At 63.5% G+C, this 98,812-nt stretch carries 82 protein-coding genes; 41 read left to right on the top strand and 41 right to left on the bottom strand.

Annotated features, from left to right (window positions below; genetic code table 11):
* Nucleotides 1-8: 8 nt before the first annotated feature.
* The 5 genes from ACN50D_RS27485 to ACN50D_RS27465 form a co-directional block, all read right to left on the bottom strand.
* On the bottom strand, nucleotides 9-1,145 hold the full coding sequence (locus tag ACN50D_RS27485; protein WP_003945178.1) for an Mrp/NBP35 family ATP-binding protein: 1,137 nt from the start codon (nucleotides 1,143-1,145) through the stop codon (nucleotides 9-11).
* 24 nt (nucleotides 1,146-1,169) lie between these two features.
* The gene (locus ACN50D_RS27480) at nucleotides 1,170-2,033 is read right to left on the bottom strand and encodes a lytic transglycosylase domain-containing protein (protein ID WP_003945171.1); all 864 of its coding nucleotides are present in this window, start codon (nucleotides 2,031-2,033) and stop codon (nucleotides 1,170-1,172) included.
* Nucleotides 2,034-2,178: 145 nt separating this feature from the next.
* Nucleotides 2,179-3,642, bottom strand: coding sequence for a lytic transglycosylase domain-containing protein (locus ACN50D_RS27475; protein ID WP_232319017.1), 1,464 nt, complete (start codon nucleotides 3,640-3,642; stop codon nucleotides 2,179-2,181).
* A gap of 75 nt (nucleotides 3,643-3,717) precedes the next feature.
* Nucleotides 3,718-4,260, bottom strand: a complete 543-nt coding sequence (locus ACN50D_RS27470) for a DUF1003 domain-containing protein (RefSeq protein WP_003945067.1) — start codon at nucleotides 4,258-4,260, stop codon at nucleotides 3,718-3,720.
* Nucleotides 4,257-5,543 carry a magnesium transporter MgtE N-terminal domain-containing protein gene (locus ACN50D_RS27465; RefSeq protein ID WP_003945077.1) on the bottom strand — a complete coding sequence of 429 codons (1,287 nt, stop codon included), beginning with the start codon at nucleotides 5,541-5,543 and terminating at the stop codon, nucleotides 4,257-4,259. The genes ACN50D_RS27470 and ACN50D_RS27465 overlap by 4 nt, the downstream gene beginning before the upstream one ends.
* A gap of 72 nt (nucleotides 5,544-5,615) precedes the next feature.
* Between ACN50D_RS27465 and ACN50D_RS27460 the strand changes: the two genes are divergently transcribed.
* The 6 genes from ACN50D_RS27460 (at nucleotide 5,616) to ACN50D_RS27435 (ending at nucleotide 11,737) form a co-directional block, all read left to right on the top strand.
* Nucleotides 5,616-6,578, top strand: a complete 963-nt coding sequence (locus ACN50D_RS27460) for an HpcH/HpaI aldolase/citrate lyase family protein (protein ID WP_054187358.1) — start codon at nucleotides 5,616-5,618, stop codon at nucleotides 6,576-6,578.
* Nucleotides 6,579-6,685: 107 nt separating this feature from the next.
* Entirely contained in the window at nucleotides 6,686-7,180 is a 495-nt protein-coding gene (locus ACN50D_RS27455; protein WP_003945065.1) for a general stress protein, read from the top strand.
* 251 nt (nucleotides 7,181-7,431) lie between these two features.
* Nucleotides 7,432-8,769, top strand: a complete 1,338-nt coding sequence (locus ACN50D_RS27450; RefSeq protein ID WP_037131899.1) for an ABC transporter substrate-binding protein — start codon at nucleotides 7,432-7,434, stop codon at nucleotides 8,767-8,769.
* A gap of 80 nt (nucleotides 8,770-8,849) precedes the next feature.
* Nucleotides 8,850-9,731 carry a carbohydrate ABC transporter permease gene (locus tag ACN50D_RS27445; protein WP_044480569.1) on the top strand — a complete coding sequence of 294 codons (882 nt, stop codon included), beginning with the start codon at nucleotides 8,850-8,852 and terminating at the stop codon, nucleotides 9,729-9,731.
* A gap of 1 nt (nucleotide 9,732) precedes the next feature.
* Entirely contained in the window at nucleotides 9,733-10,563 is an 831-nt protein-coding gene (locus ACN50D_RS27440) for a carbohydrate ABC transporter permease (protein ID WP_003945075.1), read from the top strand.
* 4 nt (nucleotides 10,564-10,567) lie between these two features.
* Nucleotides 10,568-11,737, top strand: a complete 1,170-nt coding sequence (locus ACN50D_RS27435; protein WP_003945069.1) for an ABC transporter ATP-binding protein — start codon at nucleotides 10,568-10,570, stop codon at nucleotides 11,735-11,737.
* Between the two features lie 3 nt (nucleotides 11,738-11,740).
* Here the strand turns inward: ACN50D_RS27435 and ACN50D_RS27430 are convergent, their stop codons facing one another.
* Entirely contained in the window at nucleotides 11,741-11,977 is a 237-nt protein-coding gene (locus ACN50D_RS27430; RefSeq protein WP_207624637.1) for a hypothetical protein, read from the bottom strand.
* Nucleotides 11,978-12,103: 126 nt separating this feature from the next.
* Here ACN50D_RS27430 and ACN50D_RS27425 point away from each other — a divergent pair, with 126 nt between their 5' ends.
* Together ACN50D_RS27425 and ACN50D_RS27420 are read left to right on the top strand one after the other, a co-directional pair.
* Nucleotides 12,104-13,369, top strand: a complete 1,266-nt coding sequence (locus tag ACN50D_RS27425; RefSeq protein ID WP_054187364.1) for a sensor histidine kinase — start codon at nucleotides 12,104-12,106, stop codon at nucleotides 13,367-13,369.
* A gap of 10 nt (nucleotides 13,370-13,379) precedes the next feature.
* Nucleotides 13,380-14,486 (top strand): winged helix DNA-binding domain-containing protein, encoded by a 1,107-nt coding sequence (locus ACN50D_RS27420; RefSeq protein WP_054187355.1) that lies wholly within the window; start codon nucleotides 13,380-13,382, stop codon nucleotides 14,484-14,486.
* On the opposite strand, the gene ACN50D_RS27415 is transcribed toward ACN50D_RS27420, so the two are convergent.
* On the bottom strand, nucleotides 14,479-15,342 hold the full coding sequence (locus ACN50D_RS27415) for a hypothetical protein (protein ID WP_003945080.1): 864 nt from the start codon (nucleotides 15,340-15,342) through the stop codon (nucleotides 14,479-14,481). The two genes, ACN50D_RS27420 and ACN50D_RS27415, sit on opposite strands and share 8 nt — an antisense overlap.
* Nucleotides 15,332-16,030, bottom strand: coding sequence for a metallophosphoesterase family protein (locus ACN50D_RS27410; RefSeq protein ID WP_212634114.1), 699 nt, complete (start codon nucleotides 16,028-16,030; stop codon nucleotides 15,332-15,334). Before ACN50D_RS27410 ends, ACN50D_RS27415 begins: the two co-directional genes overlap by 11 nt.
* Nucleotides 16,031-16,101: 71 nt before the next feature.
* Here ACN50D_RS27410 and ACN50D_RS27405 point away from each other — a divergent pair, with 71 nt between their 5' ends.
* Nucleotides 16,102-16,686: a suppressor of fused domain protein gene (locus ACN50D_RS27405; protein ID WP_007736116.1), complete on the top strand. Its 585-nt coding sequence runs from the start codon at nucleotides 16,102-16,104 to the stop codon at nucleotides 16,684-16,686.
* A gap of 25 nt (nucleotides 16,687-16,711) precedes the next feature.
* Here ACN50D_RS27405 and ACN50D_RS27400 read toward each other — a convergent pair whose 3' ends face one another.
* Complete coding sequence (locus ACN50D_RS27400) at nucleotides 16,712-17,158, bottom strand: SRPBCC family protein (RefSeq protein WP_007736117.1); 447 nt, start codon at nucleotides 17,156-17,158, stop codon at nucleotides 16,712-16,714.
* A gap of 134 nt (nucleotides 17,159-17,292) precedes the next feature.
* Nucleotides 17,293-18,363 carry a magnesium and cobalt transport protein CorA gene (locus ACN50D_RS27395; RefSeq protein ID WP_212634115.1) on the bottom strand — a complete coding sequence of 357 codons (1,071 nt, stop codon included), beginning with the start codon at nucleotides 18,361-18,363 and terminating at the stop codon, nucleotides 17,293-17,295.
* A gap of 169 nt (nucleotides 18,364-18,532) precedes the next feature.
* On the opposite strand from ACN50D_RS27395, the gene ACN50D_RS27390 reads away from it, so the two are divergent.
* The 4 genes from ACN50D_RS27390 to ACN50D_RS27375 all read left to right on the top strand — a co-directional run bounded on the left by ACN50D_RS27390 (nucleotide 18,533) and on the right by ACN50D_RS27375 (nucleotide 21,993).
* Nucleotides 18,533-19,387: a PHP domain-containing protein gene (locus ACN50D_RS27390; RefSeq protein ID WP_042923377.1), complete on the top strand. Its 855-nt coding sequence runs from the start codon at nucleotides 18,533-18,535 to the stop codon at nucleotides 19,385-19,387.
* Nucleotides 19,384-19,998 (top strand): MarC family protein, encoded by a 615-nt coding sequence (locus tag ACN50D_RS27385; protein WP_164490628.1) that lies wholly within the window; start codon nucleotides 19,384-19,386, stop codon nucleotides 19,996-19,998. Before ACN50D_RS27390 ends, ACN50D_RS27385 begins: the two co-directional genes overlap by 4 nt.
* A 3-nt stretch (nucleotides 19,999-20,001) precedes the next feature.
* A complete protein-coding gene (locus ACN50D_RS27380) occupies nucleotides 20,002-20,394 on the top strand; it encodes a hypothetical protein (RefSeq protein ID WP_212634108.1) in 393 nt (130 codons plus the stop codon).
* 405 nt (nucleotides 20,395-20,799) lie between these two features.
* Entirely contained in the window at nucleotides 20,800-21,993 is a 1,194-nt protein-coding gene (locus ACN50D_RS27375) for an NAD(P)-dependent malic enzyme (RefSeq protein WP_003945072.1), read from the top strand.
* 73 nt (nucleotides 21,994-22,066) lie between these two features.
* Here the strand turns inward: ACN50D_RS27375 and ACN50D_RS27370 are convergent, their stop codons facing one another.
* Genes ACN50D_RS27370 through ACN50D_RS27355 form a run of 4 tightly spaced genes read right to left on the bottom strand, consistent with a single transcriptional unit; the run spans nucleotide 22,067 to nucleotide 25,529 of the window.
* Complete coding sequence (locus ACN50D_RS27370) at nucleotides 22,067-22,756, bottom strand: ABC transporter permease (RefSeq protein ID WP_003945081.1); 690 nt, start codon at nucleotides 22,754-22,756, stop codon at nucleotides 22,067-22,069.
* A complete protein-coding gene (locus ACN50D_RS27365; protein WP_007736121.1) occupies nucleotides 22,753-23,436 on the bottom strand; it encodes an ABC transporter permease in 684 nt (227 codons plus the stop codon). Before ACN50D_RS27365 ends, ACN50D_RS27370 begins: the two co-directional genes overlap by 4 nt.
* 4 nt (nucleotides 23,437-23,440) lie before the next feature.
* Nucleotides 23,441-24,586, bottom strand: coding sequence for an ABC transporter ATP-binding protein (locus ACN50D_RS27360; protein ID WP_083059885.1), 1,146 nt, complete (start codon nucleotides 24,584-24,586; stop codon nucleotides 23,441-23,443).
* Between the two features lie 4 nt (nucleotides 24,587-24,590).
* Nucleotides 24,591-25,529 carry an ABC transporter substrate-binding protein gene (locus tag ACN50D_RS27355; protein WP_003945094.1) on the bottom strand — a complete coding sequence of 313 codons (939 nt, stop codon included), beginning with the start codon at nucleotides 25,527-25,529 and terminating at the stop codon, nucleotides 24,591-24,593.
* A 203-nt stretch (nucleotides 25,530-25,732) separates the two neighbouring features.
* Here ACN50D_RS27355 and ACN50D_RS27350 point away from each other — a divergent pair, with 203 nt between their 5' ends.
* Complete coding sequence (locus tag ACN50D_RS27350; RefSeq protein ID WP_212634109.1) at nucleotides 25,733-26,617, top strand: ABC transporter substrate-binding protein; 885 nt, start codon at nucleotides 25,733-25,735, stop codon at nucleotides 26,615-26,617.
* Here the strand turns inward: ACN50D_RS27350 and ACN50D_RS27345 are convergent.
* From ACN50D_RS27345 to ACN50D_RS27335, 3 genes are all read right to left on the bottom strand, one after another.
* On the bottom strand, nucleotides 26,611-27,552 hold the full coding sequence (locus tag ACN50D_RS27345; protein WP_050656196.1) for an alpha/beta hydrolase fold domain-containing protein: 942 nt from the start codon (nucleotides 27,550-27,552) through the stop codon (nucleotides 26,611-26,613). The two genes, ACN50D_RS27350 and ACN50D_RS27345, sit on opposite strands and share 7 nt — an antisense overlap.
* Before the next feature lie 63 nt (nucleotides 27,553-27,615).
* Nucleotides 27,616-28,446, bottom strand: coding sequence for an SDR family NAD(P)-dependent oxidoreductase (locus ACN50D_RS27340; RefSeq protein WP_007736128.1), 831 nt, complete (start codon nucleotides 28,444-28,446; stop codon nucleotides 27,616-27,618).
* Nucleotides 28,443-30,017 (bottom strand): flavin-containing monooxygenase, encoded by a 1,575-nt coding sequence (locus ACN50D_RS27335; protein WP_003945071.1) that lies wholly within the window; start codon nucleotides 30,015-30,017, stop codon nucleotides 28,443-28,445. The genes ACN50D_RS27340 and ACN50D_RS27335 overlap by 4 nt, the downstream gene beginning before the upstream one ends.
* Before the next feature lie 71 nt (nucleotides 30,018-30,088).
* On the opposite strand from ACN50D_RS27335, the gene ACN50D_RS27330 reads away from it, so the two are divergent.
* Complete coding sequence (locus ACN50D_RS27330) at nucleotides 30,089-30,718, top strand: TetR/AcrR family transcriptional regulator (RefSeq protein WP_007736130.1); 630 nt, start codon at nucleotides 30,089-30,091, stop codon at nucleotides 30,716-30,718.
* A 72-nt stretch (nucleotides 30,719-30,790) separates the two neighbouring features.
* Here the strand turns inward: ACN50D_RS27330 and ACN50D_RS27325 are convergent, their stop codons facing one another.
* The 5 genes from ACN50D_RS27325 to ACN50D_RS27305 form a co-directional block, all read right to left on the bottom strand.
* Nucleotides 30,791-34,552, bottom strand: coding sequence for a multifunctional oxoglutarate decarboxylase/oxoglutarate dehydrogenase thiamine pyrophosphate-binding subunit/dihydrolipoyllysine-residue succinyltransferase subunit (locus ACN50D_RS27325; protein WP_047268983.1), 3,762 nt, complete (start codon nucleotides 34,550-34,552; stop codon nucleotides 30,791-30,793).
* 175 nt (nucleotides 34,553-34,727) lie between these two features.
* A complete protein-coding gene (locus ACN50D_RS27320; protein WP_065351185.1) occupies nucleotides 34,728-38,537 on the bottom strand; it encodes an ABC transporter ATP-binding protein in 3,810 nt (1,269 codons plus the stop codon).
* Between the two features lie 36 nt (nucleotides 38,538-38,573).
* Complete coding sequence (locus tag ACN50D_RS27315; RefSeq protein WP_075833874.1) at nucleotides 38,574-39,347, bottom strand: ABC transporter permease; 774 nt, start codon at nucleotides 39,345-39,347, stop codon at nucleotides 38,574-38,576.
* Nucleotides 39,344-40,345, bottom strand: a complete 1,002-nt coding sequence (locus tag ACN50D_RS27310; RefSeq protein ID WP_030536929.1) for an ABC transporter ATP-binding protein — start codon at nucleotides 40,343-40,345, stop codon at nucleotides 39,344-39,346. Before ACN50D_RS27310 ends, ACN50D_RS27315 begins: the two co-directional genes overlap by 4 nt.
* A 68-nt stretch (nucleotides 40,346-40,413) precedes the next feature.
* Nucleotides 40,414-41,163: a hypothetical protein gene (locus ACN50D_RS27305; protein ID WP_003945111.1), complete on the bottom strand. Its 750-nt coding sequence runs from the start codon at nucleotides 41,161-41,163 to the stop codon at nucleotides 40,414-40,416.
* Nucleotides 41,164-41,317: 154 nt separating this feature from the next.
* On the opposite strand from ACN50D_RS27305, the gene ACN50D_RS27300 reads away from it, so the two are divergent.
* Complete coding sequence (locus ACN50D_RS27300; protein WP_003945129.1) at nucleotides 41,318-41,728, top strand: VOC family protein; 411 nt, start codon at nucleotides 41,318-41,320, stop codon at nucleotides 41,726-41,728.
* 11 nt (nucleotides 41,729-41,739) lie between these two features.
* On the opposite strand, the gene ACN50D_RS27295 is transcribed toward ACN50D_RS27300, so the two are convergent.
* Nucleotides 41,740-42,774: a glutathione S-transferase family protein gene (locus ACN50D_RS27295; protein ID WP_042450363.1), complete on the bottom strand. Its 1,035-nt coding sequence runs from the start codon at nucleotides 42,772-42,774 to the stop codon at nucleotides 41,740-41,742.
* A 23-nt stretch (nucleotides 42,775-42,797) separates the two neighbouring features.
* A complete protein-coding gene (locus ACN50D_RS27290) occupies nucleotides 42,798-43,487 on the bottom strand; it encodes a hypothetical protein (protein WP_003945114.1) in 690 nt (229 codons plus the stop codon).
* Between the two features lie 126 nt (nucleotides 43,488-43,613).
* On the opposite strand from ACN50D_RS27290, the gene ACN50D_RS27285 reads away from it, so the two are divergent.
* Both ACN50D_RS27285 and ACN50D_RS27280 read left to right on the top strand, forming a co-directional pair.
* Entirely contained in the window at nucleotides 43,614-44,237 is a 624-nt protein-coding gene (locus ACN50D_RS27285) for a PadR family transcriptional regulator (RefSeq protein ID WP_007736146.1), read from the top strand.
* 2 nt (nucleotides 44,238-44,239) lie between these two features.
* Nucleotides 44,240-45,724, top strand: coding sequence for a DHA2 family efflux MFS transporter permease subunit (locus ACN50D_RS27280; protein ID WP_003945132.1), 1,485 nt, complete (start codon nucleotides 44,240-44,242; stop codon nucleotides 45,722-45,724).
* On the opposite strand, the gene ACN50D_RS27275 is transcribed toward ACN50D_RS27280, so the two are convergent.
* Nucleotides 45,684-47,084 (bottom strand): FAD-binding oxidoreductase, encoded by a 1,401-nt coding sequence (locus ACN50D_RS27275; RefSeq protein ID WP_212634110.1) that lies wholly within the window; start codon nucleotides 47,082-47,084, stop codon nucleotides 45,684-45,686. The two genes, ACN50D_RS27280 and ACN50D_RS27275, sit on opposite strands and share 41 nt — an antisense overlap.
* Between ACN50D_RS27275 and ACN50D_RS27270 the strand changes: the two genes are divergently transcribed.
* From ACN50D_RS27270 to ACN50D_RS27255, 4 genes are all read left to right on the top strand, one after another.
* A complete protein-coding gene (locus ACN50D_RS27270; protein ID WP_007736151.1) occupies nucleotides 47,083-47,883 on the top strand; it encodes an enoyl-CoA hydratase/isomerase family protein in 801 nt (266 codons plus the stop codon). The two genes, ACN50D_RS27275 and ACN50D_RS27270, sit on opposite strands and share 2 nt — an antisense overlap.
* Nucleotides 47,884-47,976: 93 nt before the next feature.
* On the top strand, nucleotides 47,977-49,170 hold the full coding sequence (locus tag ACN50D_RS27265) for a class I adenylate-forming enzyme family protein (protein WP_007736152.1): 1,194 nt from the start codon (nucleotides 47,977-47,979) through the stop codon (nucleotides 49,168-49,170).
* 35 nt (nucleotides 49,171-49,205) lie between these two features.
* Nucleotides 49,206-49,967: a crotonase/enoyl-CoA hydratase family protein gene (locus ACN50D_RS27260; protein ID WP_042450356.1), complete on the top strand. Its 762-nt coding sequence runs from the start codon at nucleotides 49,206-49,208 to the stop codon at nucleotides 49,965-49,967.
* A 7-nt stretch (nucleotides 49,968-49,974) separates the two neighbouring features.
* Complete coding sequence (locus tag ACN50D_RS27255; RefSeq protein WP_019749316.1) at nucleotides 49,975-50,940, top strand: adenosine deaminase; 966 nt, start codon at nucleotides 49,975-49,977, stop codon at nucleotides 50,938-50,940.
* 3 nt (nucleotides 50,941-50,943) lie between these two features.
* Here the strand turns inward: ACN50D_RS27255 and ACN50D_RS27250 are convergent, their stop codons facing one another.
* A complete protein-coding gene (locus ACN50D_RS27250; protein WP_042450351.1) occupies nucleotides 50,944-52,257 on the bottom strand; it encodes a D-arabinono-1,4-lactone oxidase in 1,314 nt (437 codons plus the stop codon).
* Between the two features lie 78 nt (nucleotides 52,258-52,335).
* Between ACN50D_RS27250 and ACN50D_RS27245 the strand changes: the two genes are divergently transcribed.
* Entirely contained in the window at nucleotides 52,336-52,983 is a 648-nt protein-coding gene (locus ACN50D_RS27245) for a TetR/AcrR family transcriptional regulator (RefSeq protein ID WP_020908434.1), read from the top strand.
* 70 nt (nucleotides 52,984-53,053) lie between these two features.
* Complete coding sequence (locus tag ACN50D_RS27240) at nucleotides 53,054-54,229, top strand: amino acid deaminase/aldolase (protein WP_007736155.1); 1,176 nt, start codon at nucleotides 53,054-53,056, stop codon at nucleotides 54,227-54,229.
* Between the two features lie 29 nt (nucleotides 54,230-54,258).
* Here the strand turns inward: ACN50D_RS27240 and ACN50D_RS27235 are convergent, their stop codons facing one another.
* On the bottom strand, nucleotides 54,259-57,702 hold the full coding sequence (locus tag ACN50D_RS27235; protein ID WP_064689331.1) for a TM0106 family RecB-like putative nuclease: 3,444 nt from the start codon (nucleotides 57,700-57,702) through the stop codon (nucleotides 54,259-54,261).
* Nucleotides 57,703-57,785: 83 nt separating this feature from the next.
* On the opposite strand from ACN50D_RS27235, the gene ACN50D_RS27230 reads away from it, so the two are divergent.
* Nucleotides 57,786-58,427 carry an alpha/beta hydrolase gene (locus tag ACN50D_RS27230; RefSeq protein ID WP_082654941.1) on the top strand — a complete coding sequence of 214 codons (642 nt, stop codon included), beginning with the start codon at nucleotides 57,786-57,788 and terminating at the stop codon, nucleotides 58,425-58,427.
* Between the two features lie 5 nt (nucleotides 58,428-58,432).
* Here ACN50D_RS27230 and ACN50D_RS27225 read toward each other — a convergent pair whose 3' ends face one another.
* Nucleotides 58,433-59,050 (bottom strand): cysteine hydrolase family protein, encoded by a 618-nt coding sequence (locus tag ACN50D_RS27225; protein WP_030536921.1) that lies wholly within the window; start codon nucleotides 59,048-59,050, stop codon nucleotides 58,433-58,435.
* Between the two features lie 92 nt (nucleotides 59,051-59,142).
* Between ACN50D_RS27225 and ACN50D_RS27220 the strand changes: the two genes are divergently transcribed.
* The 3 genes from ACN50D_RS27220 (at nucleotide 59,143) to ACN50D_RS27210 (ending at nucleotide 62,285) form a co-directional block, all read left to right on the top strand.
* Nucleotides 59,143-59,844: a FadR/GntR family transcriptional regulator gene (locus ACN50D_RS27220; RefSeq protein ID WP_007736157.1), complete on the top strand. Its 702-nt coding sequence runs from the start codon at nucleotides 59,143-59,145 to the stop codon at nucleotides 59,842-59,844.
* Nucleotides 59,841-61,211: an FAD-binding oxidoreductase gene (locus ACN50D_RS27215; RefSeq protein WP_064689332.1), complete on the top strand. Its 1,371-nt coding sequence runs from the start codon at nucleotides 59,841-59,843 to the stop codon at nucleotides 61,209-61,211. Before ACN50D_RS27220 ends, ACN50D_RS27215 begins: the two co-directional genes overlap by 4 nt.
* 78 nt (nucleotides 61,212-61,289) lie before the next feature.
* Nucleotides 61,290-62,285: an NAD-dependent epimerase/dehydratase family protein gene (locus ACN50D_RS27210; protein WP_082931406.1), complete on the top strand. Its 996-nt coding sequence runs from the start codon at nucleotides 61,290-61,292 to the stop codon at nucleotides 62,283-62,285.
* Nucleotides 62,286-62,341: 56 nt separating this feature from the next.
* Here ACN50D_RS27210 and ACN50D_RS27205 read toward each other — a convergent pair whose 3' ends face one another.
* The 4 genes from ACN50D_RS27205 to ACN50D_RS27190 form a co-directional block, all read right to left on the bottom strand.
* Nucleotides 62,342-64,129: an AMP-dependent synthetase/ligase gene (locus ACN50D_RS27205; RefSeq protein WP_064689333.1), complete on the bottom strand. Its 1,788-nt coding sequence runs from the start codon at nucleotides 64,127-64,129 to the stop codon at nucleotides 62,342-62,344.
* Between the two features lie 139 nt (nucleotides 64,130-64,268).
* Nucleotides 64,269-64,967: a hypothetical protein gene (locus ACN50D_RS27200; protein WP_003945151.1), complete on the bottom strand. Its 699-nt coding sequence runs from the start codon at nucleotides 64,965-64,967 to the stop codon at nucleotides 64,269-64,271.
* A 126-nt stretch (nucleotides 64,968-65,093) separates the two neighbouring features.
* Nucleotides 65,094-65,720 (bottom strand): phosphoribosyltransferase, encoded by a 627-nt coding sequence (locus ACN50D_RS27195; RefSeq protein WP_064075775.1) that lies wholly within the window; start codon nucleotides 65,718-65,720, stop codon nucleotides 65,094-65,096.
* Between the two features lie 55 nt (nucleotides 65,721-65,775).
* A complete protein-coding gene (locus tag ACN50D_RS27190) occupies nucleotides 65,776-66,603 on the bottom strand; it encodes a carbon-nitrogen hydrolase family protein (RefSeq protein WP_050656184.1) in 828 nt (275 codons plus the stop codon).
* A 102-nt stretch (nucleotides 66,604-66,705) separates the two neighbouring features.
* On the opposite strand from ACN50D_RS27190, the gene ACN50D_RS27185 reads away from it, so the two are divergent.
* On the top strand, nucleotides 66,706-68,481 hold the full coding sequence (locus ACN50D_RS27185) for a DEAD/DEAH box helicase (protein WP_003945121.1): 1,776 nt from the start codon (nucleotides 66,706-66,708) through the stop codon (nucleotides 68,479-68,481).
* A gap of 101 nt (nucleotides 68,482-68,582) precedes the next feature.
* Here ACN50D_RS27185 and ACN50D_RS27180 read toward each other — a convergent pair whose 3' ends face one another.
* The 4 genes from ACN50D_RS27180 to ACN50D_RS27165 all read right to left on the bottom strand — a co-directional run bounded on the left by ACN50D_RS27180 (nucleotide 68,583) and on the right by ACN50D_RS27165 (nucleotide 73,216).
* Nucleotides 68,583-70,481, bottom strand: coding sequence for an ABC transporter ATP-binding protein (locus tag ACN50D_RS27180; protein ID WP_212634111.1), 1,899 nt, complete (start codon nucleotides 70,479-70,481; stop codon nucleotides 68,583-68,585).
* Nucleotides 70,482-70,573: 92 nt separating this feature from the next.
* Complete coding sequence (locus tag ACN50D_RS27175; RefSeq protein WP_019749302.1) at nucleotides 70,574-71,164, bottom strand: AMIN-like domain-containing (lipo)protein; 591 nt, start codon at nucleotides 71,162-71,164, stop codon at nucleotides 70,574-70,576.
* A 56-nt stretch (nucleotides 71,165-71,220) separates the two neighbouring features.
* The gene (locus ACN50D_RS27170) at nucleotides 71,221-71,631 is read right to left on the bottom strand and encodes a YchJ family protein (RefSeq protein WP_007736170.1); all 411 of its coding nucleotides are present in this window, start codon (nucleotides 71,629-71,631) and stop codon (nucleotides 71,221-71,223) included.
* A gap of 22 nt (nucleotides 71,632-71,653) precedes the next feature.
* Nucleotides 71,654-73,216, bottom strand: a complete 1,563-nt coding sequence (locus ACN50D_RS27165; protein WP_003945105.1) for a long-chain-fatty-acid--CoA ligase — start codon at nucleotides 73,214-73,216, stop codon at nucleotides 71,654-71,656.
* Between the two features lie 262 nt (nucleotides 73,217-73,478).
* Between ACN50D_RS27165 and ACN50D_RS27160 the strand changes: the two genes are divergently transcribed.
* The 5 genes from ACN50D_RS27160 to ACN50D_RS27140 all read left to right on the top strand — a co-directional run bounded on the left by ACN50D_RS27160 (nucleotide 73,479) and on the right by ACN50D_RS27140 (nucleotide 79,727).
* Nucleotides 73,479-74,252 (top strand): ABC transporter ATP-binding protein, encoded by a 774-nt coding sequence (locus ACN50D_RS27160; protein ID WP_003945134.1) that lies wholly within the window; start codon nucleotides 73,479-73,481, stop codon nucleotides 74,250-74,252.
* Between the two features lie 4 nt (nucleotides 74,253-74,256).
* Nucleotides 74,257-76,791, top strand: coding sequence for an ABC transporter permease (locus ACN50D_RS27155; protein ID WP_212634112.1), 2,535 nt, complete (start codon nucleotides 74,257-74,259; stop codon nucleotides 76,789-76,791).
* 67 nt (nucleotides 76,792-76,858) lie between these two features.
* A complete protein-coding gene (locus ACN50D_RS27150) occupies nucleotides 76,859-77,305 on the top strand; it encodes a hypothetical protein (RefSeq protein ID WP_007736175.1) in 447 nt (148 codons plus the stop codon).
* A 107-nt stretch (nucleotides 77,306-77,412) separates the two neighbouring features.
* Complete coding sequence (locus ACN50D_RS27145) at nucleotides 77,413-78,588, top strand: acyl-CoA dehydrogenase family protein (protein ID WP_007736177.1); 1,176 nt, start codon at nucleotides 77,413-77,415, stop codon at nucleotides 78,586-78,588.
* An 8-nt stretch (nucleotides 78,589-78,596) separates the two neighbouring features.
* A complete protein-coding gene (locus tag ACN50D_RS27140; RefSeq protein ID WP_030536908.1) occupies nucleotides 78,597-79,727 on the top strand; it encodes an acyl-CoA dehydrogenase family protein in 1,131 nt (376 codons plus the stop codon).
* 58 nt (nucleotides 79,728-79,785) lie between these two features.
* On the opposite strand, the gene ACN50D_RS27135 is transcribed toward ACN50D_RS27140, so the two are convergent.
* Nucleotides 79,786-81,132, bottom strand: coding sequence for a DUF5691 domain-containing protein (locus ACN50D_RS27135; RefSeq protein ID WP_064075506.1), 1,347 nt, complete (start codon nucleotides 81,130-81,132; stop codon nucleotides 79,786-79,788).
* 104 nt (nucleotides 81,133-81,236) lie between these two features.
* On the opposite strand from ACN50D_RS27135, the gene ACN50D_RS27130 reads away from it, so the two are divergent.
* Nucleotides 81,237-82,448, top strand: a complete 1,212-nt coding sequence (locus ACN50D_RS27130; protein WP_003945149.1) for a hypothetical protein — start codon at nucleotides 81,237-81,239, stop codon at nucleotides 82,446-82,448.
* A gap of 136 nt (nucleotides 82,449-82,584) precedes the next feature.
* A complete protein-coding gene (locus ACN50D_RS27125) occupies nucleotides 82,585-83,355 on the top strand; it encodes a hypothetical protein (protein WP_003945109.1) in 771 nt (256 codons plus the stop codon).
* 2 nt (nucleotides 83,356-83,357) lie between these two features.
* Here ACN50D_RS27125 and ACN50D_RS27120 read toward each other — a convergent pair whose 3' ends face one another.
* Nucleotides 83,358-84,305, bottom strand: coding sequence for an aldo/keto reductase (locus ACN50D_RS27120; protein WP_042450319.1), 948 nt, complete (start codon nucleotides 84,303-84,305; stop codon nucleotides 83,358-83,360).
* Nucleotides 84,306-84,488: 183 nt separating this feature from the next.
* Here ACN50D_RS27120 and ACN50D_RS27115 point away from each other — a divergent pair, with 183 nt between their 5' ends.
* The 3 genes from ACN50D_RS27115 to ACN50D_RS27105 are packed head-to-tail and all read left to right on the top strand — an operon-like array spanning nucleotide 84,489 to nucleotide 89,310.
* Nucleotides 84,489-84,914: a hypothetical protein gene (locus ACN50D_RS27115; RefSeq protein ID WP_042450317.1), complete on the top strand. Its 426-nt coding sequence runs from the start codon at nucleotides 84,489-84,491 to the stop codon at nucleotides 84,912-84,914.
* Nucleotides 84,914-89,017: a cation-translocating P-type ATPase gene (locus tag ACN50D_RS27110; protein WP_212634113.1), complete on the top strand. Its 4,104-nt coding sequence runs from the start codon at nucleotides 84,914-84,916 to the stop codon at nucleotides 89,015-89,017. The genes ACN50D_RS27115 and ACN50D_RS27110 overlap by 1 nt, the downstream gene beginning before the upstream one ends.
* 11 nt (nucleotides 89,018-89,028) lie before the next feature.
* Nucleotides 89,029-89,310 carry a hypothetical protein gene (locus ACN50D_RS27105; protein ID WP_030536904.1) on the top strand — a complete coding sequence of 94 codons (282 nt, stop codon included), beginning with the start codon at nucleotides 89,029-89,031 and terminating at the stop codon, nucleotides 89,308-89,310.
* 87 nt (nucleotides 89,311-89,397) lie between these two features.
* Here the strand turns inward: ACN50D_RS27105 and ACN50D_RS27100 are convergent, their stop codons facing one another.
* Together ACN50D_RS27100 and ACN50D_RS27095 are read right to left on the bottom strand one after the other, a co-directional pair.
* Nucleotides 89,398-94,881: a carboxyl transferase domain-containing protein gene (locus ACN50D_RS27100; protein ID WP_047268995.1), complete on the bottom strand. Its 5,484-nt coding sequence runs from the start codon at nucleotides 94,879-94,881 to the stop codon at nucleotides 89,398-89,400.
* Between the two features lie 542 nt (nucleotides 94,882-95,423).
* Nucleotides 95,424-96,197: a hypothetical protein gene (locus ACN50D_RS27095; RefSeq protein WP_225320093.1), complete on the bottom strand. Its 774-nt coding sequence runs from the start codon at nucleotides 96,195-96,197 to the stop codon at nucleotides 95,424-95,426.
* 215 nt (nucleotides 96,198-96,412) lie between these two features.
* Between ACN50D_RS27095 and ACN50D_RS27090 the strand changes: the two genes are divergently transcribed.
* Together ACN50D_RS27090 and ACN50D_RS27085 are read left to right on the top strand one after the other, a co-directional pair.
* The gene (locus tag ACN50D_RS27090; protein WP_007732221.1) at nucleotides 96,413-97,144 is read left to right on the top strand and encodes a GNAT family N-acetyltransferase; all 732 of its coding nucleotides are present in this window, start codon (nucleotides 96,413-96,415) and stop codon (nucleotides 97,142-97,144) included.
* 53 nt (nucleotides 97,145-97,197) lie between these two features.
* Nucleotides 97,198-98,172 (top strand): sigma-70 family RNA polymerase sigma factor, encoded by a 975-nt coding sequence (locus tag ACN50D_RS27085; protein WP_003945115.1) that lies wholly within the window; start codon nucleotides 97,198-97,200, stop codon nucleotides 98,170-98,172.
* Nucleotides 98,173-98,263: 91 nt separating this feature from the next.
* Here the strand turns inward: ACN50D_RS27085 and ACN50D_RS27080 are convergent, their stop codons facing one another.
* A complete protein-coding gene (locus tag ACN50D_RS27080; RefSeq protein WP_003945103.1) occupies nucleotides 98,264-98,674 on the bottom strand; it encodes a VOC family protein in 411 nt (136 codons plus the stop codon).
* Nucleotides 98,675-98,812 lie beyond the last annotated feature (138 nt).

Here is a 98,812-nt window from a genome sequence, read left to right as displayed (position 1 = left end):
AGGGGGTTCTACAGGTTGCGAACCGTGTTGATACCGAGCGACATTCCGGCCAGCCCGCGCTGACGGACGGCCAACTTGTCGGCGATGTCCTTGAGTGCGATGGCTGCGGGTGAATCGGGAGCGCTGAGGACGATCGGCGTCCCGGCGTCGCCTGCCTCGCGGACGGACGGATCCAGCGGGATCTGTCCGAGAAGCGGAACCTTGGCGCCGACGGCCTTCGTGAGGCGATCGGAGACGGTCTGCCCGCCGCCTTCGCCGAAGACGTCCATGCGGGTGCCGTCGGGAAGTTCGAGCCACGACATGTTCTCGACGACGCCGGCGACGCGCTGGCGGGTCTGCAGGGCGATGGCGCCCGCTCGCTCGGCGACCTCGGCAGCGGCCTGCTGCGGTGTGGTGACGACCAGGATCTCGGCGCTCGGGATGAGCTGAGCCACCGAGATGGCGATGTCACCGGTGCCGGGCGGCAGATCGAGCAGCAGCACGTCCAGATCGCCCCAGAACACGTCGGCGAGGAACTGCTGGAGTGCGCGGTGAAGCATCGGTCCGCGCCAGACGACAGGAGTGTTGCCCTGGGTGAACTGCGCGATGGAGATCATCTTCACGTCGTGTGCAACCGGCGGCATGATCATGCGCTCGACCTGAGTGGGCTTGGCGTCGGTGCCGAGCATGCGGGGGATCGAGTGACCGTAGATATCCGCGTCGAGTACGCCGACAGACAGTCCGCGCGCGGCCATTGCTGCCGCGAGATTGACTGTCACACTGGACTTTCCGACGCCACCCTTGCCGGAGGCTACGGCGTAGACGCGGGTGAGTGAACCCGGCTGGGCGAACGGGATGACGGGTTCGGCGGAATCGCCGCGAAGCGACTTGCGGAGCTCGGTCCGCTGGGCGTCGTCCATGACGTCGAGTTCGACGCGGATCGCACCGACCCCGGCGACGTCGGCGACGGCCTTGGTGACGCGTTCGGTGATCTCGGTGCGCATCGGGCAGCCGGCGGTCGTGAGATAGATGCCGATGTCGACGCTGTTGTCACTGGAGAGGGAGATCCCCTTGACCATCCCCAGTTCGGTGATGGGTTTGCGGATTTCTGGGTCCAGAACTCGCGCGAGCGCGGAGCGAACGTCGGACTCGGTCAGTACAGACATGACTCCATGGTAAGTCCAGGTAGGTCAGTGGATGCGCGGCAGGTCCGATGCGGCGGGCACGATGCCGGTGGAGTACCCGAGCGACCAGGCCAGAACGTTGGCGACGTAGGCCGCCGAGTTGTTGTAGCGGTGGATCGCGGAGGCAACCTGGGTGACGTCCTGCATGTTGAGCCCGCCGTCGCACAGGTACTTGCCGGTGGTCAGTGCGGAGTCGAAAAGGTTCTGGGGGTCGGCGATTCCGTCACCGTTGCCGTCGCCGGCGTACTGGTTCCAGGTGGACGGGATGAACTGCATCGGGCCGACTGCGCGGTCGTAGACGGTGTCGCCGTCGAGGGCGCCGCCGTCGGTGTCCATGATGACGGCCTGGCCAGGCAGGCTGCCGTTGAGTGGCAGGCCGATCACGGGCTTGTAGAGGTTGCCGTTCGCGTCGGCGTCCTTGCCGTCGTTGGCGTGGCCGGATTCGACGCGGCCGATACCGGCGAGGAGCGTCCAGTGCATGTTGCAGTTGGGCTTCTCGACGGCGAGGATCCGCTCGGCGTTCTGGTAGGCGGCGACGCTCACGCTCGGGATTCCGAGTGCTCCCTCGGCCATGGACGCGGGGAGCGGGGGAGTGGCCTGCACGGGAGCCAGCGGCGCGGGTTCCGGCGCGGGGGCGGGAGCCGGCTCGGCGATTGCTTCGACGGCGGGCAGAATCTGCGCCTGCGGTTCCTGCGTGGCTTGTGCGGCGGTGTCCACCGTTTCGGCGGAGCTGGTGTTGAAGAACGGGACCTTGGGAGCGGCGCCGGCCGTGTTGGCTGCGGTGACGAGTCCGATAGGGATGAGTCCGGTGAGCGCGATGACCGAATTTCGACGGATGTGCGAATCTGTCTTCTTGCTGTGCCGACCCACTGTGTATGCCTCCTGAACCTCCGCGAGGAGGTTTTCCGTTCAACTGACGGAGTCGAGGCTACCTGATTTGTTGCGTTTCCGTTATTCAACCGTGATCTAGAAGGGCAGTTTGGGGCATATGCACTGTTCTTTCGTGATTTTTCGGTTACAGAGCGGGCATGCCGGGCAGGCCCGGGAAGAACGGCACGAATGCCGGAGCCGGGGCCGGAGCGGGCTCCGGTGCGGGTGCGGGTGCCGGTGCGGGCTCCGGCGAGGGGGCGGCGGGCGGAGAGGATTCCGCGGGAGCCGCGTCGGTGGAGGCGGGTGCCGTGGCGGCCACTGCCATGCCCGGGATCGTGCACGGCAGAAGGATGCCGTCCTGCAAGCCGTCGAGGGCTGCGGGGTCCGGAAGGATCACACACATGTCGTCGGGCCAGCGCCATCCCTCGGCCGTCAGAATCGGCCACACGAGACCCCGTGAGGTGAGGACGGGGAGCGGGATTATCGGACCGGGAGCTGCGTTCCGGGCGGCGTTGGGTCCCGGAGCGGGGCTGGTCGGCATGACGCCCGGCGGGATCAGTGCCTGGATCTCGGGTGAGAGTGCAGGCATGTCCGGCAGACCCGGGAAGAGGGGAGTGGTGGTCGGGGTCGGCGTCGTCGACGCTGATTCCTTGTCGCCGGCCGCCGGATCGGTAGCTGCAGCCGCGGCGAGTACGGCCGAAGCGGCGGAGTCTGCCGAGGCGGCGGCGTTGATCGCGGAGCTGCCGGTGTTGATGCCCGAGGTGTACGGCAGCTGACCGGAAGGAATGACACCGTTCTTGTATGCCGTCGACCACATGATCACGTTTGCTGCGTAAGCGGCCGAGTTGTTGTATCGCAGAACAGCTTTGGTCTCCTGGGCGACATCGCGCAGGTTGAGTCCGCCGCTGCAGAGGTACTTCGCTGCCGAGAGTGCCGCATCGAAGACGTTGTTGGGGTCCTTGATTCCGTCCCCGTTGCCGTCGCTGGCATATCCGGCCCAGGTGGCCGGAATGAACTGCATCGGCCCGACGGCGCGGTCGTGAGTGGGGTCGCCGTCGATTGCGCCCTTGTCGGTGTCCCGAATGACCTCGTTGCCTGCCAGCCGTCCGTCGAGGACGGGGCCGAGGATCGGGGTGACCGTCGTACCCACCGAGGTCGTCTTGCCGCCGTTGGCGTGACCGGATTCGATGCGTCCGATGCCGGCCAGAAGATGCCAGGGGATTCCGCATCCCGGTGCCTCGGTCATCATCACCAGCTCCGCGGAGCGGTACGCGTTCAGGACGATCTCGGGGATGCCCAGAGAGGTGAGGACGACGGCCGCAGCGTTGGGCGCTGCCGGGGCGCCGGCGACCGTATCGCTGGGCGGGGCCGATCTTTGCGTTCGGACCGTGCGGGGCGTCGGGAGGAAGTCGACAGAGTCCGGCTGCGCAATCGAGGCGGAGCCCGCCAGTGCGATCGGAACCTGTGACCCTCCGGTCGGTGCGCTTCCGGCAGTGAGGGCCGCTGGACCTGTGACGACGAGCAGTCCCCCCACCAGTGTGGATGCTGCAATCATTCCGCGTACTCGCACGATTCCCCTTTGCTGGCGCTCCCGCTCCGGAGTACCCACCGTGATATCCATATTGCTGTGACTTACGTTACATATCGGTCACGGTGCGTGCAGCAAAACTCAGCGAACGCTCAGCTAGTTGTGACTTTGTTTCGCAGTATTCGAGTCACGGTGCTTCTTCTTCGGGGTCGGTTCGCCGTCGGCAGCAAGGATCGACTTGATCTCCTCGAGCTCCCGTCGCAGGTAGTCGCGGGTGGCAACCTCGCCGACGGCGATACGCAGAGCTGCGAGTTCTCGGGCGAGGAATTCGGTATCCGCCTTGGTTTGCTCGGCGCGTGAGCGGTCCTCCTCGAGCGAGACCCGGTCGCGGTTCTCCTGACGGTTCTGGGCCAGCAGGATCAGCGGCGCCGCGTAGGCGGCCTGGGTGGAGAAGGCCAGGTTGAGCAGGATGAACGGGTACGGGTCCCACTGCAGGGCCACCGCGAACACGTTGATCAGGATCCAGACGATCACGATGATCGTCTGGATTGCGAGATAACGCCCGGTGCCGAGGAAGCGGGCGATGCGTTCACTGACGCGCCCGACAGCTTCGACGTCGAAATCGAGATTGAACCGGCGGCTTCCGCGGGGCGTTTCCAGTCGTTGCCGTGCGGTCGTGCTCGACGCCCGTTCGCTCATCGGAGTAGTTCCTCGTCGTCGGAGTAATCCTCACGCCAGTCTTCCGGCAGGAGGTGATCGAGCACGTCGTCGACCGTCACGGCCCCGATCAGGTGGTTCTCGTCGTCCACGACCGGCCCGCATACCAAGTTGTACGTCGCGAAATACCGGGTGACCGACGCCAACGAGTCGTCCGGGGCCAACCGGGGCATGTCGGTGTCGAGTAGTCCGCCTACCAGGCTGGCGGGAGGCTCGCGGAGAAGCTTCTGCAAGTGGACGCAGCCGAGATACCGCCCGGTCGGAGTCGCCGTCGGCGGACGTACGACGAAGACCATGCTCGACAGCGCCGGGGTCACGTCGTAGTTGCGGGCGCGGGCAAGGGCCTCCGCGACCGTCGTCGAGGCCGTCAGTACCACCGGTTCGGGCGTCATCAGACCACCGGCAGTGTCCGGGGAATGCTCGAGCAGGCGTCGAACAGGTTCGGAATCCTGCGGGTCCATCAACTGAAGCAGTGACTCGGCCTCGGTTTCGGGCAGCTCGCCCAACAGGTCGGCGGCGTCGTCGGGATCCATCGCTTCGAGTAGATCGGCGGCGCGTTCGACTTCCAGGTGCATCAGCAGATCGGTCTGGTCGTCCGCCGGCAGTTCCTGCACGACGTCGGCGAGGCGTTCGTCGTCGAGCGCCACGGCCAGTTCGTGGCGGCGCTTCTCCGGCAGTTCGCGCATGGCGTTGGCCACATCGGCGGGTCGCATGCCTTCGTACTGGAGAAGCAGGTGAGCTACGCCCTGGCCGGGGAGTGAGAGGTCGCTCTGGGTGAGGCCGGCGACGTGCTGCCAGTCGACGATGTGAATCGCCGCGCGTCGACCGAGGCGTCCGCGATGGCCGCGAACCGCGACCTTGGAGACCACCCAGTCTCGCGTCCGCGTCGATTCGATTCCGAGATCGACGACTATCGTGTCGACGCCGTGAAGCTCCTCGAGTTCCGGGTCGTCCACGCGCACATGCGAATCGAGTACCTGCGCCAGAGCGAGCACTTCGCCCGGGCGCTGGTTGAAGCGCCGCAGACTGACGTTGCCGGTGGTGAGGGTGACTGCACTCGGTTCGATTGCTGTCACACGCAACATCGGAACGAAAATGCGTTTGCGCGTGAACATTTCGATCACCAGACCGAGAACGCGGGGTTGCTGGCGTCCGATGCGGACCGTGATGACGACGTCGCGCACACGACCGATCGATTCGCCGTCCGGGCCGAGTACAACCAGGCCGGCAAGCCTGGCTGCAAATACCTTGCCTGCTGCTGCCATGATTGCAAGGCTAATTCGTCCAGCGTCAAAATCTGCAACGGCGCCACCGAAAATCGAGAAGGGCAGTCCGCAATGACTTCACGCAACCGTTCCCGTCGATCGGTATTGGCAGTTCCCGGCAGCAGTCGGAAGATGATCGACAAGGCGAAGGGATTGCCCGCCGACGAGATCTTTCTCGACCTCGAAGATGCGGTGGCGCCGCTGGCGAAGCAGGCGGCCAGGGAGTCGATCGGCGACGCGTTGGCCGAGGACGGGTGGGGCAAACAGGTCAAGGTCGTCCGGGTCAACGACTGGACCACCGAATGGACGTATGCCGACGTCGTGGAGGTGGTGGGCCGCGCCGGAGCGCATCTGGACGCCATTCTGCTGCCCAAGGTTCCCGATGCGAGTCACGTCCAGGCGCTCGATTTGTTGTTGACGCAGGTCGAAAAGGCCAACGGTCTCGAGGTCGGCAGGATCGGGATCGAACCGCAGATCGAGAACGCGATCGGCTTGACCAACATCGACGCGATCGCCACCGCGAGTCCCCGCGTCGAGGCGCTCGTGTTCGGCCCGGCCGACTTCATGGCGAGCTTGAACATGCGAACTCTGGTCGTCGGTGAGCAACCGGACGGCTACGACCGCGGTGACGCGTATCACCACATCCTGATGACCATCTTGATGGCCGCGCGGGCGCACGGCGTCCAGGCCATCGACGGGCCGTACCTGCAGATCCGCGACGTCGAGGCTTTCACTCGGTCGGCTGCGCGAACGGCAGCGCTCGGTTTCGACGGCAAGTGGGTTCTGCACCCCACGCAGATCGAGGCGGCCAACGAGGTGTTCAGTCCGCGCCAATCCGATTACGACCGTGCGGAACTCATCTTGGACGCGTACGCGTTCCACACCTCGGCTGCCGGGGGAGGGCGGGGCGCCGTCATGCTCGGCGACGAGATGATCGACGAGGCGAGTCGCAAGATGGCACTGGTGATTTCGGCCAAGGGTCGCGCCGCGGGGATGGCGCGCACGTCGGAATTCACGCCGCCCGAACACGCCTGACGCTCGCATAGCCGAACGAATCAGGTCTGTAAAGGGCACAATAGGGGGTAGATGTACTTGCGTCATCCGCGTGGATGACGTGCCCGAAAAGAGGAGCGCAGCCAGCCATGTCCAATCCGCTCGGTCAATCGTCGAATGGGTCGCGCCGTGGAGCGTTGCCGACACCGCCTTCGGGATGGCCCATCGGGTCGTACCCCACCTACGCCGAGGCGCAGCGCGCAGTCGATTACCTCTCCGATCAGGAATTCCCGGTTCAGGACGTCACGATCGTCGGCGTGAACCTGATGCAGGTCGAGCGAGTTCTCGGTCGGTTGACGTGGGCCAAGGTGATCGGTGGCGGCATCGTCTCCGGTGCTTGGCTCGGTGTCTTCTTCGGCCTGGTGCTCGGAATCGTCACCGGTGGTTTCCTCGCTCCGCTGATCGCGGGCATCGTGGGCGGCATCATCTTCGGTGTCATCTCCACGACGATTCCGTACGCCGCGACGCGTGGGCAGCGGGACTTCGCCTCGACGATGCAGTTGGTCGCCGGACGTTACGACGTACTGTGTGAGCCCAAGACGGCGGAGTCGGCGCGCGACCTGCTCGCCAAGCTCGCCATCTGACATTCTCGCTCGGGCTGCCAACTTGTGTGATCTCGGTTACTTTATGTACACGCGGGCGAGGTAGTACTCGCTTCCCGTGACCGTTTGCCGGACAAGGAAATAGGTCCCTTCTCCGGCAAAAGTGCCGATGTGTGGTGCGTCGGCCAGCCGTAACGACTGCGCCGTCTCGCCGCCCGAGGAGGACGGCTGTGCAGAACAAGAGATCGCGGGCGGGGCAGAACGAGAGATCGCGGGCGGGACAGAAGAAGAAATTGCGGGCGGGGCTGCTCGGCGCGGCAACATTGTTGTTGGCGCCCTTGCTCAGTGCGTGCGGATCGGACAATGACGACGGCGTGGTGCTGTCCTTCTACACCGCTGCCGACGGCGCCGAGCAGTATGCGGAGGCCGCCGCCAATTGTTCGGCGGCGTCGAACGGCGCGTACCGGGTCGAGCAGAAAACTCTGCCCAAGGGTGCCGACGACCAGCGACTTCAGTTGGCCCGGCGTCTGACCGGCAATGACAAGTCACTCGATCTGATGACGCTCGACGTGGTGTGGACTGCCGAATTCGCCGAAGCGGGATGGGCATTGCCGCTTCCTGACGACGTGGCGGCCGAGGTCAGCAACGGGACGCTCGAGGGTCCGCTGGAGTCGGCGAAGTGGCAGGACCAGCTCTATGCGGCGCCATTGAACACCAACACCCAATTGCTCTGGTATCGAAAGGATTTGATGCCGGACGGGCAACCACCCCAGACCTGGGATCAGATGATCGACATCTCCGAAGGCCTGGCCGCGGAGGGGCGCCCCAGCTGGATCGGTGTGCAGGGCAAGCAGTACGAAGGATTGATGGTCTGGTTCAACACTCTTCTCGCCAGTGCCGGCGGATCGGTGGTGGGGCCGGACGGAACAACCGTGACGGTGGCCGACGGTGATGCTGCCCAGCAGGCGCTGACCGTCATGAAGCGCGTCGCTACCGCCAAGGGTGCGGATCCCTCGATCTCGCAGGGGGATGAAGCGTCGTCGCGACTGGGCATGGAGAGCGGCAAATCTGCCTTCCAGGTCAACTGGCCGTTCGTGCTGCCCGGCATCATGGAGAACGCCGAGAAGGGCGATCTGCCGTACATCGACGACAAGGGCAACGTCACCAGTGAGAACACCGGAAACACGGTGCTCACGGTGAACGGCGAACGGAATTTCCTTGCCGCTCCGTATCCCTCGGTGATCGAGGGTAAGCCGGCCGAGGTCACGATCGGCGGCTTCAACGTGGCGGTGGCCAAGACCAGCCAGCATCCGGACCTCGCGTTCGAGGCGCTCACCTGTCTGCGTAACGAGGAGAATCAGCGCAACAACGCGGTAGCCGGTGGCGTTCCGCCGACTCTCGAGAGCCTGTACGACGACCCGGCGTTCCAGGAGGCGTACCCGGCGTGGCGTGAGGTTCGCGACAGCCTGGACACCGCTTCGGTTCGTCCGGTTTCTCCTGCCTATCAGAGTATTTCGACGCTCATCACTGCCACGCTGAACCCTGTGGGAAACATCGATCCGGAATCGACCGTGAACGATCTTGCCGAGCAGGTACGCAAGGCAGTCAATTCCGAGGGGCTGATTCCGTGACGATCGACAGCGAAAATTCGGGAGCTGCACCAACAGTCGCGACGCCATCGCCGGAGCCGAAGCACTCCGCGAAAACGAAGATGTCCGACGGAAAGGCGGCCGAGCGTCGCCTCGGTCTCTGGCTGGTGGCCCCGGCCGCGATTCTCATGATCGCGGTGACCGCATATCCGGTGGTCTACGCCGTGTGGCTGAGTTTGCAGCGCTACGACCTGCGCTTCCCGGATCAACGAAAGTTCGTGTGGTTCGACAACTACGTGTCGGTGCTGACCGACGGTTACTGGTGGCAAGCGTTCGCGGTGACGACGTCGATCACGGTTGTCTCGGTCGTCATCGAGTTCGTTCTCGGACTGACCATCGCACTGGTGATGCACCGAACGATCGTGGGCAAGGGGCTCGTCCGCACCGTTGTGCTCATCCCGTACGGCATCGTCACCGTTGCGGCGGCATACAGCTGGTACTACGCGTGGACGCCGGGGACCGGCTACCTCGCCAATCTCCTGCCCGACGGCAGTGCGCCGCTCACCGACCAGATCCCGTCGCTCGCGATCATCGTCCTTGCCGAGGTGTGGAAGACGACGCCGTTCATGGCGCTGCTCCTGCTCGCCGGCCTGGCGCTCGTGCCCGACGACCTCCTCAAGGCGGCTCAGGTGGACGGCGCCGGTGCGTGGACCCGGTTGGTACGCATCATCCTTCCGCTGATGAAGCCCGCCATCCTCGTCGCTCTGCTGTTCCGCACACTCGACGCGTTCCGCATCTTCGACAACATCTACGTGCTGACGAAGGGAGCGAACGACACCGGGTCGGTGTCGATTCTGGGTTACGACAATCTGTTCAAGGCATTCAACTTGGGTATCGGATCCGCGATCAGCGTGCTGATCTTCGTGTGTGTGGCAGTGATCGCGTTCATCTTCATCAAACTTTTCGGTGCTTCGGCTCCCGGATCCGATACGGAAGGACGCTGACATGACCGTGACTCCCAGACTCAAGATCAGCTGGTCCGTCGTCAACCTTCTGGTCTTGCTGTACGCGTTGGTTCCCGTCCTGTGGATTGCGAGCCTGTCCTTCAAGCCCGCCGGAACCATCAAGGACGGCAAGTTCATTCCGGAGAAGTGGACCCTGGACAACTACCGAGGAATCTTCGACACCAGCGCCTTCACCAGTGCTCTGATCAACTCCATCGGCATCGGACTCATCTCGACGGTCATCGCCGTGGTGATCGGAACCATGGCTGCTTACGCGATTGCGCGCCTGGATTTTCCGGGCAAGAAGCTGCTGGTGGCTGTTGCCCTGCTGATCGCGATGTTCCCGCAGATTTCATTGGTGAGCCCGCTGTTCGACATCGAACGACGGCTCGGACTCTTCGACACCTGGGCCGGACTCATCCTGCCGTACATCACCTTTGCGTTGCCGTTGGCGATCTACACGCTCTCGGCATTCTTCAAAGAGATTCCTTGGGAACTCGAGAAGGCGGCGCAGATGGACGGCGCGACGCCGGGGCAGGCGTTCCGGAAGGTGGTAGCTCCGCTCGCCGCGCCCGGCATCGTCACGGCGGGCATTCTGGTGTTCATCTTCTGCTGGAACGATCTGTTGTTCGCGATCTCGCTGACGTCGACCGAACGCTCCATCACCGCCCCTGCGGCCATCGCAAACTTCACCGGCGCTTCACAATTCGAGGAGCCCACCGGGTCGATCGCCGCGGCCGCCATGGTCATCACCATTCCGATCATCATCTTTGTTCTGTTCTTCCAACGTCGTATCGTGGCCGGGCTTACTTCCGGCGCAGTGAAGGGATAAGCCTGTGGCCGAGATCGTGCTGGACAAGGTGACCAAGCTGTACCCGGACGGAGCCAAGGCGGTCAGTGATGTCGACATCACCATCGCCGACGGAGAATTCATCATTCTCGTGGGCCCGTCCGGTTGTGGAAAATCCACGACTCTCAACATGATTGCCGGGCTGGAAGACATTTCGACCGGTGAGTTGCGGATCGCGGGTGAACGCGTCAACGAACGCGCCCCCAAGGACCGCGACATCGCGATGGTGTTCCAGTCGTATGCGCTGTATCCGCACATGACGGTGCGTCAGAACATCGCTTTCCCACTGACATTGGCGAAGATGTCCAAGGACGAGATCAACGCCAAGGTCGACGACGCTGCGCGGGTCCTGGACCTCACCCAGCATCTCGATCGCAAACCGGCGAACCTGTCGGGCGGTCAGCGTCAGCGTGTCGCGATGGGACGCGCAATCGTGCGCAGCCCGAAGGCGTTTCTCATGGACGAGCCGCTTTCCAACCTGGACGCCAAACTGCGCGTGCAGATGAGGACGGAGATCGCCCGTCTGCAGCAGCGACTCGGTACGACAACGATTTACGTGACCCACGACCAGACCGAGGCGATGACGCTCGGCGATCGGGTAGTCGTGCTGCGCGGCGGAATCGTGCAACAGATCGGTGCGCCGCAGGAACTCTACGATCGTCCGAACAATCTGTTCGTGGCGGGATTCATCGGGTCCCCGTCCATGAACTTCTTCCCCGGACAGTTGACGGCGGACGGTGTGAGCACGCCGATCGGCGATGTTCGCCTGCCCGCGGCGGCGCAGTCGAAGATCTCGGGCAGCGGTTCGGGCAAGGACGTGGTGGTCGGTATCAGACCGGAGCATTTCGAGGACGTGGCGCTGGTCGATGCAGCGCAGAAGCCGCACGGCGGGACGTTCACCGTCGACGTCGACGTGCTGGAATCGATGGGTTCGGACAAGTACGCGTATTTCCTCGCTGGTGGCCCCGCCGTCAACTCTCGTGAACTCGAGGAACTCGCTGCCGATTCGGGAACGGCCGTCGCTGGTGGAGGTCAACTGGTTGCCAGGCTCTCGTCCGAGTCCACGGTGGCCCAGGGCAGGTCTGTCGATCTCTGGTTCGATCCCGCCAAGATCGCGGTGTTCGACGGCGGTACGGGAGCCAATCTGCTGCTGTGACCTTTACCCGGGCAAGGTGACCGAATACGTCGCGCCCCAGGGGAGCGGTACCTGTTCGGGGCCGGGCGCTGCATCGGCTGGTTCGGGTAGGGGGACCAGGCGGCCGAATTGTTCGTGATGGGTGGAGGCCGGGGTGGCTTGCGCTGTCCCGGCCACCACGGCGATCGGCGCCGCTGCCAGGGCGCCGGCGACGGCAAATCGAGTGGCGATGCGGCGCTTGCTTGCTCGGGTCGAGATCATGAGCACTCCTGCGTGGTTTCGAGGTTCGGTGAATGCTGTGCCATTCACGGTATTGCGGGTTGATTGTGAAATCTCGTGTGCGAAGCTCATTCACAGGGAACTGGGATGGGCGGCACAGGAGGACAGATGAACGAATCCTCGGTACGAACCGAGCACCTGCCCGGCGGCCCGGACCTCGAGCGGATCTTGCGCGAACACGCCTACCGCGGTGCGTACCTCCAACTGACGGTGCGCGGCGCTCTGGTGCTGTTCATCGCCCTGACACTGATCTTCGTCCCGCCGATGAACGACGCGGGATGGTGTTTCGCGATTCTGGGCGCCTATGCCCTCTGGTCGGCAGCCGTGGCGCTGTGGATCCGCAAAGGTGGCACCGGCCCGGTGACGATGATCTGGCTCGGCTTGTTCGTCGACCTCGCCGTGCTCGCAACTCTGACATTGCTGACCGGTCTCGCAGCCGAGCAGAGTTGGACCGCCGACATCTTGAGCAACGGGCTCTTCGTCATTCCGGTTCTTGCGTGTACGCAACTGCGGACGGACGTGTGTGTCGGCGTCGTTGCCTGCACGATCGGGGTGTTCTTCGTTTCCAGTTGGGCAACGATGACTTCGAACTCCGAGCCGTGGCCGTCGATCCTGCTGAGCACCATGGCCTTGGCCGGAGTGGGCGCAGGCGCAATCGGACTGACTCGGATTCAAAGATCACGCGTGTTGACCATCGGGCACCTCGTCGGGCATCGCACCAGCCTTCTGGCCGAACTCATGGGGCTGGAGCAGCGTGAGCGCACAGAACTGTCCGAGCAATTGCACGACGGGGCGCTCCAGTACGTTCTCGCCGCGCGGATGGATCTCGACGAATTGGCAGACAGTGCGGAGCCTGTCGCGTTGGCGCGAGCCGGAAAAGCGCTCGGTGAAGCGACCACGCTGTTGAGATCGTCCGTCTCGGAACTGCATCCCACAGTTCTCGTCCACGTGGGCCTTGCCCGCGCAATCGGGGACCTCGCGCGCTCGGCGCAGGGACGCGGCGGAGTGGTGGTCGACGTCGACACTTCGGGCTGGAACGACGATCTACGCACGTCCGCGGACGAAGTCTTGTTCGGCGCCACCCGAGAGCTTCTGGGCAACGTCGTCAAACATGCCGGCGCGCAGAACGTCCGGATCGAGCTTGCACGACTGGACCACCGTGCGGTGCTCGTGGTCTCGGACGACGGTCGGGGGATCAGCGCCGATCGGATTGCCGAACGACGGGCTGCCGGGCACATCGGACTGCTCTCGCACGAACTGCGGGTTGTTGCCGCGGGTGGCTCGTTCTCGGTCGGACCGGGTGAAGAGTCCGGAACCCTCGCGCGAGTCGAGATACCGTTCGAGATCGTCACCGCCACTGACCACGATCGTTGAGGAGTTGTCGATGGCTGCACTGATCACCGATCGCGAGCTCAACCTGGCGACTCTGGCGCGGCAGTTCCTGCTGCGGAGGGCCGAGGTCAGTGCGTTGGATGCGATCGAGCACCTGGCAGGTCTGCAGGCCCAGGCGCCGAACCCGCCCTACCTGGCGCTGTGGGCGCGGCTGAAGAACTTTGCGGCAGAAGACCTCTCCACCCTTGTCGAGAAGCGCCAGGTGGTGCGGCTTGTTGCCATGCGGGGCACGGTCTTTGCTCTTTCGGCCGCGGATGCGGGTCCCTTCCGGGCCACGGTTCAGACGATCATGGAACGCGATCTCCACACCAACAGCACTCAGCGTGCTGCGCTCACCGGGTTGGATCTCGACGCGCTGGCGCGGGCGGGACGCGAATTGGTAGCGGACGGGCCGCTCACTCAGATGCAGATGAGACCGTTACTGGCAGAGCGCTTTCCCGGCCACGCGGCCGAGGGGCTGGCGCACGGCGTTCGAGGACTTCTGCCGATGGTGCAGGTCCCACCGCGAGGCCTGTGGGGACGATCCGGAGTACCGGCACTGACGACCTTGGAGAATTGGCTTGGCACGGAAGTGAGTTCATCGCCGGATCCGGATGCGATGGTGCTTCGTTATCTGGCGGCCTTCGGGCCCGCGAGTGTGAAAGATGCCCAAGCGTGGTCAGGGCTCACGAGACTCGCCGAAGTCTTCGAGAGGCTACGTCCCGGCTTGATCACCTTTGTCAACGCGAAAGGGGCCGAGGTGTTCGACCTGCCGGACGCGCCACGACCGACCTCCGGAACACCGCCGGTCAGAATCCTTGCTCCGTTCGACAACATCCTGCTCTCGCACGCCGACCGCTCGCGAATCATGGACGAGCAGTACCGAACTCGCGTCTTCACCGTCAACGGCATCATCAAGCCCGCCATCCTGGTGCGCGGAAAGGTGGTGGGATTCGCGACGGTGACGCCGGACAAGGAGACGGTCGAATTGGGCGCGACTCTGTTTGCGCAGCAACCGAAGACCGCGCTCGCATCCATCGAGAAGGAAGCGCGTGCGTTGCTGAAATTCATGCACCCGAAGATCCCGAACCGAGAGGTGCGGTTCGCTGTCGCTACGTAGCGGGCTTGTGCTTTCGCGGTGCTCGATCGCGTAGTTCGGCCACGATCTCGTCGTTCCACATGTGACGCCGCACCAGTCGGTACCGCTCCCGGGCGATCCACAAGTAGGCCTCGGCGTCGGTGTGCTCGGGCAACATGTCGGCACCCCGCAGCATTCGCACGACGGGCAGAAACTCCTCGCCGAACCAGCGGCGGGCGACGGTGTCTCGGCCGAGGAACTCACCCTTCTCCTGCATGAGCCGAAAACCCCACGCCTCCACACACTCACTGAGTTCGGCGTACTCCCACGGGTCGGTGACCTGGACGGCTTCGCGTTGTGAACCCTGCAGCGGAACGCGGGTGAGGAAGAGTCGACGATGATCCTTGATGAGCAGATCAGCGCGCTGAGTGATGCCTTCCGGCGAGATACGCGTGATGATCTCGGTGACGTACGCGTCGATTGTCTTCTGGTGCATCGCACACGCAATGGACACTCGGTGGTGCCCGTCGATCACGAAATGCATGGAGCCGACGCGATACAACTGAACAGGTGGTACCGATTCGCCGCGTCTTTGCGCCACCGCAAGTCGCTCCCAACGAGCGCGCGAGTGAGTGGACGTCGGACGGAAGTACCTGTCGAAATCACCTGTGCGGTCGACACTTCCGACTATTGATTCGATGGTGACGACCTGCAGTCCCAGAGACTTCTCGCCGACCTTGCCCAGAGCTGCGACAACCTCGTCGAACGGCAGGATCGCGTTGACGTCGTCGGGTTCGCGTCGTAGCCAACTGACCAGACGGGCAACGTCGGCACGTCGACGCTGACGAGCGAAGTCGTTTTCCGCGTCGGCTGTGGGAAATCCGGTGTCACGAGCCATGTCGGCGCCTCACGATCGTTGGCGGAGTACCTGGGGAAATCTCCATCAGCGTGAAGCCGACGGTATTGAGCACGATAGTCCGGCCTACCTCCAGATCGAGAGGGGTTCGCCCGTGCGGGTGGATGTGTCCGTGGACCATCACCGTCGGATCGAGGTTGTGAATCAAAGGCGTGAAGCATTCGAACCCTCGATGTGGCCGATCCTCGGCGTCGCCGACACCGCGGGCGGGACTGTGGGTGAGCAGCACATCCACGCCCGCCCGGCCGCCGGGAAGCCGCGATTGCCAGGCGTTTCGCCAGGCGAGCGAGCGAGCGCGTCGGCTCTGCTGGCGCTCGGACCACTGATTGGGACCCGTGTTGTATCGGATGGAACCACCGAGGCCCGCGATCCGCAGACCGGCGACGGTCACGATGCGTCCGTCGGCGTTGACTGCGCCGGTAGGCCCTGGCCACTGCGCCGGCATCCCTGCCCGCATCCAACCCGATCTCTTGTTCGAATATCCGGACAGATCGGCGTCGTGGTTTCCGGGAACGAACACGCAAGGCGCATTCAGCTGATCGGACAGGTACTCCAGATACGCAAACGGCAGATCGCCCGCGCCCAGGATCACGTCGACTCCGAGTGAACGAACTTGACTGCTCCACAGGAATTCGACGGTCTCGTCGCTGACAGCGAGAACGGAGACCATTTCGACGACGCTACCGCCACCGCGAGGTATCTGCGCTGCGAACCTCGCGGGCACGGTGTTTAGATGGACGAGTGTCAGACAGCGTCGTATCTTCCGTCCGGGCCCATCTCGTCAGCAGCATCGAGGGGCCGGACCCCACCGCGGCCTCGGTGACGTTCCTCGGTGTCGAACCGCTGGACGTGCTGCGTTTCGAATCACCCGACGGCCTGGTCCGCTACGTCACACTGGGGTGCTCGCGTCATCCGATGGGCGACCCCAACGAACTGGTCGCAGACCCCACGCGCGGACCCCGCGCCGAGTTGGTACTCACGCTGCGCGGTGGCACCGGTGTGGCGTCAGGTGTGGCCAGGACGCTCGCGGTGCTGGCCGCGGCGCCGTCCGTCGAAGGCGTCGTGCTGCTCGAGGACGCACTGTTGGACCTGGGCGAGCCGCTGTGGAAGGACACTGCGTTCACGGCGGTGCTTCTCGGTGACAGCGGGATCGAAGACCTGACGCTGCCGGAGCCGTTCGACCCGGTGCGCTTCCTTGGTGTGGTCCCCCTGACCGGTACCGAAGCCGCCTGGGTGCGTCTGCGCGGCGCGGAGGCACTGAGGGAAGCGTGGACCGAGGCGGGGATCGACATCCGCGATCCGCACCGTTCCGCTGCCTCGCTCTAGCTGCGATGGCGCTTTGTCCGTCAGATCATTCGGCGTGCACGAGGATGTCCGCCAAGTTCTCGAGACTTACCCGAACCGTCCGTGAAAATGCTTTCGTGACGATCGGGTCGGCCATCTTGCCGAATACTCCTCCCAGGCCGCTTTCGCTGTCGAGTCGGTAGGTGACCCGAGTGCCGTCACCGACTTCTTCGCAGGTCGTGGTCTGCGAGAAGCTGACCGGACTTTCGACGGACGTCGATTTCGACGATCTCGGTGGGTCGTACTCGGTGAATTCGGATGTCCACTCGAGACGCTTGCCCAGGATTCGCGAGACACCGTGCCAGCGGCTTCCCACGCCCATCGGGCCGTCGGTGATCTGTTTGCACTCGACCATCGAATTCTCCCAGTTGGGCCAGTTCTCGGCGACGGCGATGTACTCCCAGACGTCCTTGGGTGGCAACGCGATCTCCACGGATTGCTCGACTGTAGGCATGGTTGCTCCTCCACTTCTCCTTGGATCTGAATTTGCTTGTCGCAAAATGGATTTCGGGAACGGAATGAAAATGCGTACCCATATCCATTGTCCGCCTGCGACGGTGGCAAGTACAGGGAGTCAGCGTGCGAGGTTCACAGCCAGTTGTTGCGACGGAAGAGAAAGAACAAGCCGACACACACCGACGCGATGAGGAACAGGATGGACTGATAGCCGTACTTGTAACCGAGTTCCGGCATGTTCTCGAAGTTCATCCCGTAGATACCGGCAACGCCGGTCGGCACGGCGGCGATAGCGACCCACGCGGAGATCTTGCGCATGTCGGTGTTTTGCTGCACCGCGATCTTCGCGAGTGCGGCGTCGACCAGCGAACTCAACACCTCGTCGTATTCCGAGATACGTTCGGCCACGATCGTGTGGTGATCTCGTACGTCACGGAAGTATCGCCGGATCTCCTTCGGGACGAGGCCGCCCGCGGGCTGGGTCAGCTGGAGCAGTGGCAATCCGAGTGGAGTGACCGAGCGTCGTAGTTCGACGATTTCACGTTTGAGCAGGTAGATGTGCTCGACGGCAACGGTGTTCCGCGGGTTGAACACCAACTCTTCCATGCTGTCGACGTCCTGTTCGACGAGTTGGATGACGGAGAGATAGCTGTCGACGACGTGGTCGGTGATCGCGTGCAACACCGCGAACGGGCCCATGGTGAGGCGCTCGGGGTTCTGCTCGAGTGACTTGCGCACGCTTGCCAGTTCGGAGTGATCCCCGTGCCGGACGGTCACCACGAAGTCGGGGCCGACGAACACCATGATCTCGCCGGTTTCGACGATCTCGCTCGCCGTCGCGACGGACTCGTGCGGTACGTAGACGACCGTGCGCAGCACCAGGAACATGACGTCGTCGTAGCGTTCGAGTTTCGGGCGCTCGTGTGCATGGACGGCATCCTCGACCATCAGCTCGTGGAGTCCGAAAGTTGCTGCTACATCTTGCATCTGACCTTCGTCGGGAGCGTGCATGCCCACCCAGACGAACGCGTTGTCGCGACTACGAACCTCGGCCAACGCAGCGCGGTGCGTGTACTTGCCCGGCAACCGCACGCCGTCCACGTAGACCGCGCAGTCGACGATCGCGCGGGCTGCCGGAACGGGGATCTTGGGCGCATCGGCGTGCGTCGATTTGCCGTTCGACCAATTCGGCAGTGACGGCATGGTTGGCACGCTCGCTCCTTCTCGGTCTGTAATGCAGTGGAACGGCAGGGGAACGGCACTACAGCGACACCTGATCGAATTGCGCTGCCGCTGCGGCGTAATCGTACGTCAGCTTCCGGCTCGCCCACCGGAGCGCGATGAAGTTGCCGATTGCTGACACACTGGAACAGTGCGAATAGATCTTCACACCCACTCCAACGCATCGGACGGCACCGACACCCCGGCTGCCCTCATGCGCGCCGCAGCCGACGCCGGACTCGACGTCGTCGCCATCACCGATCACGACACGACTTCGGGCTGGGCCGAGGCGGCGCAGGCCTTGCCGGCCGGCGTCAGCCTGGTTCGTGGGATGGAGATGTCGTGCGAAGGTCGAGGTGAGCGTGGTTGGCCGGTCGCTGTACATCTGCTGGCGTACCTGTTCGATCCGACGCACCCCGAATTCGCAAAAGAACGTGAGCGACTGCGCGCCGAACGCGTCGAACGTATCCGGGTGATGACGACCATGATGGCGCGTGACGGTCTGCCCGTCGATCCCGATCAGATCCTCGCCGACGCCGGTCCGTCCGTCGGACGCCCGCACGTCGCAGCGGCCTTGATGCGAGCGGGAGTGGTGTCGAGCATCAGCGAGGCCTTCTCCGACCTGTTGTCCAGTCGAGGACGATACGACGTTCCCAAGTACGACACTCCGCTCGAGTACGCCGTCGAACTGGTGGCAGCCGCCGGGGGAGTGACCGTCCTTGCGCATGGACGGGCCCGTTCGCGCGGCGGATTGCTTGCGCTCGACCACATCCGCGATCTGGCCGATTTGGGTCTCGGGGGCCTCGAAGTCGATCACCCGGACCATCGCAGCGACGATCGTGACGTCCTGCGCCGCCTGGCTGTCGACCTCGGTTTGGCAGTCACCGGATCCTCTGACTACCACGGCGAGAACAAGACGATCGGACTCGGCGACGAGCTCACGGACGAAGCCGAGTTCGACAAACTCGTCTCGGCTGCCACCGGCGTGGAGGTACTGGGGCGCTGATGCTCGACACCACGCTCTACCTCACCGTGTTCATCACGCTGTTCGTGATCATGGACCCGCCCGGAGTCATCCCGGTGTTCTTGTCACTCGTCGGACGTAAAAGCCGTGAAGATCGCAATCGAGCGGCATGGCAGGCCCCCGCCGTCTCCCTGGCGGTCATCTCGGTCTTTGCCATCGGCGGTCAGGCGATCCTCAACTACCTCCACATCGGCATTCCGGCGTTGCAGGGCGCCGGCGGATTGCTGCTGCTTCTCATCGCACTCGAACTGCTGACCGGAAAGGCCTCCAACCGTCCGCAGGGAGCCGACGACGTCAACGTCGCACTCGTTCCTCTGGGAACGCCGATGATGGCCGGTCCCGGTGCGATAGCGGCCGTCATCGTCTTTGTCGCCCAGGCCGACGGTGAAGCGGCGTCGTATCTGGCGATCGCGTTGGCGATTCTGTCCATCCACCTCGTGCTGTTCGTGGTCCTGCGCTTCTCGACCGCACTGATCCGGATACTGGGCGAGGGTGGCATCAGTCTGCTGGCACGCATCGCCGGTCTTCTGCTCGCCGCCATCGCGGTTCAACTCATTGCGGAATCAGTCCGCGGATTCGTCGCGGGAGCGTAAGAGATGACATACGACGACAGGTACGACCAGAACGACAGGTACGAGGACGACTACCAGTACCAGGAATATCAGGACTATCAGTACGAAGACGATTACGACTATCCCGCCGACAAACGACAATGGCTGCTGGTCCGCGCTCTACGCGCCCTGAGCGGCACCGTGGCGGCCGGAATCGTGGTCTTGACACTCGTGATCATCGGTTCGGCATATCTGGGCGGCAACCGCGGATTCCCGGGTCCGGGAACAACGTCGATCACCGCGCACATTGCGGCCTCGGTGGTTGCTCTCGCCGCGCAGATCTGGTGCGACCGCAGGCGGGGTATCGCGGCGGTTGCCGGATCGGTGGTCGTGCTCGTGGTGGCGGGGCTGTTGTTGGTGACGCAGTGGTGGGGATGACTGGGTGGGGATGACACGGTGGGGATGACACGGTGGGGATGACGGTTCGGTTTCGAGTGTGGTGAGGAATCCGACCGCTTGGAGGATTTGATTGTGATCCGACTCTGGTGGCAAACTGGAGTTACTTCGAGGCGGCGCCACAGCCCGGCCCCGAAGTGCAGGTTTCGTCAGAATTTCTCCGAAACCTAGATTGCATGGATACGCCAGGGCTCACCCGCCCCACACCATGACGCTTCGGATGTATTGCGGCCCACTTTCTCGCGCACGCCGAATGCTCTTCTTCTCAGTAGTCGTTCGCGGAAGAAATGATCTCTGACCGTTGTGAACGTAGTTTCGCAGCGGTCCGAAGGATTACTTCCCAGTAACCCAGCCCCGCTTGAGGCTGGACTAATCAGGAGTGTCATCGTGTCCCTCGTGACTGAAGCCATCAACGTACCCAAGGTCGAGTTGACCGACGAAGAAATCTTTGCCGCTCACGTCGGTGGCAAGCTCTCGGTCGAGACCACAGCACCGCTCGATACGCAGCGGGCCCTCTCGATCGCCTACACGCCGGGTGTTGCTCAGGTGAGCCGCGCCATCGCTGCAGACGAAACCCTCGCCGATCGATACACGTGGACCAACCGACTCGTCGTCGTGGTCAGCGACGGCACCGCGGTTCTCGGACTCGGCGACATCGGCCCCCGCGCGTCGCTGCCCGTCATGGAGGGCAAGTCGGCGCTGTTCAAGAACTTTGCCGGACTGAACTCCATTCCGCTGGTTCTCGACACCAAGGATCCCGACGAGATCGTCGAGACACTCATCCGACTGCGTCCGAGCTTCGGCGCGGTCAACCTCGAGGACATCTCGGCGCCGCGTTGCTTCGAGATCGAGAAGCGCGTCATCGAAGCTCTCGACTGCCCCGTCATGCACGACGATCAGCACGGAACCGCCATCGTGGTCCTCGCGGCACTCAAGGGCGCCGTGAAGGTCCAGAGCCGCGACATCACCACACTCAAGGTCGTCATCTCCGGCGCCGGCGCTGCGGGTGTTGCCTGCGCGAACATCCTGCTCGCCGCCGGAATCAGCGACGTCATCGTGCTGGACTCGAAGGGCATCATCTCGGGTGAGCGCAGCGACCTCAACGACGTGAAGGCAGAACTCGCGGCCCGCACAAATCCCCGTGACCTGCATGGTGGTGCCATCGAGGCTCTCGAAGGTGCTGACGTGTTCCTCGGTGTCTCGGCGGGCAAGATCCCCGAGGAGCTCATCGCTTCGATGGCTCCCGAGTCGATCGTGTTCGCACTTTCCAACCCGGACCCGGAGATTCACCCCGAAACCGCGTCGAAGTACGCGGCGATCGTGGCGACGGGCCGTAGTGATTTCCCGAACCAGATCAACAACGTTCTCGCCTTCCCCGGTGTCTTCAAGGGCGCGCTCGACGCCGGCGCCCGTCGCATCACCGAAGGTATGAAGCTCGCTGCCGCCGAGGCAATCCTGTCGGTGGTCGGCGACGAGTTGGCGGCGGACAAAATCGTCCCCAGCCCACTCGACCCTCGCGTGGCACCCGCAGTAGCGGAAGCCGTCGCGGCCGCAGCGCATGCTGAGGGCGTGACCAGCTAAGAGGGACTACGAAAGCCCCGATCGGAACCCGCACACAAGGTTCCGATCGGGGCTTTTTCGTGTGTACCGAGAGCTACAGACGAGTGAGGTCGGGTGTTCGGCGTAGCCTGCCGGTCCCGGGAACCGATGCCCAGACCACCAGCGCCAGTAAGCCGTCCACGACGAGAGCCACAACCGCGACCAGGATTGCGCCGACGACCACTCGGTCGTACTTGTAGAGCGCGAGACCGTCGAAGATGTACCGGCCGAGGCCGCCGAGGTTGACGTAGGCGGCGACCGTTGCCGTGGCAATCACCTGCAGTGTCGCGTTACGCAGTCCGCCGAGAATCAATGGCAGCGCATTGGGTATCTCGACGCGGAAGAGCACTTGGAGTTCGGTCATACCCATTGCCCGTGCGGCCTCGACGACGCCGCGGTCGACGCTGGCGATTCCGGCGTACGTGCCGGCGAGTAGTGGGGGAATACCAAGAATGACGAGGGCGAGAATCGGCGGCATCACTCCCAGACCCATGAGAAGAACGAGGAAGGTCAGCAGGCCGAGAGTGGGCAGTGACCGCAGTGCGTTGACCAGACTGACGACCACGATCTCACCGCGACGCAGATGGCCGATGAGTAATCCGATGGGCACCGCGATCACAGCCGAAAGTGCCACGGCCAGAACGCTGTACCAGAGGTGCTGGAGGATGCGGGTGCCGATTCCGGTGTCGCCGCTCCAATTTCCGGGATCGACGATGAAGTCCCAGGCCCCGGTGAAGATGCTCATACGGGTTCCCCCTCGGCTGACAGGACGGCGGGAACCTTCGACGAGGTCGACGTTCTGGTCCACGGGGTCAGGAATCGGCCGATCAGATACAGGATCAGATCGAGCGCCAGTGCCAGCACGACGATCGCGATGATGCCCGCAACGATCTGGTCGGGATAGTCGCGGTCGTAGCCTTGTTTGAACAGGACTCCAAGCCCGCCGATTCCTATCAGAGATCCGACTGACACCAGCGAAATATTGGTAACGGCAATAACTCTGATGTTCGCGATCATCACCGGCAGCGCCAATGGCAACTCGACCGTCAGAGCGCGTCGTAGTGGTGTGAAACCGACGGCGGTGGAGGCGTCGATGACGTTGTCCGGCACCGAGTCGAGTGCTTCGGGTACTGCCCGGATGAGCAGTGCCGTCGCATACACGCTGAGTGCGATCACGACGTTGAGAGGATCAAGGGTCTTGAGTCCGAACAACTGGGGGATGGTGACGAACAGCGCGAGCGACGGAATCGTGAACGCAATGCTCGCCAGGGTCAACGTGATTCGGCGCAGCCATCTGACGTTGCGGATCGCTGTTCCGACCGGAACGGCAATCAGGAGACCGATCAGCAAAGGAAGCAGTGCCAGATACAGATGGGTCTTCGAGTAATCCACGACCGTCGAGAAATTGTCGATGAGCCAGCGCATGCCGCTACGACCCGAATCCCTCGGTGAAGGCGACTCGGTTGCGTTCCTCGTCCTCGCGTCGACGCTGATCTGCCAATTTCGCCACGACTTCGGACCCGAGGATCCCGCCGATGACCGCTCCCTCGCCGTCGACGGCAACGCCGATACCGGAAGGGGACGAGATTGCCGCATCGAGTGCTTGGCGTAGATCACCGCCGGGGGAGAACAACGAACCACCGGCCGACGTCGACTGCGCGAGAGTGCGTCCCGAGCGCAGGCCTTCGACGCCGGTCACGTCGATCCATCCCTGCGGACTTCCGCTGTCCGTGACCACGAGAACCCACTCGCCCAATTCGAGACGCAGAGCCTTCAATTCGTTCTCGACGGCCGTGCGTACAGGGTGCAACGGAACCTCGTCGGCAGCGCGGAACGACAATCCCCGATATCCGCGATCGCGCCCGACGAATCCGGCGACAAAATCCGTTGCCGGTGCAGCCAACACGTCGCGAGGTGCCGCCACCTGCTGAAGCCGCCCGCCGGGACCGAAGACGGCAATGTGATCACCGAGTTTGACTGCCTCGTCGATGTCGTGGGTGACAAAGACGATCGTCTTCTTCAGTTCGCTTTGCAGACGGAGCATTTCGGTCTGCAGATCCTCACGCACGACGGGGTCGACGGCGCTGAACGGCTCGTCCATCAACAGGATCGGCGGATCGGCCGCCAATGCACGCGCAACTCCCACACGTTGCTGCTGCCCACCCGAGAGTTGCCCGGGGTAGCGGGTGGCAAGTGAGATGTCCAGACCGACTCGTTCGAGCACACCCAACGCGGCTTTACGGGCGGCGCGGCGGGACTCACCGCGCAGCACCGGAACCGTTGCGACGTTGTCGATCACGGTGCGGTGCGGAAGCAGGCCGGCGTTCTGGATGACGTACCCGATACCGAGACGCAGTTTCACCGCGTCGGTCTGGGCGATGTCGCGACCGTCGACGAAGATCTTGCCCGACGTCGGTGTGATCATCCGGTTGATCATGCGCATCGACGTCGTCTTGCCGCACCCGGACGGCCCCACGAACACCGTGAACGACTCGGCCTCGATGGTGAGATCGAGACGGTCGACGGCGGTGGTGCCGTCCGGATACTGCTTGGTGACGCCCTCGAAGGTGATCACGTGACTACGAGACCGGCTTGTCGAGGCCCTGCGCCGTCACCCACGCCTTGGCCGCCGCTGCCGGCTCCGTCTTGGTGTCGCCGGACACCTGGACGTTGAGTGCCAACAACTCTTCGGTGGTGAGCTTGGCGGACACCGCATCGAGGACCGTCTTCAACTTGTCGGAAGACTTCGAGGCACGCAGCACCGGCACCACGTTCTGAGCCGGGAAATTGTTCTTCGGGTCTTCGAGAACCACGAAGTTGTTCTCCGGGATGGAGGCCGACGTCGTGAAGATGTTTGCCGCGGTGATGTCACCGGAGGAGAGAGCCTTCACGGTTGCCGGTCCACCGCCGTCGGCGATCGGAACGAAGTTGGCTGCCGAGATGTCGAGGCCGTAATTGGACTTCAAACCGGGCAATCCGGCTGGACGTTCCTGGAACTCGGCCGGAGCACCGAACTTGACCTCGGCGGAATGCGGAGCCAGATCGGCGATCGTCTTCAGGTTCCACTTGTCAGCGGTTTCCTTCGTGACGACGACGGCGTCCTTGTCCTCGGCGGATGCAGGCGTCGCAATTGCCAATTCCGACCCGAGAGCTGCGGGAAGAGCAGCGAGGACGTCAGCGGAGCTGGTGGCCGTGCTGTCGGGATCCAAGTACTGCAGGAGATTTCCCGTGTAATCCGGAATGACACTGATGGACCCGTCCTTGAGTGCCGGAATGTACGCCTCGCGGCTGCCGACGTTGAACGACGTGGACACATCGAACCCGTTGACACGCAGTGCTTCGGCGTAGATGTTGGCGATCGTCTCGGATTCGGTGAAGTTGGCGGAGCCGACGACGATCGCGTTGGGATCGCTGTTGGAGTCACCGTCGCTGCTACCGCACGCTGTCAGTGCAGTCAGAGAGACAACGGTTGCCGCGGCTACGAGCCAACGGTTGGAACGAAATCGTGAGGTGCGCATGAGCGTCCTTCCGGTTTTTCGGGCGTCCCGTGTTTCGGGCGTCGGAAACCATTCCCTTGTGGCGAAGCCACCCGAGTGACTTCGACGGCGCCGCCACCGAGTGGCTGCGTCAGGACTGGTTACCGCGCATCGCCCGACAAGTGTAACGATAGGTACCGACATGGCACGGTTTTCGATCCATGGGATTGGATGTGAGGATTTCGGTGAAGAGCACACGCACGAAGTATTCGACTGTTGTTGCAGCACTGATGGTCCTGCCGATTCTCAGCGGATGCGCAAACGGTGATTCGGTGGTAGAGGGTGCCGAAGCGGAGTCTCGTGACCAGATCGTGGTGGCTGCTGACGCATCGGTGGAGAGTTCGGTGTTGGCCGAGGTGTATTCGACGGTGCTCTCCTCCTCCGGCCTGTCGGCTCGCGTCGAATCGGTGGGTGGTGGCCGAAACCAATCACTCGAGGCTCTGGACGCAGCGCGAGTCACTTTGGTGCCCGAGTTCACCGGCGCGCTGCTCGATCACTACGACCCGTCATCCCCGGCCCGCAAGGCCGACGACGTCTTCGAAGCCTTGAGTCGCTCTCTGCCGGAGGGTCTTTCGGTCTCCGACTATGCGATGGCCGAAGATCGTGCGGTCCTCGCGCTCGACACCGGATACGCACAGTCGTTGGGAGCGAAGACGATAGAAGCCTTTGCTCCTTCGTGTGCCGCGGCGACGCCGCTCGTCTCCGCGAGATTCGTCGAGGACGGGGCAGTGGAACAGTTGGCCGAGGGCGCCGATTGTGTCTTCGCCGGTGTCGATCAGGCAACGCCGGCAGACGTACCCGGTGCACAAGTATTCGGAACCACGACGCTGTCGGCGTTGGCACAATCCGATGCCGTCACAGTGCTCGCTGATTCGAATCACATTCTGGCTGCGCAGAATGTCGTTCCGCTCTTTCGAGCGGGCGCACTGGGAGATTCGGCTGTCAAGGCGCTCAGCGTCGTTGCCGGTGAACTGTCCACCACCGATCTCGCCGCAATGATCGAGCAGGTGCGGACCGGCAAGGCGTCAGCCTCGGAAGTCGCCCGCACCTGGTGGGACACCCGTCAGTGAGCGCTTGATCCCACTGCTGAACTCGAATCATCCTTGGCACGAATCAGTTTCGATGCGATGAACTGGCCGAGGTCGGAAACGGCGTCTGCTGCTTCCTTCACCAGTGACGCCTGTGCGTGAGCCACGTGCCAGAGTCTTGCGTACTCGACCAGGGACACATCGACGCTGGCAGCGGCGAGCTTGTCGGTGAACGTCATGATCTGCGGGTAGAGGACTTCCTCGGAACCGACGTGAATCCTGGTGGGTGGCAACCCGTCGAGCTTTCCGTGCATCGGTGCGTAGCCGGGATCAGTACGGTCGCCTCCGGCAAGGTAGGCGTCGGCGGCGTCGAAGGACCACGCTGTGTTGACCACCAGGTCGGCCTTTTTGGTAGCACCCCGATCGCCGGGATCGACCCACGGTGAGATCAGGGCAAGCGCGCCGGGGGTCACGCCGTGACGCTCGATCAGACGGATAGCGGTCGCCGCGGCCAGGCCGCCACCGGCCGAATCGCCGGCGATGGCAACGCGGTCTTCCGAATAGTCGAACTCGGTGACCAACTGCATGAAGGCTGAGACCGCGTCGTCGAGAGCGGCGGGATACGGATTCTCCGGCGCGAGACGGTAGTCCAAGGTGAAGACCGCACTGGACGACTCACGGGCGAGATGAGCTGCGAGAGAACGGTGTGTGGACAGCGAACCCAGGGTGTACGCCCCGCCATGCAGGTAGAGAACTGCGGTGGGGCGCTCGGTTGCGCCGACGGTGATCTTCTCTGCCGGTCGGCAAGCCAGCTCCAGCGGGCGCACGACGGCGCCCGCTGGAACCTGCTGTAGCGGTGCCCCGGCCTCGAGCAACAGACGTTGAATCCGATACGGCAGCCGCGAGTTGAAAGCCAGACGGAAGTACGGCTTCAACAAGAATGCGACCACGGGCAGCGGAAGGGTGAACGTGCTCACCGGCAGGGCTCCTGACTCTATATGCGAACTGCGCTGTGAAACGAACTGCGCTGTGAAACGAACTCAGCTGGACTTGGGCATCATTCGGCCGGCGACGATCGCGACGATGCGCTGGTAGCCCGATCCTACGAGGCGAACCCAGGCGTCGAGTGCGATTGCGTCCATCCCGATGAGAACTCGCGGCTTGCTCTTGCGAACACCGTTGACGATCGTCTTGGCGGCGTCCTCCGGTGTGGTGCGCGCGAGCTTGCGGTCGAAGAACTCGGAGAAGACCGCAAGATCTTCACCCGGGCCTGCGGTGGCGTTGCGTGCGATGGCGGTCTTGATTCCGCCCGGGTGCACACAGGTCACCTTCACCGGGTGCTTGGCGATCAGCATTTCCTGGCGAAGCGACTCGGTGAAACCGCGAACGGCGAACTTGGCCGAGTTGTAGGCGCTCTGACCCGGCATCGACAGCAGACCGAAGAGGCTCGACACGTTCACGATGTGCCCGTCGCCGGAGGCGATGACGTGGGGGAGGAATGCCTTGGTGCCGTTGACAACTCCCCAGAAGTCGACGTCCATGACACGTTCGAAGTCCTTGAATTCGGACTTCTCGAAAGTGCCGTGGTAGGCGATTCCGGCGTTGTTGTAGATCTGATTGACCTTGCCGAAATGGGCGACAACCGCGTCGGCGTACTCGAGAACCGCTTCGCGCTGGGTGACGTCGAGATGGTCCGACTTCACCTCGGCGCCGATGGCTTCCACCAGACGCGTTGTCTCGGCGAGCCCGATGGTGTCCACGTCGGAGATTGCCAACTTGGCGCCCTGGCCGGCCAGGTTCAGTGCTAGTGCGCGACCGATGCCCGATCCCGCTCCGGTGATGACTACGACCTTGCCTGCAAAATCACTCATTGTGCTACTGCCTTCTCGTCGTCGAGGTCGATCTGTGAAGTGGTCGCGGTGCCGACGGCGCCGAGATCCGAGGTGGCGACGCTGCGGTATGCCGCGAGGTCGAAATGCTTGGTGGCATTGCGGAACTGGAAGGTGAAGCCAGGCCACAGGGTGGTGTTGTTTCCGTGCTTGTCCATGTACCAGCTGGCGCAACCGCCGTTGTTCCACACGCTCTTGGACATAGCTGCCTGCAGGTCCTTGTTGTACTTGTCCTGCTTGTCCTTGCGCACCTCGATGGTGCCGATGTCGTACTTGTCGATGGTGGCGATCGCGTCGACCAGGTAGTTGATCTGCGACTCGATCATGAAGACCATCGACGAATGTCCGAGGCCGGTGTTGGGTCCGACGAGGAAGAACATGTTGGGGAAGTTGGCAACTGCCGCGCCCTTGTATCCCTGCATGCCGGTCTCCTCGAAGACCTCGGCGAGCGAGCGTCCGTCCTTGCCGAAGATTCCCGCGAAGGTGGGGGAGTCGGTGACGTGGAATCCGGTCGCCACGACGATGGCATCGATCTCACGCGTGGTGCCGGTCTTCGAGACGATCCCGTTGGCGGTGACCTCCTCGATGCCTTCGGTCACCAGGTCGACATTGTCCTGGGCGAGGGTGGGGAAGTAGTTGTTCGAGATCAGCATGCGCTTGCAGCCGATCTGGAAGTTGGGCATGACCTTCTTGCGAAGATCCTTGTCCTTGATCTGGGCCTTCAGGTGACGCTCGGCGGCGAACTGCAACGGCTTCATGAAGACCGGCGCCTTGGCCAGGCCGACGACCTGCGTCTCTCGCATCCAGTAGATACCGGTGCGGCACAACTTCTGGAAGCCGGGAAGGTACTTGAACGCGAGGTGCTCGATCTTGGTGTACTCGCGGTCTGCGCGGGGCAGGATCCACGGCGCCGTGCGCTGGTACACGTCGAGATGCGAGACCTTCTTGCCGATGGCCGGCACGATCTGGATGGCCGAGGCGCCGGTTCCGATGACGGCCACACGCTTGCCGGTCAGATCGGCGTCGTGGTTCCAACGCGAGGAGTGGAAGATCTCGCCCTTGAAGCCGTCGATGCCCTTGATGTCCGGAAGTGAAGGCTCACACAATGCGCCGACGGCCGAGACGACGATCTTTGCGACGAATTCGCCCTTGTTGGTGCTGACGTGCCACCGAGCAGACGCCTCGTCCCAGCGTGCGGAGAGAACATCGCAGTCGAAGATGTGCTTGTCGAGCACCTTGTGGCGGTTGGCCACCGACTGGATGTACTTGTAGATCTCGGGCTGAGTGGAGAAGGAGCGCGTCCACTCCGGATTGAGTGCAAAAGAGTACGAGTACAAATGCGACGGCACGTCACACGCGGCGCCCGGGTAGCTGTTGTCACGCCAGGTTCCGCCGACGTCGTTGCCGCGCTCGAGAACGACGTAGTCCGTGATGCCGGCCTGTGCCAGTTTGATCGCCGCACCGAGACCGGCGAAACCACTGCCGATGATCAGTGTGCCGACGTGGCGAGTATCCGCGGCAGGTGCTGAGGTATCTGTAACTGGAAGACTCATGTAGGGAACGATATGCCTTTATTGAGTCACGGTCAATAGCTTATTGACGAATATTCAGTAGTCTATTGGGCATGGACGCAGTAAAGCGAACACGGCTCGACCCTGCGCAACGCCGAGCGCAACTCATCGACCTCGGGGCGCGGATGCTGGCCGAACGGCCGCTCGAACAGATTTCCGTCGAGGACATCGCCGATCAGGCTGGTGTCTCGCGGGGGCTTCTGTTCCACTACTTCGCGTCGAAAAGCGAGTTCCATCTGGCGATCGTCCGACACAGCAGTGAACAGATGCTCCAGCGCACCGAGCCGAGCGAGTCGGACGATCCGATGCTCACCCTCCGCTCGGTGCTGGCGTCGTACGTCGACTACGTGACCGAGAACCGCAATACCTACGTCTCGCTGCTCCGGGGGACCGCCAGCGGGGATCCGCAGATGCGTGAGGTGTTCGAGCAGACTCGCGACATCATGGCCAAGAGAACCCTCGATCAGCTCCCGAAGATCGGCCTGACTCGAACACCTCAGGTGGAGTTGGCCGTTCGCGGTTGGATCGCGTTTGTCGAGGAAGCCACCATCAGTTGGCTCCGAGCGCCCGCCATCACCCGCGAGGAACTGATCGACCTGACGGTTCAGTCGTTACCTGCGTTGGCACTGGCCGCCGTCGGCTTCGATGCCGGGCCGGATCTGGGTCTGCTGCAATCGAATTGACGTGAACGCAGAAAGGCCGGGCCCCACACTCCTTGCGGAATGTGGGGCCCGGCCCTTGTCAAATTACTGAGATCAGTTGGTCGGCAGGAACGCCTCGTCCAAGATCTCCTGCTGCTCCACTGCGTGGACCTTGCTCGATCCCGAAGAGGGAGCGGACATCGGACGGCGCGAGATGCGCTTGATACCGGTCAAGGTCTCCGGCAGAAGGTCCGGCAGAGCCAGCCCGAGGAACGGCCACGCACCCTGGTTTGCGGGCTCTTCCTGGACCCAACGGAACTGATCCGCATTCGGGTAACGGTCCAGGGTCTCCTTGAGGCGACGCTTCGGCACGGGGTAGAGCTGCTCCATGCGCACGATGGCGATGTCGTCACGCTCGTCCTTGTGCTTCTTCGCCAGGAGTTCCCAGTACAGCTTGCCGCTGACCAGCAGAACCCGCTTGACCGATTCGCGTGCGCTTTCGCCGCTCTCGTATGCCGGCTCCTCGAAGACCGAACGGAACTTGCCCGTCGTGAAGTCCTCGACGTTGCTGACGGCAGCCTTGTTACGCAGCATCGACTTGGGCGTGAAAACCACCAGCGGACGGCGGATGCCGTCGAGGTGATGGCGACGCAGCAGGTGGAAGTAGCTGGCCGGAGTCGACGGAACCGCAACGGTCATCGAGCCTTCTGCACACAGCTGAAGGAAACGCTCGATGCGACCGGAGGTGTGGTCCGGACCCTGACCCTCGTGACCGTGCGGCAGGAGCAGCACGACGTCGGAGAGCTGACCCCACTTGGCCTCACCCGAAGAGATGAACTCGTCGATGATGGTCTGCGCGCCGTTGACGAAGTCACCGAACTGCGCTTCCCACAGGACCAGAGCGTCGGGGTTACCGACCGAGTAGCCGTACTCGAAGCCCAGACCTGCGTACTCGGTGAGTGCGGAGTCGTAGACCATGAACTTGCCGCCGTTTTCGGCGTCGGCAGCGATCTTGGCGATCGGGCTGTACTCGTTGCCGGTCTTGCGGTCGATGAGGACCGAGTGACGCTGCGTGAACGTTCCTCGCTTGGAGTCCTGACCCGCGAGGCGGATCAAGGCACCCTGCTCGGCCAACGAGCCGAACGCGAGCAATTCTGCGAACGCCCAGTCGACATGTCCCTCACGGGCCATCTCGCGGCGCTTCTCGGCAACCGGCTTGACGCGCGGGTGAACGGTGAAGCCGTCGGGGACGTTGACGAACGCATCACCGATGCGCTCGAGGACCTCGGGAGCGACAGCCGTGGTCAGGCGAGCCGGGGGAGTCTGGTCGAGTTCGACGGACTCGGACGGTTCGGGCTGGAACTTCTCGAGTTCACGGACCTCGTTGAAGACCCGTTCGAGCTGGCCCTGGTAGTCGCGAAGTGCGTCTTCGGCTTCCTTGAGCGAGATGTCACCGCGGCCGATGAGGGACTCGGTGTAGCTCTTACGAACGCTGCGCTTGGTGTCGATGACGTCGTACATGGCCGGCTGGGTCATCGACGGGTCGTCGCCCTCGTTGTGACCGCGACGGCGGTAGCAGATGAGGTCGATGACAACGTCCTTGCCGAACTTCTCACGGAAGTCGACGGCCAGCTGAGCAACCCAGACGCAAGCCTCGGGGTCGTCGCCGTTGACGTGGAAGACCGGTGCGGCGATCATCTTCGCGACGTCGGTGCAGTACTCGGACGAGCGTGAATGTTCCGGAGCGGTGGTGAAGCCGACCTGGTTGTTCACGACGATGTGCACGGTGCCACCGGTGCGGTAACCGCGAAGCAGCGAGAGGTTGAGCGTCTCGGCGACAACGCCCTGACCGGCGAATGCAGCGTCACCGTGCAGCATGAGCGGCAGGACGGTGAAGCCTTCTTCGCCCTTGTCGAGGATGTCCTGCTTGGCGCGGACCAGGCCTTCGAGAACCGGGTCGACGGCCTCGAGGTGCGACGGGTTTGCGGTCAAGGAGACAGCGATGTCGTTGTCACCGAACATCTGGATGTACGTTCCGCTGGCACCCAAGTGGTACTTCACGTCGCCGGAGCCGTGAGCGGCTGCCGGGTTCATGTTGCCCTCGAACTCCGTGAAGATCTTGGAGTACGGCTTGCCGACGATGTTGGCAAGCACGTTGAGACGGCCACGGTGCGGCATGCCGATGACGACCTCGTCGAGCTGGTGCTCGGCGGCCTGGTCGATCACGGCGTCCATCATCGGGATGACGGCTTCGGCGCCTTCGAGCGAGAAGCGCTTCTGGCCGACGTACTTGGTCTGCAGGAACGTCTCGAAGGCCTCGGCGGCGTTGAGCTTGCTCAGGATGTACTTCTGCTGAGCGACCGAAGGCTTGGCGTGATGGCCCTCGACGCGGTCCTGGATCCACTGACGCTGATCCGTCTCGAGGATGTGCGTGTACTCGACGCCGACGTGGCGGCAGTACGCGTCGCGCAGCACGCTCAACACGTCGCGCAGCTTCATCTTCTCTTGGCCGTGGAAGCCGCCGACCTTGAACTCACGGTCCAGATCCCACAGCGTCAGGCCGTGGCTGATGACGTCGAGGTCGGGGTGGCTGTGGAACTTGTCCTTGACGAACTGCAACGGGTCCGTGTCGGCCATGAGGTGGCCGCGGTCACGGTATGCAGCGATCAGTTCGAGAACGCGGGTGTTCTTGTCGACAGCGCCTTCCGGCACGTCCTTGCGCCACCGCACCGGCTCGTACGGGTTGCCGAGCGCGTGGAAGATCTCGTCGTAGAACTCGTCGCTGATCAGCAGGTTGTGGATCGTGCGCAGGAAATCGCCCGACTCGGCACCCTGGATGATGCGGTGATCGTAGGTCGAGGTGAGAGTCATCAACTTGCCGACGCCCATCTCGGCCAGCTTCTCGTCGCTGGCGCCCTGGAACTCGGCGGGGTATTCCATCGCGCCGGCACCGATGATGGCGCCCTGGCCCTTCATCAGGCGAGGAACGGAGTGAACCGTGCCGATACCGCCCGGGTTGGTCAGCGAAATGGTGACGCCGGTGAAGTCTTCGCCGGTGAGCTTGCCTTCACGGGCGCGTCGGACGATGTCCTCGTATGCCGCGTGGAACTGGACGAAGTTCATCGACTCGGTGTTCCGGATGGCGGCAACTACCAGTGAGCGGTTGCCGTCCTTTCCGGGAAGGTCGATCGCGAGTCCGAGATTGGTGTGCTCGGGCGTGACCGCGTTCGGCTTGCCGTCGATTTCGGCGAAGTGCCGGTTCATGTTGGGGAACGCGTTGACTGCCTGGACGATCGCGTAACCCAAGAGGTGGGTGAACGAGATCTTGCCGCCGCGGGTACGCGCGAGGTGGTTGTTGATGACGATGCGGTTGTCGAACATCAGCTTCGCGGGGATGGCACGCACGCTGGTTGCAGTCGGGATCTCGAGCGAGAGCGACATGTTCTTGACGACTGCGGCTGCGGCGCCGCGGAGAACCTTGGTTTCCTCGGCTCCGCCGGCAGGGGCGGGCTTCGCAGTAGCGGCCGCGGGCTTGGCTGCTGCGGGCTGGGCCGGGGCGGCCTTGGCGGCGGGCGCTGCCGTCTTCGCGGGGGCCGGAGCGGCAGCCTTGGCAGCCGGCGCAGGAGGTGCGGTCTTGGGGGCGGGAGGCGTGGCCTTGGGAGCAGCAGGCGGAGCTACAACAGCGGCGGGTGCAGCCGCGTTGCCGTTCGAGGCAGTCCCGTTTCCACCTCCCGTGTTCGCCGAGTCCGGCGAGTAATCGGTCAAGAATTCGTGCCAACTGGGATCCACGGACGACGGATCGTCCTGGAAGCGTTGGTACATCTCGTCAACCAGCCACTGGTTCTGTCCGAATTGGGATGTAGAACTGCTGCTCACGGCAGGTGTTCGCCTCGTTTCTATTTCGGTACCCGATCAGAGCGCCTATATACATGAGATTAGCCCGAGCGTGTGACGAGCAATTGTGCGGCACACAATTTGTGAGCTGTCTCACGGAAGTCCGTGATCTTGTGATCGCGCACTACCTCTCGGCGGTACAAATCCGTGCCGACTGTCACGCGACGGGGTTGCCTTCGATGACAGTTCTCGACGTCAGATTATTCCCCTCACGCGCCTGCGATGCATCCCAGAGTCCCGAGTAGTGACCACCGGCATACCGCAGAACATCGTGCGGGCCGTATTCAACGATACGTCCCCGGTCAACTACGACAACGAGGTCCGCTCGGGCAGCTGTCGCGAGGCGGTGAGCTACGACGACGGAAGTCCGTTTCCGGGTGACCGACCGACTTGCTTCGAGCACCATTCGTTCGGTCGCGGGATCGAGCGTCGCGGTCGCCTCGTCGAGGAGCAGAAGGTCCGGGTCGACGAGTTCGGCACGGGCCAATGCGATCAGTTGGCGTTGGCCCGCCGAGAGCCCCTGGCCGCGCTCGCCGACGGGATGATTCATGCCTCCACGCATGTCGGCTATCGAATTCAGTGCGCCGACGGAACGTGCCGCTTCCTCGATCTCCGCGTGCGACGCCGACGGCCTGCCGTACGCGATGTTGTCGGCGACCGTGCCGGTGAACAGATGGGCTTCTTGTGGGACCACGCCGAGGCGACGTCGGTACTGCGAGAGGTGGAAGTTCCGGATGTCGGTTCCGTCCACGTCGACCGATCCGGACGTCGGGTCGTAGAAGCGGGCGAGCAACTTCACGACCGTCGACTTCCCGGCACCGGTTCGGCCGACCAGAGCGACGGTCGTGCCCGGCGGGATTTGCAGATCGAAATCGGAGAGGGCGTCGACGTCCGCACCCGAGTACCGGAACCCGACCCCGTCGAGATGGACGGCGCCGTCGAGTCGTCCGGAGATCGCGATCAAATCCTCGCTGTCGGCAGTCTCGATCGAACTGCGAGTGCGCAGCAGGTCGCCGATTCGTTGCAATCCGACGTTTGCCTGTTGGTAACCATCGAACACTTGTGAGAGTTGCTGAATCGGTCCGAACAGCAGACCGAGGTAGAGCACGAAAGCGATCAGTACGCCGGGCGAAGTCGATCCGTTGGCGATCTGGTGCGCACCGACGAACACGACCGCGGCCAACGCGAGGTCGGACAGGAACGAAATGAAAGGGAAGTAGATCGAAATGGCTCGCTGCGACCGCATCCGCGATCGGCGGTAGCTCTCGGAGCGTTCTGCGAACCTACGCGCCGCACCTTCTTCGCGGCGGTAGGCCTGAGCCGCTCGCAGACCGGCGATGTTCTCCTGGAAGTCGGCATTGACGAGCGAGATCCGTTCGCGGGACTGGCTGTAGGCAACCGAGGAGATCTTGCGGAAGACCACGGTCGCGACCACGAGCGGTGGGATGACGGCCAGCGCCACCAGGCCGAGCGTCACGTCGGTCGCCAGGAGGGCGATCGAAATTCCGCCGACGGTCAGGACGCTCACGATCGCCGTCGACATACCGGTTTGGATGAACGACGAGAGCGCGTCGACGTCGGTGGTCATACGCGTCATGATGCGGCCGGACAATTCCCGTTCGTAGTAGTCCAGACCCAGGCGCTGCAAGTGTGCATAGCTGCGGACGCGGAGCCCGAACAGCACGCGTTCACCGGCTCGGGCCGTGAGCACCGTCATGACCGCCACGATGACCCAGTCTGCGGCGACCAGGAGCGCGCCGAACGCCGTCGCGATCCAGAGTGTGGTGCTGTCTGCGGTCACGACTCCGTGGTCGATCGCATATCTGACGAGGGAGGGAAATGCGATCGCCGCGGCGGAGTCCAGGGCAAGGCACACGACAACCGCCAGTAGAACCCAGCGGACCGGCCTCAAGATCTGTCGGAGTGAGAACTGTGGATTCGATTCGCGCAGGCTCTCAGGAGCAATTCCGGGGTCTTCGCGTGCGGGTGGGAGAGCGTCGACTGCTGCCCGCAGAGACGGAGTCACCGCGATTCCGCTGAGCGCTCCGGCCATCGGTCCGCCGGCACTCTGCGCCGAAGCGGTAGTGCTGTCGGCTTCGGATTCCGGAGCCTGCGGCCACAGCTGCTCGGCTGTGGGCTCGCGGCGTTGATGTCCGAAAGCGTCAGGGCCGGCCTCGTCGATTTCGGCGGATAGTTCCGGCGGCGAGGAGAACAGGGCGCGAAAGAGCGGACATCGCGCTTCCAGCTCGTCCACGGTTCCGGAGTCGATGATCCGTCCGCCGTCGAGAACCGCGACGCGATCTGCCAGCGTCAAGGTGGATCGCCGGTGCGCGAGGATCAGCGTGGTTTGCCGTCGTCTGGCCCGGAACGCGTCGAAGATCGCGGCTTCGGTAGCCGCATCGACCGCGGAGGTGGCGTCGTCGAGGACCAAAATCCGCGGGTCGACGAGGAGGGCTCGGGCAAGCGCGATGCGCTGACGCTGGCCGCCCGACAGCGTCAGACCTCGTTCACCGACAACGGTGTCGTATCCGTCCGGGAGTGCCTCGATGAAGGTGTCTGCCTGTGCCAATGCAGCTGCGGCGCGGATGTCCTCGTCGGAGGCGTCCTCGCGCCCCAGTGCGATGTTGGCGGCGATGGTGTCCGAGAACAGGAAAGGTTCGTCGAAGACCAGGCTGACGGCGGCACGAAGCTGTTCTGTGCGCAGTTCGCCGATGGGGAACGTCTCGCCCGCGGTATCGACGGTCACTACACCCGAAGTCGGGGCGTAGAACCGGGGGAGAAGCAAGGACAACGCGGTCTTGCCTGACGCGGCCGGCCCCACGACGGCGACGGTCTCGCCCGGTTCTATGCGAAGGTTCAGCCCGGTCAGGACGTCGCGTTCGGTGTCGAACCCGAATGCGACGTTTTCGAAAGTGACGCCGAGCGGACCGTCGGGCAGGTCCACCGGATGGTCAGGATCGGCGATGTCCGGCTGAGCGTTGATGACGTCGTAGACACGCTCGACAGCGGCGCGCGCAAGCTGCGCCATGACGATGACCGACGACAGAGTTCGGGTGACGCCGGTCATCGTCACGATGTAGGTGGCGAACGCGAGAAACGTTCCCACGGTGATCTTGTCGTGCAGTGCGAGATACCCGCCGAGAGCGATCACTCCCACCTGCCCGAGCTGGGGCAAGGCGGCCATGGTCGGCGCGAATTTCGCGTTCAACCACGCGGCGCGAAGACGCTCCGAATACAACGTGCGGCTGTGCTTTTCGAGTTGGTCGACGGCTCGTTGTTCCTGCCCGAATCCCTTGACGACGCGCACGCCCGTGACGGTTTCCTCGACATGTTGGGCGAGGTCGGCGGCCCGCTGCTGCGCGGACCATGTTGCGGCGAAGAGCATCGGTCGCATCAGGAACACCACCAGCCCTACTGCGGGGATGACGGCGACAGCGACGAGAGTCAACAGCGGCGAGAGCCACGCCATGATGCCGATCGCGAGCACGAATTGCAGGAGCGCACCCGCGGACATCGGCACCATCGCGAGCAAACCCTGGACGAGTTGTAAATCGGTGATGGACCGGGATACCACCTGGCCTGTGCGGATCTGATCCTGCCCGCGTCCGTCGAGGCGTTGCAGCGAGCCGAGCAAGGCGAGCCGCAAGTCGTGTTGAACATCGAGCGAGAGTCGGCCGGCAAGCATCCGTCGGCCGTACTGGCACGCGAAGCGGACGACCGCGAGCAGCGCGATCGCCAGCGCGACGAACCCGATCACCTTGCCTGGGTTCTCCTGGCTTGCGGCGTCGAGCGCATAGCGGGTCAGAAGAGGAAACGAGATGTCGATCGCCGAAGCGATGACGGTCACCAGAAGCGCGCCGATGGCAACTCTTCGGTGCAACCAGCATGCGTGCGCCAAGCGGCGGATCCAGCCCGGAGCTCGATCGACCTCTCCAGCTACCGGACTGTCCGTGTTGATCGTGTTCATCGAGATCCACGGTAGACCCGGCCCCAGACAGCCTTTTCAGGTGATGTCGCGGGTCCTGGTCCGCAGCCAACCGAGCCCGCAGAACAGAACCACCCAAGCTGCCAGCATCATCGGGCCGCTCGGCCAGGACGCAAACGCATCGACGTCGATCGACGGGGCCGCATTGATGATCGTGCCGATCGTGGCCGACACCGGAAGCGCGGCCCCGACCCCGCCGAGATCCATCGCGAGCAGCACTGCGCGGACGATCCATTCACCGAAGACGAACCACAGGATGACCGAGAGGGCACCGGCCATCGACGAACCGGTGAGCAGTGCCACCCCGGCGCCGAGCAGCGCCCACAGAGCGCACGCCAGAATGCCTGCGGCGCAGATGGCGAAGAGATCGGTGGTGAAGCTGAAGTCCCGGCCGAAGAGCAACATCGCGCCGATGCTGACTACTTCGACAGCCAACGCGTAGCCGACGGCAAAGACCGCGACGACCGCAAGTTTTGCGCCGAGAACTCCGTCACGGCCGCGAGCTGTGAGGAACGTCGTGGTGAGAGTTTTGTAGCCGAATTCGGATCCGGCGGTGAGTGCTCCGAAGACAGCCGCGAACACCAGGACAAGCGTGTTGGAGACACCGAGGCTGACGCCGGTGGACACGACATCGACGTCGAAGGTGGTGTCTGCCGAATCGGCCACGACTTCGACGAACGTCCTGGTGGAGGCAGCAATCAGCACGGCCACGACGACCGGTGCGATGGCCAGTGCCCACCAGTAGCGCAGGGTGAGAACTTTGAGTGTCTCCGCGCGCACGAGCGTGGTCATCGGTGTCCTCCGGAAGGTCCGTATGCGGCAGGGCCGTAATAACCCGGGCCCGAACCGGGACCGGGTGGGCGGTGGTATCCGACCTGGGGGACGGCATATTGCGGCGTTGTCATGGCCAGGAACAGTTGCTCGAGATCTGCGCCTTCGGTTGCGACACCGAAGATCGTGACTCCGGCGGCGGATGCCACCGGTGGCAGTACCGACGTGTCGGTGCCGCCCACGGCGAGCCGTCCGTCCTGGGTGATCTGGGCGTCGATGATTCCGCGAGCGGCCAATGCCGTGGCGAGGAGCGCTGGGTTGGAACACGAGACGAGCAGTCGACTGCGCTGCGAGCGGCGAAGTTCGTCCATGGTCCCTTGGTAGACGAGTGAGCCGGCGCTGACGATGACCACGCTGTCGACGGTCGCTTCCACTTCACGAAGCGCGTGACTCGAGATCAGAACCGTTCGGCCGGAACCGGCGAAGGTCTGCAGGAACTGACGAAGCCACGCCATGCCCTCGGGGTCGAGTCCGTTCGCGGGTTCGTCGAGCACGAGGATCTCGGGATCACCGAGCATCGCGGTGGCAAGGATCAGGCGTTGGCGCATCCCGAGCGAGAAGGTGCCGGTCTTGTGGGCTCCGACCGATCTCAGACCGACCATGTCCAGCACCTGCGCCGCGCGCTGAGTCGGCATGCCGATAGCGGCCGCGTAGATCTCGAGGTGTCCGAGGGCCGTTCGTTTCGGATGGAGACTGCCGACGTCGAGTACTGCGCCGACGGTCCGAGCCGGGTTGGGCAGCAAACGCATCGGGGTGCCGTTGATCGTGGCCGATCCCGACGTCGGTGACACCAGTCCGAGGAGCATCCGCAACGTGGTCGTCTTGCCCGAACCGTTCGGACCGAGAAACCCGGTGATCGAGCCCGCCTGAACGTCGAAGCTCAGGTCGTTGACCGCGCGCGCCGCCTTGAACGTCTTCGTCAACCCACGAATCTCGATGGGGGCAGAGAAGGATCCCATTGCGGTGTTCGTCAATGCTGCTCCCGGGTCGGCGGCGAATACGTGATGCGAGCCTACGGCCCGGACAGCTATCTGCGGATGGCCCGGCGTGTCTCCGTCTGGGGAAGCACTGCGGCATCGTCGGCAGGCATCACGATCAGGTGGTCGGTCCACCTGGCCGGTGCCGGTCCGAAGGCTTCGCGCGCATTCTTGACGACGCCCTTGCCGATTGCACGGTTGCCCGCACCGCCGATGACCGCACCGATTCCGGCCGGAACGAGCTTGCCGAGGATCAGTGCGCTGCGCTTCGCGGCGTACTTGGTCACGAATTTCCGCACGAGGGTGCTGTTCATTCCCCTCATCGTGGGTCCGGGAATCTTGCTCGTGATTGCCGTTCCCCAATTCTTGGCTGTGATTCCGGTGGCCTTCTGCACGATCTCCATACCGGATTCGCCGAGGGCGACTGCCAGGACCAGGGCACGTCGTTGCTGGTGATCCTGTACGGAGATTCCATGCACTGACGCAATTGCCAACGTCAGCAGCGCTGACGCCTCGAGGAAGAAAGCCGATTCCGCACCGACGGCAGCGATGGACGCGACCGTTCCGACGCCCGGCACGGCGGCGGTGGCGCCGACGGCACTGCCGCTTCCGGTAACGGCGAGAATGAACATCTTCTCCATCCGCTCGACGATCTGAGCAGGTGACTCGTCGGGGTGGGCCTTACGGACATGGTTGACGTATTTGGCCACTGCGGGCGCTTGCAGGCGGCTTCCGTTGTCGAGAACGGAAACGAGGACCTTCTCGATACGCCCGCTGTCGTTGTTCGTCGACTTGCTCATTGCTGCCCCTCCACAGTTGTCCTCCTCTGAAGCGAGGTGGACCGTATCTCGAGAATAGGTGAAGTTTTCGCTGGCGGCGGTGATCACCGGGGCCATAGGCTCGTACGCGACTCGGTTTTCTTCGTGAGTTTTCCCAGGCAGGAGTTCGAGTGTTATGACCGCCACTTCGGAATCTCGTTCGACGACCATCTGGCCGACGCTGCGCTACCTCGACGCCCGTGCGGCAATCCACTTTCTGGTGAGCACCTTCGGTTTCGTGGAGAAGGCCGTCTACGGAGAGGGAGACGTGGTGGACCACGCCCAACTCGACTGGCCGGGCGGTGGCGGCATCATGTTGGGTTCGCCGCGCACCGATTCGGCGATCGCCGGCCTGCCGCCTGGAATCGGTTCGGTGTACATCGTCGTGGACGACGCGGACGCCGCCGATGCACTCCACGAACGCGCTGTCGCGGCGGGCGCCACGATCACGCAGGGATTGCGCGACGAGGACTACGGTTCGCGGGGGTTCACCTGCCGTGATCCCGAAGGTGTGTACTGGAGTTTCGGCACGTACGCAGGGGAGTAGCCCCCCGCGACCTACCTGGTGGCCCAGTGCTCTGCCGGAACCACTTCCGACGGGATGGGCGGATGAGGTGGTGTGCCGTCCCCGAACGGTCGGCCACCCAACTGTTCGCGTCCGTGCGGTTCGAGCCAGTGTGTCAATTCCGGTCCCTTGGGCACGATTCCGGAGGGATTGATCTCGGAATGCACGATGTAGTAGTGCGCTTTGATCTGTGTGAAGTCGATGGTGTCACCGAATCCGGGGGTTTGGAACAGATCGCGCGCGTAGTCCCACAGCACCGGCATCTCGCTGAGTTTGCTTCTGTTGCACTTGAAGTGGCCGTGATAGACGGGATCGAACCGCGCCAGCGTGGTGAACAGGCGCACATCGGCTTCGGTGATGGTGTCGCCCACCAGGAAACGTTGCCGGGCAAGACGTTCGGTGAGCCAGTCGAGGCGGGCGAACAGCGTGTCGTATGCCTCGTCGTACGCCTGCTGTGAACCGGCGAAACCGCAGCGGTAGACGCCGTTGTTGACGTCGCGAAAAACGTACTCGGCCACTTCGTCGATTTCGTTTCGCAGAGGCTCCGGGTACAGATCCGGTGCGCCTTCGCGGTGGTACTTCTTCCATTGCGTCGAGAAGTCGAGGGTGATCTGTGGGTAGTCGTTCGTGATCACCTTGCCCGTGGCGATCTCCACCATGGCGGGCACCGTGATTCCCCTGGGGTAGTGGGGATCTCGGGCGAAGTATGCGTCCTGCAGTCGCGGGATCTTCAGTACGGGATCGACGCCGCCCGGGTCGAGATCGAAAGTCCAGCTTCGCTTGTCGTGAACCGGACCGCAGATGCCCATCGACAGTACGTCTTCGAGGCCGAGTAGGCGGCGGACGATGATGGCGCGGTTTGCCCACGGGCAGGCACGTGCCACGATCAACCGGTATCGCCCGGGTTCGACGGGGTAACCGTCGCGGCCGTCCTCGGTGATCCGGGTCGGGATGTAGTTGGTGTCGCGTTTGAATTCACGACCCTCTTCGACGAATGTCGGTTCGCTCGCGCCGTCTTCCGTACTCATCTGCGGTCCCTCTCGTTCGAGTGTCAACTGGGCAGGTGCACGTGTACCCGAGCGTATGCCCCCAGAACGTCGAATTTGGCTTTACGTGGAAGCGTCGCGCCGATCGCACTGCCGCGACTTGTGCGTAGCTGCGGGATCAAGCCGGAATCGAGAGCGTCCTCCGCAGCGAGAAGCGTTACTGCGCAGCCGATTCCGTGACGGCGATGCGCTGGAGCAGTCAGGGTCGTGAGATCTGCCACGAATCCCTGAAATTCGGAGTACGCCGCGCATCCGAGCACCTCGGTGGAATCGGTGAGGGCGGTGAACCACCGCGTCCGGTTCCCGAGGTCGGCTGTGGTGCTGTCGTCGGGTGGGCAGAGCGCAGCGACGGCGAGGGCATCGTCGATGTCGTGGGAAATCAGTAGTTGCTCGTCGGGTGGCGCGTCCGTGTAGTCGCCGAGGAAAGCGAGATCGACGGGGCCGGTGATTCGGCCGCCGTGATCGCCGGCGATCTCGAGCAGACGCGCCGGTTGCAGCAGGGCGTCGACGGAGATGTCCTCGGTGCGCTCGATGAACCACTGCGGCCCGACGATCGCACCTGAGCCTGCCAGATCGAGAACGTGGATGTCGTCGCCGACGACGCGGGCCGTGTGTGCCGGCCGAAGTGCCGAGTCGCCGAGGCCCAGTTCACGTGCCCAAGCGAGTCGGATGATGTCGAGGTGATGTTCGTCCACTCGCTACAGGCTAGTCCGATTCGAACGGGTTGATCGAGATGGACAGAGGTCGTATATTCCATGTGGACTATTTCAGGTGGAATAGTCAAGAAATAGTCAATTGCGGCTTGTCAGGGAGGGGGACTCATGGGTGACGTGTCTTTGACGCCTCTGGGAATCACCGTTCTGGGCCTGCTGTCCGAGCGTTCGATGCATCCGTACGAGATGTATCAACTGGCCTCGGTTCGCCGGGGCGATCAGTTGGTGAAGATCAAGCCGGGATCGCTCTATCACACGGTTTCCCGGTTGGAGAAGCAGGAACTTCTGGCTTCGATCGGGACCGATCGTGAGGGCAACCGGCCCGAACGGACGACGTACGAGATCACCGCCCGGGGCCGTGAGGCCCTCGAGCATCAACTACGTGAGATGTTGGCGGTTCCGGTGCGGGAGTATCCGCGGTTGCCGCTCGCGCTCGCCGAAATGCACAACCTCTCCGCGTCCACCGCGTGTCAGATGCTTCGAATTCGTCTCGCGCACCTCGACAAGACGATCGCGAAATTCGAGGCCGACTACGAAGCGCTGAAGGCGGCGGAAAAACCACGAATCTTCACGGTGGGCGCGGACTACGCCCACGCACTGACCGTCGCCGAAAGAGAGTGGATCGGCGCGTTGGTGACAGACATCGAGAGCGGCGAAATGCCCTGGCTCTCACAAGAACTTCTCGACCGGCTGGCCGGCTCCGCAGGCTCGTCCGCACTACCTAAGGACTGAAGATGGAAAAGCAGGTCAATCCCTGGCACGCGCTGTGGGCGCTGTGTATCGGGTTCTTCATGATTCTGGTGGACAGCACCATCGTCGCTGTCGCCAACCCTGCGATCATGGAGGACCTCGGCACCGACATCAACAAGGTCGTCTGGGTCACCAGCGCGTACCTGCTGGCGTACGCGGTGCCGCTGCTCGTCACCGGCCGGCTCGGTGACAGGTTCGGACCGAAGAACCTGTACATGATCGGCCTCGTACTGTTCACCGGCGCTTCACTGTGGTGTGGTCTGTCCGGCAGCGTCGAGATGCTCATCGTGGCAAGAGCTTTCCAGGGTCTGGGCGCCGCAATGATGACGCCTCAGACGATGGCCGTCATCACACGCACGTTCGCGCCGAACAAGCGTGGCGCCGCAATGGGCCTGTGGGGCGCGGTTGCCGGTGTTGCGACGCTGGTCGGTCCGCTTGCCGGTGGTGTGTTGGTCGACAATCTCGGCTGGGAATGGATCTTCATCGTCAACGTCCCGGTCGGTGTCATCGCATTCCTCCTCGCGTGGAAGCTTGTTCCGTCGTTGCCGACCAGCGAGCACAAGTTCGACATCCCCGGCGTGATTCTCAGCGCCGCAGGCATGTTCCTGCTCGTGTTCGGAATCCAGGAAGGCAGTTCGTACGACTGGAACGGATTCGTCTGGAGCCTGATCGGCGCCGGTGTGGTGTTGCTCGCGGTGTTCGTGTTCTACCAGTCACGCAACAAGAACGAGCCCTTGCTCCCACTCGAACTCTTCAAGGACCGCAACTTCTCGCTCGCCAACGTCGCCATCACCGCGATGGGCTTCGCGATCACGTCGATGGTCCTTCCGCTGATGTTCTACACCCAGGCAGTTCGCGGACTCTCCCCGACGCAGTCGGCGCTCCTCCTCGTTCCGATGGCCGTGCTGACCGGCATTTTTGCGCCGATCATCGGCAAGCTCGTCGACAAGACGCATCCGCGCTACATTGCGGGCACCGGCTTCCTGCTGTTCGCGATCGCCCTGGGCTGGCTGGCATTGGTGATGTCTCCCGACGTCGCGATCTGGGAACTGCTCCTGCCGATCGGCCTGATCGGCTTCGCCAACGCATGCATCTGGTCGCCGCTCGCGGCCACCGCCACACACAACCTGCCTCCGATGCAGGCCGGCGCCGGCGCCGGCGTCTACAACACCACCCGGCAGGTGGGTGCGGTTCTCGGCAGTGCCGCGATCGGAGCACTGATCACCGCACGATTGGCGGCTCAGGGTCTGACCGGCGGCAGTTCCGAAGCCGGAGTGGGTCACCTACCCGAGTTCGTCCGTGAACCGTTCAGCACGGCGATGTCGGAGTCGATCTGGCTGCCCGCAGGCGTGCTGCTCATCGGCTTCGTCGCTTCGGTGTGCTTCGCTCGGCCTCTGCGCGGCGACGCACACGACGACGCGATGGCCGTCAGTGCCGAAGCGCGTCGGGAAACATCACTGCACGATTGAGATAGTCGCTCGGGTCCAGGGCTCGCTTGATCGCCCACATCGTGGCTATGTCCTCCGCAGAGAGGGCCAGGTTCAGATAGTTGCGTTTGAGCGAGCCCACCCCGTGTTCGGAACTGACGTTTCCGCCGTGATCGCGAACCAGTTCGAGGACGCTGCGGTACACGGTGTCGGCGTTCGGGCAGTTCAGGACGTTGAGGTGGATATTTCCCTCGGCGACGTGTCCGAAGAGGATCGGAATTGCCGCGGGGGCACGACTCGCGATCACCGCCGCGGCGTCCTCGGCGAAGGTGGCAAGCGAGTCCAGCGGCAGCGCCGCGTCGAATTTCAGTGGGGGGCCGAACAGTCCGACCACTTCGGCGAAACACTCCCGCGCCGCCCACAAACGCGTCGAGCCGGGATCGTCGACCGCCACGGCCGGGGTCTGCGGTGGGTCGATGCGTTCGAGCAGCTCGGCCAGGTCTTCCAGCGGATCGTGGGCCGCGGACACCTCGGCGAGGAGGTACCACGGTCGCCCCGTCGGAACCGCGGCGTTCAAATGGTGGGCGGCCAGTTCGAGACCGCGCCCGTCCAACAACTCCAGTGCGTCGACGCCGTCGAGAGTGCGCAACACTCGCCCCGCCTCGACGACGTCTTGGAGTGTGTCGAAACCGGCCAGCGATGTGACGCGGTGAGTCGGTATCTTCCGTAATTTCAGGTCGACGGAAGTGACCACCCCTAGAGTTCCCTCGCTGCCCACCCACAGTGCGGGCAGGTTGTATCCGGAATTGTCGGACAACACTTTCGGTGACCGGCGCACCGTGGTCCCGTCGGGGAGCACCACCTCGAGGCCGAGCACCTGTTCGGCCATGTTCCCGTATCGAACCGTGTGCAGCCCACCGGCATTGGTGGAGACCATGCCGCCGATCGTCGCTGTATCCCGAGAAGCTATGTCCACCCCGAATTTCAGGCGGGCGGCGGCGGCCGCCGAATGTACCTGCGCGAGTGTCGCTCCCGCACCGACGGTGATCCGACCGGCGGCAACATCGACTTCGCCGATCGCCTCGAGGCGTTCGGTGGAGAGCAGGACGTCGTCGTGCTCGGGCACCGTCCCGGCGACCAGACCGGTTCGCCCGCCCTGAACGGTGACCGGTACGCCGCGCGAGCGGCACACGTTCAGCACTGCCGAGACTTCGGCGGTATTTCCGGGTCGGACCAGAGCGCTGGCGCGCCCGCTGTAGCGCCCTGTCTGGTCGGTGGAACGGGTCGCCAACACGTCGGCGTCGTCGACGACGAACCGGTGTCCCACAACGTCCGCGAGTGCATTTCTCAGACCGTCCACCCGACGATCGTAGGCCGGTTCGATGTGGCAGTGTGGCGGCATGACTGCTCCCGAATCGCATCCCACCCGCCTCGAGCGCTTCACCACCGATGGTGGTGCCGAGGTGGCTGTCCTGACGTTCGCGCACGGACCACTCAATCTGTTCGATCAGGCCATGTTCGACGCCGTCATCGCCGATGTTGCAGCGCTGACCGAAAACCCACCGCGCGCTGTGCTTCTGCGCGCCGAGGGCAAGGTCAACTCGGCCGGCGTCGACGTCCATGTGTTCGACGGACTGAACCCGGAGCAGGGAGCGGAATTGTGGCGCGAACTGTTCGCCCAGATCTGCCATCCGCTCGAGGCGTTGCCGTGCCCGGTCATCTACGCGGCGCACGGGCTGACGCTGACTGCTGCCTTCGAGATCTCCTTGGCCTGCGACATCATCCTCGCGGCGCCGAAGGCGAAGTTCGGACTGGTCGAGACAGTGGTCGGTCTGACGCCGTCCATGGGTGGACCGCAGCGTTTGGCCGAGCGCGCCGGTTCCGGACGGGCTCGGGAGTTGGTCATGACCGGCGATCTCTACGACGCCGCAACTCTGCACTCGTGGGGCGTCGTCAATGCCGTTCACGACGATGTCGATGCTGCGGCGCGTGCCCTGGCGGCCCGGTTGGCGGACGGGCCCACGCGAGCCCACGACGCCACCAAGCAGATCGTGGCGGCCTGGCGTTCCGGCGGGATCGCCCACGCGGATTCGGTGACTCCCGGGGTGTCCGGTGCGCTGTTCGCCACCGATGACCTACGCGGCGCTGTCCGCAGTTTCCTCGAGGTCGGACCGGGCAAAGCGGTCTACTCCGGAAAGTAAGTTTGCGACGATTATCGCCAGAGACCTCCATGAACTGTGATCCACGTCATATAGTCGAATGGCCGGTGGGTTGTCAGTGACGTGGAGGTATCGATGCGGTCGACGCTTGTGGAATACCCGTGTTCGACTCAGCTCCTCGCCGACGCCCGTGTCACCCGTGCGGGTGACGGGGTGCTTCGGTACAGCCAACTCGACCCGTCGCTGTCCGAACTCCTCGATATCGCCGTTCATCGATTCTCCTCACGCATCGCGGTGGAGGAGGTCGACGGCGAGCAGGTCACCTTCGCGGAGTTGTGGGCCGAGGCGTCGCGGGTCGCAGGCGGGCTGAAGTCGCGAGGCGTCGAGATCGGTGACCGTGTGGCCATTCGCGTCGCCGCCGGGGTGAGGTGGATGGAGGCGTGCCTCGGCGTCATTCTCGCCGGCGGTGTTCCGGTCTCCGTGGGTGTTCATCTGAGCGACGACGCGGCGGACTTCGTCATCGCGGACAGTGGCTCGGTGTTGGTGCTCGACGGGGAACTCCCACACGGTGTTCCGTTCATCGACGACGGTGCCGCCCCGGAGGAGATGGCGATCCTCGCGTACACCGCCGATTCTTCGGGCGAAATGCTGGGCGTCGAGTTGAGCAACGAGAACGTGCTCTCCGCCATCGTCGGCATTCTGCACTCGCGCGACTACGGCGTCGAAGGTGTGCGCAATCTGTTGGTGGACAATGACTTCAAGTCGGTACGGCAATTCGTGCACGTGCTCGCGACGTTGGTGGTCGGTGGAACGGTGGTCCTCGCCGGCGACTTCTGGCGTGAGAGTGTGCATACCGTCGACATCGTGACCGGGCGGCCCGAGGACCTGCTCGAGCCTCGGTTGCTCACCCTCGGGCCGGCGGCGCGTGCCGGTTCGAGGTCGGTGCAGTGGATCGATTGCAGCGGGTCGCCGATCACGGTCGAACAGGAAGCCAAGCTGCTGACCCTGTTCCCGGCTGCTCGGCATGTGATCGGGTGGGGCAAAACCGAGACCTGTGGGGCTGGTCTCATTCTGCCAACCGAGTCGGCACCTACCCACCTCGGAAGCGTCGGAATCGCTTTCGGTGGAATGGAAGTGGCGTTGTACGGCCCGGATGCTCCAGGTGGTTTCGGTGAGTTGCTGTGCCGTGGACCGAGTGTCACGCGTCGGTATTGGAACTCGCCGCAAGCGACCTCGACGAGGTTCACCCAGGGGTGGTTCTGCACTCACGACACCGCGCAGATCGACCCCGATGGCTTCGTCCGTATTGTCGAACGCAACGTCGCGTAGTCACGCGAGCGTGGTCGACAAACGAGAGGGACATCATGGCGGACGAGGTTCTCACCGAGCGGCGCGGGCGGACACTGATCATCACCATCAACCGGCCCGAGGCGCGTAACGCCATCAACTCGGCGGTCAGTCACGCATTGGCCGCTGCGGTCGAAGAGCTCGATGCGGACGACGATCTGTCCTTGGCGGTGCTGACAGGAGCCGGCGGAAACTTCTGTGCCGGTATGGATCTGAAGGCATTCGTGGCCGGCGAGAACGTACTCGTGCCGGGACGCGGTCTCGGATTCACGGAAGGGCCGCCGCGTAAGCCGATCATTTCGGCGGTCGAGGGCTTCGCGTTGGCAGGCGGCACGGAACTCGTGCTTGCCACCGACCTGGTGGTCGCGTCGTCCGAAGCGAAGTTCGGTATCCCGGAGGTCAAGCGAGGGCTGGTCGCAGGTGGAGGCGGATTGTTGCGCCTGCCCAAGCGGATTCCGTACCAGAAGGCATTGGAACTGGCCCTGACCGGTGACAGTTTCACAGCCGAGGAGGCCTACCGCTACGGCTTCGTGAACACGGTGACCGAGCCAGGTAAGGCGCTCGAAGGCGCGCTGGAGCTGGCTGATCGCATCACCCGCAACGGACCGCTCGCGGTTGCGGTCACCAAGGAGATCATCGTCAAGGCCGGCGGTTGGTCCGACGACGAAGCTTTCGCGAAGCAGTTGCAGGTCATGGCGCCGGTGTTCGCGTCCGAAGATGCACGCGAGGGCGCGACGGCGTTCGCCGAGAAGCGCGCCCCGGTCTGGAAGGGGCGGTAACACCGACATGGCTACACCTGTCGCAGAGCTGCACATGCACATCGAGGGTTCTCTGGAACCCGAACAGATTTACCGACTTGCCGAGCGCAATCGAATGGACTTGCCGTACAAGGATATCGACGATCTGAAGTCGAGGTACGAGTTCACCGATCTGCAGTCGTTCCTCGATCTCTACTTCGCCAACATGGCCGTCCTGCGCACCGCGGAGGATTTTGCCGACCTGACGCGAGCGTACTTCCGCCGCGCGGCTGCCGCCGGCGTCGCGCATGCCGAGTTCTTCTTCAATCCACAGGCGCACGTGGTCCGTGGTGTTCCGCTGACCGAGGTCCTGGACGGGATCATGGATGCGGTGGCATCGAGTGAGCGCGAGTTCGGGCTCAGCAGCGCGGCAATCGCCGCCATCCTCCGAGATCAGCCCGTCAAAGACGCCGAGGAGATCTTCTCCGAGATAATTCGCCTGCAGGCTCCAATCGTCGGGCTCGGACTCGACTCCGCGGAGGTCGGCAACCCGCCGTCACTGTTCGAGGACGTGTTCGCCCGCGCCCGTGCCGAGGGTTTGCACGTTGTGGCTCACGCCGGTGAAGAGGGACCGCCCGAGTACATCTGGCAGGCGCTCGACATTCTCGGCGCCGAGCGGATCGACCACGGAGTCCGGGCACTCGAGGATCCTGCCCTGATCGAGCGTCTGGTCGACGAGGAGATTCCACTGACGGTCTGCCCGTTGTCGAACGTTCGTCTGCGGGTGTTCGATTCGCTGTCGGATCATCCGCTTCGATCGATGCTCGAGATGGGTTTGATCGTCACGGTCAACTCCGACGACCCGGCCTACTTCGGGGGATACGTCGACGACAATTTCACCGAACTGGGCCGAGCCCTGGGTCTGACCGAGGCCGAGCGAGACACCCTCGCCCGGAACTCGATCAAAGCCTCGTTTGCGAGCGATGCGCGAAAAGCGGAACTGCTGCGGCGCTGACCGTCAGTCGCCCAGCACCTGACGCAAGTATTCGTTGTCGAACACACGATTCGCGTCGTACTTGTCTCGAACGGCGACAAAGTCGTCGAGTCGGTCGTACGTCGGACGCAGGTCGTCGACGGTCCGGTTGTGCATTTTTCCCCAATGCGGCCGGCCGTCGACGGCGCGCGCGATGGCTTCCACCGCGGCGAAGTACTCCGTTTCGGGTCGGCGGTGGTACTGGTGTACCGCGATGTATGCGGTGTCGCGTCCGTGAGCAGTGGAGAGCCAGAGGTCGTCGGCGGCAGCGAAACGTACTTCGACGGGGAAAGCGACGTTGGTTCCGGACTTCTTCATCCAGCGATCGATTTCGTGAAGTGTCTCGGTGACGTGTTCGCGGGGAATCGCGTATTCCATCTCCTTGAACTTCACCCGGCGCGAAGACGCGAATACCCGGTAGCTGCGATCTGTGAACTCGCGGGCGCCGAGCAATCGGGACGACACGTTGTTGATTCTCGGGATCGCGGCCGGTGCCAGGGTGGCAACGCGGTTGACACCTTCGAAGAGTGTGTTCGAGAGGAGTTCGTCGTCGACGAACGCGCGGACCTTGCCCACCGGATCGGGTTCGGTATCTCCGGGGAGTCGCGTATTGCTCTTCGTCAGGACACGATCGGTGTGCGGGAACCAGTAGAACTCGAAGTGATCCAGGCCCAGGCGATCGCCCTCGAGGGTGTCCAGTATGTGAGACAGCGTGTCGGGTTCCTCGATTGCGCGAAGTGTGAATCGCGGAACGCAGGCGAGAGTGATCTTCGAAATGATGCCGATTGCGCCCAATCCGAGGCGGCCCGCTTCGAACAGCTCGACGTTTTCGTCGGCGCTTGCGGTAACGACGGATCCGTCGGCGAGAACGATCTCGATTCCGCGAATCTGTGTGGCGATACCGCCGAATCGTGCGCCGGTGCCGTGCGTGCCGGTGGACGTCGCGCCGGCCAGTGACTGGACGTCTATGTCACCGAGATTTGCCATCGCATATCCGCGTTGCCACAAGGCGTCGTTGAGAGCATGAAGGCGAGTGCCTGCAAAAACAGTGACCAGCGCACCGTCGTCGGTCGGTGTGATCGAGTCGATTCCGCTCAAGTTGTCCAGGCTGACGAGGACACCGTCAGTGACCGCGACACCGGTGAACGAGTGGCCGGCGCCGACGGCCTTCACACGTTGGCCACGCGAGGCGGCCTCGGCGACCAACGACGAAAGTTCACGGGTATTTGTCGGCGTCGCAAAGCGACGCGGCGCGGCGCTTTGAGTGCCCGCCCAGTTCTGCCAAGTGTCCGAAGCCATTACGCAATAATGTACTTGGACGGTCGTCCAGGCAAGTATTGCGCGAAGATTTTGTCATTTGCGTTCTACGATCATTGGATGCTGAACAGGCTCCCGGCGGACGAACGCCGCACACAATTGGTCGAGTCCGCCTTGTCTATTGCGGAACAGCGCGGTGTCAGTTCTGTGACGGTAAGGGCGGTGGCAGAGGAGGCCGGGGTATCGCTCGGCGTCGTTCATTACTGCTTCGAGAGCAAGGAAGCGCTGATCGCGGCAATGGGTGAAACGCTCATTCTGCAGCTCAGTGCGTCGATGCAGTATGCGTTCGCGCAGGTCCGCCATGCGCCGGATCTCAGTGGCGTGCAGGGGCTCAGGGAATTGCTGCACATCGGCCTGACCGGAATGTGGCCGACCATCGAGGCAACCCCGGATCGCCAGTTGTTGACCTACGAAATTACTGCGCAGGCACTGCGTAGTCGCAATCTCGGAGCCGAACGTGCTGGGGCGGTTGCATTTGAGCAGTACCGAATCATGGATGAGCTCGCGGTGTCGTTTCTCGAAGAGTGCGCCAAGATATCGGGCACGGTGTGGACGGAGCCGTTGAGTTCGATTGCGCGACTGAGTCTTGCAATGATCGACGGCCTTGTTCTGCGATGGCTGGTCGATCGTGACTCCGACGCGACTATTGCCGAGTTCGGAGAAATGGTTCAGGTAATCGCCAACAAAGCCGTGGTCGCGCCTCAGTAGAACCGCCATCCTGGACATACGTCCAGGATTGGTGATTGACTGGTCGCACGCCGCGACGATTGGATCATCTGTGACCAGGACCCTTGATCGACTCACTGCTGCCACGCGAGAACTCGACCCGCCTCTGGCTGCTCTGGATCTGACCACACTGCGCAGTAATGCAGCCGACCTGGTGCGCCGCGCCGGTGGAACCCCGGTGCGAGTGGCGAGCAAATCGGTTCGTTGTCGGACGGTTCTGGCTGAAACTCTCGGCGACACACTGACCGCGTCCGGCGGATTCCGCGGAATCATGGCGTACTCACTGCGCGAGGCTCTGTGGCTGGTCGGGCTCGGCGCACGGGACATCCTGATGGGGTACCCGACCGCCGATCGTGGCGCCATCGCGGATCTCGCTGCCGACGACACCGCTCTCGCATCGATCACCTTGATGGTCGACGACGATGCGCAGTTGGACCTCATTCGTTCGGCGTCGACGGGGGATGCGCCTGTCCGCGTGTGTCTCGACGTCGACGCGTCACTGCGGATCGGCCCGATCCATCTGGGCGTACGACGCTCGCCACTGCGCGAACCTGGCGCGGTCGCCGCACTCGCGGCGCGTGCGCGCCAACGCGGATTCTCCGTCGTCGGAGTGATGTTCTACGAAGCCCAGATTGCCGGCCTTCCTGACACCAGTGCTCCGATCGGTTGGGTCAAGAAAGCCTCTGCCCGCGAATTGGCGTCCAGAAGGGGCGCTGTGGTCGCGGCCGTCACCGATGCCGTGGGTGCACTCGAGATCGTCAACAGCGGCGGTACGGGGTCGCTGGAGGTCAGCTCGGCCGATCCTGTGGTGACCGAGGTAACAGCAGGCTCCGGACTGTACGTACCGACCCTGTTCGACCGCTACCGTGCCTTCCGTCCCGATCCGGCGCTGTTCTTCGCGCTGTCGGCCGTGCGCAAACCGACGCCGTCGGTCACGACCCTGTTCGGTGGCGGATACATCGCGTCGGGACCTGCGGGAGCCACCCGCGTTCCGTCGCCGGTCTGGCCCGCCGGTCTCAAACTGCTCCGTAACGAAGGTGCCGGCGAAGTCCAGACGCCGGTCACCGGGAAGGAAGCCGGCAACATCGCGATCGGCGACCGTGTGTGGTTCCGTCACGCCAAAGCCGGCGAGCTGTGCGAGCGCTTCGACCGCGTGTACGTGGTCGAAGCCGACGGCACCCGAACCTCGGTTCCCACCTATCGCGGCGAAGGGCAGTGCTTCGGGTAGGGCAGTGTTTCGGGTAAGACAGGCTTCGGCTAGCTCGTCAGCCTCATGAACGCGCCCAGTTCGACCAATCCCGCAGGCGTACTGGGCATGTACTGCGTCAACGCGTGCGATCGAACGATGATCGCGCACCACTTGCCGCGTGAGACAGCAACATTGAGACGGTTTCGCGACAGCAGGAACGACATCCCTCGCGGGACGTCCTCGACGGCAGATGCGGCCATCGACACGATTGCCACCGCAGCCTCGCGGCCCTGGAACTTGTCGACGGTCCCGACCTCGACCTCCGTGAGACCGGCCTCGGTGAGATCGCGCTCGACGGTGCCCACCTGGGCGTTGTACGCCGCGACCACGAGAATGTCCGACTGCTCCAGCGGCCTGGTTCCCTCGAACTCGCTCGGGTCGGTCCAAGGCGTGCCGAGAAGGCCCTGGATCTGGCGAACGATTTCCTGGGACTCTTCCGGGGAGTAGGTGGAATTGCCGCGGTGATCGACGAACACCGTGTGTACTCCGGCAGCGAGTCCGTCGAGCTTCCTTGCCGCACTGACGGTTTCCTGGGAACGCAGCTTGCCCTCGTACGACAATGCGGACACGGGCGCACACAGATCCGGGTGCATCCGCCACGTTTTCTCGAGGAAGTAGCCGAGTTCGGGTGGCAGTGCGCCGTGTCCCTCGGCGAGCCAACCGAGTGCCGATTCGTCGACAGGTTCGGGGTGAGTACCTTGGCTCACCTGCGGCAACTGCTGCGGGTCGCCCAGCAGCAACAGGTTTCGCGCGGAAATCGCGACGGCAATGGTGTTCGCCAGCGCGAATTGACCTGCCTCGTCGACCACGAGCAAGTCCAAACTGCCGGCGGGAACACGATCGGTGTTCGCGAAGTCCCATGCAGTGCCGCCGATGACGCAGCCGACGCCTTCCGCTTCGGCGATGAATCCGGCGTATTCCTCGGACGCGATGTCCTGCCATTCCGCGGTCTTGCTGCGGCTGCCCTTCTTTGCGACCAGTGCGGGGTCCACGCCGGCCTTCAGAATGCCGCCAAGCATGTTCTCGACCACCGAATGTGATTGTGCCACCACGCCGATTCGCCAATGGTGTTGTTCGATCAGTGTCTTGACGACACGAGCGCCCGTGTAGGTTTTGCCGGTACCGGGAGGACCTTGCACCGCCACGTAGGAATCGTCGAGGTCGAGAAGTGCGGCGGTGATGGCGTCGGCGTAGTTGTTGTCGGTGCCGACAGGTGGCAGCGCTGAACCCGAGAGGGTTCTCGGGGTGCTGCGCCTGAGAATGTCGACTGCCGCGATGTGTGGCAGTTCGGGCAGGCTCTCGCTGGCGTCGGACGCGGCAGCGGCGATGGACTTCTCCATGCGTCCGGTGGGAATCGGACGACCAGGTGCCAACGCGACAGGGGAATCGATGTATTCGTCACCGCTGAGCAGTTCTTCCACGGTGACCACGTCGAGCCCTTCGGACTTGACGACGGCGGTGACCTTGACGCTGCTGGTGCCGCGCTGGGTGGGGTTCTCGCTTGCAACGGCATCCGGGGAGGGGGTTGCGTAGAGCGCGAACAAATCACTGCCCGGACTCAAAGACGTTCCGGTGCCGAAACTTCCGGTCAATTGGATGTGGCGACGAAACTTCTTCTGCCGCGCGGTGCTCTTGTGCCAGTCCGTTTCGATTTCGGACTGCTCGACCACCATGACGTCGCGGATGTCCACGAGGTCTTCGATCGGTGTGACCAATCGGTCGAAGTGGGCCCACCAGTACGGCTTCCGCTCGCGATTGTGGTAACCGACTGCTGCGGCCAATAGAGCAGCAGCCTGCTGATCGGAGGTGCGTGTCGAACCGGCCTTGTGGCCGGCGAAGTCGCGGAGTGCGATTTCCGATTCGGTGAGTTCTTCGAGTGGAATCTTGATCTGTCCGGTCGGCTCTCGAAGTTCGACGCCGTGTTCTGCGGCGCGCTCGGCGAGCCAATCGCGCAGGCGGAGAGTGGATTCGCAGTCGTACTCGTTGTAGTCGGAGATGCCCTGAAGAAGTTCCCTGGCCTGGTCGGCTTGTCCGCCGTCGCGCAATTCGCAGTAGTCGGCATAAGCGACGACCGAGGCGGCGGCGTTGGTCACGTCACCGTCACGGCCGTGCTCACCCATGTAGAGCGGCTCGAGTTTCTTGATGCTGTACGAGCGTTGTCCGATCCGCAGGCACGCGCGGACGATCGGGTACAGGTCTACGAGCACGTTCTCGCTGAGCAGGGTGTCCACGGTCTGCTCGCCGACACCGTGACGTGCGGCCAAGCGCAACAGCGCCGATTTCTCGTACGCGGCGTAGTGGTAGATGTGCATGCCTGGATGAGCTTCTCGACGCGCGGTGACGTAATCGAGGAAGTCGAGGAGCGCCTGGCGCTCACCCTCGCGATCGTGTGCCCAGAACGGCTTGAACACGTAGTCGTCCGCAGGCCCTTCGACCACACCGAACAGATACTCCAACCCCCAATCGGTGGACCCGTCCTCGGCCCAGAGCGGATCGCCCTCGAAGTCGAAGAAGATGTCGCCGTCGTCGGGGATGGGGAGTCCGCCGAGCGCCGAGGGTTCGTAGACCTCGAATTCGGCGTCGCCGGACAGTTCCTGGCGTAGTTGAACCGCTGCCTGTGCACGGAGCTTGTCGAGTGTTTCCCGGCGGATTCCCTCGACTGGGCCGGTGCTCGCGGCGAGTTCGTCGATTGTCGTGATCCCCGAGACGATCAGCTGTTCACGCTGATTGCCGCGGACACCCGCAACCAGCAGCAGGTCTCGATGGCTTTCGACCTCGACGCTGCAGGTGTCGCATCGACCACAACGCAGGTACCGATCGTCGAGCCACTGTGTCGGTTTCCCCTCGGCGCGGTGCTCGTCGAGGACTCGTTCGAGTTCAGCTCTACGTGCCGCGAATACCGGCGCGATGTCTCCGATGTCGTGCGACGACGTGCTGCCGTCGCCTAGCAGTAGATGAACTTGATCGGAGGCGGCAATTGCATTGCGCTCCAACGCATCCGCGTATGCGGCGAGTTGTAGAAGTGCCGACACCTTGGCGTGCCGGGAGAGCTTGCTGTCGTAGACCGCGTAGGTGTCGCCTTCGCGGACGAGGAAATCGCAGAACCCGAGGAATCGGCCGTCGAAAAAGGTTCCCTGATAAATGACTGGCGCGCCCGATCGTGCTGCCTCGACGGTGGCCAACGTGGCAGCGGTCAGGCCTGCGCGTGAGTGTTCCGGTCGCGGCATGACGACGACGCCGTCTCCGTGCTGATCGATGAACTTCTGAAGCTGTTCGCGCTCGTGCGAGTCGCCGAGGCTCGACGTCCGTTCGAGCATCGGATCCGCCTCGGCGGCCTCGGCCGCGATCAGACCGGTTCGGGCGTCGAGTTGCCGCAGCAGTGCGAACTCGCACGAGGCCGCAGCCGAGAGGTCGCTGGCGCTGTAGACGATCTGATCATCGAGTAGGAACACAGGGCGATTGTGCCATCGCTCACCGACAAGGCAACCCACCAGTAATCGCTCACGAGCCGCGGATATCGGTAGCGGCGTGCAGAATGACGATCATGCCTTTCTTCGACGGACGAACCGGTCAGGTGCACTTTCGGCATTGGCCGGCGGCAGGGGGTGCGGTGCCCACGGTGTCACTGGTCTTTCTGCACGGTCTCGGCCAGCACAGCGGGCAGTATCACCGTTTCGCGAGCGCAATGACGGCGTCGGGGATTGACGTGTGGGCGATCGATCACACCGGGCACGGTTTGTCGGAGGGTGATCCGGGAGTCGGGGCTCCTCTCTCCGATCTTGCTGCCGATGCAGCCGCGCTGGCTGACATCGCCTTGGCGGAACTGCCCGACGTTCCGCAGGCGGTGATGGGTCATTCGTTAGGTGCTGTGACTGCGCTGACGGTGCTGGCTCATCGCGATCACGAATTCGCGTCCGCGGTGTTGTGCGGCATCCCGCGCAGTGCGGTCGAGCAACACGGGTGGGCGGAACTCTCCGACGCGGGCATCCCAGTCCTGGTCGTTCACGGTACCGACGACCGGATCGCCCCGGTCGATCCCGTCCGGGACTGGGCGCGGACGCTGCGCAACGTCGAGATGCGTGAGTTCGAGGACGCCGGTCACGACCTGCTGCACGAGAAGGTTCACGCCAGTGTCACCAACGTCAGCCGTGAATTCCTTCTCGCGCATTCCAGGTAGTCCTCTCAGGAGAGCGCGCCGAGCACCTCTTTCGACGTGACGGGATGCGAGAACATCGGGTAGTCGTAGGTGATCGCGTTCTCGTGTTCGGCGACCGAAGTGCCTGCCACGCAATCGGTGAGTGTGATGACCCGGTAACCGTTCTCGTATCCGGTGCGCATGGTCGATTCGACGCAGCAGTTGGTCAGGAAGCCGCCGAGAAGGATCGTGCGAATTCCTTTGCTGCGCAGAATGAAATCGAGGTTGGTGCTGGCAAAAGTGTCGAGTCCGCGCTTGCCCTCGATGACGATGTCGCCGTCTTTCGGAGTGAGGTCGTCGACGATAGCGGCGCCCCACGAACCTTTCACGAAAGCCTTTCCGTCGACGACGCCCTTGAGGATTCCGTACGGATGCGAGGTGATTTCGTTGTACCCCTCGGCGAAGGTGATCGGTGCGTGCATCACGGTGACACCCGCCGCCCGGGCCGCATCGACCAGCGCGGCGGTGTTCGCGAGGAGTCCGTTCGATTCCATGACTGGTGCGACGGCCTCGTGGAGGACACCGCCCTCGGTGGTGAAGTCGTTCTGGTACTCGATGAGCACGACGGCGGTGGTCGCGGGATCCAATTCGAGCTTGTCGGTCATGGTCGGCACCTTCTCTGTTGTGGTCCGGGTCACGAATCTCCTCAATTAAACAGTTTGTCAGACAAGCAGGCAAGGGGTGGTAGCGTCGCGGCATGGATACGACTCCGTTGTCGCGCATGCCGCTCAGCCTTGCCGTGTCGGGAAGAATCCGTGCTGCCATACTCGACGGCTCGCTTCCCGTCGGCGAGGCATTGCCGACCGAACAGGAACTCGCGCAGACGTTCTCGGTGGGGCGATCGACGGTCCGTGAGGCGCTTCGTGTCCTGCAAGCGCAGGGATTGTTGACCGGCGCGGACACCACTTCTACTGCCAGGCCTCGGGTGACGCACGAGCATACGGCCGATTCCGCGGCCACAGCTCTCAGCACGGCGTTGCAGGTGGGTGCAGTTCCATTGGGCGATCTTGTCGAATTGCGAGTGCTGCTCGAAGCTGCTGCGCTGCGCACTGTCGTCGCGGTGCCGAACGGCGCCCGGGATGCGATCGAGCGGATGCGCGTCGCAACCCTTGCCGACGACTCGGTCGCATTCCACGACGCCGATGTCGACTTTCACGTTGCGCTGGCCGGAGCGGGCGGGAACAAGGCGTTCGGGTTGGTCATGACGGTTCTCCGCGACAGCATCGCCGGCTACCTGCTGAGCGAACTCGACTCGCGCGAGAACTCGGCGGCCACGCTCGGCGCACTGTTGGCCGAGCACGAGGGTATCGCCGACGCGATCGAGCGCGGTGCAGCTGACGAGGCCGCCGTTTTGGTCGAGCGCCATGTGCGCGGATTCTACGAAGGACGAACACAATGACCACGAGTATCGATCTGTTGGGTGAACGCTTGCAGAAAGCGGTGGGGGACAGGGCGACAACCGATCCCGACCGAATGGGCGCGTACGTCCGGGATCAATCACTGCTCACCACAGCCGGAACGCCCGCCGCGCTGGTCAAGGCGAAGACGGTTGACGACGTCGTTGCGGTCATGACGGTGGCCCACGAACTCTCCGTTCCCGTGGTGACACGAGGGGCAGGTACCGGGTTGGCCGGCGCCGCCAACGCACTCGACGGATGCATCGTCTTGAGCGTCGCGGGCATGGATCGCATTCTCGAGATCGATCCTGCCGCGCGCACCGCCACGGTGGAGCCCGGAGTGATCAACGGTGACCTGGCGGAAGCTGCTGCACAGCAGGGCCTTTGGTACGTACCGGATCCGGGAAGCCGGTCCATCTCGAGTATCGGCGGCAATCTGGCGACAAATGCAGGCGGCATCTGTTGCGCCAAGTACGGCGTCACCGGTGATCACGTTGCGGCCCTGACGGCGGTACTCGCCGACGGGCGTGTGATCCGTACCGGTGCACGGACGCGCAAAAACGTTGCGGGGCTGGACCTGACACATCTGCTCGTCGGGTCGGAGGGCACTCTCGCGGTCATCGTCGAAGCCACGATGCGGTTGCGTACGGCGCCCACTGCCGCGACCACTGTGGTCGCCTTCTTCGATTCCGCGGAGTCCGCGATCGATGCCGTCCTCGCCGTGTCGGCAGTGGCCGAACCGTGTCAGATGGAGTTGATGGACGACGTCACCATCGGCGCCGTCAATCGGCTGACCAAGATGGGGCTGGACGAATCGGCCGGGGCGATGCTGCTCATCCAGTGCGACGGTAGGTCGGCGGCCGCCGAGGCAGCGGACTGCGCCGCGGCGTGCGAAAGTGCCGGGGCCCGAGAGGTTTTCCACACCGACGATCCGGTGGAAGGTGAAGAGTTCACCGCCGCGCGCCGCATGGCCTTGCCGGCTCTCGAGGCGTTGGGCACGGTACTTCTCGACGACGTCGCGGTGCCGGTGCCGGCGTTGCCGTCCATGTTGGAATGCATTCGTGAAGCGGCCGATCGCCACGGCGTCACGATCGGAACCTTCGGTCACGCCGCCGACGGCAATCTCCACCCGACCATCGTGTTCGACGCTGCCGAATCGGGTGCGCAGGATCGTGCGCGCGGAGCTTTCGACGACATCGTTGCCGGCGCACTGGCGTTGGGCGGAACGATCAGCGGTGAACACGGTATCGGGGTTCTCAAAGCGCCGTACATGGCGGACATGGTCGGCCAGACCGAACGCGAAATGATGCTTGCAGTGAAGGCCGCATTCGATCCGAAGAACATTCTCAATCCCGGACGAGGTATCTGAGCGGTTAGTCCGTGCCTCAGTCGCCGGAAATTGCGCTACCAGACGAACGTGTTGCCGCACGACGCTTTTCAAGTGACGATGGCCCTCATGAAGCTGTTGATGCTCGGAGGAACACGGTTCCTCGGCCGCGCTCTCGTCGATGACGCTTTGGCTCGGGGCTGGGAAGTGACAGTGCTCCATCGTGGGCTCACCGGAGCGCCACCACCTACAGCGGAGGTCCTGTTCGCGGATCGCACCGATCAGCGTGCGATGGTTGATGCGCTCGGTGATCGTCGATGGGATCTTGTCGTCGACACCTGGTCGGGTAGCCCCCGAGTGGTCGGTGAGAATGCACGCGTTTTGCGCGGTCACGTCGACCGGTACGCATACATCTCCAGTGGATCCGTCTACCAATGGGGCTTGCACGTAGACGAGACCTCACCAGTGGTGGCCGCATCTGCGACCTCCGATGACTACAGCGATTACGCGTCCGCCAAACGCGGGGCCGAACTCGCTGTCCTGGAATCCTTCCCGGACGCGTTACTCGCGAGGGCAGGTTTGATCCTCGGCCCGCGCGAGGACATCGGGCGGTTGCCGTGGTGGCTGCAGCGCATCGCGGCGGGCGGACGTGTCGTTGCTCCCGGAGTGCCGACCAGACCGTTGCAGTACGTCGATGCCCGCGACATCGCAACCTTTGTCCTGGCCGGACTGGCCGCCGGGATCAGCGGGGCATACGACGTCATCAGCCCGTCCGGCCACACCACTACCTCCGGGCTCCTCCAGGCGTGCGTGGATGCCACCGGTTCGGACGCTGAACTCGTGTGGATCGACGAGGACAGGCTGGCCGCTGCGGGAGTGCAGCCGTGGACACAACTTCCGTGTTGGGTTCCGCAAGAGGGCGAGTTCGCGGGCTTCCTCGAAGCCGACACCGCCAAGGCGGGGCAAGCAGGGCTGCGGTGCCGGCCCGTCGAAGACACCGTGCGCGATACCTGGGAGTGGATGCAGCGAGAAACTCTGCCGACTCAGCGGGAGGATCGTGCGGTGCACGGCCTTCCATCCGAGATCGAAGAGGAACTACTCTGCGCCGGACAGTGAAACGAGTCTGGCCCGGTTCGCATTCGAACCGGGCCAGACTCGTGAAAGACGATCGATCAGGCGTACAGGTCGCTGATCTTGGTCTTGTGAGCTTCGTGAATGATGTTGCGCTTGAGCTTGAGCGTCGGCGTCAATTCACCGGTCTCCTGGGTGAAGTCGACCTCGAGGATCGTGTACTTCTTGATCTGCTCGGGGTTGGAGACCTTCTTGTTCGCGTCGGCAACGGCCGAGTCGATCTCGGCGATCAGGTCGGCGTTCTTCACCAGATCGGCAATCGGGGTGCCGGCGGGCAGGCCGTTGCGCTCGACCCAACCGGGCAGAGTCTCCGGATCGAGGGTGATCAGTGCACCGATGAACGGCTGACCGTCGCCGACGACGAGGCACTGGCTGATCAGAGCGTGCGCGCGCAGGGAATCTTCGAGGCCTGCCGGTGCGACGTTCTTGCCGCCCGCGGTGACGATGATTTCCTTCTTGCGTCCGGTGATGGAGACGTAGCCCTCGTTGTCGATCGAGCCGAGGTCGCCGGTGTGGAACCAGCCGTCGACGATGGATTCGGCAGTGGCCTTCTCGTTGTGCCAGTAGCCGGCGAACACGACCGGGCCCTGCAGGAGGAGTTCGCCGTCCTCGGCGATCCGTGCTGCATGGCCGTTGATCGGCTTGCCGACGGTGCCGACGCGCTGCGCGCTCGAGGTGTTGACGGTGATTGCGGCGCTGGTCTCGGTGAGTCCGTAGCCCTCGTAGATCGGGATGCCGACGCCGCGGAAGTAGTGGCCGAGGCGCGCGCCGAGGGCTGCGCCACCGGAGACTGCACGCTCGCACTCGCCACCCAGAGCTGCACGCAACTTCGAGTAGACGAGCTTGTCGAATACCGCGTGCTTGAGCTTGAGTGCCAGGCCGGGGCCACCCTTTTCGAGGGATTCGCTGTATTCGATGGCGGTGGCAGCAGCCTTGTCGAAGATGCTGCCCTTACCGCCGTCGACTGCCTTCTGGCGAGCCGAGTTGTACACCTTCTCGAACACGCGGGGCACCGAGAGGATGAAGTTGGGCTTGAAGCCGGCGAACTGATCGAGCAGCGTCGTCAGGTCCGACGTGTGGGCGACGGTGACCTTGGCGTCGAAAGCGCCGAAGGAGATCGCCCGCGCGAATACGTGGGCAAGCGGCAGGAACATCAGAGTCTTCTTGCCGGGAACCATGGACTCCGGCATCGCCAGGCGGCAGGCGTTGGACTCGGCGTAGAAGTTGGAGTGCGTCAGCTGGACACCCTTGGGGCGTCCGGTGGTTCCGGAGGTGTAGATCAGGGTCGCGGGCGAGGCGGCGGTGACCTGGTGACGACGAGTGTGCAGTTCTTCGTCGGTGATTGCCGAACCGCGACTGGACAGCTCGTCGATCGCACCCGACTCGATGACAAGAACCTCGCGGAGGGCTTCTGCGCCGTCGGTGACTTCCTTGTGAGTCTCCGCGTGCTTGGCCGTTTCGACGACCAGAAGTGTCGTCGCTGAATCCTCGAGGATCCACTGCGCCTGATCAGGGGAGGAGGTCTCGTAGATCGCGACGGTGCATCCGCCGGCAGTCCAGATGGCGTAGTCGAGAACGACCCACTCGTAGCGAGTCGCGGACAGGATAGCGACGCGGTCGCCGAGCTCGACACCTGACGCGATCAGGCCCTTGGCAACTGCGGAGACCTGCTTCGCGAATTCAGCTGCAGTGACGTCGACCCATCCACCGTTCGACGGCCTCTTGAACGGCACGAATGTGGGGTCTTCTTCGGCGTGACGGAACACGGAGTCGGCCATGGATACGTTCTCCGGAATTGAGAACGACTGTGGAACTGAGAACTCGCGCACTATTGACCCCTCCAGTGACTACTGACATTTCTGATGTGCATTGCATCACATTAGTCGTCATTTTGCACTGTCGTTACTATTCGGTAGAACTGGTCGGGCGCTGACCTGCAGTTTAGTGTGACCGCCTGTTTACAGGTACTCAGGCGACGTGTTGGAGCGTGCGACCGTGCACGGACAGCCACCGCCGAATTGCGTAGTCCAATCGGTCCGGATCCACTCCGAGTTGCTCTGCAGTAGCTGCAAGGATCTCCGAGGTGTCTCCCGGCAACTCGGTGGTGCCGAGTGTCGCGCTGATGAAGGTGTCGGCAGCGGTCCCCAGATCGGTGTGCGGAATTCCGGCCAACATCAACAGGTGGGCCCAGGTCACTTCGGAACCGTCTCCGCACGCGTCCACCCAGGCATGGTGAACGGCTTCGAGAGCGTTGTCGGAATCAGCGGCCGACAGCAGGTCCTCGACGCTGTTGATCCGCAAGTGATGGAGTTTCTCGGCGACCTGTTGGATGTGCCGTGCCTCGATCGGGACACCCGTCGCCGTGTAGCGACGCTTGTACGAGCCGATCTTGCCTGCCCACTGGTCCGAACTGCCGGCTTCCTCGAAGGTGCGGAGTAGTTCGCGTGCGCCATCCGTGACGGGTTTGTCCTCGCGGGCTTTCCGGTACGCCAGGTAGCGATCGACGACGGTCACTTCGCTGTGACCCGACGTGGACTGAACGGATTCGATGATGCACAGGGCGAGGCTCTGTCGATAAGCGTCTGACGCAACCCAGGCGGAAGGGTCGCCCAGGCGGTCACGGCACGCAGCTGCGACGGCGTCGACGGTATCGGTCGAGATGGTCACGGTTCCTCCAGAAAGCCGAATTCTTTTTGTTCCATTTGGGCTATCGGCACCGAGGAGCGAAATGTTGCACACATCACAAATTCTCAGAGATCTCTTGGACTGTGCTCAGGCTGGAGAGGTGTGCACTCAGGCGAGGAAGGACAGCACTTCGTCGTCGCTGAGTTGATGAAAGTCCTCGAATGCAGCACCGACGCCGCCTAACAGGGCAGGAACGAAGGGGCAGACGACCCGATCGGCGGAGCACGCGATCACTCTCATGGCTTCGGGGGACGCTACTGGGACAGCGACGATCACGGAGGCGGCACCCGCGGTGCGCGCGCATCGGCAGGCAACGGCGGCACTCGCGCCCGTAGCCATTCCGTCGTCGACGATCACCGCAGTGCGTCCGTGGAGGGAAACCGGGGTCCGCCCCTCGCGCAGGAGATGCGCCCGCCGTTCCAATTCGGTTCGCTCGTCGCGTTCGACGGCGACGAGTTCTCTTTTCGAGACGCGAACCGCTGCGATGACGTCGTGGTTGAGGACCCGCACGCCGCCCTCACCGATGGCGCCCATCGCCAGTTCCGGGTTGTACGGACTGCCGAGCTTGCGCACCACCACGATGTCGAGCGGAGCGTTCAATGCCGCAGCCACCTCGGCTGCGACCGGAACTCCGCCGCGCGGGAGTCCGAGAACGACGGGCTTGTCGATACGCAAGGTCTCGAGCCGCCCGGCCAGAAATTTGCCGGCGGAAGATCGATCCCGATACTGGGTCACTGCGTTGTCCTCGAGAAGCTCGAACCCCGACCAGTTCGACGCTACTCGCTGCAGGTCACCGCGACGAGACTGTGAACCTCCGCAGCGCGAGAGCGGGATTCTTCTCGCGTACCTCGGCGATGCGAGCAGCCGAAACGAGTGCGGTTGCGACCCCGACCTGCTCGCCAAGTGAACACATCACGACGCCCATCGGGTCGACGATCATGCTGGCACCCGCGCCGCCGCGCGCGCTCTGATCTGCCGCTGCGATGTACATCGTGTTCTCGATGGCCCGGGCGCGCACGAGAGTGGTCCAGTGGTCTTCCTTGAGCGGCCCCGGCACCCACTGGGCGGGCAGGAGCAAGATGTCTGCGCCGACGTCGACGATGCGCCGGGTGACTTCCGGGAAGCGCAGGTCGTAGCAGGTCTGGAGGCCGAAGGTCAGGCCGTCGCACCCGAAAGTCTGCGGTTCGGTGATCTCGCCCGCGCGGATCACGGCCGACTCCTGGTAACCGAAAGCGTCGTAAAGATGCAGTTTCCGGTAGGTCGCCACCAGTTCGCCGTTCGGGTCCATCGCGACGAGGGTGTTGGAGATTCTGCTCACGTCGTCGATCCGCTCGTTCATTCCTGCCACGAGGAAGATTCCGAACTCCGCGGCGACCGACGCCAGCGCCGAACCGAATTCGCCGTCCAGGTCCTCCGCGGACTCGATCAAACGCTCATCCGTCTTCGGTGCGGTGAACATCGAGTATTCCGGCGCCACGACAACTTTCGCGCCGCGTGCTGCTGCATCGGAAGCCAGTGATCGCAGTGATTCGAGGTTGGCTTTCTTGTCCGTCCCCGGGGCGAATTGGGCAATCGCGACAACGGTCTGGGAGGGGGTGGCTGCGGTGGCTTCGGTCATGCTTCCTACGCTAGGCGAAACCCGCTGGGAGGGTGGATCTGTCGTAAAAGCACCCCCGGTATGTCGTCGTGTCTATACTCTATCCGCTAAACTGCTGGTCAAATGAGTGATATTGAGCGTGACCCCGAACCCCCAACATTTGCCGACCTCGACATCGATGATCGGGTACTGAAGGCACTGTCAGACGTGGGCTACGAGTCGCCCTCGCCCATTCAGGCTGCCACCATTCCGCCGCTGCTCGAAGGCAAGGACGTCGTCGGTCTCGCACAGACCGGTACCGGCAAGACCGCAGCCTTCGCAGTTCCAGTCCTGTCGCGGATCGACACGTCGATCAAGCAGACCCAGGCGCTGGTGCTTGCTCCCACGCGTGAGCTGGCGCTTCAGGTTGCCGAGGCATTCGGCAAGTACTCCGCGCACATCCCCGGACTCAACGTGCTGCCGATCTACGGTGGCCAGAGCTACGGAGTCCAGCTGTCGGGCCTGCGCCGCGGCGCACACGTCGTCGTCGGTACCCCGGGTCGTGTCATCGACCATCTCGAAAAGGGCACCCTGGATCTGACCAATCTCAAGTACCTCGTTCTCGACGAGGCCGACGAGATGCTCAAGATGGGGTTCCAGGAGGACGTCGAGCGCATCCTCCGCGACACCCCCGGCGACAAGCAGGTCGCCCTGTTCTCCGCAACGATGCCCGGCTCGATTCGCCGGATCTCGAAGCAGTACCTGAACAATCCGGTCGAGATCACCGTCAAGTCCAAGACGTCGACCGCCTCGAACATCACGCAGCGCTACATTCAGGTTGCTCATCAGCGCAAGCTCGATGCACTGACCCGAGTCCTCGAGGTCGAGGCATTCGAGGCGATGATCATCTTCGTCCGTACCAAGCAGGCCACCGAAGACCTGGCGGAGAAGCTGCGGGCCCGCGGGCACTCGGCTGCCGCGATCAACGGTGACATCGTCCAGGCACAGCGTGAGCGGACCATCGGTCAGCTCAAGAACGGCGCCCTCGACATCCTCGTCGCGACCGACGTTGCCGCTCGAGGCCTCGACGTGGATCGAATCTCCCACGTCGTCAACTACGACATCCCGCATGACACGGAGTCGTACGTCCACCGCATCGGTCGTACCGGCCGCGCCGGTCGTCAGGGTGACGCGTTGCTGTTCGTCGCCCCGCGTGAGCGTCATCTGCTCAAGTCCATCGAGAAGGCGACCCGTCAGCCGCTTGCGGAGATGCAGCTTCCCAGTGTCGACGACGTCAACGCCCAGCGCGTGGCCAAGTTCGGTGACTCCATCACCGAGAGCCTGGCCTCGGAGAATCTCGCGATGTTCCGCAAGATGATCGAGGACTACGACCAGGAACACGACGTTCCGCTCATCGACATCGCTGCCGCTCTGGCGTTGCAGTCGCGCGACGGCGAAGCATTCTTGCTTTCTCCCGAGCCGCCGGCACCGCCGCGTCGTGAGCGCGAGCCTCGTGAACCACGTCCTCCCCGTCGTTTCGACGATGGCCCGGCCCCGCGCTCGCGTGGGCCCGAGGGCCAGGAGCTGGCCGCGTACCGCATTGCAGTCGGCAAGCGTCACCGCGTCGTTCCGGGTGCCATCGTTGGTGCCATCGCCAACGAGGGTGGGCTTCGTCGAAGCGACTTCGGGCACATCAGCATTCGCCCGGATCACAGCATCGTCGAGCTGCCGGCCGACCTCTCCAACGAGACTCTCGAAGCTTTGCGTCGCACACGCATCTCCGGCGTCCTGATCCAGCTGCAGCCTGATTTCGGGCCGCCGCAGGGACGTCCGAGTGGCCGTGGCGACCGTGGTGGCCGGGACGATCGTGGTGGACGTGACGACCGCCGCGGTGGCGGACGCGATCGCTACAACGACTGACATACAGCTTCAACGACTGTCATGAAGACTGAAACAGGCGCTGCCCTCCGCGAGGAGGACAGCGCCTGTTTTCTGTGTGGGGGGCAAGGCGCTGCGCGGTATCAGATCGGCGTCGGTGCGAGGGCGCCGTTCTTCCGGGCGTTGGTGTCGAACTGCGTGCGGTACAACTCGGCGTAGCGGCCGCCGCGCGCGAGCAGTTCCTCATGGTTGCCGCGCTCGACGATCTGGCCTGCCTCGACGACAAGGATCAGGTCCGCGGAACGGATCGTCGACAATCGGTGAGCGATCACCACCGCAGTCCGCCCGGCGAGTGCTTCGCCGAGTGCTTCCTGAACCGCAGATTCCGACGTCGAGTCGAGATGCGCGGTGGCCTCGTCCAAGATGACGACGCGAGGCTGGGCCAGGAGCAGGCGTGCGATGGTCAGGCGTTGACGCTCGCCGCCCGAGAGGCGGTAACCGCGTTCACCCACCACGGTCTCCAGTCCGTCGGGCAGCGACGCAACCAGGTCGGTGAGCCGTGCGCGCTCCAGAACCTCACGCAGATCTTCTTCGGTGGCATCCGGTCGCGCGAGGAGCAGGTTGGATCGAAGGCTTTCGTGGAACAGGTGCCCGTCCTGCGTGACCATGCCGACGGTCTCCCGGATGGAATCGGTACTGAGGTCTCGGACGTCGACACCGCCCAGTTCGACCGAACCGGAGTCGATGTCGTAGAGGCGCGGAATCATCTGCGCCACGGTCGACTTTCCGGCACCGGACGTGCCGACCAGGGCGACCATCTGTCCTGCTTCGGTGCGGAACGACAGGTCGTGCAACACGTCCTCGCCGCCGCGGGTGTCGAGGATCGCGACTTCCTCCAGGGACGCGAGCGATACCTTGTCTGCGGATGGGTACGCAAAAGTGACGTTCTTGAACTCGACGGACACCGGGCCCTGCGGCACCGTGCGTGCATCGGGCTTCTCGGTGATGAGCGGCGCCAGATCGAGAATCTCGAATACCCGCTCGAAGCTGACCAGGGCGCTCATGACGTCCACCCGGGCGCTGGCCAGTGCGGTCAACGGCGAGTACAGCCGCGTCAACAACAATGCCATCGCCACGACGGCGCCTGCGTCCAACTGTCCGCGCAGCGCGTAGAAACCGCCGAGTCCGTAGACGAGGGCAAGAGCAAGGGCCGAGACCAGCGTCAGCGCTGTGACGAAGACGGACTGCAGCATTGCGGTCCGGACTCCGATGTTGCGCACACGCCTGGCGCGAACCGCGAACTCCGCAGATTCTTGCGACGGGCGGCCGAACAGCTTGACCAGAGTCGCGCCGGGAGCGGAGAACCGCTCCGTCATCTGGGTGCTCATGAGCGAATTATGGTTGGCTGCTTCACGATTGAGTGCTGCAAGTTTTGCGCCCATGCGCCGTGCGGGGATGACGAAGATCGGGAGAAGTAGCAGCGCGAGGACGGTGATCTGCCAGGAGATCCCGAGCATGACGATCAGCGTGATCACCAGGGTGACCAGATTGCTGACCACTCCGGACAAGGTGTCGCTGAAGGCGCGCTGAGCGCCGATGACGTCGTTGTTGAGACGGCTGACCAGTGCTCCGGTTCGAGTTCTGGTGAAGAACGCGATGGGCATCTTCTGGACGTGATCGAAGACGGTGGTGCGCAGATGCAGGATCAGGTCTTCGCCGATGCTGGCCGAGAGCCACCGGGTCAACAGTCCCAGAGCGGCTTCGAGAAGTGCAACCAGTGCGATCAGGGCGGCAAGTTTGACGACCACGTCGACGGCGTCGCCGCCGACTATCGCGTTGACCACGCGCCCGGCCAGGACAGGTGTTGCCACGGCAAGCGCAGCAGTGACGACACTCAGTACGAGGTACCAGCTGAGGTTGCGTTTCTGTGGAACTGCGAACGTCGCGATCCGCTTCAGTGTCGCCTTCGAGAACGGGCGCCGATCTTCTTGCGCGTGCATCGCGTTGTACATCGCGTTCCATGCGGTGACTTCCATACTCATGACTTCGCCCCTCCGGTCGCCGGCCACGAAGATTACGTGGCCGGTACGACACGAAGGTAGAACCTCAACCAAACTTCAGGTCAAGTGCGGCCTCAGCGGGCCACGTCGACCACCACGCGAGGAGGGTCGCTGAGCGTCGTGACCGTGAACGGCTGCTTCTCGGTCACGCCGATGAACGACTGCGTGACTCCCTCGAAGACGTTGGACCCGTTGACCTCGGTCACGACTCCGCCGACGCCGGGGACCGGGTTGGGGCCGGAGTACTGCTCGACTCCGCTGTCGAAGGGATATGCGGAACCGTCGATCAGGACCTGGATCACTGCGGCACCCTTGATGTCCACGGGCTTACCGCTGCCTTCCTGCGTCGCCGCGTCGACGTACTTGACGCGCCAACCGGGTGTGCCGGTTCCGCCCATTTCGTAGACGACACGATCGAATCCGTCGTGCTCGCCCACTCGGATGTCGACGACGGTGAGCTTGGATTCGGTGCCCGCAGCCGACGTCTTGTCGGAGCTGTCCGTCGGGACTGGTTCTGTGGTCGACGCTGCTGCACTCGAGGTCGAGGTGACGGCCGAGGTGGCTGCCGTGGGAGTGGTCTCCGCGTCCTGCGAACAGGCAGTCAGGCTCACGCCCACTGCGATGGCAGCGACAGCGGCAAATGATCTCGTCCGGTTCGTTGTCATGACTCGATCGTAGGGCTCGCGTTATCGGGATCCGCGGCGGCGGTGCCCGGAGTTACCTAACCGATATCGCCGTCGACATAGAGCCACTTACCCTCTGTTCGCGCAAATCGACTGCGTTCGTGGAGCATTCCCCGCTCGCGTCCGAATGTGTAGTGAGCGCGAAATTCCACGACGCCGTCGGAATCGAACAGCCCGCCCCGTTCGGTGTCCAGGATCTCCAACCGGAGCCATTTCTGGTCGGGGTCGAGATCGAGTTGGGCTGGGCGATGGTCGGGATGCCAAGTCTGCGTGAGATATTCGTCGTCCATCACAGCGAAAGCCGTGTAACGCGAACGCATCAGGGTTTCGGCGGTCGGTGCGTGCGCTACTCCGCTGATGTACTTGCCGCAGCATTCGGCCAACGCGTTGCCGCTGCCGCACGGGCACGGATCGGTCGGATTGGGTGTGGTGGGGCGGCGCGAAGTCACCGCCCCATTACAGCACGCGAACTCAGACCAGTTTGTGTTCGCGGTTCTCCCAGTACGGTTTGCGGAGGTCGCGTTTGAGGATCTTTCCGGTGGGATTGCGGGGAAGAATCTCGACGACGTCGATACTGGTCGGGCACTTGAACTTTGCGAGGCGTTCCTGTGTATAGGTGATCAGTTCGGCTTCGTCGATCTGCGCTTCGGCAGTGAGAACCACGACAGCCTTGACGGTTTCACCCCAACGGTCGTCGGGAACGCCGATGACCGCGACCTCGGCGATTGCCGGATGCTCCACCAGTACTCGTTCGATCTCGGGGGAGTAGACGTTCTCGCCGCCGGTGATGATCATGTCCTTGAGGCGGTCCTCGATGAAGACGAAGCCGTCGGAGTCGGCGCGGCCCATGTCGCCGCTACGTAGCCACCCGTCTGCGGTAATCGTTTCGGCCGTCGCCTCGGGCTTACCCAGGTATCCGGGTGTGCACTGTTCGGATCGCCACCACAGTTCACCGGTCGTTCCGGTGGGCACGTCCTCGAGCGTGACGGGGTCCACCACGCGCATCTCGACGCCGGGGATCGCCGTACCTGCCGATGCCATGCGCTCGACCTGCGACTCGTCGCGGTGAACGTCCGGCATCAACGCGGTAATGACGCCTGCCATTTCGGTCATGCCGTAGACCTGCACGAATTCGGTGTCCGGCCACGCTGCGAGTGCCGCGCGCAACAGTGGGAGCGGCATGGGGGCGGCGCCGTAGGTGATGCGTTTGAATGCTTTGAAGGCGGCGACCGCCTGCTCGCCTGCGGCCAGGACTCCGGCAATGACCGGTGGGACGAGAAAGGCGATGTTGGCTCCGGCGGCGAGACCGGCGAAGATCGACGGTCCGTCGGCTTCTCTCGTGAAGTAACAGCGGCCACCGGTGTGAATTGCCATGATGGCGTAGCACGTTCCGCCGACGTGGAACATCGGCATCGCGATCAAGAATCGGTGATCCTCGTGGGCCGGCAGGATTTCGAGGACATTGTTGCTGTGCGCGAACAGGTTTCGATGCGTGAGCTGGACACCCTTGGGGCGACCGGTCGTCCCGGAACTGTAGAGAACCAGAGCGGTGGCATCGGGGCTCACCTCGGGGCGGGAGTGCAGCGGTGTGACCTCGTCGATCCACGGCTCGAATTCGTCGTGTTCACCGCCGACGGCGAAGATCGATTCGACGGCCGTCAAGCGGTCTCGCATCGCGACGACCTGGGGGAGTAGTTCGCTGCCGACGAACAGAATGCGAGCGCCACAGTCCGCGAGAACGTAATCCAGCTCTTCGCTCGAAAGTCGCCAGTTGGGAACGACATTCGCGGCGCCGAGTAGTGAGGCGGCGTAGGTGACTTCGAGACAGGACAGATGATTCTTGTCGACGAACGCGACAGTGTCGCCGGCGCCGATGCCTGATTCGGCGAGGGCGGCGGCGATACGCAAGATGCGGTCCCGCCACTGAGCCCACGTGAATTCGGTCCCTTGGAAGGTCATCGCTGCTTGATCAGGCTTGACCGTCGCCCAGTGCTCTAGCCGATCGAAAATGATTCCAGCGGTGGCGTCGGACATTCGGCCGCCTCTCTCGTGTGATTGGTGTCACAAGGTTAATGTGCGCCCGGTCTTCGTATCGCTGTTTCCAGTCAATGCGCACAAGCAGGAGGGGTCGCATTCCCCCGACCCTGACCGGCTCGGCCGCAGATATCAGGGTGGTCCCCGATGGCGGGCGCGCCCGCCACCCGACAGGATGGAACCAACCATTGCGGGCGTCCGTGTTTTCACGGGCGCCCGTCACGCCCGCAAAGTAGCACCGAAGTGAACAGGAAAGGCGATCATGAGTTCGCACGCCCAGGATGTCGCGGCCCGCGCAGTCGGCCTGTCCAAGACCTACGGCACCGGAGATACCCAGGTGCACGCCCTCAGTTCAGTGTCCGCAGATTTCGCCCGCGGTGAGTTCACGGCGATCATGGGGCCGTCCGGTTCCGGTAAGTCGACGCTGATGCATTGCCTCGCCGGTCTGGATTCCGCCAGTTCGGGTTCTGTTCTCATCGGTGACACGGAACTCACGACGCTTTCCGACAAACAGATGACCCAATTGCGACGCGATCGCATCGGTTTCGTTTTCCAGGCGTTCAACCTGGTGCCGACCCTGACCGCGCTCGAGAACATCACGTTGCCGCTCGACATCGCGGGACGCAAAGCGGACCCGACCTGGTTGAACAGCGTCCTGACCAAGCTGGGTCTCGGGGATCGCCTCGATCATCGGCCGGGAGAGCTCTCGGGTGGTCAGCAGCAGCGTGTGGCGTGTGCGCGTGCGCTGGCGGGTCAGCCGGAGATCATCTTCGGCGACGAGCCGACCGGAAACCTCGATTCGAAGTCCTCCGGTGAGGTGCTCTCGATCCTGCGGGCGGCCGTCGACGAGTTCAACCAGACCGTGGTGATCGTGACGCACGATCCGCGGGCAGCGGCGTATGCCGACCGGGTGGTGTTCCTCGCGGACGGCAAGATCGTCGACGAATTGCGCGAGCCTACGGCGGATTCGGTCCTCGACCGGATGAAGCGTCTGGACGCTCCGCAGGCGGTCGTGAACGTGGAAGCCGGGGCTTGAGCACATGGCTTCGGTAAGCAACTCGCCGATGCGCAAGGTTTCCCTGCGCAACTTGGCGGCACACAAGGTGCGACTTGTGCTGACGGTTCTCTCCGTGGTGCTTGGCACGGCTTTTGTCGCGGGGTCGTTCGTTTTCACCGACACCCTCCAGAAGACTTTCGATTCGATCTTCGAGAACACCGCCCAGGGCGTCGACGTCCGGGTATCGATGGAAGAGCGCAACACCAGTGGCGTTCCGGTCGAGGATGTCGACAAACTTGCCGCAGTCGACGGCGTCCGAGCGGTAGCCCCGGCCGTCAGTGGACAGATCGTCCTGATCAACGCAGACGGCGGCGCTGTTCAGACCGGCGGCGCGCCGAGTATCGGTCAGTCCTACCTACCGCCGGGCCAGGCGATTGCCGAATCCGACACCTTCGTCGAGGGCGCGCCTCCGACGCAGACCGGTCAGGTCGCGCTGAACACCAGCGCCGCCGAGCGAGCCGGACTGAAGGTGGGGGACTCCGCCAAGGTTCTGGCACCGGCCCGCGGAATCGTGGACGTGACGTTGTCCGGCATCTACGAGGGGGCGGGCAGTGACACCGGCGGGTTCATCGGCGCGCTCTTCACCGACGAGCAGGCCCGTGGACTCTTCACCGACGGCCAACACGTCGAGTACATCGACGTCGCGGGCGACGGGGTGTCGCAGACGGAACTGCAGCAACGCGTCGAGCAGGTTTTCCCCGATCTCAAGGTGCAGACCGGCGACCAGGTTCGTGATGAGACCAAGGCCGAGGTCGACTCGGCGCTGAGCTTCATCAACTACTTCCTGTTGGCGTTCGGCGCGATTGCTCTGCTCGTCGGAACGTTCATCATCTACAACACCTTCTCGATGATCGTGGCGCAGCGTCTTCGTGAGCTGGCGCTGCTGCGTGCGATCGGTGCGAGCCGAGCGCAGGTCGGCCGTTCGGTGGTCACCGAGGCGCTCGTGGTCGGACTCATCGGCAGCATCATCGGTCTGCTCGGCGGTATCGGTCTCGCCTACGGATTGCGCAGTCTGCTCAACACATTCGACGTCGGTCTGCCGGAAGGCCCGCTCCAGGTGGGTGCCCGTACGATCATCGTCGCGTTGGTGGTCGGCGTCGTCGTCACGACGCTCAGCGCTTACGCCCCGGCTCGTCGTGCGTCGAAGATCCCGCCGGTGGCGGCCATGCGTGAGGAGTTCGCCTCCACCGGCGACTCACTGCGAGTGCGGACGTTGATCGGTGCGATTCTCGGCGTGATCGGTGTGGCACTGCTCGTGTTCGGCTCTCGCGGTACCGGCGGCGGCGCGGCGCTGATCGTCGGCCTCGGTGCGTTCTCGTTGATCATCGCGGTGCTTCTCGGGGCTCCCGCGCTGTCGCGGCCGATCGTCGGCGCGCTCGGTGCCGTGTTCGCCAAGCCGTTCGGTGCCATCGGGCGATTGGCTCGTACCAATGCGGTGCGCAATCCCCGTCGCACGGCCGCAACGGCATTCGCGTTGACTCTCGGTCTGATGCTGGTGACGGTCATCGGAGTGTTCGGTTCCTCGGCCAAGGCGAGCATCAATGCTCTTGTCAACGTGGGTGTTTCGGCCGACTACATCCTGACCGGTCCCAACGCGATCGGCGTGCCGCGAGGTGCGGCCGACGCGGTCCGACAGGTGCCCGACGTGCAGAGCGCGACGTCGTTGCACGGAGTGCGTGCGAAGGTCGACGGTGAGGACGAGCAGGGCGCTTCGTTCGACGGCCCGATCGAAGGCGTGCTCGAGTACAAGATCCTCGAGGGCACGGTCGATCTGACCGGCAACAATATGCTCGTCTCGAAGTCGACTGCGGATGACAAGGGCTGGACTGTCGGCTCGACCCAGACGTTGACCGGTCCGGGCGGCGTCGAGTACCAGACCGTTGTCGCGGGAGTGTTCGAGGACAACCAGCTGATCGGCTCGTGGATCGTCTCGGACGAGGCGTACAGGAAGCTGATGCCGGCCGAGAGTCTGCCGGACTTCGTGGTTCTGGTGAAGGCGAAGCCTGGCGCGGATCTGACAACGCTGCGATCCGAGCTCGAAACGGCCACGGAGAAGTACGTCGTCGTCCAGGTGCAGGATCGTGAGGAGTTCAAGGGAACTCAGGGCCAGCAGATCAACACGTTGTTGGCGATCCTCTACGGACTGCTTGCACTCGCGGTCGTGATCGCAATCCTGGGCATCATCAACACCCTGGCACTCTCGGTGGTCGAGCGGCGACGAGAAATCGGAATGCTGCGAGCTGTCGGCATGCAGCGCGGACAGATGCGACGCACGATCTACCTCGAGTCGGTGCTCATCGCGGTGTACGGCGCGGCGGTCGGAGTTGTTCTCGGCATCGCGTTCGGTTGGGCCTTCGTGAGCACTCTCGCGGATCAGGGCCTCGACAAGATCACGATCCCGTGGGGTCAGGTGGTCGGAATGCTGATCGGCTCGGGTGTGGTGGGTGTCTTGGCGGCGCTGTGGCCGGCCAACCGAGCGGCCAAGACGAAGCCGCTCGAGGCGATTGCAGACATGTAGGGCCTTCGGCCCCGTGCGCACTTTTGGTAGCGGAAGCAGCCGAAAGTGCGCACGGTACCGTTGCCACATGAGCACCCTTCAAGAAGTCGGCGAACGTGAATCCTGGCGCTGCTGGCTGTGTGACGAACCGGTCGATCCCGATATGTCCGTCAATGATCCGCGCGGCCCGAGTATCGACAGCATCAACACCGCAAAAAAGGGTGGCAAGACCAAAGGTGGCGTCGAACGCTTGGCGCACCGCGCATGCAACACCAAGAAGGGTGCGGTCAAACCTGTTGTGGAATGGCCGGATCGGCTGTTCGTCGTGGATCCCGCCCCGATCATCGGGGTCGTGGAGCAGCTCGAGCGAAAGGGTGGCCGCGTCGCCGTCGCTCGCTGCCCCGGCAAGGACGACGCCCAGGAAGCGTCGGATTGGTTGATCGATCGGTTGTCGCGTCTGGCTCCCGCGTTGAATGTCGAAACAAGTATCGACGCCGCGGGCGGGGGTTACCTGTTGGTCCTGAAAACCGTGTAGGGGGTCGGCCCTGAGTGCCGTCTTTTGCGGTACCTGTTCCGCCTCCATAGCTGTCGGGGTACGGTCGAACCGAACATGAATCCGGTTTCGAGTGCGAAGGAATCCCGATGAACCTGGCATTGACCGACGAGGAACTAGCGTTCCGCGACGAGATGCGGACGTTCTTCCGTACGCAAATCCCCGCGGATATCAGGGAGGCGTACGCCCACGGCGAGGAGTTGGGGCGCGACCGTATGGTCGAGGCGCAGCAGATCCTCAACGCTCACGGTCTGGCGGTACCGCACTGGCCGGTCGAGTGGGGCGGCAAGGACTGGACCCCGGTCCAGCACAACATCTGGCTCGACGAACTGCAGCTTGCGTCGGTTCCCGAACCGTTGGCGTTCAACGCCAACATGGTCGGTCCGGTCATCGCGGCCTTCGGCTCGCAGGAGCAGAAGGAGAAGTTCCTTCCGGCGACTGCGAACCTCGACATCTGGTGGTGCCAGGGATTCTCCGAACCCGAGGCCGGTTCCGATCTCGCTTCGCTCAAGACTCGCGCGGTCCGCGACGGAGACGACTGGGTCATCAACGGCCAGAAGACGTGGACGACGCTGGGACAGTACGCCGACTGGATTTTCTGCCTCGTGCGCACCAATCCCGATGCGCCCAAGCGTCAGGCCGGCATCTCGTTCATCCTTGTCGATCTGAAGACGCCTGGCGTCACGGTCCGCCCGATCAAGCTGATCGACGGCGGCTACGAGGTCAACGAAGTGTTCTTCGAGGACGTCCGCGTTCCGGGAGAGAACCTGGTCGGTGAAGAGAACCAGGGCTGGGGCTACGCCAAGTTCCTGCTCGGCAACGAGCGCACCGGTGTCACCCGCGTCGGGTTCTCGAAGGTTCGTCTGGCCCAGGCCAAGGCCCGCGCTGCCGAGGTCAAGGTCGGCAACGGAACACTGCTCGAAGATCCGCTCTTCGCTGCGCGCCTCGCCGAACTCGAAAACGAATTGCTTGCCCTCGAGCTCACTCAGCTCCGAGTGGTAGCCAGTTCCGCTGACGGCCAGCCGAACCCGGCGTCGTCCCTGCTCAAGCTTCGTGGCTCCGAATTGCAGCAGGCGAGCGTCGAACTGCTGATGGACGTGGCCGGCCCTGATTCACTGCCGTACGACGCGGGCAGCGACATCGCCTCCGCGAGCTGGGCGCAGCACACTGCCCCGACGTACCTGAACTACCGCAAGGTATCCATCTACAGCGGATCGAGCGAAGTGCAGCGCAGCATCATCGCCTCCTCGATCCTCGGATTGTGAGGCGTGGCATGGACTTCGAACTCAACGACGAACAAAAACTTCTCCGCGACACCACCAAGGATCTCCTCGCGCGTAGCTACGACGCCGAGAAGCGCAACGCGATCATCGACTCCGATCCCGGGTGGAGCCCGCAGGTCTGGAAGCAGTTGGCCGAGGTCGGCTTGCTCGGCCTGACATTCTCCGAGGACGACGGCGGCATGGACGCCGGCCCAGTGGAAATCGGCGCGGTCATGACCGAGATCGGTCGACGCTTGGCACCCGAGCCGCTACTCGACGCGGTCGTGACGCCGGGCGGCCTCATCTCCGAAGGTGGCAGTGCAGAGCAGCGCTCGTCGATTCTTCCCGGAGTGGCCGAGGGCACCACGTTCCTCGCGTTCGCCGATCAGGAACCCGGAATCCGTTGGCCGGCAACCGAACGGGCCACCGCGGCGGCGCAGGTCGACGGCGGCTGGACCATCACCGGTATCAAGAATCCCGTCGGCCACGGCGCGACGGCGGACATCTTGGTCGTGAGCGCTGCGCTCCCCGGCGGTGGCGTCGGACTGTTCCTCGTCAAGAGCGATGCCTCCGGTTTGGTACGCAAGTCCTACGCCACTCACGACGGGTTGCGCGGGGCGCAGATCGAGTTCACCGATACGCCGGCCGAAGCACTCGGTGAGGGCGGTGACGCTACTGCTCTGATCCAGGCCGCGCAGATCCGTGAGCAGGCCGCGCTGTGCGCCGAGGCTGTCGGAGCGATGGAAGAGGCGCTACGCCTGACCACCGAATACCTCAAGACGCGTAAGCAATTCGGGGTTCCCCTCGCAAAGTTCCAGACACTGACACACCGCGCCGCCGACCTGTACGTCTCGCTCGAGTTGGCACGCAGCATGAGTCTGTACGCAACGATGTCCCTTGCCGACGGCGTCGTCGATCCAGTGATCGCTTCGCGGGTGAAGTTGCAGATCGGGCGTTCGGCTCGGCTCATCGGCCAGGAGGCGATCCAGATGCATGGTGGTATCGGTATGACCGCCGAGTACCCGGTGGGGCACTACGTGAGCCGACTCGTCGCCATCGAGCACACCCTCGGCAGCACCGAAGATCACCTTCGGGTGTTGGCCGCCGGTGTGGCTGATCACGAGATGGTCAGCGTGGTCTGATCTTTCACGAACGACGAAGGGGCCGCATTCCGTTCCAAGGATGCGGCCCCTTCGTCGTTCAGCGGTGATTGCGCAGGACGTCCAAGCGGAGTCGGCGCTGCTCGATGTTGACGGCGCTGTCGGTGAATGCTTGTTGCCACCCGGGGTCGCTCGTTCGTGCCGCCGCGTCCTGCAGAAGCGGTACTGCGTCGAAAGGGAAGCGCGCCTGCACGCTTCGCAGGGTGGAAAAGTGACTGTGACGCGAGTGGATGCCCAAGTCCTCACCCGTCGCAGCATGATCCAGAGCTTCGTTCTCCAAGGCATTCAACAACTTTTCGGCGACGGCCAGGGGCCATGGGCGGTCGATGCCGTCGAGCAGTGCGCTGCCGTCGACGCCCAGAAGGTACTCGTCCGCGTGTCCGGCGACGATGTACTCGACACGCTCGCGTGGGTCCGCGATGGCGACGATTCTCCGGTCCGTCGTGCGCCCGTCCCGCTCCAGAAATGCCGATGCCCACGCGGTGTTCTTCTGGAGAACGGTTGCGGCAGTCCATGATTCGATCATCACCGCGCGCCATTGCTTCTCGATGGGGATGGTGAGGGCCTCGCGTGGCGAACCGGCCATCGATTCCCACAGCGTCAGCGGAGTGGCGGTCACGACTTGCCGTAACCACCAGCGCCGGATGCCCTTGTTCTTGTAGTGGACGTCTTCGATGCCGTCACGAAATGCGAGGTCGTCGAGCGAGCCGGGCAATCGGACGGCAAGGCGCGGCCGCAAGGGCTTCGTCTCGAGCCGCACCCAGGACCGAGCCCGAGTGACCATTCGAGAGGCAAACGGAGATCGGGGGAGTTGCCGTAGTAGTTGAATTGCACGCTCACGGACCCGCACGGCTGGATCGTCGAGTGCACGCTCGAGGAGTGCGTAGTCGTGTTCACCCAGCCCGACGTCGAGATGGTCGAGGAAGTGCAGCCGGCTTGCCGTGGCCTCGTCGTCCCAAGCGATCTCGAGCTCTTCGCTCGCCAGTTCCGGGTCGACCGTACGTATGTAATCGAACCAGGCCGTGCGGTCGTCCGGATCGGGCGAAAGCCACAGCTCGTCCCGGCGTGATCCGATTCGTCGTAGCTGGGCCCAATCCGGGTTCTGCTCCGCCAGGTACTGCCCGCGTCGACCGGCGAGGCGAAGTAGCGCCTCGCGGTGCTCGGGATACTTCAGCGCGGCTTCCATGAAGAGCGGAACGCTGGCAGCGGGCGCGAGGAATCCGCGTTGGTCGGCCATCGCGAACCATTCCGCGAGAGTCCAGGAACGAACCTGCAACAAGGACTGAAGTTGTTCGATCGCGAGGTCGGGAAGCAGCGGTTGAACTGCTGGATCAGTCTTCGGTGCGCGCGAGTGACCTGCGTGCGCGTCTGATCGCAGGGAGGTCACCCGCCTACGGTATGGCAGGGGTGCGTCGAGCTGGGTCGCAGGGGTCGGGCGCGTGTCGGCAGATTCTGGAACAGTGGTATCCGGCGACCACAAGGAGGCGTGAGATGACAGACGGAACTGATGACGTCTTTGTCGTGGCGTCGGTGACCGAACGGCGAACGCTCATCTCCACCCGAGTGAGGGAGTGGTGTGCGGCGGGAACCGTCGAGTCGAACCGGCCGGAGTTGTCCGATGATGTCGCGCTGCTGATCGCCGGCGGCTATGCGGACGAGTCGACGCGGTCGATCCTGGCGAACCGGCGCAGTGTCGGACGTTCGTTCCCGGAGATCGGCGGCTTCTCGGAGTTGCGGTATCTCACCGACGAGCTGGCCCGCACCAGGCGTCGACTGCTCGCAACTCGCATCGGCCCTGTTCAGGTTGTCCTCGAACGACGGGTGCAGGCGCTTGAGAAGCGCGTTCAGTCGATGCGATCGGCGATCGTGCATTCCAATCGTCACTTCGCGAGCAGTGTCCGTGCCATCCGCAAGGACCGGCGCGACGGCCTGCATCTCGACGTCGAGCAACGCGAGGCTCTCTTTGCCGGGCTCACCCGTACACCGGTTCCAGCCAAGCTGCCGGTGGGGCTCGGTGTCGTGGCCAGCAGTGGAAACGCAGCACTCGACAAACTCGCCGCCCAGTTCGGGAAGGTCCAGGGAACCGGTGTCATCGCCGATGCCGGAAGGCGCATCGCGGAAGTCCTCGACGGACTGGTCGATTCAGAACCCGAGGGACGCGCCGGTGAGTACGACGCCTTGCTTTACCTCGCCGGGAATCTGTTCGACCGGATCGAAAGCTCCAGCGCGTGGCATTCCGACCACTTCGTCATTCAACGCAACCAACTCGACCTGGCCGACGAGATCACCCAGATCGCGGTCGACACCGTCGCGCTGCGTTCGATTCTTGCGGAGTTGGACGACGCGGCTGCACTGGCACGCGACGAGGGAACCCGAGCCGGAATCGCTTCGCGCAGGGAAGCGCTCGGCGCGGTCTGGGACCAGCTGGTCGAGCGCGTGGCGGCCCTCGCGCGGATCGGTGACCTGGTCGCACGGGCCGAGGATCAGTTGAGTTCGCAGCGCGCGGTTGCGCATGCAGCGAGCCTCGACAGCCGGATCGACGACCTACTTGCGCGCTCGGGATCACGTGAACTTTCGGCTGCAAACACGCACTACGTCGGGGATCAATTCGACGGTGTGGAAGAGCTGATGTTCGCTCACCGGGCGGCGCTTTACGGGGACATTGCACTGCTGACCTCTGGGAACGAGCGTCGGGCGCCGTAGTCAGGCCGTCGCCGGAGCTGTAAGGTCGGGGGTACTGACCGGCCACACGATCGAAGTAAGGGCCGGGATTTCGCTCAATGCTCGACCCCGATGCCGATCCGGTGATGCGGGCGTACCCGCTCGAGACAGGTCGATCATGGAAGACACCGCAAGCCGCGGCATCAATGCGTTCATTTCCGAAGCTACGCAGCGTGGGGGCAAGGCTGTCCGTCTCACGCACTCACGTCGTAATCCCGTCGAGGTGACGGGCGCTGACGGTGTCAGCCGAATCGTCCGCGTGCGGTCCAAGCTCGACGGTGACTGGCAGGCCAGGCGTCAGGACGAGTCGCTCGAGAGTGACGACACCCGCTCCGAGTTCTGGGTGTTCGTCGATCTGGCAGCAGATCCGCACGAGTTCTACATGTTGCCCTCCAACGAGGTCGCCGACGACATCCGTGCCGAGGTCGACCTGTGGATCATGGACAGCCCCGGACGTAATCGCACCGGCCATCACGCGATTCCGCGTGGGCGCGTCGTGCACGGTCACGATCGTTGGGATGCGCTGGGCTTGGCCGCGGTCAAGGATCCGAGCATTTACGTCGAGACCCCGGTTGCGACCAAGCGTAAGACGTCGCCAGTCGCCGCGAAGAAGCGTCGCGCCAGCGGTGTCGAGGAGATCGAAGTCGTCGACAATCGCCTCGAGATGACAGCCGATTGCCACGGATATCGCTGGGTCGGGCGCTTCGACGAAACCACCGAGGTCGTCGAGATCATGCGCGGACCGATGGAAGGCCGCCGATTCCCAGATCCGACCGCGGCCGCAAATGCTGTCACCGGTCACATCTCAGGCGACACCGAGAGCCATGACGGTTGGTCGTTCTGGACGATCAACAACACGGCCCTCGGCGCTCATCTCAAAACTGCCTGATCTCAGGCTCCGACTGCCGCCGACACCCGTTCGAGAGTGTCCAGTTCATTCGACGAGAGCACCAGATTCGGGGCATCCAGTAGCGCCGGGAGCTGCTCGGGCCGGCTGACGCTCGCGATCGGTGCGGTGATGCCCGGTCGAGTCAGCAACCAGGCCAGCGCGACGGTCGAGATCTCGCTGTCGTGTGCCTGCGCGATTGTCGCCAGTTCCGCGACGACGTCGAGTCCGGCGTCGCTGAAGTATCCGGCGGTCAGTCGTTCGCGGGAGCTGCCTTCGATGTCCGCGCGGGTCTTGTATTTTCCGGTCAGGAAGCCGGAAGCGAGAGCGAAGTACGGGAAGACGCTGATGTTGTTGTCGGTGGCGATCTTGGCAAGTTCGGGTTCGTACGACTTGCGGTGAACCAGGTTGTAGTGCGGTTGCAGGGCGATCGGCGCGGCGTAACCGTTCTCCTCGGTGATTCGCAGCCACTCCCGGACGCGATCGGGGCTGTAGTTGGAGATTCCGAGATAGCGAACCTTGCCGGCGACGACCAACGCGTTGAAGGCTTCGAGTGTTTCTTCGAGCGGAGTCTGTGGGTCGTCGAAATGCGCGTAGTACAGATCGATGCAGTCCGTCTGCAGGCGCCGCAGCGACGCCTCTGCTGCGGCTGCGATGTTGTCGGCCTTCAGGCCCTTGAAATCGGGATGGCTACCGACCTTGGTGGCGACGACGATGTCGTTCTGCAGTCCCCGATCGGTGATCCATTTCCCGATGATCGTTTCGGATTCCCCACCGGAATTGCCGGGAGCCGACGCCGTGTACGAGTCGGAGGTGTCGATGAAATTTGCACCGGCTTCGGCGAACGAGTCGAGGATCTCGAAGGACGTCTTCTCGTCCGCGGTCCATCCGAAAGGGTTGCCGCCCAAGCTGATTCGGAAGATGTCGAGATCCGAATTTCCGATGATCGCCACTGTGTGGAACTCCCGTCGATGAAGGTGGTCGCTGCATCCCGCACCGTACCCTCTCACGGCGCTGGCGATGGCGCGCCCTCGCCAGGTTCGCCGAAAAATGTATCGGATCGTGATTGCCGCCGTCGGTGTTGGGTATGGCCTCAAATACTGAATTCTTCGATGGACTGCTGATAGGAGCGTCCGATGATGATTGTGGACGAAGCCACCCGCGTCGTTCGTGGTGTGGCAGACGCAACGACGACGGTGGCCGGAGCCGTCGGCGGTGGAGTGATCGGTGGAGTGACGGGCGGGATACGCGGAACGGCGGAGGGTGTCCGAGACGGAATTCGTGCGGGTAGTTCCTCGACGCCGACGGCGGTTCTCACGATGGCGGCCGTGGGTGCGGCGGGATTGGTGGAATGGCCGGTGCTCTTGGCAGTCGGCGGCACGGCCCTGGTACTCCACGAATGGGATCGCAAGAGCGGTCGGCCGGATCGCCAGGTCAAGGCGGTTGGCCGCACGAGCAAGCCGGAACAGGTAAAGAAGGAATCGAGCGGAAACTCCCACAAGGCGGCCGGCCGGTCACAGGATCGAACTCACAGTTCTTCGCACACTCGATCCACTCACTGATGTTCTCAGCGATGGCCCGGCGTGCGGTGTCGGTGGCAACTTTGCCGCCGCGCCTGGCGTTGTCGGGACTCGCGTTGGTGGGCGGTTCGACGATTCCGCGAACCGCTGTCAGTGACGTGGCGTTGCGGACCGGCACCCTCGCGTTGGCGGGTGTGGGGATGATTCCTGCAGCAGCGGGATCGATATTCGGTGCCCCGCGAATCCCAGGTTCCGCCTATGTCTCGGCGGCGGTGTCGGCGATCAATTATCAACCCCGGGTGCGTCGGCGAATCGAACAGCGCCTTGGCCGTTCGCTCACCGACTTCGCATTGGAGTCGGCGACGTCGTTCGCGGATGTTCTGACCTATGCGCCTGCGTCATTGGGCGTGGATTTCTGGCTGCGGACGATGCTGCTGCGCGAAACTCTGGCGGCGCGAAACTCTCGGCGGGTGTGGTCATTCGAACCTGGCGGTCGCGGTTCTTCCACGAGGCCTGAACCGAGTGGTCCGGGGGAGCGTTACGCAGACAGGATCGCAGGGGTTCAGTTGGTGGCCGGGGCTGCACTGGCTACCGTCTCTGCCGGCGGCGACACCGTCGCGACGAGTATCAAGGTTTCGGCGCCGCGGCCGCTTCGGATGTCGCGCGAATCATTCGCTGCTGGTGTGTCATACGGTCTGTGGCGGACGCACCACACCGCCGTTTCGGACTCTGCGGCTCTACGCATGCTCGATCGTATTGACACCGTCCTCGTCGATCCGAGTGTCCTCTTCGACGACTCGCTCCGGGTTTCCGACATACGAGAGGTGGCCGAGTCGGATCGCGTCGCAGTGTGGGAACAAGCCAGGAAAGCTCTGAACGACGGAACTGTGGGAGTGGGAAGGCACCGCATCGGCGGCGCCGAAGTGGTCGTGCGACCCGTGCGAAAAGGTCTGGCGGAAACACTGATAGGCGAAATACGTGCGGCCGGGGTCGCAGCCGTCACGATCGACGACGACGGGCTCGGATCACTGCGAAGTGGATTCGACGAGCTCTATCCGGCGCAATCGACTGCCGAAGCCGGCCTGCGCGAAGCTCTCTCGGCGTTGGTGGCCGAGGGTCGGACAGTTGCGATCGTGTCGAGTAGGGCGATATCGGGACAGGCAGTGCTACGCATCGGGATTTCACCACCGAGTGGCGAGCACGTGAGTGCCGACATCCACACCGACTTGGCCGGGGCGTGGCGGGTTGTCCATGCGCTCCCGGCTGCTCGAACAGCGACGAGGCGCGGTGTCGAACTCTCCTCAGGTTCTTCGGCATTGGGTGCCTTGATCATGCTTCCGGGAGTTCGAGGGGCTGGGCCGGGGCCGATCACAGCTGGTTCGGCCGCGGGACTGTGGACCGGATACACCTTGTCCCGATCTGTGATTAAAGCGCCCGTCCCTGTCGGTACTCCGAGCGATACCTGGCATGAGATGGACGGTGATGCTGTCGTTCGCGAACTATCCGAATCCATCCGACATACACCGCACCGTGCGGAAGCTCGTGTGCGAGCGCCCGCACGGTTCAGGTTGATCCGTGACGGATTGTCGGCGTTGCGAACAGAATTGGCGGATCCACTGACGCCTGTGTTGGCGACCGGCTCCGCTGCCAGTGCAGTCCTCGGTTCACCGGTAGACGCCGTCCTGGTCGGCTCGGTCTTGGTCGGCAATGCCGCGATGTCCGCTGTTCAACGGCTTCATTCGGAGCGGGCGGTGCAGCGGCTCTTGCGGACTCAGGAACCGGTAGCTCGGCGAGTAACCAACGACGGCACGGTCGAGACAGCGGCCGACGCGCTCGAACTCGGTGACGTCGTGGCAATCGAGTCCGGGGACATCGTGCCCGCAGATTGTCGCCTGTTGAGCGTCGAATCGCTGGAAGTCGACGAGTCGTCGTTGACGGGAGAGTCCCTGCCCGTCGACAAGCAGACCGACCCGACCCCTGGGATGCCACTGGCCGAGCGAAGGTGCATGGCCTACGCAGGGACAACAGTGCTTGCCGGATCCGGTCGTGGCGTGGTCACGGCCATCGGAGCCCGAACGGTGACCAGGCGTGCCGATGTCGGTGTGTCCCGATCCGGACCTGCTGTGGGCCTGACCAACAGACTTCGCGAACTCACGAGGGCGACCCTGCCGGCCAGTATCGGCGGTGGGGCGTTGGTGACAGTCGCGGGTCTGCTTCGTGGTACCGGTCTGCGCCGCGCCGTCACCGGAGGTGTGGCCGTGGCTGTGGCTGCCGTGCCGGAGGGGCTGCCTCTGGTTGCCACTCTGGCTCAGCAGGCCGCAGCGCGAAGGCTCACTGCAGCAGGAGTGTTGGTTCGTGCGCCACGATCGATAGAAGCGCTCGGTCGTGTCGACGTGGTCTGCTTCGACAAGACCGGAACCCTCAGCGAGAACAAGCTACGGGTGGCCGCGGTCGAACGCGTCGACGGCTGGGACGAAAGCGAGATTCTGGAAGTTGCGGCGCGCAGTGCCCTGGGAAGTCGCGACGATCGCGTGTTTCATTCGACGGATGCCGCCGTCGTCGATGCAGCCCAGCAAGCTCTGGACGATGCTTCGGTTTTCGGTGACGTCGAGGCGAACAACCTCGTTCCGTTCAGGTCGGGGCGGCCGTACTCGGCAGCTTTGTTCGGCAGGCGGATCGCACTCAAAGGTTCGCCGGAATTCGTGACCGAAGCAGGACGAGATCCGAATGCTGTGTCGGCGAAGCACGTTCAAAGCATGGCCGGACGCGGACTGCGGGTGGTTGCCGTCGCCCAGCGCGAGTTGTCGGAACACGACGCGCGACGCGCAGGCGAAGACTCGCAATTTCTCGAACAGTGTTGCTCCGAGGGGCTGGAAGCGGTCGGCCTTCTCGGACTCTCGGACACGCTGAGACCCGAAGCAACGCAACTTGTTCGAGAACTTCGAGGCGACGGACGGCAAGTGCGCGTGCTGACCGGGGATCATCCGACAACAGCGGCCGCGGTCGCCACCGAACTGGGGTTGGACGTCGCACGCGAGGATGTTGTCACCGGTCCTGACTGGGAGAACTTCTCTCGCACCGAAAGACGGGATGCGGTCCGCGGCAGCAGCGTCTTTGCGCGCGTGACACCCGAGCAGAAGGTCGAGATCGTGCAAGCGTTGGAGACCGACGGGCGGGTGTGCGCCATGGTCGGTGACGGCGCGAACGATGCTGCGGCGATCCGAGTTTCCAGCGTGGGAATCGGGGTGGCGTCGACCGACAGTGATCCGGCGCGCGGCGCCGCAGACATCGTGCTCCTCGACGGCCGTGTCGGCGGACTGACCGACGCATTGGACGAGGGCAGTCAATTGTGGCGGCGGGTCAGATCAGCGGTAGGGGTTTTGCTCGGAGGCAACGCGGGTGAAGTCGCATTCGCGCTGATCGGTTCTGCGTTGTCCGGCGAATCACCGCTCAACGCAAGGCAGTTGCTACTGGTCAATCTGATGACGGACGCCTTGCCCGCTGCCGCGCTTGCGGTGAGCACCCCGTCCGAGAACGGATCCGAGAAGTCCGAACAGATGGACGCTCATGCCTTGTGGCAGACGATCGCTGTCCGCGGCGGTGCCACGGCAATCGGTGCGCTGGCAGCGTGGCTTCTAGCCCGGGCGAGCGGTAGGAGGCGGCGAGCGTCGACGGTGGCGTTGGTTGCCCTGGTGGGCACCCAACTGGGGCAGACGCTGCTCGAATCACGCAGTCCGCTGGTGGTCGCAACCGTTGCCGGATCCGCTGCGGCGCTGGCGACGCTCGTCAGCACACCCGTGGTGAGCCAATTTCTCGGTTGCACGCCGCTCGGTCCCATCGCCTGGGGCCAAGCGGTGGGCTGCGCGTCGGCGGCGACGCTGCTCGCGGCGCTGGCTCCGCGGGTGTTGGAGCGGATTGCCGCAACTGAGGAGAACGCGAACGGTCAGTCGACGATTCGCAAGATCCCGACGCGAACGAGCACTGCGTACACCTCCCGAACCGGGGGAGTCAGCGCTCGCGACAGCGTGGAAATCAGCGACGTGGAAATCAAAGAAGCGGAAACCGGTGAATCAGACACGCTTGTGAGCGTCGCTGCTGGAAGTGACACGTCGCCGAACTCCCGGGCGACCCGAGATGAATCCTGAGGAATCGTGACATGTCCCAGAACACCGTCGACCACACGAACCCCGTCGATCACCGCGCGGTAGTCGAATCCGTCCGTTCGGCACGGAGCTTCGAGTTGGAGCTACCGATCGTCGGTGCCATCCCTGTTCCGAGACCCGAGCAGATCGCCTACTTTGCGGTGATGGGACTGATGGTCGCCTTCGAGATCATCGAGTGGCCCGTGGCAGTCACCATTGCAGCGGGGCATCTGCTCGCAACAGAGCAGCACAATCACGTCCTCGAAGAGATCGGAGAGGCGCTCGAGGGGGTCTGACGCAGGCGCTGCCTGGACACAAATCGAGGCCTGGACACAAATCGAGCGGCCCCGCATTTCGCGGGACCGCTCGACGTGCGGAGAAACTTACTGCGCGAGTGCGCGCTTCATGCCGCGTTCGACTGCTGCGATGATCTGCGGACGCAGTTCTGCGGCAGGGACGATCTCATCCACCGAGCCGACCTCTCGGGCCCGCTGGATGTTGTGGATCGCTTCGAATTCGGATGCCACTTCGCCGAGCTTGTCGGAGCGGACGGCGATGCGCTGAGCGTTCAGTTCTACGCGCAGATGTGCTTTCTCCGTGTCATCCTTGGCTGCTGCCAAGTCTGCCTCCAGTTGCTGCACCTTCGGGTCGTTGTTGGTGCGGGTGTTCACCTCACGGGTGAAGACCACTGCGGCGGCGGGGGCGCCGCCGAGTACCGACGCGAACGAGCCTTCGACAGCAAGAACTTCCATGTTGTCGTTGAGCGCACCGGAGAACACGACGAACGCGCCGCCGTGGTAGCGGGAGACGACGCAGAACACGATCGGTCCGTCGAAGTTGACGATGGCGCGGCCGATCTCGGCGCCGTACTCGAGCTGGATGTTGCGCAGCGACTCCGGGGAACCGTCGAAGCCGGACAGGTTGGCCAGCACCACGATCGGACGGTTGCCGCTCGCAGCATTGATCGCGCGGGCAGTCTTCTTCGACGAGTTCGGGAACAGCGTTCCCGACGTCCAGGTGTCGGGACCGTCGGCGGGGAAGTGCCCCTTACGTGGGATCGCGCGGGATTCGATGCCCACCACTGTGACCGGATGTCCGGCGAGGTGCGCGTCCAGAACGACCGAGGTGTCGGCGCCGGCCATGTCGGCCCAACGCTCGAGAACAGAGTGGTCCTGGTCGACCACCGAACGCATTACGGTGCGAATGTCGAAGGGCTTCTTGCGATCCGGGTTCTTCGCCGAGGAGAAGATGTCGCCGACCGTCTCGAAGTCGCTCGACGGGTGGGTGTGCGGGAAGCTACGCACGTCGCGATCGACAGGGTCCGTCGTCGCTGCGCGGCGCGGGAACCGTTCGCCGGGAGCGAGGTACGAGTGTGCGTAGTGACGGAACAGGATCTCGCACGCCGCAGTGAGGTCGGGGGCCCAATACTGTGCCTGGCCGTTGGGGCCCATGACGCGGTCGTAACCACCGATACCGAAGTTGTCCTCGGCCGACACACCACCGGAGTAGTCGAGAGACTGCTTGCCGGTCAGCACCATCGCGCTGTCCGGGGTCATCACCAGAATGCCCTTGGTGTGCATCAACATGGTGGCTTCGGCGTTCCAGTAGGGCTGAGCGCCGACGTTGATGCCCGTGACGACGATGTTGATCTCGCCGCCGTTCTGGGTGAAGGTGATGATTCGGCGCAGGCCGCGGGAGACCCAGTCCATGTTCTCGGTGCCGCTCTCCATCGAGATGGTGGCACCGGAGGACAGTGCGAACCACTCGACCGGAGCGTTCAACTTCTCGGCCAGGTCGATGGCAGCGACGACGCGTGAGCATTCGGCCTCGGCGACGGTACCGAGCGCCTTGGTGGGGTCACCGAATAGCGCGACACGGGTCATTCCCTCGGGATAGCGCGGCGTCGGCGTGTTCACGAGGCCGACGACGATGCCGGCCTTGTTGAGCCCGTACGGACGCTCGACAGGTGAGAGGACGCCCGCTTCGTCGAAGTCGTGCTCGACGAAGGTGCCCTTGGTGCCGGTCAGGAGCGGAATCAGCTCGTACGGGTACACCGTGCCGCGTGCCCGCGAACTCTGGACCTTCTGGGCGTACGCGTCGAGGGGGAGCAGCGGTTCGGTGGGAGGTGTGGTCTTGTTGATGACCACACCGGCACCCGCGCGGTAGGAGAATCGCAGCGCAACTTCCTTGGGCGCGCCGCCCTTTCGGTCCTTCAGCCGAGTGATGAGCGTGATCTCTTCGAGCCCGGCGCCGACGGTCAGTCGGGCTGCGTTCTGAGCGATCACCGAGAACCGCTCGCTGGGAACGTCGGCGACCGGCCACACGTAGAGCACGACGCGGTTGGCTGCGAGTCGACGCTTGTCGCCGCGCTGGGACTGCGCACGGCGGATACCGTCGAGGCAGGCAGCGAGCGTGCGCTCGATGGCCGGGAGTGCAACCATCTGACCTTCGTCGTCGAGTTGCGGTGTCACGTCGCGGATTTCGGCCAGAGCGATCAGGCGCTCGTCCTTCGGATTCTCCTTGGCCGAGAGGTGGAACAGGTAGGTGTTCTCCGGAGCCGGGAGGCGCTTTCCGTTGAAGTTCTTCAGGCGCCACATGTCCAGACGCTGACCCGTGAGCGGATGCATGTCGCGGATGATGTGGTCCTCGACCAGTTCGCCGTCGACGGGGCGGAAGGTGACCCACCGGACCGGATCCCCGTTCGGGTTGCAGATGATCACCGTCGCGCGGCGAGACCGTGTGATCGTCTCGTTGCGCGAGAGTTCGGTGCGCAGCGTCTCGACGAGCGCGTCGCCGTCGGCGGGCTGATCAGGCCAGTCGAGGTAGATGTCGACTACCAGCCCGCGACCGGATGGAGCATCCTGCGCGATCGTGGCGACATCGTCGAGAGCCGTACCGAGAGCGTCGAATTCGGCCACCGTCGAGACCAGATGCAGCCCGTCGCCCTTGAGGTCGAAGTTACCGGTTACGAAACGGCGGTCGACGTGCTCGAAAACGCGGACGTCTTCGAACGAGTGAATCTTGTAGTAGCGACGCGTGATGACCTCGAGCAGAGGGCCGCCATCGCGGTTGCCGAGGCCGATCTTTCGACCCAACAGGTCCAGGAGCGGTTCGGGAGTGGCGACGAGATTGGCGATTCGCTCGTCGAAATCTGCAGCGTCCGGCTGCTCCTCGAGGTAGGCGAGGTTGCCGCGTACTCCGTCGTAGACGTCTTCGCGAACCTTGCGGATGCGCGGCTCGTCGAAGAACCGGAAGCGAAGGTTGCGGGCGACGTCGCCGATGACGGGGTAGCGGACCTGCGTCGCGACGATGAGTCGATCGAGAACCTCGTTGAGCTCCTGCGCCGAGCAACCGGGAGCCTTGTCGCCGACGAGCCAGCCTTCGAGAAGTGCTGCAATGACCGGGATCTGGGCTTCCATGCGCTGCAGAGCCAGGAAGAGTCGGTACACCGCTTCCTCGACGGCCTGGCGATCTTCCAGATCGGTGACGTCGTAGTGGCGAAGTGCCCGTTCGAGTCTCGTGCGGAACGACGCCGGCAAACCTTCGCGCTCGGAGTCGAGTGAGTGCAGGAAGGTGTGGAAGTGCTCGCGGGGGCTGTGGACGGACTCGTCCTTCGCGGACTCGCCCGAGGTGGGCTTGTTGCGCGAGAGTTCGCAGATGTCGGCGAAGGTGGTCAGCACAGCCAGTTCTGCCTGGACCAGTTCGCGGTCCTCGGATTCGAGTGCGCTGCGAAGTGCGTCGTATTCGGCCAGAACAGCGTTTGCGTGCTTGCCGCTGACGTCGTAGCCACTGATCATCGCGGTCAGTGCTTCCAGCTGTGCCAATGCATCTGCGCGGGTATCGGACCCGGAAGTTGCTGCGGGAAGATCGAATTGGACTCGCGGAGCCTTCTCCGTGACAGCTTCCTCACTGACCTGGTCGACGCGCAGGAGCGGTGCGCCGGCATCGACCTGGGAGTTGACGGTAGCGAGAACCTCACGCACTTTGCCCGCATACGGAGCGCGAACCGCGGTCTCCATCTTCATGGATTCGAGCACGACCAGAGTGGATCCGGCTTCGACGTCGTCGCCGACCGCGACCGGTACTGCTACCACTACGGCGGGAGCCGGCGCGCGGACTACGCCGGCGTCGTCCTGGCTGATCTGGTGGCTGATGCCGTCGACCTCGACGAGATAGCGAGCCGGGCTCACGACGGAAACGACGTGGAAGCGGCGATCACCGATCACCAGCCGTGACTCGAAGTCACCGAGACGATCGACGTCGACCTCGATGTCTCCGGCGTCTCCGTCGACGCGGTAGCGGTGCGGGCCGATACGCCCGACGGTCAGTTTGTATGCCTGACCTTGGTAGTTGAGCTCGACGGTACGGCCGATCGCGTGATTGGCGCGTGGGCGGCCGCCACGTGCCGAGGCGAGGAAGGCCGCACGCTCGAGTGACTCCTCGGCGTCGTAAGCATCGATGGCGGTGGCGATCAGCGCGACGTCCGCGCGGCGAGTGGTGCCGGTGAGGGCGCCCGTGCGGTCGAGCCAGCCGGTATCCGCGGATGCCGAGATGACCTCGTTGCGATCGAGTAGATCGAGGAGGAACGACTTGGTGGTAGTGCCGCCGTCGAGTACGACAGTGGTTTCACGAAGGGCAGTGCGCAGACGCGCAAGTGCCTCGGAGCGGTTGCGGCCCCACGCGATGACCTTCGCGACCATCGAGTCGTAGTCGGGCGGAATGACGTCCCCGGCAGCGATGCCGGTGTCGACCCGGATGCCGGAGCCGAGCGGGAACTTGAGGAGCTGAACGGTGCCGGGTGCCGGCGCGAAATCGTTGTCGGCGTCTTCGGCGTTGAGGCGGGCTTCGACGGCGTGGCCGAATGCGGGCGGGCAGTCACCGACCAATTCGTCACCACTGGCGACCAGGATCTGCAGTTTGACGAGGTCGATTCCGGTGGTGACCTCGGTGATCGGGTGCTCGACCTGCAGGCGGGTGTTGACCTCGAGGAACGTGAAGAGCTTGTTCTCGGGCTGGTAGAGGTATTCGACCGTGCCTGCGCCCTGGTATCCGGCTGCCTTGACCAGTTCGGCGGACACCTTCTTGAGGTGGTCCGACTGTTCTTCGGTCAGGACGGGGGAGGCGGATTCTTCGATGACCTTCTGGTTGCGACGCTGAATCGAGCAGTCGCGAACGCCCGGAGCCCAGACATTGCCGTGGTTGTCGGCGATGACCTGTACCTCGACGTGGCGTGCATCGGTGACAAGGCGTTCGAGGAAGACGACGGGGTCGCCGAAGGACCGCTCTGCTTCGCCCTGCGTGCGCTCGAGTGCAACTTCGAGTTCGTCTTCGGCCCAGACCTTGCGGATACCGCGTCCGCCGCCGCCGCTTCGGGCCTTGATGATCAGGGGATATCCGATGGACTGAGCATGACGACGAGCGTCGGCGCGCGTTTCGACCGGTCCGCCGCTCCACGGGGCGACCGGTACGCCGACCTTCTCGGCCAGGATCTTGGCGGCAACCTTGTCGCCGAGCAGGCGCATCGCGTCGGCGCTCGGGCCGATGAATGTGATGCCCAGTTTCGCGACGATCTCCGCGAAGGCGGGATCCTCGGCCACGAAGCCCCAGCCGACCCAGACTGCGTCGGCCTTCGCTGCGAGGAGTGCTCGCTCGAGTTCGGCGTAGTCGAGGTACGGGCTACCGGTGCCGGTGCTGCGCAGGGTCACGCCCTCATCGGCCTGGCGGACGAACATGGCGCGGCGCTCGGCCTCGGTGTGCAGCGCAATGACGCGAATGCCGTAGTCGTGTTCGGCGTTCAGTTCGCGTACAGCCCTGATCAGCCGGACCGCGGCCTCACCTCGATTGACCACTGCGATTCGTTTGAACATTGTCACTGCCACCGTCCTTGATGAGATTCTTCGTCACGTACGTTGCGATATGAGCCGACCGTGTCCCACGTACCCGGATTCCCCGGTTCGTGAACTACGCCGCGATGCGCTGTGTTTCCCCCGGTTGCGCGTCGGCAAGTGATTGCCCTTCCGGTTCGTCGAGTCCCCTGCGCTGAAGCACTGTGTGCACCGAAGCGCTGTGTGCGCTGAGGCACTGTGTGCCTTGTGCGCCACCCTGCAGGCGTGGACTCAGAACCGCTCCAATCACGAATCAGCAACATATTGTGTCTGCTTCCAGGGAATCCCTGGTTTATCTAAGAATGCAGTATGTCGACGCTCATGTCACCTGGGCGAATTGAAGAATATTAGTCAACGTGAACCACGGTTACACATATGGCGTTAAATCATTGCGGTGCAATCGAATTCGGACTTGTGACACGGATCACGATGGTAATGAAATCGGCAAGAAAGTGAATACTCACTGGTAACAAAATCGCATATTCGGAGAATTCTCTGGGTTGCTCGATTATTACTGATCGGTACTACTGGCGAGTATTTTTTATGTCCGGTCGGACCGTATTCGAGAAATCGCCTTCGATGGTTGCGATGTGCTTTGCGATCGCGTCGAGTCCTGAGGGAGGGAGGTGCAATCCGTTGCCGAGAGCAAGTGAAGTCCGCTTGAAGTGCTCCACGAGTGGTTCGTATTTCGTGACCAGTCTCAGCCTGTCGGTCTCGCTCAGGTACTTCACGCTTCCCGCGTTGTCGACGAAGTCACTGAACTTCACGAGGAACACTGCGGGATCCGCTATCGCGCGGATGACGTGATCCTGATATCCGGCGGTGGTGTTGTCGCATGGGTAGTCGATTGGATTGGTCACTGCCTCAACAAGTTCGGAGATTCTGTGGCCGAAGCGCGAGGCGATGAGTGTTGACGCACGTTCCTGCGCTTCGGATGCGGACATGTCGTCTGCAGTCTGGCCACCGAGGAGCGCGATGACGGCGTGTGGTCGGTCTTCGACCGTGTCGTGAAGCGCGGTTGCGCTCAGGATCTCGACATCGGAGCACCCGTACCGAAGCAGCCGCAATACATTTCGTAGGGGATGAACGATGTAGGGATCCTCGTCGGACTTGATCCCGTTCTTTCTGAACTGATCGAGGTGCGCAAGGGTCGCGACCTCCATGGCGAGCCGTAGGGTTTCACCCGAGATCGCCAGCTCGTCGACGGCGCTCTCGATGGCGAAGACCAGCGTTGCAGCGTCCATCTCCTTCAGGGGCAACTGGTCGAATGCAGACCTGATCGGGTCGGAGTTGCTCATGCCAAATAGCCTTCCGGTTGGTGAGGCGTCGCGACGAATGTCCTGGTGCAGATCTGCAATCGAGCCCTGATTGACGCCGGAAATACAGGTCGAGGTCAGAATCATCTTGATTCTATCCGGCGACTACGACAGCAAGTGTTCCTAGCGTTGTCATAGAGGTGGGCGGGGAGGTTCGTCCGCCTCCATCACAGGCAAATAGGGCAGGAAGAGGTTCGATGACCACGGAGGCGACCCTGGCGTCGTTTGTCGAGACAGTTGACACGGATGTCGACACCCATCCGCTGGACGATCCTGTGCGACAAGGACTTCGCGGACATCATGCGCAATTCGCTCGCTGGGCAGGGAGAGTTGCGCGATACGACCCGACGGTCGCGCCGTTTGTCGGTCATCCGCCCGAGTTGGACGCCGAGGACTGGGAGAACCTACTCACACTCGTAGGTCCTGGCGGCACAGTAGGTTTGCGAGGATTTGATCACCGCCCGCCGGAAGGGTGGCGCATTGTGGATCAGTTCGGCTCGGTGCAGATGGACGGATCCGCACTCGAAGTCTCCGTTGATCCGTCGGTCGAACTTCTCGGAACGGGCGACGTTCCCGAAATTCTGGCATTGATCGAGCGCACCAAGCCAGGACCGTTTCTTCCTCGTACCGTCGAGATGGGCAGTTACTACGGCATTCGCGTCGACGGAAGACTTGTTGCCATGGCGGGGGAGCGGTTGCACCCTCCGGGATGGACGGAAATCAGTGCGGTGTGCACTGACAGCGACTTTCGGGGTCGAGGCCTGGGTACGACGCTGATCCGTGCCGTCGCTGCCGGGATTCGCGAGCGCGGCGAGCTGCCATTTCTCCATGCAGTGCAATCGAATACGAATGCGATCAGACTCTACGAATCGCTGGGGTTCGTTCTCCGGAAGAGATCCAGGTTGACTGCGGTGCAGGCGCCTGCCTGATCGAATTCTCGCCGACGCCTGTGTATCGGGCGCTCGGCCACTAGTCTGAACAAATGACAGTCGATCAGGCGTTGGACAGTGATTTCCTCACTCTTGCCGATCCGTACCGCCGCGAGTTGCTGGCGCACTGCTATCGCATGATGGGGTCGATTCACGACGCCGAAGACCAGGTCCAGGAGACGTTCATCCGGGCTTGGCGCGGGTTCGACGGTTACAAGGGCCAGTCATCTCTCAGGACCTGGCTCTACCGCATCGCGACGAATACCTGCCTGACCGCGCTGGAGGGGAGATCGAGGCGTCCCCTCCCGACCGGCCTCGGCGCACCTAGTTCGGACCCGGCCGACGATTTGATCGAGCGCAACGAGATTGCCTGGTTGGAACCGATCGCCGATTCTGCGTTGGGCGACGTCAATGATCCGGCCGTCATGGTCGTCAATCGCGATTCGGTCAGGCTCGCGCTTGTTGCCGCTTTGCAGCACTTGTCCGCGCGCCAACGTGCGGTTCTGGTTCTACGTGACGTTCTGCAGTGGAAGGCGTCGGAAGTTGCGGAGGCGCTGGACACCACAACCACTGCGGTAAACAGCCTGCTGCAGCGGGCTCGCGCGCAGATCAATCACATCGGACCCACCGAGGACGATCTCGTGGAACCGACTACCGAGGCTGCCCGGAAGTTGCTTCGCGACTACGTGCACAGCTTCGAGAGCTACGACGTCGAGGCCATCGTCGAACTGTTCACGCGCGAAGCCATCTGGGAGATGCCTCCGTTCGAGGGTTGGTACCAGGGCCCCGAGGCAATCGGGCAACTCATCGGAACCAAATGCCCGGCCGACGGACCAGGAGCGATGCGCCTACTTCCGACCGCTGCGAACGGTCAGCCGGCGTTCGGCCTCTACATGCGCGAGCCCGATGGTGTTCACCGCGCTTTCCAGTTGCACGTTCTCGATGTCACCGAGTCCGGGATCTCGCACGTGACGTGTTTCTTCGATCTGAGTCTGTTCGCACGGTTCGGATTGCCTGCCGAGCTGTAGGGGCCCTGCCGAGTTGTAGGGGCAAGGAGTTGCGCGAGCCCTCCGGTATGGAGGGACCCGCGCGACTGCTCGTTACTGCTGTTGCTGTGCGTTACTGCTGGGGAACAGTCGCAGCCGGGTCCATCCACATGACCTCCCAGACGTGATTGTCGAGGTCGCGGAATGCGCGTCCGTACATGAAGCCGTGATCCTGGGGCTCCATCCACTTGCTGCCGCCGGCAGCAATCGCCGCGTCGACGAAGGTGTCGACTTCCTCCCTGCTGTCGGCCGACACACACATCAGTGCTTCACGAGCTTTCGACGTGTCGCAGATGTCGTCGGCGATGAAGTCCCCGAAACGCGGTTCGTTCAGGAACATGACGGTGGCGGAATCGCTGACGATCATCGAGACAGTGTTCTCGTCACTGAACATGTCGTTGAACTCGAAGCCGAGGCCACTGAAGAATGCACGGGTGGCGGCGACGTCCTTGACCGGCATGTTGACGAAGAGAAGACGAGACATTGGGTGCTCCTTGAAGTCGGTTGATTGATTACTGAACGCTTCGGTTCCTGTTGGTTCCTGCTCATACAGACCGCAGTGGGCGCAGAAAGTCATCGCGAGAAGCAAAAATTCGAGAAAAGTATCGCCTGTTAACTGACT

Source organism: Rhodococcus sp. SB1D (assembly GCF_048573875.1).
GTDB classification, from domain to species: domain Bacteria; phylum Actinomycetota; class Actinomycetes; order Mycobacteriales; family Mycobacteriaceae; genus Rhodococcus_F; species Rhodococcus_F qingshengii.
This window is presented reverse-complemented; position numbering and strand designations above follow the sequence as displayed.

Coding starts and splice junctions, on each gene's coding strand:
- ACN50D_RS27130 (WP_003945149.1), top strand. CDS start 81,237: ATGACAGACGGAACTGATGACGTCTTTGTCGTGGCGTCGGTGACCGAA.
- ACN50D_RS27150 (WP_007736175.1), top strand. CDS start 76,859: ATGAGCACCCTTCAAGAAGTCGGCGAACGTGAATCCTGGCGCTGCTGG.
- ACN50D_RS27220 (WP_007736157.1), top strand. CDS start 59,143: ATGGATACGACTCCGTTGTCGCGCATGCCGCTCAGCCTTGCCGTGTCG.
- ACN50D_RS27340 (WP_007736128.1), bottom strand. CDS start 28,446: ATGAGTGATTTTGCAGGCAAGGTCGTAGTCATCACCGGAGCGGGATCG.
- ACN50D_RS27080 (WP_003945103.1), bottom strand. CDS start 98,674: ATGTCTCGTCTTCTCTTCGTCAACATGCCGGTCAAGGACGTCGCCGCC.
- ACN50D_RS27140 (WP_030536908.1), top strand. CDS start 78,597: ATGGACTTCGAACTCAACGACGAACAAAAACTTCTCCGCGACACCACC.
- ACN50D_RS27370 (WP_003945081.1), bottom strand. CDS start 22,756: ATGAGCATCTTCACCGGGGCCTGGGACTTCATCGTCGATCCCGGAAAT.
- ACN50D_RS27190 (WP_050656184.1), bottom strand. CDS start 66,603: ATGACCGAAGCCACCGCAGCCACCCCCTCCCAGACCGTTGTCGCGATT.
- ACN50D_RS27470 (WP_003945067.1), bottom strand. CDS start 4,260: ATGAGCGAACGGGCGTCGAGCACGACCGCACGGCAACGACTGGAAACG.
- ACN50D_RS27280 (WP_003945132.1), top strand. CDS start 44,240: ATGGAAAAGCAGGTCAATCCCTGGCACGCGCTGTGGGCGCTGTGTATC.
- ACN50D_RS27460 (WP_054187358.1), top strand. CDS start 5,616: ATGACTTCACGCAACCGTTCCCGTCGATCGGTATTGGCAGTTCCCGGC.
- ACN50D_RS27125 (WP_003945109.1), top strand. CDS start 82,585: ATGGAAGACACCGCAAGCCGCGGCATCAATGCGTTCATTTCCGAAGCT.
- ACN50D_RS27355 (WP_003945094.1), bottom strand. CDS start 25,529: ATGCGCACCTCACGATTTCGTTCCAACCGTTGGCTCGTAGCCGCGGCA.
- ACN50D_RS27110 (WP_212634113.1), top strand. CDS start 84,914: ATGTTCTCAGCGATGGCCCGGCGTGCGGTGTCGGTGGCAACTTTGCCG.
- ACN50D_RS27315 (WP_075833874.1), bottom strand. CDS start 39,347: ATGACCACGCTCGTGCGCGCGGAGACACTCAAAGTTCTCACCCTGCGC.
- ACN50D_RS27305 (WP_003945111.1), bottom strand. CDS start 41,163: ATGAGCAAGTCGACGAACAACGACAGCGGGCGTATCGAGAAGGTCCTC.
- ACN50D_RS27100 (WP_047268995.1), bottom strand. CDS start 94,881: ATGTTCAAACGAATCGCAGTGGTCAATCGAGGTGAGGCCGCGGTCCGG.
- ACN50D_RS27245 (WP_020908434.1), top strand. CDS start 52,336: ATGCTGAACAGGCTCCCGGCGGACGAACGCCGCACACAATTGGTCGAG.
- ACN50D_RS27335 (WP_003945071.1), bottom strand. CDS start 30,017: ATGAGTCTTCCAGTTACAGATACCTCAGCACCTGCCGCGGATACTCGC.
- ACN50D_RS27380 (WP_212634108.1), top strand. CDS start 20,002: ATGACATACGACGACAGGTACGACCAGAACGACAGGTACGAGGACGAC.
- ACN50D_RS27090 (WP_007732221.1), top strand. CDS start 96,413: ATGACCACGGAGGCGACCCTGGCGTCGTTTGTCGAGACAGTTGACACG.
- ACN50D_RS27175 (WP_019749302.1), bottom strand. CDS start 71,164: ATGACAACGAACCGGACGAGATCATTTGCCGCTGTCGCTGCCATCGCA.
- ACN50D_RS27445 (WP_044480569.1), top strand. CDS start 8,850: ATGTCCGACGGAAAGGCGGCCGAGCGTCGCCTCGGTCTCTGGCTGGTG.
- ACN50D_RS27165 (WP_003945105.1), bottom strand. CDS start 73,216: ATGTCCGACGCCACCGCTGGAATCATTTTCGATCGGCTAGAGCACTGG.
- ACN50D_RS27400 (WP_007736117.1), bottom strand. CDS start 17,158: ATGCCTACAGTCGAGCAATCCGTGGAGATCGCGTTGCCACCCAAGGAC.
- ACN50D_RS27215 (WP_064689332.1), top strand. CDS start 59,841: ATGACCACGAGTATCGATCTGTTGGGTGAACGCTTGCAGAAAGCGGTG.
- ACN50D_RS27440 (WP_003945075.1), top strand. CDS start 9,733: ATGACCGTGACTCCCAGACTCAAGATCAGCTGGTCCGTCGTCAACCTT.
- ACN50D_RS27250 (WP_042450351.1), bottom strand. CDS start 52,257: ATGGCTTCGGACACTTGGCAGAACTGGGCGGGCACTCAAAGCGCCGCG.
- ACN50D_RS27395 (WP_212634115.1), bottom strand. CDS start 18,363: ATGCCGTCACTGCCGAATTGGTCGAACGGCAAATCGACGCACGCCGAT.
- ACN50D_RS27210 (WP_082931406.1), top strand. CDS start 61,290: ATGGCCCTCATGAAGCTGTTGATGCTCGGAGGAACACGGTTCCTCGGC.
- ACN50D_RS27095 (WP_225320093.1), bottom strand. CDS start 96,197: ATGAGCAACTCCGACCCGATCAGGTCTGCATTCGACCAGTTGCCCCTG.
- ACN50D_RS27455 (WP_003945065.1), top strand. CDS start 6,686: ATGTCCAATCCGCTCGGTCAATCGTCGAATGGGTCGCGCCGTGGAGCG.
- ACN50D_RS27270 (WP_007736151.1), top strand. CDS start 47,083: ATGACTGCTCCCGAATCGCATCCCACCCGCCTCGAGCGCTTCACCACC.
- ACN50D_RS27410 (WP_212634114.1), bottom strand. CDS start 16,030: ATGGTCTCCGTTCTCGCTGTCAGCGACGAGACCGTCGAATTCCTGTGG.
- ACN50D_RS27425 (WP_054187364.1), top strand. CDS start 12,104: ATGAACGAATCCTCGGTACGAACCGAGCACCTGCCCGGCGGCCCGGAC.
- ACN50D_RS27415 (WP_003945080.1), bottom strand. CDS start 15,342: ATGGCTCGTGACACCGGATTTCCCACAGCCGACGCGGAAAACGACTTC.
- ACN50D_RS27230 (WP_082654941.1), top strand. CDS start 57,786: ATGACGATCATGCCTTTCTTCGACGGACGAACCGGTCAGGTGCACTTT.
- ACN50D_RS27225 (WP_030536921.1), bottom strand. CDS start 59,050: ATGACCGACAAGCTCGAATTGGATCCCGCGACCACCGCCGTCGTGCTC.
- ACN50D_RS27285 (WP_007736146.1), top strand. CDS start 43,614: ATGGGTGACGTGTCTTTGACGCCTCTGGGAATCACCGTTCTGGGCCTG.
- ACN50D_RS27180 (WP_212634111.1), bottom strand. CDS start 70,481: ATGAGTATGGAAGTCACCGCATGGAACGCGATGTACAACGCGATGCAC.
- ACN50D_RS27320 (WP_065351185.1), bottom strand. CDS start 38,537: ATGAACACGATCAACACGGACAGTCCGGTAGCTGGAGAGGTCGATCGA.
- ACN50D_RS27420 (WP_054187355.1), top strand. CDS start 13,380: ATGGCTGCACTGATCACCGATCGCGAGCTCAACCTGGCGACTCTGGCG.
- ACN50D_RS27485 (WP_003945178.1), bottom strand. CDS start 1,145: ATGTCTGTACTGACCGAGTCCGACGTTCGCTCCGCGCTCGCGCGAGTT.
- ACN50D_RS27255 (WP_019749316.1), top strand. CDS start 49,975: ATGGCTACACCTGTCGCAGAGCTGCACATGCACATCGAGGGTTCTCTG.
- ACN50D_RS27310 (WP_030536929.1), bottom strand. CDS start 40,345: ATGGGATCCTTCTCTGCCCCCATCGAGATTCGTGGGTTGACGAAGACG.
- ACN50D_RS27155 (WP_212634112.1), top strand. CDS start 74,257: ATGGCTTCGGTAAGCAACTCGCCGATGCGCAAGGTTTCCCTGCGCAAC.
- ACN50D_RS27105 (WP_030536904.1), top strand. CDS start 89,029: ATGTCCCAGAACACCGTCGACCACACGAACCCCGTCGATCACCGCGCG.
- ACN50D_RS27260 (WP_042450356.1), top strand. CDS start 49,206: ATGGCGGACGAGGTTCTCACCGAGCGGCGCGGGCGGACACTGATCATC.
- ACN50D_RS27295 (WP_042450363.1), bottom strand. CDS start 42,774: ATGAGTACGGAAGACGGCGCGAGCGAACCGACATTCGTCGAAGAGGGT.
- ACN50D_RS27265 (WP_007736152.1), top strand. CDS start 47,977: ATGCGGTCGACGCTTGTGGAATACCCGTGTTCGACTCAGCTCCTCGCC.
- ACN50D_RS27465 (WP_003945077.1), bottom strand. CDS start 5,543: ATGGCAGCAGCAGGCAAGGTATTTGCAGCCAGGCTTGCCGGCCTGGTT.
- ACN50D_RS27300 (WP_003945129.1), top strand. CDS start 41,318: ATGACCGCCACTTCGGAATCTCGTTCGACGACCATCTGGCCGACGCTG.
- ACN50D_RS27085 (WP_003945115.1), top strand. CDS start 97,198: ATGACAGTCGATCAGGCGTTGGACAGTGATTTCCTCACTCTTGCCGAT.
- ACN50D_RS27430 (WP_207624637.1), bottom strand. CDS start 11,977: ATGATCTCGACCCGAGCAAGCAAGCGCCGCATCGCCACTCGATTTGCC.
- ACN50D_RS27145 (WP_007736177.1), top strand. CDS start 77,413: ATGAACCTGGCATTGACCGACGAGGAACTAGCGTTCCGCGACGAGATG.
- ACN50D_RS27115 (WP_042450317.1), top strand. CDS start 84,489: ATGATGATTGTGGACGAAGCCACCCGCGTCGTTCGTGGTGTGGCAGAC.
- ACN50D_RS27185 (WP_003945121.1), top strand. CDS start 66,706: ATGAGTGATATTGAGCGTGACCCCGAACCCCCAACATTTGCCGACCTC.
- ACN50D_RS27365 (WP_007736121.1), bottom strand. CDS start 23,436: ATGCGCTGGCTCATCGACAATTTCTCGACGGTCGTGGATTACTCGAAG.
- ACN50D_RS27330 (WP_007736130.1), top strand. CDS start 30,089: ATGGACGCAGTAAAGCGAACACGGCTCGACCCTGCGCAACGCCGAGCG.
- ACN50D_RS27275 (WP_212634110.1), bottom strand. CDS start 47,084: ATGCCGCCACACTGCCACATCGAACCGGCCTACGATCGTCGGGTGGAC.
- ACN50D_RS27160 (WP_003945134.1), top strand. CDS start 73,479: ATGAGTTCGCACGCCCAGGATGTCGCGGCCCGCGCAGTCGGCCTGTCC.